Raw genomic sequence first — 115,343 nt, 5'->3', positions numbered from 1 at the left:
GAGCGTGCTGGCGCCTGTCCCGTCATCCCGCATTAGCCGGGGCGCGCGCCGGCCACAGATCTTCGCGCCAGCGCACGGCAATCGCCAGCATCGCGATGATGCCCGAGACCGCATAGACCGAGCCCATTGCGGAATAGCCGATCAGGTCGATCAGGCTGCCGGCGGCGAGCAATCCGAGCGGCAGGCCGTAGATCACCATCATCCGCACGCCCATGACGCGACCGCGCAGATGGGCGCTTGCCGTGCGCATCAGGATCACGGCCGCCGCGATCATCGACATGCTCTGTGCAATGCCGGTGAGCACGAGGCAGGCCATCGCGACCGGCATGGTCCGGATTTCCACGAACACCAGCAGCATCGCATACCAGGCCAGCGTCGCGCCGATCAGGAGCCGGGCGATGCGCACCCCGCTGACGAGGCTGAGCGTGATGGAGCCGGTCAGCGAGCCCACGGCAAAGCTCGCCGAGAGGTAGCCGAGACCGGTCTGGTCGGTGTGGAAGATGTCGCGCGCGACAAAGGGCAGCAATCCGTTGGTGATTGGAAAGGCCGTGAGGTTGGCCAGGAAGGCGACGCAAAGCGCCGCGCGCATCCCGGGGCCGTTCCAGGCGTAGACGATGCCTTCCTTCAGGTCGCCCAGCAATCGCGAGACCGCGTGGCTGTTCGCGGGCAGGTCCGTCGTGGTGACCGATTTCTCCGGCCGGGTCAGGCAGAACATCAAGATCGCGGCGACGAGATAGAAGCCGGTGATCGCGGCATAGACGAGGCCGATGCCGAGCAGGGCGAACAGGCCCGCGCCGGTCAACGCGCCGGCAATGCGTGCGCTGTCCTGGGTCGTGCGCGCCAGGCTGATGGCGCCCACCAGCTGCCCGGGGGGCATGATGTCGGCAAGCAGCGCGCCGCGCACGCCGAGATCGGACGGGCGGATCAGGCCCATGCTCGCGACGATGATCATGACGTTGAGCGGCGCCAGATGGTGGGTCAGCGCCAGCACCATGATGGTCGACGACAGCACCGTATAGGCAAGGCGCATCACGATCAGGAGGTCGCGGTGACCCATGCGGTCGCCGACCATCCCGAGCACCGGCGCAATCAGCGTTCCGACATATTGCAGCGACGCCATGATGGTGAGCAGCAGCACCGAGCCGGTTTCGACCATGATGTACCAGCCGAGCACCAGCGTCTCGACCTCGAACGCCCAGGAGGTCAGCAGATCGGACGGCCACTGGAAGCGATAGTTGCGGATGCGAAATGGTGCGAGCGCCGAAGGCCGCGCGGTCGTGGTCAAGATGCGATGACGGGTTTCACGGCGATTCCCTGCCCTTATTCTTCTTTGTCTTCTGTTCGGCAGAGTAGCGGTGATGATGCCTGTGTCAATTGACGCTATCGCATGCCGACATGTGGCATCTGCTTGCGGCTTGGTGCGCAGCCGCCGCTTGCTCTTCCGCCGCGCCGAGCCCATTCTGGCTTGCATCCTGGCCCACTCCGTAGAGGCCAGCAGATCGCGCCATCGCGGCTTCCGCGAGGTTTTGGGCCATGACGTGCTCGGGTTGCGGTTCTGAGGTTCAGAGCGGCTTTGCCTTCTGCCCGAAGTGCGGGACGAAGCAGCCGAGCGCGTGCCCTGGCTGCGGCTTTCTATGCGCACCGGATTTCGCATATTGCCCGAAATGCGGCGCCCTCGTCGGCGAGGCCCCCAAAGGCGGCGGGCAGGCGAGCCCGCTAACAATTCCGATCAGGTCTTCCTCGCCACCGCTCGCGCCGACGGTCGAGGTTCAACAGGCATCGCGACCGCAGCCGGACAAAATCGATAGCGAGGCAAACCGGCGGACCATCACCGTGCTATTTGCCGACCTCAGCGGCTTCACCGCGATGAGCGAGCGGCTCGACCCCGAGGTCATGCAGTCGCTTCAGAACGAATTGTTCGAGGAGCTGACGGCCGCGGTGCAGAGCTTTGGCGGCTTCGTGGACAAGTTCATTGGCGATGCGCTGTTTGCTCTGTTCGGTGCGCCGGCCGCGCACGAGGACGACCCGGAGCGAGCGGTCCGCGCTGCCCTCGACATGATCAGCCGGACCGCGCGCCTCAGTGAACGCGCGAAGGCCTATGCCGGTGCACCGCTCGTGCTCCATGTCGGCATCAATACCGGGCACGTCGTTGCCGGTGGGCTGGGTGTGGGCGTTGCCAAATCCTATTCGGTGACCGGCGACACGGTGAATACCGCCCAGCGACTGCAGTCGATGGCATCTCCGGGCGAAGTGCTGGTCGGGCCTTTGACCCACCGTCTGACGCGGCACGCGTTCTCCTATGACTCGCTTGGCGAGGTTTCGCTCAAGGGCAAGATGGGCAGCGTTCTGGTCCATCGCCTGAAGGGACCGTTGGACACGCCCCGTGCGGCACGAGGCCTCGATACGCTGGGCCTCGATGCGCCGCTGATCGGGCGCGACGCCGAGCTTGCCCGTCTGATCGCCAGTCTCGATCGCGCGTGCGGCGGCGCGGCTCAACTGGTGCGGCTGGTCGGCGAAGCCGGCATCGGGAAAACACGCCTGGTCAACGAATTCGTCGCCCGCGTCGGCGATGAGGATCGCTTCGCAGGCGTGGCGATCCGGCAGGCAGTCTGCTCACCGCTCGGCGAACAATCCTACGGCACGCTCGCCGCCGTGCTGCGCAGCGCCTACGGCATCGCACAGAAGGCCAGCGCCGCAGAGGCAGGGGCCAAAGTTGCGGACGCGCTGTCGGAGCTTGGCCTCGCGGCCGAGGAGGCCGATCGCCTGATGCCCCTCTACTTGCACGTTCTAGGCCTCGGCGACCGCGACGCCGAGCTCAGGCATGTCGAACCTGAACAGCTGCGTCGGCAGATATTTTTCGCGATACGCACCGCCTTCGAACGCCGCCTGGCCTTGTCGCCGCTGCTGATCATCGTCGAGGATCTGCATTGGGCCGATGCGGTGTCTCTCGAAGCATTGCGGTTCCTGATGGACCGGCTGGAACGGACGCGGCTGATGCTGCTGTTTACACACCGGCCGATGCTGGAGCTGGACCAGTTCGGTTCAAGTCGCATCAGTCACACAACCCTGCGGCTGCCTCCGCTTGGCGACGCCGACGGGCAAAGGCTGCTCGCGGCCTATTTCAATCACGGCTGGCGTGAGCCGCCGGGACCTCTGTTCAGTCGAATCCTCGAGCGCGCGAGCGGTAATCCGCTTTTCCTCGAGGAAATCATCCGCGGCCTGATCGAAGCCGGCGCCCTCGAGCGTGACGGCGCGCAGTGGTGGATCAAGTCGGATGAGGCCGCCGCCGATATCCCGGCGAGCATCCAGGCGCTGTTGCTGGCACGCCTGGACCGGTTGCCGCACGAGGTGCGCCACCTGGCCCAGGAGGCCGCGGTGATCGGACCGCGATTCGATGCGGCTGTTCTGGGTGCGGCGACAGCCGGGCGGGCGAGGGTCGAAGCCGGGCTCGAGCTTCTGTGCGATGCCGAGATCGTCGAGGAGGTCGCGGGCTCGAACTCGATTTCGCTGCGGACCTACCGCTTCACGCAAACCATGCTTCAGGACGTGATCTACCAGAACCTGCTTCTGCGGCGCCGGATCGAGCTCCATGGACGGATCGGTGCCGCGCTCGAGCGGCTCTATGGCAACGAGCCCGAGCGGCTCGAGGATCTCATCCTGCTCGGACATCATTTCAGCCTGAGCGCGAGCAAGCCGAAAGGTGCGCGCTATCTGCGCATGGCCGGCGATCGCGCACGCGCGAGCTATGCCAATGACGATGCCATCCGCTTCTACCAGCAATCCCTCGCCGTGCTGTCGGCCGGCGATGAACGGGAGCCGGAGCGCCTCGTCCTGTACGAGCGGATCGCGGACCTCTGTCGCGTGGCCGGCCGCCGCAGTACGGCCGAGGAGCATTACCAGAGCGCGCTGGAGGGGCACCGCACGGCAGAGGACCGCATCGGCGAAGCGCGAATTCTTCGCAAGATCGGCCGATTGTTGTGGGACGCCGGCAAGCGCATCAAGGCAGAGGCGAACTATGCGGAGGCGGCTGAACGGCTTGGCGGGACCGAAGCGCCGATCGAGTGGGCGCAGCTCTTGGAGTGGGCAGACCTCCAGCAAGAGCGGGGCCGCCTCGCGTTTCGCGTGGGTGACCACGTCGCCGCCGCGAGATGGGCAGACGAGGCGCTCGGCTATGCACGGTCCGTGCCGGCGGACGCGGACGAGCAGGCCGGGCGCGAGGCGGCGCGCGCCATTGCGGAGGCGCTCAACACCAAGGGGGTTGCCCTGGCGCGGCTTGGACGACATCAGGAGGCGGTGCGCGAGGTGGAGCAAAGTGTCGCGGCGGCCGAAGCTGCCGGCCTCCTCAACGTGGCCTGTCGCGGCTACACCAACCTTGGCGTGCTCTACACGATCGTCGACCCCGCGGAAGCCATGGAGGTTTGCCGGCGCGGGCTCGATGTCGCGCATCGTATCGGCGATCTCGGCTTCCAGGCGCGCCTCCTCGCCAATTTCGCAGTCGCCTGTTGCACCTTCACGGACAGATGTACCGAGGAGGGGGTGCCGGCTGCGGAGAAGGCGATCGAGATCGACCGTGCGCTCGATCAGCGCGAGCATCTCCCGGTGCCCTTGATCGTGCTCGGGCAGATCCATCAATGCCATTTCCGTCCCGACCTCGCCGCGCGCTGCTACAGCGAGGCCATCGCGGTGGCGAGCGAGACCGGCGAGCCGCAGCAGCTGTTTCCGTGCTATGATGGTCTGGCGACACTGAACCTTGATCGAGGCGATATGCCCGAGGCCGAGCGGTATTTTGCGCTGGCCGATGATGTCTGCGCCCGGCACGGGCTCGATCCCGCAGGGCTGATCGTACTGCCATTTCTTGACTAGCCAATTTGAGGGAGGTCAATCATGTCAGATCGTCACGTCGATGGACCGCTTCAGCCGGGCGATCGCGCACCGAACGTCGTGCTGGACGCCATCACACGCGAAGGAAAGATCGCGCTCGATGACTATCGCGGGCATAGTCCGATACTGGTCGGCTTGTTTCGTGGCCTGCATTGCCCGTTCTGCCGGCGCCATATCGCGGCGCAGGCGCAGCTTGACGGAGCCCTGCGCGGGAAGGGCATCGAAAGTCTCACGATCGTCAACACGCCGATCGACCGGGCGCGGCTTTACTTCCGCTATCATCCATTGCCCAACTTGCTCGCCGCGTCCGACCCCGATCGGGTCTCGCACCGCGCATTCGGCCTGCCCAACGTCGAGTTCACGGAGAACGAGACCGAGTGGCCGCGCAAGGTGGGCATGGACGTGGTCATGACCATGCAAGTCGAGATGCCTGGCGTATTGCCGGCCCCGATGAACCGGCCGGCGGCCGCCGAGTACCTCAACAACAAGGACGGCTACGAGATGACCGAAGCCGATCAGCGCATGGCGGCGACCGGCACCGGCCAGCTGTTCGGCCAGTTCCTGCTCGATCGGGAGGGGATCGTCCGCTGGACGTTTACTGAGGTTCCTGGCGGCGGCCAGCGCATGTTCGGAGCGCCGAGTCCGCAGGAGCTGATGTCGGCCGCCTCGCAGGTGGCAAGCTAGGCACCGGCGCCCGGCGGTCGGTTAACCCTTAGGCCGCTTCTCGGCGAGCGCTGCCGCCATCGCCGAGATCAGCGGACGCATGAAATAGGCGTCATCCACCGGCGAGACGTCTGTGCGCAGGCCGTGCGCGGCGAGCTCACCCGAGACTGCCGGCCCCACCGAGGCGATCAGCGTTCGTTCGAAGCCGGTGCGCAGCTTCGCCTCGCTGCCATGCGCCTTCGCGGCCCCGATCAGGCGGCGGACCTGGCCGAGATTGGTCAGCGCGATGGAATCGATGCGTCCCTCGGCCATGTCGTTGATGGCGGTGACGATGTTCGCATCCGCTGCCTTGGAATCGTAGACGTAAGGAAGCACGGTATCGACCTCGGCCCCCTGCGCGACAAGCGCGGCGGTCAGCGCGAAGTGGTCCTTGTCCGGATAGAGCTGGAGGCCGAGGCGCCGTCCCTTGAGGTCGAGCTTGCCCAGCATCTCGATCACGCCCTCGGTGGTCGGCTTCTCCGTGGTCTGCTGCGCCTCGAGGCCGACCTCGCGCAGCGCTTTGCCGGGCTTCGGCCCGCGGGTGAATTTTCGCGACTTCGCCAGCGCCGCCACAAGCTCGCCGTCGAGACCGCGGGCGACGGCGAGCTTCATGATCCGCCGCAGGCCTTCGCCGGTCATCAGCACGAGGTCATCGAAGGGCCTGTCGATGGCGCGGCGGATCCAGGCTTCGACGGGGGCGGGGTCGGGCGCATCGTGAATGGTGAACATCGGGCACTGCACGACATCGGCGCCTTGCTCGGCGAGCAGCTTTGAAAATTGCGCTTCCTCGCGCGTTTCCAGGATCAGGATGCGGTAGCCGTTCAAGCGATCGGCCATGGGCGTGCTCCGGTGATAAATCGCAATCGTCCGTTCATCCTGACTCTGTGCCCGGGATTGGCGCAAGGGTAGGTCGGTGATAGAGCAGGGCGCAAATCGCAGATCGTTCCGCATCATTTGCCCAAACCTTCATCAAGAGCCATGCCCGATCATCAATATGTCCTGACCCTGTCCTGTCCGGATCGCCCCGGCATCGTCTCGGCAGTGTCGACCTTCCTGGCCCATAACGGACAGAACATTCTCGACGCCCAGCAGTTCGACGACGTCGAGACCAAGAAGTTCTTCATGCGGGTGGTGTTCACCGCGGCCGATCTCGCCGTGGAACTGTCGGCGCTGCAGACCGGCTTTGCCGCGATTGCCGAGCGTTTTGGCATGGAGTGGCAGATGCGCGACCGCGCCGCGCACCGCAAGGTGATGCTGCTGGTGTCGAAGTCCGACCACTGCCTGGTCGACATCCTCTATCGCTGGCGCACCGGCGAATTGCCGATGACGCTTGCCGCGATCGTCTCCAACCATCCGCGAGAGGTCTATGACGGGCTCGACTTCGGCGGCATCCCATTCCACCATCTGTCGATCACCAAGGAGACCAAGCGCGAGCAGGAGGCGCAGATCCTGGATCTCGTCGCCAAGACCGGGACCGATCTCGTCGTGCTCGCCCGCTACATGCAGATCCTGTCCGACGATCTCTCGGCAAAACTGTCGGGGCGCTGCATCAACATCCACCACTCGTTCCTGCCGGGCTTCAAGGGCGCAAAGCCCTATCACCAGGCCCATGAGCGCGGCGTGAAGCTGATCGGCGCCACCGCCCATTACGTCACCCACGACCTCGACGAGGGCCCGATCATCGACCAGGACGTCGAGCGCATCAGCCACCGCGACACGCCGGAGGATCTGGTTCGCAAGGGCCGTGACATCGAGCGCCGCGTGCTCGCGCGCGCGATCCGCTACCATCTCGACGACCGCGTCATCCTCAACGGCCGCAAGACGGTGGTGTTTGTAGATTAGCGAATCGTAAGTTGCTCTCCATTCGCCATACGCCTTACTTAACGCGCCGGGCCGCCCGAGGTTGAGCCGGTTGCGCCCTTCTGCGCCTGCTCTTCCTTCTCGCGATCGGCCGCCGGCATCAGCCGCTTGCGTTCGCGTTCCTTCATGTAGGCGTCGTATTGCGGCGTGCCCGGACGCGGCGGAGCATCGGCCGGAAGGCCGCCGGCCCATTGCGGGACGTAGTCCCCCATGCCGGCCGAAAGCTTTTCGTTGACGGTGCCGCAGCCAGACAACCCCGCGGCGAGCGCAACGAGGGTGAGGACGGAGCGGAAGGGCTTAGGCATTGTGTGAGCGCGCGCGAGTTCTGTCATTGGACGCCAGATCAGCCTGGCGCTGGGAGACTAGCCTTCAACAAGGTAAAGTAGACTTATTCGAGATGGGTAATTTGTTACCGGGCGGCCGCTGGCTGGGGCCCTGCCGATGTACAAATTCTGCAAAAGAAAGACGAAATCCTCCATCCACGCGGTCGAGCGCGTTTCTAGACTGCGACAGGAGGCTCGCGACAAATTGGCTTGGTCAGCGGAGGGGCTTTTTCGTTGACAGGTCCATTCTATTTGTACAATCGTACAAATAGAAGCGGCCAAGATCGGAGGGCACGGGTTACCCCGACGTAACCGCGACACCGCTCCCCGCCATCGGCAATCGGAACGCTCGGCTTGCGCCGAATGGTCACCAAACGTCCGATTGACAATGAGGGCGCGAAGGACGCCATGTGGCGCGCGATTTCGCTCATGCGTGAGCTAAACTGAGGCAAGGATCGGGCACTCGGTCCGGTGCACAAAGAGGTCAGGAATGAAGGGGAGGGACATCTGATGTTCGAACGTAAACAGTTTTCTCGGGCGGCCGTCGTCGCCGCCATCGCGGGCCTCGTGGCCGGCGCGCCTGCCAAGGCCGAGGATACCGTCAAGGTCGGCTTGATTCTGCCGATGACCGGCGGCCAGGCCTCGACCGGCAAGCAGATCGAGAACGCGATCAAGCTCTACATGCAGCAGAAGGGTGACACCGTCGCCGGCAAGAAGGTCGAGATCATCCTCAAGGATGACGCGGCGATTCCGGATAAGACCAAGACCGCCGCGCAGGAGCTGATCGTCAACGACAAGGTCAATTTCATCGCCGGCTTCGGCGTGACGCCGGCAGCCCTCGCCGCCGCGCCGCTGGCAACGCAGGCCAAGATTCCGGAAGTCGTGATGGCGGCCGGCACCTCCATCATCACCGAGCGTTCGCCCTACATCGTGCGCACCAGCTTCACGCTGGCGCAGTCCTCGACCATCATCGGCGACTGGGCGGTGAAGAACGGCATCAAGAAGGTCGCGACGCTGACCTCCGACTACGCACCGGGCAATGACGCGCTGAACTTCTTCAAGGAGCACTTCACCGCCGGCGGCGGCGAGGTGGTCGAAGAGGTCAAGGTACCGCTCGCCAATCCGGACTTCGCGCCGTTCCTGCAGCGCATGAAGGATGCCAAGCCCGACGCGATCTTCGTGTTCGTGCCGGCAGGCCAGGGCGGCAACTTCATGAAGCAGTATGCCGAGCGCGGCCTCGACAAGGCCGGCATCAAGGTGATCGGACCGGGCGACGTCACCGACGACGATCTGCTCAACAACATGGGCGACGCCGTCCTGGGCACCGTGACCGCGCATCTCTATTCCGTGGCGCATCCCTCGCAGATGAACAAGGATTTCGTCGCCGCCTACAAAAAGGCCTTCAACAGCCGTCCGGGCTTCATGGCCGTGGGCGGCTATGACGGCATCCACCTGATCTACGAGGCGCTGAAGAAGACCAATGGCGACACCGACGGCACCAAGCTGATCGAGGCCATGAAGGGCCAGAAGTGGGAGAGCCCGCGCGGCCCGATCTCGATCGACCCGGAGACCCGCGACATCGTGCAGAACATCTACATCCGCAAGGTCGAGAAGGTCGACGGCGAGCTCTACAACGTCGAGTTCGCGACCTTCGACGCCGTCAAGGACCTCGGCAAGACCAAGAAGTGACGCGCGAAAGCGCGTCATCCCGAGGCGCGCGTAGCGCGCATCGGGGATATCGACGTTGTTGAAGCAAGATTCCGGGTTCAGCGCTGCGCGCTGCCCCGGAATGACGAGTGTTTACCAAGGTTCACCTGCTTTCGATGACCGCAATCCTCACCAACCTGTTCGATGGCGTTGCCTACGGCATGCTGCTGTTCGTGCTCGCCTGCGGGCTTGCGGTCACGCTCGGCCTGATGAACTTCGTCAATCTCGCCCACGGCGCCTTCGCCATGGCCGGCGGCTATGTCTGCATGGTGCTGGTCAACCGCATGGGCTGGCCGTTCTTCGCCGCGCTGCCGCTCGCCTTCGTCTCGGCCGCCGCGATCGGGATCGCGCTCGAGCGCACGCTGTATCGGCACCTCTACGCGCGTAGCCATCTCGATCAGGTGCTGTTCACCATCGGTCTGACGTTCATGTCGGTCGCCGCCGTCGACTACATCCAGGGCTCGTCGCGGGTCTTCATCAATCTGCCCGCCGCGCTCCAGGGCCAGTTCGACGTATTCGGCGTCGGCATCGGCCGCTACCGGCTGATGATCATCGTAATCTGCGGCCTGCTCACCATCGGTCTCCAGATGGTGCTGGCCAAGACCCGCTTCGGCAGCCGGTTGCGCGCGGCCGTTGACGATCCGCGCGCTGCGAGCGGCCTCGGCATCAACGTGCCGCAGGTGTTCGCCTTCACGTTCGCGTTTGGATGCGGGCTCGCCGGCCTCGGCGGCGCGCTGAGCGCGGAGATCCTTGGCCTCGATCCCTATTTCCCGCTGAAGTTCATGATCTACTTCCTGATCGTGGTCACCGTCGGCGGTTCCTCCTCGATCACCGGCCCGTTCCTGGCCTCGCTCCTGCTCGGTATCGGCGACGTCGCCGGCAAATATTACGTGCCGAAGATGGGCCCCTTCGTGATCTACACCATGATGATCGTGATCCTGATCTGGCGCCCGAATGGCCTGTTCGGCCGGGCGGCAGCGCGTTGAGTTCGCCGATGAACGCTTCTTCCGACGTCGGTTATCACGCCCAGCGCCAGGCGCGCTGGCACTATGGCGAAGTCGCCTTCTGGCTCATCGTGCTGGCCTGCGGCTTCCTGTTTCCCACGCGCTATCTGATCATGACGGACATCCTGCGGCTTGCGCTGTTTGCGATGTCGCTCGATCTCATCCTCGGCTATGCCGGAATCGTCTCGCTCGGCCACGCCGCCTTCTTCGGCGTCGGCGCCTATGCGGCGGGGCTTCTTGCGCTTCACGGCATCATCAACGAGCCCGTGCTCGCGCTTGTCGTTGCAGGGCTCGCCGCGATGGTGCTCGGTTTTGCCACCAGCTTCCTGGTGATCCGTGGCGTCGACCTGACACGGCTTATGGTCACGCTCGGCATCGCGCTGCTGCTGGAAGCACTCGCCGAACGCTTCTCCAATATCACCGGCGGCACCGACGGCCTGCAGGGCATCGAGATGCAGCCGATCTTCGGCCAGATCCCGTTCGACATGTTCGGCAAGGCCGGTTTCTTCTATTCGCTCGCCGTACTGTTCTTGCTGTTCCTGTTCGCCCGCCGTGTCGTGCACTCGCCGTTCGGCCTGTCGCTGCGGGCGATCAAGAACAATCCGCTGCGTGCGGCGGCCATCGGCATCCCCGTCAACCGCCGCCTGATCGCGATCTATACGCTCGCGGCGTTCTATGCCGGCATCGCAGGCGCGCTGTTCACGCAGACCACCGCGATTGCCTCGCTGGACGTGTTCGCCTTCGAGCGCTCGGCCGACCTGATGCTGGTGCTCGTCATCGGCGGCACCGGCTATCTCTATGGCGGGCTGATCGGCGCCGTGATCTTCCGCATGCTCCAGGAATTGTTCTCCACCATCACCCCGCAATATTGGCAGTTCTGGATCGGCCTCGTGCTGGTCGTAATCGTGCTGGTCGGCCGTCAGCGCCTGCACCGATGGGTGCTGTATGTGCCTAACCTGGTCATCAAGCAGGTGGCTGGGCGCAGGGCCGTCGTCGCCGTGCCGGAGAGCGACGCATGACCATCGCGCTCGAAACCCGGAATCTCGAAAAGACGTTCGGCGGCCTGCGCGTCACCCGCGATCTGTCCCTGAGGATCGAGCAGGGTGCCCGCCATGCCTTGATCGGCCCGAACGGTGCCGGCAAGACCACGGTGATCAATCAGCTCACCGGCGTGCTCAAGCCGAACTCGGGCCGCATCCTGCTCGAAGGCCAGGACATCACCGACCTGCCGGTGCACAAGCGCGTGCTGCGCGGCCTCTCGCGCACGTTCCAGATCAACCAGCTCTATCCCGACCTGACGCCGCTCGAGACCATCGGCCTTGCCGTCTCCGAACGCCTCGGCCATGGCGGCGACTGGTGGCGTCGAATGGGCACGCGCAGCGACGTCAATGACGAGATCGCTGATCTCCTGACGCGCTTCCATCTGCTCGACGTCATGAACGAGCAGACCGTGACGCTGCCTTATGGCAAGCAGCGGCTGCTCGAGATCGCGGTTGCGATCGCGGCCAGGCCGCGCGTGCTGCTGCTCGACGAGCCGGCCGCCGGCGTGCCCGAGAGCGAGCGCCACGACATTCTGGCGGTCGTCGGCGCGCTGCCGCGCGACGTCACCGTGCTGCTGATCGAGCACGACATGGACCTCGTCTTCTCCTTCGCCGACCGCATCTCGGTGCTGGTATCGGGCGCGCTGCTCACCGAAGGCCCGCCCGACCAGGTCGCGCGCGACCCGCAGGTCAAGGCGGTCTATCTCGGCGAGGAGGCGGTCAATGTCTGACCTGCTCGCGATCGACTCCCTTCGCGCCGGCTATGGCGAGGCGGTGGTGCTGCCCAACATGTCCCTGCGCCTCGCCGAGGGGCAGGTGCTGGCGCTGCTCGGGCGCAACGGCACCGGCAAGACGACGCTGATCAACTCCATCGTCGGCGTCACCCGCCGCTTCTCCGGCACCGTCGCGCTCGCCGGCACGGACGTCACGAGTTTGCGGCCCGACCAGCGGGCACGCGCCGGCATCGGCTGGGTGCCGCAGGAGCGCAACATCTTCCGCTCGCTGACGGTGGAAGAGAACATGACCGCGGTGGCACAGCCCGGCCCCTGGACCGTCGAGAAGGTCTACGAGATGTTCCCGCGCCTGAAGGAGCGGCGGAGCAATTTCGGCAACCAGCTCTCCGGCGGCGAGCAGCAGATGCTGGCGATCGGCCGTGCGCTGACCCTCAACCCGAAGGTCTTGCTGCTGGACGAGCCGACCGAGGGCCTTGCCCCCATCATCGTCGAGGAGCTTCTGAAGGCGATCGGCGCCATCACCCGGGCCGGCGGCATCTGCTCGATCATCGTCGAGCAGAATGCCCAAAAGATTCTGGGGCTCGCCGACCGCGTTGTGATATTGGAGCGCGGAACGATCGTCCACGACGCCCCGAGCGCCGCGCTGAAGGCCGACCCATCGGTCCTGGAGCGTCACCTCGGCGTCGCCGGAGCGGCCGCCCACTAGAAATCCCGGGAGTAAAAAAATGCAGCGAACCAAAGCCCCCTTCCGCGCCGACGAGGTCGGCAGCCTCCTGCGCCCCGCCAAGATCAAGGAAGCCCGCGCCAGGCTCGAGAAGGGCGAGATCTCGGCCGACGATCTGCGCAAGATCGAGGACATGGAGATCGAGAAGGTCGTGCACAAGCAGGCCTCAGTCGGCCTGAAGCTCGCGACGGACGGCGAGTTCCGCCGCTCCTGGTGGCATTTCGACTTCCTGGCCAAGCTCACCGGCTGCGAGATGTTTCACCCCGACACCGGCATCCAGTTCACGGGCGTGCAGACCCGTCACGACGCCGTGCGCGTGATCGGCAAGCTCGACTTCCCCGACGACCATCCGATGCTGGATCACTTTCGTTTCCTGAAGAAGTGCGCGGACCAGGCCCACGTCACCGCCAAGATGACGATCCCGTCGCCCGCGGTGCTGCACTTCCGCGGCGGCCGCAAGTCGATCTCCAAGGACGTCTATCCCGATCTCGACGCCTTCTACGAGGACCTCGGCAAGACCTACCGCAAGGCCGTCAAGGCGTTCTACGACGCCGGCTGCCGCTATCTCCAATTTGACGACACCGTATGGGCCTATCTCTGCTCGCAGGACGAATTGCAGAAGGCGCGCGAGCGCGGCGACAATCCGGACGGCCTCCAGCAGATCTACGCGCGCATCATCAACTACGCGCTGGCCGAGAAGCCCGCCGACATGGTGGTGACGACCCACGTCTGCCGCGGCAATTTCCGTTCGACCTGGATCTCCTCGGGCGGCTACGAGCCAGTCGCCGAGACCATGCTCGCCGGTACGAACTACGATGGCTACTTCCTCGAATACGACAGCGACCGCGCCGGAGGCTTCGAGCCGCTGCGCTTCCTGCCCAAGGGCAACAAGGTCGTCGTGGTCGGCGTCATCACCTCGAAGTTCGGCGAGCTCGAGAAGAAGGACGACATCAAGCGCCGTCTGGAGGAGGCCTCAAAATTCGCGCCTCTGGAGCAGCTCGCGCTGTCTCCGCAGTGCGGTTTTGCTTCGACGGAAGAGGGCAATATCCTCTCCGAGGAAGAGCAATGGGCCAAGCTCAGCCTCGCGGTCGAGATCGCCAAGGAAGTGTGGGGGCAGTGATCCGGCGCAGCCGGGGCATCGCGTAAGCGAGGCATCAGAGCTGCAAGATCGGCGACATCAGAGCGGGGCCGGACTTGTCCGCCCCGCTTCTTTTTTGTGCAGCAGAGTGTCGCGGATCAGCCGCTGCGCCGGCGCCTCGAACCAGCGATAGGTGAGGTACGAGGCGACGAGCGTCGGCAGCACGAAGGCCGCCCAGAACAGGTGATTGCCATAGGGAATCGGTCGCTGCATGGCGGCGCAGGCGAGTGCGATGACGAGCTGGATGGGGAAGTGCAGGAGATAGCAGGAGTAGGTCATATTGCCGGCCACCTCCAGCAATGTCTCGATCCGTCGCGGCAAGATCAGCTGGCCCGAGCAGCAGAACAACAGGATCGGCGCGTAGGTCAGCAGCAGCGGTCCGGCGACCGGAACGAGCTCGATGTCCGCCAGCCAGAGCGCCGCCGGCATCGCGATGGCGGCACACCCGGCCATCGCTTCCAACATCCGTCGATGCTGGGAAAAGGCGACGGCCTGCCGGGCCATGGCGGCAAGCCCGCCTGCATAGAAGAAAGCCAGGCTGGTTCCGACCTGGGTACCGAACGTGATTGCGGCGAGGATCACGACCAGATTGAGCAGCGGGGATGCGGTCACAAAGCGCAGCGCTAGGAAGAAGATCGCATAATCCAGGATCTCGACCGAGACCGACCAGATCGGCCCGTTGAAGCTTTCGCTGCGTGGCGGCAGCCAGTCGCTCGCCATGAACAGCTGCGCGACGAAGTGCGGGACATCGTTGTTCTGATAGACGAAGTAGAAGCCATGCTGCGCGAAATAGATCGGCTGCAGCACGGCAACCAGCAGCAACGTCGCGATATGGAGCGGGTAGAGTCGCGACAGCCTGTACACGAAGAAGGTTCTGCCGTCGATCGTGCGATCGGCAACGACGGCGCGATACTTCCAGAAGAAGATGAAGCCCGAGATGCACCAGAAAAACCAGACGCCGTACTCGCCGGCCTCATAGAATGGGAACAGAGCGTGGTAGAACGGCAGCTCGCTTCTGGTGAGATTGACGCGGGGGCCGGCAGCGAAGGCGAAGTGCTGATAGTGCCACAACAGGACGGCGACGGTTGCAAGGAAGCGCAACCCCTCCAGTCCCAGAAGCTTCTGGGCCTCCGGCAATGTCGACGTTTTCGGCATGACGATATTGCCTCGGCTAACCCGGCCGCGTCATTGGCCCCAGCATCTCGTGGATCTCGTCGGTCATGACCGCGAGCAGCGCTGCGAGCGCGAGACAGGCGCTGCCATGTTCGCGCTTGGTCTGGAGTGGCGCGCCGTAATCTTGCGATCTTGCCCACCGATGGACCGCAAACGCGGCGGCGGGCTCCGCCTTGAGCGCTGCTTCGCTCGATGGTGCACCTTGCGGGAAGCCAGGTTGTGGTCCGAATATGACGGAGAGGGCGGTGCCGACAGCGGCAACGAATTTTCCCACAAGTTCCCCCAGCAATCAGTCCACCAACGAGTTGGTGTTGCTGGCATTATAGGATAACGATATGCGGTAGGACAGAGCAGCCTCAGGTTGCGTTCGACTATTTCGCCGGCTGTTGCAATTTTAGCGTGCTGACGCGGGATGTCAGCACGCTCGCTAGAACCGCAATCGTAACCGGATGAGTGGTAGCGATGCGGGACTGCTTGTTCCCGGCGGTGCTCATCGGGCTAGGCGCTCTGGAGGGACGATGCAAGCTCGCCCTCACTTCTCCGCCAGATAGACCTCGCCCAGCAGCGACGAGTTCGACCACGGCACTTGCTTGTTCTTCGTGCTCGAGACGACCTCGGCCCGCACCCGCGTCAGCATCTGCTGCACCTCCAGGCCCGGTGTGACGAGATGACGGGAGAGGGCGGCGGAGAACGGTGAATTGGCGCCTTCGCCGTCGAGCGCAACCTGTCCCGGTGCGGTCGCGAAGGCGATCAGCGTGCCTGCGCCCAGTGTCGCGCCGGCACCCAGGCTCGCCGGCGCGGCGAGGCCCGGGGCGCCCTCGATCCCGCGATTGCTGCCGTCGGAGGCGACCTGCTGCGCCATCGGATTGTTGCGGCAGGCATCGAAGATCAGGATGTTGGTGCGGACCTGGTCGTCGAGACCGGCCATGATCGTATCCATGTCGATCATCGCCTCCGTCATGCTGCTGCCGGCCTTCAGCTCCACGTCGACGGGAATGAGATAGTTGCGGCCGTCGACCTGGACGCCGTGGCCGGCATAGTAGACCACCGCAACTTGCGCCCGCGCCGCCTCGCGCAGGAAGTCGCGCGTCACCTTCCTCATCGCGATGCGGTTGAGATCGACACCTTCCGACACGGTGAAGCCGATGTCGCGCAGGCTCTTCGCGACGGCGCGCGCGTCGTTGGGTGGGTTGGGCAGCGCCTTGACGTGCGCATAGGCGCCGTTGCCGATCACCAGCGCCATGTGCTTGCCTGGAGTAGCCGGGGCAGGCGAGGGCGCTGGCGCTGTGCCCGTCGGCTGTCCGGCCGATGCCGGCTGCGTCGTCGGCGACGGTGCATCGCGTGGGATCGACGCGGCTGCGTCCGTCAGCAGCGACAGCCGCACCTTTGCGGTGGCCTGGTTGGCCTTGCTGCCAGCATCTGACGCGACGATCGCGAGCGTCGCATTGTAGTCGTCCTTCGCATGCGCGTAGTCGCCTTTCGCCTCATAGGCCAGCGCACGATGGATGTAGCCCGAGATCAGCACGCTGTTCGGCGGCGTCATGATGTTGACGGGTGGCTTCTCCTTTGCGAGCCGTATCGCTTCGCTGCCATCGGCAATGGCACGGTCGAGATCGCCTTTTGCGCGCCAGATCGTAGTGCGGCTGATCAGCGGCTGCGGCAGCGTCGGGTCGAGCCTGATGGCCTGGTTGATGTCGGCGAGCGCGCCGTCGAGGTCGCCGAGTGCCTTCTTCGCGATGCCGCGGTTCTGGTACGAGAACGCCGAGTCCGGCTGCATCTTGATCGTGGTATCGTAGTCGGCGATCGCCTTGGCGTAGTCGCCCTTGCTGCGCCAGGCATTGCCGCGATTGTGGAAGATGATGCCGCTCGGCGGCCCGAGCTTCAGCGCATCGTCGAAATCGGCGATTGCGATGTCGTAGTCGCCCTTGTCGTAATAGGCCGATCCCCTGAGATTGTAGGCCGCCTGGCTCGGCTGCAGCCGGATCGCTTCCGTGGCGTCTGCGATGACCTTCGCGTAATCGCCCTTCTTGTTCCACCCGACCGCGCGCCAGAAGTAGATCGTCGCGAGCTGCTCTCCCCTGAACACCTTCAGCGCAAGGATCTTGTTGCAGGCGTCGATCATCTTGTCCGCTGGCGTGGTGTCGGTGGTGCAGAGCGGCCCAAGCTGGCTGCGCGCCTGCGTGTATGCCGGGACCGACCACAGGGTTGCGGCGAGCAGGCAGATCGCGGCGAGCAGACGGCGCATGGCGCTGGTTCCGTAAAGAGGAGAAGCGCTTGTTTGTTGCCCGGCGGAGCGTCGGGGTTCACGCTCTCGTCATTGGAAGTGGAGTCAAGCAGGAGGGGTATTCCCCCAGTGGGCAGAATTTGCTAGTGGGTGGGTCCCAACATTGCTGCCCACCGCTTCCCACCGATGAAGAACGACGAAATCCTGAGCCAAATCACCGAGTTCTGCCGCAAGGCGGACATGGCGGAATCGACGTTTGGCCGGCGCGCGGTGAACGATGGGAAGCTGGTGAACCGTCTCCGCGAGGGAAAGCGCATCACCATCGACACGCTGGAGCGGATCCAGGCCTATATGGCGGCATCGATGACCGGCGGCATGCCGCCGTCGCGGGGACTTCAGGTGCCTCCGGAAAAGCGCGATCCGCGCGGCAATTTCCGTTTCTTCGAGAACCGGCAGAAATACCTGCTGTTCGTCCACACCTGCAGCGAGAAGCGGGTCATCGCCGATCGCGTCGCGCTGGAGCTTGCCACCATCCATCCGCGCCCGCCGGCACTGCGGATATTCGACGCGGGCGTCGGCGACGGCACGGTGCTGGCGCGGGTGCTGCGTGCCACGCACCAGCGCTATCCAAACATGCCGTTCTATGTCGCCGGCAAGGAGCTCAGTCTCGAGGATCTGCGCCTGACGCTGGAGAAGGTGCCGGACCGCATTTTCGAGCATCCGGCGTCGGTATTCGTCTTCACCAACATGTTCTACTCGGAAGCGCCTTGGCTGACGCCGGCATCGCCTGCTGCGGCGGCCGCCACCGTCTGGCACGAGGTCCCATTGCGGGGCGCCTCGTCGGGAGAGTTCGAGCAGCAGATCGCCGAGCTCCGGCCATTCCTGGAGCAGAACTGGCGCGCCGCGATCAGCCCGCGCACGGCCATGCCGCTGTATGAGCGGCCCGTCGTTCTGGTGCTTTATCGCGAGGACCACAAGTTCCTGCTGGATTCGACCATTCCACGGCCGGGCCAGACCGAGGCCAATTTCGACCTCGTTATTGCATCCCAGCCATACCGCGCCCTGTCCTCGGTCAATTTCCGGGCAAAGCGGATCATTGCGCCCTTGGCTCGGGCGCTTCGGCCCGGAGGTCGCCTAATCGGTATTCACTCCCATGGTCATGATCCGGGCATGGAAATGATTCAGGCGATCTGGCCTGGAGAAAATCCTTTCTCGGTCAGCCGTCATGAGCTATTGCGCGCGGTGAAGTACGAGCTCGGATCGTTGGGCCGCGACCTAAATTTTAATGCTTACGCGGACAACCGTTCGATCTTCAGGTATGATATGGAAGCTCTGCCCAACGAGGTTACGGGTACCATCGGAACCTCGACGGCCTTTGCAGCATGGAATGCGGCGGTGTATGTCGCTCAAATCGAGGACGACCGATTGACAGATATGACTCAAAACGGCCGCACTCTGGATGCCGCCAGGGACGTGCTGCGAAAGTACAACGGGCTCTGGTTTTACGACGAGTCCTACGTCATCTCGCGACGGCGTGATTGACATAATCCAAGGTTAAACATCGCAAACGACCGCCGGCTAGCGGCGGGACAAGGGGTTACTGATGCGCGCGTCTTATCTTTTCACCAGCGAGTCCGTCTCCGAGGGGCATCCCGACAAGGTCTGCGACCGGATCTCCGATGAAATCGTCGATCTGTTCTACCGCGAAGGTCCGAAAGCCGGCATCGATCCCTGGCAAATCCGCGCCGCCTGCGAGACGTTGGCGACCACCAACAAGGTGGTGATTGCTGGTGAGACCCGCGGGCCGAAGTCGGTGACCAACGAGCAGATCGAAGGCGTCGTCCGCAACGCGATCAAGGACATCGGCTACGAGCAGGACGGCTTCCACTGGAAGACCTGCGACATCGAGATCCTCCTGCATCCGCAGTCGGCCGACATCGCGCAGGGCGTCGATGCGCTGCAGCCGGGCGAGGTCAAGGAAGAAGGCGCCGGCGACCAGGGCATCATGTTCGGCTACGCCACCAACGAGACGCCCGATCTGATGCCGGCGCCGATCTTCTACGCCCACAAGATCCTGCGCCTCATCTCCGAAGCGCGCCACTCCGGCCGCGAGAAGGTGCTGGGTCCGGACTCCAAGAGCCAGGTCACCGTGCAGTACGAGAACGGCAAGCCGGTCGGCGTGCGCGAGATCGTCGTCTCACACCAGCATCTGGTCGAGGACCTCACCTCCAAGCAGGTTCGCGACATCGTCGAGCCCTATGTGCGCGAGGCGTTGCCGAAGGACTGGATCACGCCGAAGACCATCTGGCACATCAACCCGACCGGCAAGTTCTACATCGGCGGTCCGGACGGCGACTCCGGCCTGACCGGCCGCAAGATCATCGTCGACACCTATGGCGGCGCGGCTCCGCATGGCGGCGGCGCGTTCTCCGGCAAGGATCCGACCAAGGTCGACCGCTCGGCCGCCTATGCGGCGCGCTACGTCGCCAAGAACATCGTCGCGGCCGGTCTCGCCGACCGCTGCACGCTGCAGCTCGCTTACGCCATCGGCGTGGCGCGTCCGCTGTCGATCTACATCGACACCCACGGCACCGGTAAGGTGCCGGAGGACCAGCTCGAGAAGGCCGCAGCGCAGGCGATGGATCTCACCCCGCGCGGCATCCGCAGTCATCTCGACCTCAACCGCCCGATCTACGCGCGCACTTCGGCCTACGGCCATTTCGGCCGCACGCCGGACAACGAGGGTGGCTTCTCCTGGGAGAAGACCGACCTCGTCGAGCAGCTCAAGCGCGCGCTCTGATTACCAACGTCATTCCGGGGCGCCGCGACAGCGGTGAACCCGGAATCTCGAACCGCTAGATTCCGGGTTCGCTCGTTTCACGAGCGCCCGGAATGACGAGTTAAACAAACAGGAACCTCCGCAATGAACGCGAAGCCCGGCTTCACCGATTACATCGTCAAGGACATTTCGCTCGCCGATTTCGGCCGCAAGGAGATCTCGCTCGCCGAGACCGAGATGCCCGGCCTGATGGCCACCCGCGAAGAGTTCGGCCCGAAGCAGCCGCTGAAGGGCGCGCGCATCGCCGGCTCCCTGCACATGACGATCCAGACTGCCGTGCTCATCGAGACGCTCGCCGCTCTCGGCGCCGACATCCGCTGGGTCTCCTGCAACATCTATTCGACGCAGGATCATGCCGCCGCCGCGATCGCTGCCGCCGGCATTCCCGTCTTCGCCGTCAAGGGCGAGACGCTGACCGAATACTGGGACTACACTGCAAAGCTGTTCGACTGGCATGGCGGCGGCACGCCGAACATGATCCTCGATGACGGCGGCGACGCCACCATGCTGGTGCATGCCGGTGCCCGCGCCGAGAACGGCGACACCGCCTTCCTCGACAAGCCGGGCTCCGAGGAAGAGGAGATCTTCTACGCGCTGGTCAAGCGCCTGCTCAAGGAGAAGCCGAAGGGCTACTTCGGCGAGATCGCCAAGAACATCAAGGGCGTCTCGGAAGAGACCACCACGGGCGTGCATCGCCTGTACGAGATGGCGAACAAGGGCACGCTGCTGTTCCCCGCCATCAACGTCAACGACAGCGTCACGAAGTCGAAGTTCGACAATCTCTATGGCTGCCGTGAATCGCTGGTTGACGGCATCCGCCGCGGCACCGACGTGATGCTGTCGGGCAAGGTCGCGATGGTCGCCGGCTTCGGCGACGTCGGCAAGGGTTCGGCCGCTTCGCTGCGCCAGGCCGGCTGCCGCGTGATGGTGTCGGAAGTCGATCCGATCTGCGCGCTCCAGGCCGCGATGGAAGGCTACGAGGTCGTGACCATGGAAGACGCCGCGCCCCGCGCCGACATCTTCGTCACCGCGACCGGCAACAAGGATATCATCACCATCGAGCACATGCGCGCGATGAAGGATCGGGCCATTGTCTGCAACATCGGCCACTTCGACAACGAGATCCAGATTGCCTCTCTGCGCAATCTGAAGTGGACCAACATCAAGCCGCAGGTCGACGAGATCGAATTCCCCGACAAGCATCGCATCATCATGCTGTCCGAAGGCCGCCTAGTGAACCTCGGTAACGCCATGGGCCATCCGTCCTTCGTGATGTCGGCGTCCTTCACCAACCAGACGCTGGCGCAGATCGAGCTCTGGGCCAACAACAAGGACGGCAAGTACGAGAAGAAGGTCTACGTGCTGCCGAAGACGCTCGACGAGAAGGTCGCGCGCCTGCACCTCGCCAAGATCGGCGTCAAGCTCACCGAGCTGCGCAAGGACCAGGCCGACTACATCGGCGTGAAGCAGGAAGGTCCGTACAAGTCGGACCACTACCGCTACTGAGACTTGAATTCGTTCGACGATCGACGCGAAGCCCCGGAGCGATCCGGGGCTTCGTTGTTTTGGCTGCCGCCTTGCCAGTCTCGTTACGGTTGTGTCGAGTGTCGATTGCCAGTTGACGAACGGCGTGGCCAGTCGGACAATCCTTGCCGGCGGAGGAACGCATGCAACAAGAACATTTCGACGTGCTTATTGTCGGGGCCGGCCTGTCCGGCATCGGCGCGGGTTATCATCTTCAGACCAAGTGTCCGGGCAAGAGCTACGTCATCCTCGAGGGTCGCGACTGCATCGGTGGCACCTGGGACCTGTTCCGCTATCCCGGCATCCGCTCCGACAGCGACATGTTCACGCTCGGCTATTCGTTCAAGCCGTGGACCGATCCAAAGGCGATCGCCGACGGGCCGCAGATCCTGAACTATGTGCGCGAGACCGCGGCCGAGAATGGCATCGAGAAGCACATTCGCTTCCGCCATCGCGTCAAGCGCGCGGCGTGGTCGACGCCGGACGCACGCTGGACCGTCGAGGCTGAGCGCATCACGGGCGAGGGCGCGACCGACATCGTGCGCTTCACCTGCAATTTCCTGTTCATGTGCTCGGGCTATTACAAATACGAGGCGGGCTATACGCCGGAGTTCAAGGGTGCGGCGGATTTCGCCGGCCGCATCGTGCATCCGCAGAAATGGACCGAGGACATCGACTACGCGGGCAAGCGCGTCGTTGTGATCGGCTCCGGCGCGACCGCGGTGACGCTGGTGCCGGAGCTCGCCAGGAAAGCCGCGCAGGTCACCATGCTTCAGCGCTCGCCGACCTATGTGGTGTCGCGTCCGGCGCAGGATCCCGTCGCCAATAAATTGCGCCGCAATCTTCCGGCGCGACTCGCCTACCACCTGATCCGCTGGCGCAACGTGATGTGGGGGATGTTCTTCTTCCAGCTCAGCCGGCGCCGCCCTGCGAAGGTCAAGGAGCTGGTCCTCAAGGGCGTTCAGATGGCGCTCGGCCCGGACTACGATGTCGCGACCCATTTCACGCCGCGCTACAATCCCTGGGACCAGCGGCTGTGCCTGGTGCCGGACGGCGACCTGTTCAAGGCGATCCGCGAAAAGCGCGCCTTCGTCGTCACCAACGAGATCGACACGTTTACCCATGACGGCATCCGTCTGAAGGACGGCAGCGAGCTTGCGGCCGACATCATCGTGACGGCGACCGGGCTCGTGCTCCAGGTCGTCGGCGGCCTCGAGGTCAGCGTCGATGGCCGCGCCGTCGATTTCGCCAGCACGCTGACCTACAAAGGCATGATGTATGCCGACGTGCCGAACATGGCGTCGGCCTTCGGCTACACCAACGCGTCGTGGACGCTCAAATGCGATCTCACCTGCGAATATGTCTGCCGGCTCATCAACTACATGGACCGGCACAATTTCCGGCAATGCATGCCGCACAATGACGATCCGACGATCACCGCACAGCCTTCGCTCGATTTCACCTCCGGTTACGTTCAGCGTTCGGTCGCGAAGATGCCGAAGCAGGGGTCGAAGCAGCCGTGGCGGCTGTACCAGAACTACGCCCTCGACATCGTCTCCTTGCGCTTCGGTCGGATCGACGACGGCGTGATGCAGTATTCCTGATCGCGCCGTCGCCCCGCGGTTATGCCTTGCGCGTTGTGAGCGCGAGCGCAAGATCGATCGCGAGTGCAAGCACCACGGCGCCGCCACCAAGTGCGAACAGGACCAGATAGTCGCCGCCGGTCTGCGCATAGATCCAGGAGAAGCCGTAGGCGGCGGCCGCCTGGAACAGCGCAAAGCTCGCGGTGGCGTGGCTCCATGTCGCGCGCTGCTGTTCGGCAGAGTGCGGGACGAGCTCATGGATGCGTCCGAGCACCAACGGCACGATGCCCGGCGTGAAGCCACCGACCACGACGCTCGACACGATCAGCGAAAGGGGGGGCCATGCTGACGGTCGGGAGCAGCACGGCGGCTGCCTCGATCAGGAAGGCCGCGCGTAAGGCCGGTCCGAAGCCGGATCTATCACCCAGATGACCGGTGACGAGCGGGCCCACGATCGCGCCGAGGCCGTACAGCACCCAGTAGCGCGATCCCGCGGCAATGCCCTGGCCGAGGCCGCGCGCCACGAAGTCGACGATGAAGACCATATGCGGCACCAGCGCCACCGCGTTGAGGCCGTATTGGATCAGCAGCGCACGGGTGGCGAGCGAGGCTTGATGGTGCTTCGCTGGATGCGAAGGCGGAGCATCAGCCTTCGGTTCCGCAGGCCAGTTCCACCAGCTCGCGAGCGTGAGCACGGCGGAGAGCACGCCGAGGCCGTACCAGCTTTGCTGCAAGCCCTGTTGCAGGAGCAGCGGCACCAGCGTCCCCGACGCGGCGACGCCGAGGCCCACGCCGGCAAAGATCACGCCGCCGACAATGCCGCGTCTGGCGGGCGAGGTATGCGGCAGAATGACGGAGGCCGCCAGCACCATGATGATTCCGCCGGTGAGGCCGGACAGGAAGCGCCAGGCGAAGAACCATGTGAACGACACCGGCGATGAGCTGGCGAAGAAGAAGAAAGAGAGGGTGGCGAGCAGCATCATCGCCCGCAGCGCGCGGACCGCGCCGAAGCGGGTGGCTGTGGCCCGCGCCGCGAGCGCGCCGGCGAGTTAGCCTGCAAGGTTCGCCGCGCCGAGATAAACGGCGTCGGACGCGCTGAACCACTTCGCTGCGATCAAGGCCGGGATCAGCGGCGTGTAGGAAAAGCGGGCGAGGCCAAGTCCGACCAGCGATGCCGACAGGCCTGCCACGGCATATCGCCAAGTCTGCTGTGAAGAAGTCTGCTGCGAAGAAGCTTGCTGTGAAGAAGTCTGCCCCGATTGTGAGGCCGATCCCGGCCGCTGATGCGGCCGGGTCTCGATTTGTTGCTTCGTACTTGCGTTGGTCATGCCATTCCCCTGCGCGCGATGGCGCACGGATCATCCTGCCTGGGCTGCGCGGCGGCGCCGGAATTCCAGCGCGGGCAGGCCGCCCCGGCCCCAATTGTCGGTGTCCACTTCCTCGATCACGACGAAGGTGGAATCGAGCGGCTTGCCGAGCACGTCGAGCAGAACCTGGCTCGATCCCCTGATCAGCGCGGCCTTCTCCTCCGCGGTGAGCGACGCCGCTCCCGGTGTCGTTCCCTCGCGGGTCACTTGAATGGTGACGATGGGCATCTCGTCTCTCCTCGGCGCTCAGTGGCCGGCGCTCTGGCCGCCGTCGACATGCAGGATTTCGCCGGTGACGAAGCTCGCATGCTCGAGATAGAGCACAGCGTCGACGATGTCGGACATCTCGCCCATGCGGCCGACCGGGTGCAGCGCGCCGAGCTGGGCGTGCGTCGCCACGGGGTGCATTGGCGACTTGATGATGCCGGGCGAAACCGCGTTCACGCGGATGCCGCGCTTTGCGTATTCGATCGCGAGCGACTTCGTTGCGGCGCTGAGGCCGCCCTTGCTCAGCGACGCCAGCACCGAGGGCACGTTCGAATTGGCCTGGTCGACCAGGGTGGTCGTGATCTGAACGACGTGGCCTGAGCCCTGCTTCTCCATCTCGGCGATGGCGAGCTGTGTCAGGCGGAAGAAGCCCGCGACGTTGATGCCCATCACTGTGGCGTAGTCCTCGGCGGTGTACTGCGTGAACGGCTTGGCGACGAAGATTCCGGCATTGTTGACCAGCGTGTCGACCCGGCCGAAGCGGGCGACGGCCTGCGCGACCACGCGCTCGGCGGTCTTCCAGTCGGCAATGTCGCCGGCCACCGCGAGGACGTCGTCGTCGCCAGACGGCTTGATGGAGCGCGCCGTTGCGACAACGCGGTAGTTGCGATCGCGATAGCCCTGGACCAGGGCGGCGCCGATGCCCTGCGATGCACCGGTGATGATGGCGACCTTCTGCTCGATACCCATGATGGGCTCCTGTTGTCGGCTTGAGAACCTGCGCCAGCACCGGCTGGCTTGCTCCCTGAGGTACGCCGTGGCGGCCCGGCTGCGAATACGCGCTGTCCGGCAGACACTCTTTCGCGGCGCGAACGAATGCCGGATCGGCGCCTGGCGGCGGTTGTCGTGGCCGGAGCGAACGCCTAGCTTGCGACCGGAATTTCACGGGGTGGCGGGAAGCATGGATCGTCTGGATGCGATGAAGGTGTTCGTCCTTGCGGTGGACGAGGGCAGCCTTGCGGCCGCGGGCCGCAAGCTCGGCCGCTCGCCGGCGGCGGTCAGCCGCGCCATCGCCTTCCTGGAGGAACGGGTCGGCGCCGAGCTGCTGCATCGGACGACGCGGTCGATCAAGCTGAGCGAGGAGGGCGAGCGCTACGTGGCGATCTGCCGCCGCGTGCTCACCGAGCTTGAGGAGGCCGACGACATCGTGGCCGGACCACGCACGGCGCCCCGCGGCCTGCTCACGATCACCGCCCCGGTAGTCTCGGGCGAGATGGTGCTGCGGCCGATCCTCGATGCGTTTCTCGACGCCTATCCGACGGTGTCGGCAAAGCTGTTGCTATTCGACCGCGCGGTCAATCTGGTCGAGGAGGGCGTTGATGTCGCGCTTCGCATCGGCCCCCTCGCGGATTCGGCGATGGTGGCGATGCGGGTCGGCGGGATCAGCCGCGTCGTGGTGGCAGCTTCGCGCTATCTGAAGCAGCATCCGCGCATCGCCGAGACCGGCGATCTTGCCAAGCATCAGATCGTGGCGATGGCGCATCTCCCCAATTCCTGGACCTTTGCGCCACAGGCAGGCTCTTCAGTGCCGCGCACCGTCCAGTTCACCCCGCGTCTCGTCGTCAACAGCACCTACGCGGCTGTGGCGTCCGCCGTCGCCGGGCGCGGCGTGGCGCGGATGTATTCATACCAGGTGGCTGAGCAGGTCGCGCGCGGCGAGCTCGAGATCGTCCTGGCCGGCGACGAGGACCCGGAGATGCCCGCGCATCTGATCTGCCCGCAGGGCCGGCTCTCAGTGCCCAAGGTGCGGGCCTTCAGTGACTTTGCCGTGCCCCGTCTGAGGAAGCACTTTGCGTTGCTGAAGAAGAGCGTCAGTGCGCGCTGAGCGGCTGCGCGCCCGCCAATGCGTTGTTTTGCGTATTCGGCCGCCGGCCTGAGTCAGCCATCCTTCCCAAACAGTTAACGCCGGATTAACCGGCAGGTCCTAGCCTGTCTCGGCCGGGGTTACTCGCAAGGCCGAGGTGAGCCCAATGGAAGCCCAGAAGATCGCGATCGACGCCGTCGTCGCGCTGACCGATTGCGACCGCGACGCCGTCAGCGCCTTCATCCGCCGGCTCTATCTCGCCGGCGTGACCGACCCCAAGCGCCTGACCTTCAAAGGCCTCCAGGCGCTGTCACGGGCCTGATCCGGTTCGTTTCGGCCGTTTTGAGCCTCAGGTTCCGCTCCTGGCTCTCCCCAGAGTGATTGCAACCCACCGGTGAATATCTTGCCGCTTGGGCCGGGTCGGGGTAGATGACGTCCCCGGCTGGGTCACCGGGGATCGGGGATATGCTGAAACAGCTTTTTGCGCCGCAACTTGTCATTCTCTATGTGCTCGCGGCATCGACGATTTACGTTCACTTCCGCGGCAAGCAGCGACTGCGCTTCGCGCGCCAGCTCGGCGATCACTCGACCTATCTCGCACCCTACAACGTGCTGATGTATGCGGGCTCGGCGGTGCCGAACAAGCCGGTGATCTCGGTCGAGCAGTTTCCCGAGCTCAAGCCGCTCAGCGAGAACTGGGAGACCATCCGTGACGAGGCGGTGCGCCTGTTCGACGAAGGATTCATTCGCGCAGCCGCCAAGAACAATGACTGGGGCTTCTATTCGTTCTTCAAGAGCGGCTGGAAGCGCTTTTACCTGAAATGGTACGATGACTTCCTGCCTTCGGCGCGGACGCTGTGCCCGAAGACGGTGGAGCTGCTCAACTCTATTCCGAGCGTGCACGGCGCGATGTTCGCGATGCTGCCGCCGGGCGGCAAGCTGGGAGCGCACCGCGATCCCTTCGCAGGCTCGTTGCGCTATCACCTCGGCCTCGTCACGCCGAACTCGAACAAGTGCCGCATCCTGGTCGACGGCGTCGAATGCGTCTGGCGCGACGGCGAGGCCTTCATGTTCGACGAGACCTTCATCCACAGCGCCGAGAATGCGACCGACGTCAACCGCATCATCCTGTTCTGCGACGTCGAGCGTCCGATGAAGTACGGCTTCATGACCGCAATCAACCGCTGGGTCAGCCATCACATCGTCAAGGCGTCGGCGACCCAGAACGTTGATGGCGAGAATGTCGGCGCGCTCAACAAGGTGTTCGGCAAGCTCTATGAGATCCATCTCGGCAGCCGCAAGGTCAAGGAGTGGAACCGCAACGTGTACTACACGCTGAAATATTCGCTGACGGCGTTGATTCTTGGCCTGATCGTGATGTCGGCGCTGCGGTGATCCCAGCGGTGCATTGAAAACCAAAAAGCCCCGGAGCGTGCTCCGGGGCTTTGTTTGTGGACCAGGCGATGATGTTACGCCGGCCGCGCGGCGGCATGGATGATCGTCCCCGCATGCTGGCCGCGCGCGTCCTTCGGCCCCGAGTGCGAATGTTGCTGCACACTCCGGTCCATGGCAACAAGGTTGCCGCGATTTAGCGAGCAAACATGGAGCAGGCAATGGCCCCGTTGCCACTTGCGAACGCCGAGATAGTGCAATTCTTCCGGGAGTGGCTGGAGACCTTCGCGGGCTATGTCCGCGAGGTCGACTACGCTTCGGCGCGGCCGCTCTTCCACCCGGATGTGCTGGCCTTCGGCACGCATAACGATGTCATCCCGGGCCTCGATCAATGGGTCTCGACGCAATGGGACAACGTCTGGCCAAAGACGACCGACTTCCGTTTCGTCCTCGATCAGACCTCAATCCTGGCGTCTCCCGATGGCACGATGGCGACGGTGATCACGCCGTGGACGAGCACGGGCTACCATCCCGATGGCAGCGCGTTTCCGCGCCCGGGCCGGGCCACCATGGTGTTTCTAGGGAATGCCGATGGCTGGCTGTGTGTGCATTCGCATATGTCACTCAACCGCGGTGTGCCGCAGGCCAGTCACGCCAATCGCCCGGTGAAGGCGCGGTAGAGCGGCCCTGGCGAGCTCTCAGCTTAGCCTTGGGCCCTTGGTGACCGACGAAAGTTCTATGTGCCATTTGCGGTTTGCCGGAACCCTCTGGCGCGCAAGTTGGTTTGTAACCAAACGACCCGGTCAGGGTTCAAACCGAAGGGGGGCGCGTCAGAAGGAGACGCTCCCATGACAACGCTCGGCCTCGACGCCGCCCAACTGTCCCCATCCGAGCATCAGATCCAGCTTCGCCGCGCCGTCATCGCCTCTACGGTGGGGACTGCGATCGAATGGTATGATTTCTTCCTCTACAGCACGGTTACGGGTCTGGTCTTCGCGAAGCTGTTCTTCCCGAATTCCGATCCCTGGGTCGGCACGCTCGAGGCATTTGCCATCTATGCGGTCGGCTTCGTCGCGCGTCCGATCGGTGCGGCGATTTTCGGACACTACGGCGATCGCATCGGCCGTAAATCGACGCTGATTGCGACGTTGCTGCTGATGGGACTGGCGACAGCGGCGGTGGCCGTGGTGCCGACCTATTCGAGCATCGGCATATGGGGCGCGGTGATCCTGACCGTGCTGCGCTTCATCCAGGGTGTTGGCGTCGGCGGCGAATGGGGCGGCTCCGTGCTGATGTCGATGGAATGGGCGCGCAACGACCGGTCCCGCGGATTGATCGCGTCCTGGCCGCAATTCGGCGTGCCCTGCGGCCTGTTCCTTGCCAACCTCGCCGTGCTGGCATTCAGCCAGATGGCGGGCGACCGGTTCCTGGCCTGGGGCTGGCGCATCCCGTTCGCGCTCAGCCTCATCCTGGTCGGCGTCGGTCTTTATATCCGGCTCGGCATCCTCGAAACGCCGGTGTTCTCCAAACTGCTGGCCGAGCGCCGGCTCGACCGCACGCCGATGCTGACGGTGATCAAGCAGCATCCGAAGGAGATCCTGCTCTCGGCCTTCGCACGCATGGCCGAGCAGGCGCCGTTCTACATTTTCACCGCGTTCGTCTTTTCCTACGGCATCGGCACGCTGCATCTCTCGCGCGACTTCCTGCTGACAGCAGTGTTGTCGGCCGCGGTGCTGTCATTCGTCACGATTCCGCTTTGCGGTCATCTGTCTGATCAGATCGGCCGCAAGAACATGTACATGGCCGGCGCGGTCGTCACCGGCATCTTCGGCTTCATCTACTACGCGATGCTCGATACCGGATCGGAGGTGGTCGTCTTCCTCGCGATCTTCCTGTCGCTGATCCCGCACGACATGATGTACGGTCCACAAGCCGCGTTGATCGCCGAGAGCTTCACCGGACGTCTTCGCTACAGCGGTGCGTCGCTCGGCTATCAGTTTGCATCCGTGATCGCGGGTGGCCCCGCGCCGTTGATCGCAGCATGGCTATTTGGCAGGTACGAGTCAGCGACTGCCATTGCTGTCTATATCGCAGCGTGCTCCGTTATCACGCTGGTCGCGACCGCGCTGATGACCGACTACACCGGCAAGGATATCAACGCCGTGGGCGCGCACGGCTCGCAGGCCTGAGACTGACTTCAGGAAAGCCGTTCTCACGAAAAAGCCCCGGACGCGACGTCCGGGGCTTTTGCAATTTCCGTGAATGCGAGGCCGGCCTATTCCGGCTGGCCGATCGACACCTTGAGCGTGCCGACACCGTCGACGCCGCATTCGAGCTTGTCGCCCGGCTGGAGTTGCGACACGCCGGCCGGTGTGCCCGTCATGATGATGTCGCCCGCGGCGAGCTTCACCTGCTGCGAGAGCTGCCAGATGATTTCAGGCACGTTCCAGATCAGCTCGGTGAGATCGCCCTTCTGTGCTTCCTTGCCGTTGACGGTGAGCCAGATCTTGCCCTTGGAGGGATGGCCGATCTTCGATGCCGGCTGCAACGCGGAGCAGGGGGCGGAGCCGTCGAACGACTTGCCGATCTCCCAGGGGCGCTCCTTCTTGCGCGAGGCGATCTGGAGGTCGCGGCGGGTGAGGTCGATGCCGACGGCGTAGCCGTAGACATGGTCGAGCGCCTTGTCGGCGGGGATGTTGAGGCCACCGCTCTTCATCGCCACGATCAGTTCGACCTCGTGATGCAGGTCCTTGGTTAGCGGCGGATAGGCAATGGTGGCGCCATCGGGCACCAGCATGTCGGCATGCTTGGCGAAGAAGAACGGAGGAGCGCGCTCGTCATTGCCCATCTCGCGGATGTGCTCGAGATAGTTGCGGCCGACGCACCAGATGCGGCGCACCGGATAGCGGCCGCTCTCGCCGACGACGGGAAGCGAAGCCTGCGGCGGAAGCGGAATGACGTAGGAGGCGGCGTTCATGAAGCGGTCTCGCTGCTCTTGAGGTGACCTTGGGGTGAGATGAATGCTATGCGGTTGCACTGACCGGCGCCAGCCCCAAAGGGCCGGCGTCGTGGTGTTGCAGTCGGAAGAAGGAGGCGTAGCGGCCGCCGCGGCGAAGCAGCTCGTCGTGCCGGCCCTGCTCGACGATCTCGCCGCCCTCGACCACCAGGATCGCATCGGCGTGCATGATGGTGTGCAGGCGATGCGCGATCACGATGGTGGTGCGGTTCTGGCAGAGGTGCTCGATCGCCTCCTGCACCTGCCGCTCGGATTCCGAGTCGAGCGCAGCGGTAGCTTCGTCCAGCAGGATGATCGGCGCGTTCTTGATCAGCGCGCGCGCTACCGCGATGCGCTGGCGCTGGCCGCCCGAGAGCTGAGTGCCGTGCTCGCCGACCGGCGTGTCGTAGCCGAGCGGAAAGCCCATGATGAAATCATGCGCGCAGGCCGCCTTCGCCGCCCCGATGATCTCGTCCTCGCTCGCGCCCGACCGGCCGAAGGCGATGTTGTTGCGGATGGTGTCGCGGAACAAATAGACGTCCTGGCCGACATAGGCGGTCTGTGCCCGCAGCGACTTGCGCGAGATCGCGTTGATCGACTGGCCGTCGATCACGATGTCGCCCTGCGTCACCTCGTAGAAACGCAGCAGTAGCGCCAGCACGGTCGACTTGCCGCCGCCGGACGGGCCGACCAGCGCGGTGACCTTTCCGGGCTCGGCGACGAAGCTCATGCGGTTGAGCACGGTCTCGCCGCTGCGATAGGAGAAGCTGACGTCGCGCAGCTCGATCCGCGCGTCGGACAGCTTTAGCGCCGGCTTGTCGTCGTCAGTGTGTTCGCTTGCCGGGCTGTCGACGACCTCGAGCAGCATGCGCGCGCCGACGAGCTGGCTGTTCAGGTCGATGTTCAGCCGCGCCAGCCGCTTGGCCGGCTCGGTCGCCATCAGGAAGGCGGTCATGAAGGAAAAGAATGCGCCGGGTGTGGCGTTGAGCGCGACCACGCTGTAGCCACCATAAAGCAAACAGCCGGCGACGGCGAAGCCGCCGAGCATCTCCATCAGCGGGTTGGAGCGATTGGCGACACGGGCCATCTTGTTGGCATTGCGCTCGACGATCGCGATGTTCTCGTCGATGCGGCTCTGCATCGTCTCTTCCAGCGTGAACGCCTTGACCGTGCGGATGCCCTGCAGCGACTCCTGCATCGTCTCCAGGATGTCGGCGGTGCCGGTGAACTGATTGTAGGCGAGGCCCTTGATGCGCTTGACCAGCTTGCGCAGCACCAGCATCGCCGGCGGCACCGCGACGAGGCCAATGAACGACATCAGCGGATCCTGCCACACCATCACGCCGATCATGGCGAGCAGCATCAGCAGATCGCGCCCGATGGCGTTGACCAGCATGTTGAGGACGTCGGTGATGGATTTGGCGCCGGCCGTCAGGCGCGCCAGGAATTCAGACGAATGCCGCTCGGAGAAGAAACCGACACTTTCGCTCATCAGCTTGGCGAAGAGCTGGCGCTGGTTGGTGGCGAGAATGGCGTTGCTGATCTTGGTCAGGATCACCATGTGGCCGTAGGTCGCCACGCCCTTGATGAACAGCAGCAGGACCGTGACGCCCGACAGCATCGCGATGCCCGGGATGTTCTTGTCGACATAGGCCTGGTTGATGACCTGGCCGAGCACGTAGGTCGCGCATGCGGTTGCGCCGGCGGCGACCGCCATCAGCGCGAAGGCGACGAGGTAGCGCCGCCAGTAGTTGACTCCTTGTTCCATGACCAGGCGGCGAATCAGGATCGCTGCCGCATAGGGATCGTCGGTGATTTTCTTTGGAAACTGGGCCATCCGCAGTCCATTGACGGCACAGGGAAAAGCCTGCCCGCGCGTCAGGGATCGAATGGCCTCTGTGCCCGCTAAAGCGGGGCTTTTCAAGCCCAATTAAGGGCTTGCGCCGGGACGGAATCTAGGCCGAGACGGCCTGGCGGAGTTCGCCATGGCGCTCGCGGAACAGCTTGTCCTCCCACGCCAGGGCGTGCGCGGCGATGGTCTCGAGATCGTCGTATTGCGGCTTCCAGTCGAGCAGGCCGCGGATGCGGCCGGTGTCGGCGACCATGGTCATGATGTCGCCCGCCCGGCGCGGCGCGTATTGCACGGCGAAACTGCGCCCCGAGACCCGGCGCACTGCGTCGATGGTTTCAAGCACCGAATAGCCGCGGCCGTAGCCGCAATTCAGCGTCGTCGAGGCGCCGCCATTGCGCAAATAAGCCAGCGCCGAGCGATGGGCCTGCGAAAGGTCCGTGACGTGAATGAAGTCGCGAATGCAGCTGCCGTCCTGGGTCGGGTAGTCGGTGCCGAACACGTCGATCTTGGCGCGCTGGCCGGTTGCGGCCTCGACCGCGATCTTGAGCAGATGCGTGGCGCCGACGGTGGCAAGGCCGATGCGCGCCTGCGGGTCCGCGCCGGCGACGTTGAAGTAGCGCAAGGTCACATATCGCATGCCGTAGGCGGAGGCGACGTCGTGCAGCATGATCTCGGTCATCAGCTTCGATGAGCCGTAGGGCGACAGCGGCCGCGTCGGCGCATGCTCTGGCACCGGCACCTGGTCCGGATTGCCGTAGACGGCGGCGGTCGAGGAGAAGATGAAGCGGTTGATGCCGCGCTTCACTGCGACGTTGAGCAGGTTGCGCGCGGTCATGAAGTTGTTGCGATAGTAGCCGAGCGGATCGCGCATCGAATCCGGCACGACGACCGAGCCGGCGAAATGGATGATGCTCTCGATATTGTGCTGGGCGATCACGCCCTCGACCAGGTTCTCGTCGCCGGCATCGCCAATGAACAGCGGCACGCCTTCCGGCAAATAGGCGGAGAAGCCGGTGGAGAGATCATCGATCACCACGACGTCCTCGCCGGCTTCCGCCAGCGCCAGGACCGTGTGACTTCCGATATAGCCGGCGCCGCCGGTGACTAGCACAGTCATGATCTCACCCGTCTTCGATCAACACCAATGCTAGCGTTTGCGCGGTGAAGAGGGGGTTTCGGCAGCCCTGAACTGGTCACTATGCTTAATGTTGCGTATAGGGGGCCTGCTAAACGGAGCATGACGTGGCGAATTCCCCGGACGGTCTGCAAGTGATCGTGCCAAATCTGCACAGGCGCTATTCCGGGGTCACCGCGACCAACCGGATGGTGGCGCCGCGGCTGGCAAGGCTGTTTCGCGCCGCGTGGTTCGGCTCGGACGCGCCGGAGGGGATCGCGCGCCTGAGCGCCGCTGATGTCCTGAAACTATGGCGCCGCAAGACGCCGCTGATCTGGCATGCGCGCCGCAATAACGAGATGATCGCGGGCGTGCTGTTGCGCGCGCTCGGCTGGCCGCTCAAGCTCGTGTTCACCTCGGCGGCGCAGCGACATCACAGCTGGATCACGCGCTGGCTGATTCGGCGCATGGACGCGATCATCGCGACCTCTGGCATCTCGGCCTCGTTTCTCAAAGTGAAGGCGACGGTGATCCCGCACGGCGTCGACACCGACGTCTATGTGCCGCCGGTCGATCGCGCCGCGGCTTTTGCCGAGAGTGGTTTGCCAGGCCGCTACGCGATCGGCTGCTTCGGCCGCGTGCGCGCGCAGAAGGGCACCGACGTGTTCGTCGATGCAATGTGCCGCCTGTTGCCGCGCTATCCGGATTTCACCGCCGTCATCGTCGGTCAGGTTACGCCGGAGCAAACGCCCTTTGCCAACGATCTAAAGAAGCGCATCGAGGCCGCCGGCCTGCAATCGCGCATCGTCATTACCGGCGAGCTTCCGATTGAAGCGGTGCAGCGCTGGTATCAGCGGCTGACTATCTACGCCTTCACCTCACGCAACGAAGGCTTTGGCCTGACGCTGATCGAGGCAATGGCGGCCGGCAGCGCGCTCGTCGCCGCGCGCGCCGGCGCGGCCGAGCTCGTGGTCGAGGATGGCGTGTGCGGCGTGCTGATTCCGACAGGTGATGCCGATGCGCTGGCTGCAGCGCTGGAGCCGCTGATGCGCGATGTGGCTGCGGCAACCGCGATGGGCGAGCGTGGCCGGGCACGCGTGCTCGCGAAGTTCAGCCTTGATGCGGAAGCGGCGCGGATCGGGGATGTCTACGGACCGCTGCTCTGATCGGCCGCTTTCGCGACCGCGAACAAAAATCTCGAAAACAACCCCATGCAAAGTAGACGGTGACAGCGGAATCAATGGCTTGACGGCCAATGCGATCCGTTGCGGATTTTACGAAATAAGTTTGACGCGCCGGGCAAAAACACCGGCACGATGGCATCATCGGTGCGAGCCTCGACGATCTCAGGTCTCAACCCGCGCCCCAGCCTCACTGAGCACCCGCTGCGCGATCGCCACCACCTCGGAGGCCGCGATGTCGCGCATGCAGCGGTGGTCGTTCATCCGGCAGATCGTGCTCTGGCAGGGCTGGCAGGACAGCACGCTCTTGTCCTGGACCACGGTTGCGGCAAGCCCGTTGAGGGGGGCCCAGAGGTAGGGGCTGGTCGGGCCGAAGATGCCCATGGTGGGCGTCCCCAGGGCGGCCGCGATGTGCATCAGCCCCGAATCGTTGGAAATGGCGACGCCGGCTGCGGCCATGGCCAGCACGCCGTTGCGCAAATCGTTGCCGGTTAGGTCCCGGACCCCCGGGCCACCCGCGGCGACGATCTCCTGGGCCAGCCCCTTTTCCGCGGGGCCGCCGACCACCCAGACCTCCAGCCCGCGCTCGACCAGTAACCGGGCAGCCTCGGGATAGTAGGTCCAGCGCTTGGAGACGCCGACCGAGCCGGGGGCCAGCGCTACAGCAGCCCCGGCGCTCAGGCCGTTGGCCTGCCGCCAGCGTGCGATCTCCTCCGCCGGAACCCGTAATTGCGGCACCGGCCATTCCGGGGGCAGGGGCGCGCCATCAGGCTGGGCGAGGGCGGCATTCTTGTCGATGAAACGGGGCAGCCGCTTCTCGCCCCAGCGCCAGCGGTTGATCAGGCCGAACCGGAACTCGCCGACGAAGCCGACCCGTTCGGGGATGCCGGCCAGCGCGGGCGCGATCGCTGCCTTCCAGGTCCGGGGCAGCACCAGGGCAGTGCCGTAGTTCCGCTCGCGCAGGAGCTTCGCCAGGCCAAACTGGCGGCCCACGGCGAGCCGGCTGCGCGGCAGGTCCCAGACGATCCCCTGGCGCACGCCGGGCATGTAGTCGACCAGCGGGGCGCACAGCGATGTGGTCAGGAGGTCGACCGGCCGATTCGGCCAGCGCTCCTTCAGGACCCAGACGACGGTGTGATTCCGGACGAAATCGCCGATCCACATGTAGGGAATGATCAGGATCGGGCGGGTGTCGCTCCGATCTGCATCTCCGCTAAGTTGCGAATCTTTGTTCATTTGTTAATAGGACCAAGGGTGCGCAAATATGGCGGTTCGGTTAGCCGCTCCGGGCCGGCAGGTAAAGCCGCTCGAGGCCCGATCCCAAAACCGCTTACACTTTGACGGATCATGCGCTACGGCAGGACCGGACCTTAGGAAATCAGGCAGGGAAGCTGGAATGTTGCTGGTGACCGGCGGGGCCGGTTTTATCGGATCGAATGTTGTTGCTGCGTTGAATGACGCCGGCCGCAGCGACGTCGTCATCTGCGATCTCCTCGGCGACGACGGCAAATGGCGGAACCTCGCCAAGCGGCAGCTTGTGGATATCGTCCCGCCGGCCGAGCTGCTCGACTGGCTGAAGGGCCGCAAGCTCGATGCCGTGATCCATCTCGGGGCGATTTCCGAGACCACCGCGACCGACGGCGATCTCGTGATCGAAACGAATTTCCGCCTGTCCATGCGTCTGCTCGACTGGTGTACCGCGAATGCTGTCCAATTCATCTACGCTTCGTCGGCCGCGACCTACGGCGACGGCGCGGAAGGTTTTGACGACGACGCCTCGCTGCCGGCGCTGAAGAAACTGCGGCCGATGAATCTCTACGGCTGGAGCAAGCACCTGTTCGATCTCGCCGTCGCCGAGCGCGTCGCGAACGGCGATCGGTTGCCGCCGCAATGGGCCGGGCTAAAATTCTTCAACGTGTTCGGCCCCAACGAGTACCACAAGGGCTCGATGATGAGCGTGCTGGCGCGCCGCTTCGACGACGTCAAGGCGGGCCGCGTCGTGCAGCTTTTCAAGTCGCACCGCGAGGGCATCGCCGACGGCGACCAGCGCCGCGATTTCATCTATGTCGACGACGTCGTGCGCGTCGTGATGTGGCTGCTCGCAACGCCCTCCGTGTCCGGGCTCTTCAATGTCGGCACCGGCAAGGCGCGCAGCTTCAGGGATCTGATGCTTGCGGCCTATGCGGCGCTCGGCGCCAGGCCGAACATCGAATACATCGACATGCCCGAGACGATCCGCGGCGCCTACCAGTACTTCACCCAGAGCGAGGTCGATCGCCTCTGCCGTGCCGGCTACAACGGTGGCTTCACGACGCTCGAAGACGCGGTGAAGGTCTATGTCGGGGATTATCTCGACAGGCCCGACCGCTTCCGCTGAGGCTCATCACCATGCCGACGCCCATCCTCGACTTCGATGCCCTCGCACAAGACATCGCGCGCCGAACGGTGCTCTGCATCGGCGATATCATGCTGGACGAGTTCGTCTACGGCGAGGTGTCGCGGATATCGCCGGAAGCGCCGGCGCCTGTCATCGCCGCGCAGCGCAGCGAGATCCATATCGGCGGCGCCGGCAACGTCGCGCGCAATGTCGCCTCCCTCGGCGCGCGCTGCATCTTCGTCGGCCTCGTCGGCGAGGATGACGCCGGTGCACGGCTCAAGGCCGCGCTCGAAGAACAGGCCGGAATCGAAAGCGTGCTGGTCTGCGATCCGTCGCGGCCGACCACACGGAAAGTGCGCTTCGTCTCCGAGCATTTCTCCACGCATATGCTGCGCGCGGATTGGGAGCAGGCGCTGCCAGCCTCCGACGCGGTCGAAACCAGGTTGATCGAGGCGATCCTGCCGCAGATCGCGCGCGCCGACATCGTGCTGCTATCGGACTACGCCAAGGGCGTGCTGACCGCGCGCGTGATCCGGCACACGATCGATGCCGCGCGAAAGCTCGGCAAGCCCGTGATCGTCGATCCCAAGAGCCTGAACTGGGCGATCTATCGCGGCGCGACGCTGCTCACGCCCAATCGCAAGGAGTTTTCGGAGGCCACGCGAAGCCGCGCCGACACCACGCAGAGCATCGTCGATGCCAGCGAGGATGTGATGCGGCTCGCCGATTGCGAGGCGATCCTGGTCACGCAGGGCGAGCACGGCATGACGCTGGTGCCGCGCGTTGGCAAGGCCGTCCATGTGCCGGCTTTCCCTGTGAAGGTGCGCGACGTCTCCGGTGCAGGTGATACCGTCGCCGCGGCGCTCGCAGTGTCGATCGCCGCAGGCGCGGACTGGGACACGGCGCTGCGCGTGGCAAATGCCGCCGCCGCCGTCGCCGTCGGCAAGCAGGGTACAGCCAGCGTGAGCGCGGCCGAGCTGCGGCGAAAGATCCTGCCGCATGCCTATCTCGCGGCCGAGGAGAAGATCGTCCTCGAACCGGGCGCGCTCGACGCGCAGCTCGCCGAATGGAAGAGGCTGGGCCAGCGCGTCGGCTTCACCAATGGCTGCTTCGACATCCTGCATCCCGGCCACGTCAAGGTGCTGACCGCGGCGCGCGCCGCCTGCGACCGCCTGGTCGTGGGCCTCAACAGCGACGCTCGGTGCGGCGGCTGAAGGGCGCCGATCGCCCCGTCCAGGACGAGCGCGCGCGGGGTGAGGTGCTGGCGGCGCTCGAAGCGGTCGATCTCGTCGTCATCTTCGAGGACGATACGCCGATCGACCTGATTACCCGGATCAAGCCGAGCGTGCTGGTCAAGGGCGGCGACTACACCCGCGAGCAGGTCGTCGGCCACGAGGTCGTCGAGGCTGCCGGCGGAACGGTGGTGCTGGTCGACATCCTCCAGGGCTTCAGCACGACGGCGCTGGTCCATCGCGCGCGGGGAGGGGCCAAGTGACGGCGCTTGTCCGGGAGACGACCTTCCAGATGCTGGGGCGGCGCTTGCGCAGCCCGGCAGCGTGGTGCGAGACGGCCGATCTGTTCGCTATCCTGACCGTGGCCTCGCTGCCCTGGTCGACTTCGCTCACGGCGATCTTCAACGCCATGTTCCTGATCTGCATGGTGCCGTTCCTCGATTTCAAGGCATTCCTGCAATCGCTGAAGCGTCCGGTCTCGGCGACGCCGATCGCGCTGTTCCTGCTCGCGCTGGTGGGAACGCTGTGGTCAGACGCAGCCTGGGGTATGCGCTTCTATGCAGTCAGTCCGGCGGTCAAGCTGCTCGTGCTGCCTGTCCTGCTCTACCATTTCGAGCGCTCGCGGCGCGGCCACTGGATCTTCATCGCCTTCCTGGTGTCCTGTGCGCTGCTGTCGGTGATGTCGTGGCTGGTCACATTCTTCCCGGGCCTTTCGCTGAAGCCCGGGGTCGACGCAGAGCGTGGCATCTTCGTCAAGAACTACATCGACCAGAGCCAGGAATTCACGCTGTGCGCGGTCGCGCTCGCTTATCCAATCGTGACGCTGCTGCGCGAGAAGCGCTACTGGTTCGCCGGGCTGCTCACGGTGCTTGCGCTCAGCTTCTTCGTCAACATGGCCTTCGTGGTGGTGTCGCGTACCGCGCTCGTCACCGTACCGATCATGATCGGTGTGTTCGCGCTGCTTCACCTCAGATGGCGCAGCATCGCGGTCATCTCGGCCGCACTGCTCGTCAGCGCAGTTCTCGCCTGGCAGGCTTCGCCGCAATTGCGTAAGACCGCCGACACCTTTTCCAGCGACTATCGGCGTTACACGCAGGAGAAGGTTCCGACGTCGATGGGCGAGCGGCTCGAATACTGGCGGAACTCAATCGAGTTCTTCGAACAGGCTCCGCTCGCGGGTCACGGAACAGGCTCTACCTTTGGGCTGTTCGCCAAGGTCGCCAAGAGCGCGGACTGGCTCAAGGGCGCCAGGGTGTTTCCGAATCCCCATAACCAGACCCTGGCCGTCGCCGTGCAATGGGGCATCATCGGAATCGTCGCGCTCTATGCGATGTGGCTCGTCCATCTGCTTTTGTTTCGCGGCGACGGGCTGGCCAACTGGATCGGGCTTCTGGTCGTGGTGCAGAATATCTTCACCTCGTTGTTCAACTCCCATCTGTTCGACTTCCACGAGGGCTGGATGTACGTCATCGGCGTCGGCGTCGCAGGTGGCATGGTCATCCGCGAGCGGCAGGCCACACCGAAGGCGGTGGAAGCCGGTTCCTGAACGGCCGCGCGGCTGGCAAGTCTGGTTCTGGCAAGTCTTGTTCTGGCAAGTCTTATGCTGGCAAGTCTCGCCGAGATGGGCTATCAGCGCGGTCAGGTTGCAACTAACGGGATTTTCATCGGTCGGCGGATGACGCGTCTCTCGCATCTCACTATGCGCAATTTCCTGATCGCGCTCCACGACCTGCTGGCAACCACGGCGGCGCTGTTCGCCGCTTTCTATCTGCGCTTCGAGGGCGGCCAAGGCTTCTTCGATCGCCTGCCGCTCCTGTTTCAGATCCTGCCTTACTTCCTCGCCTTCAGCGTGGTCGTGTTCTTCATCTTCAACCTGACCACGACGAAATGGCGCTTCATCTCGCTTCCTGATGCGTTGAACATCATCCGCGTCGCGACGGTGCTGACAGTTGCTCTCCTCGTGCTCGACTACGTCTTCGTCGCGCCCAACGTCCGCGGCGCCTTCTTTCTCGGCAAGGTGACCATCGTCCTCTACTGGTTCTTCGAGATCTCCTTCCTCAGTGCAGGGCGGTTCGCCTACCGCTATTTCCGCTATACGCGGGTACGACGTCACGCGAGGCACGAGGACGCCGCGCCGACGCTGCTGATCGGCCGGGCCGCGGATGCCGAGGTGCTGTTGCGCGGCATCGAAAGTGGGGCGATCAAGCGCATCTGGCCGGTCGGCGTGTTGTCGCCGTCGACCTCCGATCTCGGGCAGTTCATCCGCAACGTGCCGGTGCTGGGCGGCATCGACGATGTCGAAGACGTCATCGCCGACTTCGCCAAGCGCAACAAGGCGATTGCGCGCCTCATCATGACGCCGTCGGCGTTCGAGCCGGAAGCGCATCCGGAATCGATCCTAATGCGGGCGCGCAAGCTCGGCGTGATCGTCAACCGCATGCCTTCGCTCGAGAGTGGCGATACGCCGCGGCTCACGGCCGTCGCGGTCGAGGACCTGTTGCTGCGGCCGAGCGAGAAGATCGACTATGCACGCCTCGAAGCCCTGATCAGGGGCAAGGCGGTGATCGTCACCGGCGGCGGCGGCTCGATCGGTTCCGAGATCTGCGAGCGCGTCATCGCCTTCGGCGCCGCGCGCCTCCTGATCGTGGAGAATTCCGAGCCGGCGCTCTATGCCGTCACGGAAGCGCTCGCCGCGCACGGCTCGGCCGCAGCGATCGAGGGGCGGATCGCAGACATCCGCGACCGCGAGCGCATCACGCGCCTGATGACCGAGTTCAAGCCGGACATCGTGTTCCACGCCGCCGCGCTCAAGCACGTGCCGATCCTCGAGCGCGACTGGAGCGAGGGCGTCAAGACCAACATCTTCGGCTCGATCAACGTTGCCGACGCAGCGCTTGCTGCCGGCGCCGAGGCCATGGTGATGATCTCGACCGACAAGGCGATCGAGCCGGTGTCGATGCTCGGCCTGACCAAGCGCTTCGCCGAGATGTACTGCCAGGCGCTCGATCATGATCTTGCGGCAGGGAGCGGCGGTGCCAAGCCGCCGATGCGGCTGATCTCGGTCCGGTTCGGCAATGTGCTGGCGTCGAACGGCTCGGTGGTGCCGAAGTTCAAGGCCCAGATCGAGGCCGGTGGTCCCGTGACGGTGACGCATCCCGACATGGTGCGCTACTTCATGACCATCCGCGAGGCCTGCGATCTCGTCATTACGGCGGCAACGCACGCGCTCGGAACGGTGCGCTCGGACGTCTCGGTCTACGTGCTCAACATGGGCCAGCCGGTCAAGATCGTCGATCTCGCCGAACGCATGATCCGCCTCTCGGGCCTCCAGCCCGGCTACGACATCGAGGTCGTGTTCACGGGCATGCGGCCGGGCGAGCGCCTGCACGAGATCCTGTTCGCATCCGAGGAGCCGACCCGCGAGATCGGCGTTGCCGGCATCATGGCCGCGCAGCCGAACGAGCCACCGATGCAGACGCTGCGCAAGTGGATCGCGGCGCTGGAGCAGGCGATTGCGCGCGACGATCGTGCCACCATCAGGACGATCCTGAAGGATGCGGTTCCGGAATTCGGGTCGACCGCGGCCTGACCATGCAGTCTCAAGGCAAGATCGTCGTCGCCAGCCAGCATTATCCACCGGATCCGAGCACGACCGCGGCGATCATGGCCGAGATCGCCTGCCGTCTCGCCGAAAACCACGAGGTCGTCGTGCTCTCGGGCTCGCCCGGCGCGTTGCCGGACTCGCAGACCGGCCCGGGCCGGCCACGCGTCGTTGCGATCAAGAACCGGATGGCGGGGAAGGCGGCGCTGGTGCGGCGCGGCGTGTCCGAACTGCTATTCGTGGCGCGCACGTTTTTCGCCTTGATGCGGGAGCTGAGGCGAGCTGATGTCGTACTCACCGTCACCGCGCCGTTCATGCTGCCTTACGCGGTCGCGGCGGCGGCAAGGCTCAAGGGCGCGCGCTCGGCGCTGATCATGCACGACCTCTTCCCCGACGTGCTGGTAATGGCGGGCCTGCTCAAGCCCGGTTCGATCGTGACGAGGGCGATGCGCGCAGCCAACAGCCTGATGTTTCGCGCGCTCAATGCCGTCATCACCATCGGCCGCGATGCGGAGGGGCCGCTGCTGAGCTATTCCGGGATGACGCGGAACAAGATCCGCTTCATCCCGAACTGGGCGACACTCGTGCCCGCGCCGCGTCCCCTGACATCGGATAATCCGTTCCGGCGGGCGCTGTCGGCCCGCTTTGTCGTCGGCCTGTCAGGAAATCTCGGCTTCACCCATGATCCGGAGATCGTGTTCGAGGCGGCGCGCCTGCTCAAGGACGAGGCGGACATCCACTTCCTGCTCTCCGGCTGGGGCATCGGCTTCGAGCGGCTGAAGCAGTTGCAGGCGGCGGCGAACCTGTCCAATGTCTCCTTCGTGGCGCGCGTGGAGGATGCCGAGCTCGAGGCGTTTCTGGCGTCCGCCAATCTCTGGATCATTCCGTACCGGAAGGACGTTGCGGGGGTGTCGGTGCCGAGCCGGTTCTACAATCTGCTGGCGGTCGGCCGTCCCGTGGTGCTGGTTTCCGAGCCGGAGGCCGAGGCCGCGCTGACGGTGGTAGAGAACGGACTCGGCTGGGTCGTGACGCCGGGCCGCGCCGATCGGCTCGCCGAGGCGATCCGCGCAGCGTCCCGCGCCGACGCCGCCGCCATGGCGGAGCGCGCGGTGAAGGCGGCATCGCGATTCGACCGGACCGTCGCGATGAACGCCTATGCCGGTCTGATCGACGAATTGTTGCGCAACCCGGAGCTGGCGGAACAACGATGAGCGAGCGCAAACCGGTCGTGCTGGTGACGGGAGCGAGCGGCTTCGTCGGCCGTCATGTCGCCCCCGCACTGGCGCGCGAGGGATGGTCGGTCCGGCGCGCGGTCCGCAGCCCGGAGGGCATCGACAACGAGGTCATGATCGAATCGATCGGTCCCGATACCGATTGGCAGGCTGCGCTCGAAGACGTCGACGCTGTCGTCCATCTCGCCGCCAGGGTCCATCACAAGCACGATGAGCACGCGGTCCAGCTCTATCGCAACACCAACCTCGCCGGCACCCTGCAACTGGCGCGCTGCGCGGCGACGGCCGGCGTACGCCAGTTCATCTTCGTCAGCACCGTGCTCGTGCACGGCCGCAGCAGTGAGGGCCGCCGGCCGTTCAGCGAAGACGATACCCTGACGCCGCGCGGCCTCTATGGCATGTCCAAGGCCGCGGCCGAGGCGGGCTTGAGGACGCTCGCGCGCGATTGCGACATGAATATCTCCGTGATCAGGCCCCCGCTGGTCTATGGTGCGGGCGCCAAAGGCAATTTCGCGCTGCTCTCGCGTGCGGTGAACGTGGGGTTGCCGCTGCCCTTCGCCGCGATCCGTAATCACCGCGCCTTCCTTGCCGTGCAGAACCTGTCGTCGTTCATCCTGCGCAGGCTTGCCCATCCCGACCCTGCGAGCAATTTCGAGATATTTCTGGTGGCCGACAGGGAACAGGTCTCGACGCCCGAATTCATCGAACGGCTGGCCAAGGCATCCGGCAAGAGCCCGCGTTTGTTCAGGATGTCGCCAGACCTGCTTGGCAGGCTCCTCGGCATGATTGGCCGGCAGGATACGCATGACAGCCTGATCGGCTCGCTCGAGCTCGACGTTTCCAAGGCGATGGCCACCGGCTGGCAGCCGCAGGTCACTCTCGACGAGGGTCTGCGGCTCGCGCTGTCCAATCAGGACGCCTGAGGACGGGAGAAGCGCCGCAGGACGAAGCCGATCGCGATTGCGCCCGCGCCAAGCGCGAACGAGGTGACGGCCATCGATCCGGCGCGAACGGTGAGGATGGCGAGCCCAGCGAGGACGAGGTTGAGCAGAAAGACCTCGCCGATCACCCGCGGGACCGAAAAACCGTTGTCGGTGGCGCGCTGGTAGAAATGCGTGCGATGTGCCGACCAGAACGGTTCGCGCCGCGCGATGCGCCGTAACAGAGTGAGGGTCGAATCCGCGAGATAGTAAGCCGGCAGCAGCAGCGCCGCAGCGGCTTGTCCGCGCCAGGCAAGCTCGAGCAGGCACCAGCCGAGCAGAAGGCCGATCGGCAGGCTGCCGACGTCGCCCAGGAACACCTTTGCGACCGGACGGTTGAAAGGCGCAAAGCCGAGCATGCCGCCGCACAGTGTCGCGGCGATCAGCGCTGCCGGCCACGACACCTCGCCGAGCCATCCGAGCAGCAGCAGGGCCGCTGTGACCGGCACCACTTCCGCCACCGTCATCAGGTCGAGCCCGTCCATGAAGTTGACGAGGTTCACGAACCAGACGCCGGCGATCAGGATGAAGCTGCGCTCCAGCGCAAGCGGCAGCGCCGGCACGATGTGCGCGGTGTCGGGCGCGGTGAACACGACCGCGCCGACGGCGGCGGCTTGCAGCACGAGCCGCAGCAGCACCGGCAGCGACACGATGTCGTCGGCAAATCCGACCAGTGCGATCAAGACCGTCGCGGCGATGAGCGCCGGCGGGATCGTGACGCCGGCAAAGGCGGCCCAGACCGAGGCGACTATGAGGGTCGCGGCGATCACCGCGATGCCCGCGCCCTGCGGGGTCGGGATGCGATGCGAGGAGCGCGCATTCGGCCGCGCCAGCGCATAGCGCTGGAGCAGGGGGCGGCTGGTCCAGGTGATGAAGGCCGACATCAGTGCGGCGATCGCGACGGCCAGCAGCGAGGGCATCGCGGCGAGAGCGTCAGTGGCCTGGCTCACTCCGGCACTCCGATCGGGGCGGATCCTTGCGCGGCTTTCTCCGCGCTCAGGATCCAGACGAGGCCGCCGAACGCGCCGACGATGAAGGAGACCGCGCCGAACAGGAGCGAGACGTTGACGCCTTCATTCGCAGCGAGCCCGGCGAAGCCGAAGGCCAGCCCCATGGTCGCCTCGCGCACGCCCCAGCCGGCGATCGAGATCGGCATCAAGGTGATCAGCATGACCGGCGGAATGAGCAGGAATATCTGCCCGAAGCTGACCGGCGCGGCGATCGACTGCACCACGCACCAGGCGATGACGACGGTGAGCACGTGAACGATGAACGACAGGATCGCGACGATCGGTCCGCGCGTCGGGCTGAAGATCACGCGGTTGGCGATCACGGCGCAGGCGTGGATGTGGTGGGTGGCCCACCAGGTCTTCAGCCACGACCATTTCAGCGCGCCGAAGATCAGGAAACCGAGGCCGCCTGCGAGCGCCGCGAGGTCGACGAGCAGCAGCGCCGAGCGTCCGTTCGGATCGGTGATGAGCCCGTAGCTCCAGGGCAGGCTCGCGACGATGAGGATTGCGAGCGCGATGAGGCCGATCGCGCGATCAACGAAGATGGAGTAGGTGGCCGTACGCCATCCGGCGCCGGCGCGCGCGACCAGCCACAGCCGGACCGCGTCGCCGCCGATCGCGGACGGCAGGGTCTGATTGAAGAACGCGCCGATCACGTTGTAGCGCATGGCGCGGCCGAGTTCGAGCGGCGCGCCGCATTCGGCGCTGATCTCGCGCCAGCGCAGCACGCCGACGAAGATTTGCAGGAACGTGACCGCGATCGCCATGGCGATCCAGAACAGGCTGGTCGCGGTGAAGCGCGAAATCAGTTCGGACAGATCGACCTTGCGCAGCGCCAGATAGAGCAGCGCCGCGGAAATCAGGATCTTGGCCGTGGACAGCAGGATTCGGCGCATCTCGCCCGCATGAACAGGGGTTTGCGAAGATTTGAGGCAACCCGACGCCGGGCGCCGAATTCCGCCGCTTTGGTATGGTTTTGGCGCCGGTCTTGCAAGCCGATCTTGCAATAAGTGATATGAACAGCCGATATGAACAGCCGTTGTGAGGAGCCGCTATGAGGAGCGAGGGGCTATTGCGACCCCCTCAATACGGCGGCTAAACAGGTGCCGCGGGCGAAGGATCTGCGGTCGAAGGATCTCTTGGGAACAGGATGACGGATCAGGCGATTTTGGTCACGGGTGCCGCCGGCTTCATCGGCTTTCACGTCGCCCGGCAGCTTTTAGGCGAAGGCCGGCCCGTCGTCGGGCTCGACAATCTCAACAGCTATTACGATCCGGCGCTGAAACGGGCGCGCCTGGAGCTGCTCAGGAACGATTCCCGCTTCTCCTTCGTGGAGGCCGATCTTGCCGACCGCGAGGCGATCGCGGCGCTGTTTGCGCGGCACGGATTTGCCAAGGTCGTGCATCTGGCAGCCCAGGCCGGCGTGCGCTACTCGATCGAGCATCCGCACGCTTACGCCGATTCCAATCTCCAGGGCTTTCTCAACGTGCTCGAGGGCTGCCGCAACAACGGTTGTCGTCATCTCGTCTACGCTTCGTCATCCTCCGTTTATGGCGCCAACACCAAACTGCCATTTGCGGTGCAGGACCGGACCGACCATCCTGTGAGCTTCTATGCTGCAACCAAGAAGGCGAACGAATTGATGGCGCAGTCCTACAGCCATCTGTACCGCCTGCCGGTCACGGGGCTGCGCTTTTTTACCATCTACGGCCCGTGGGGCCGGCCCGATATGGCCATGTTCCTGTTTGTGAACGCCATCATGGAGGGCCGGCCGATCCGGCTCTTTAACCATGGCCGGATGCGCCGCGACTTCACCTATATTGACGACGTAACCCGTGTAGTATCCAAGCTGATCGATCGGGTGCCCGCGGATGACCCGGCTGCCGCAAATGCGCCGTCTAAGGTCTACAATGTCGGCAACCACCATCCGGAAGAGCTGATGCATGTCGTCGGACTTCTGGAGCAGGAGCTGGGTCGGACGGCGATCAAAGAATTGCTGCCGATGCAGCCGGGAGATGTTTTGGAAACGTTCGCGGATGTCGAGGATCTGATGCGCGACACCGGATTTGCGCCGTCAACGCCGATCGCGCACGGTATCCGTAATTTTGTCACCTGGTATCGGGACCACTTCAAGGTTTGAAATGACGATGGACAAACGCATTATTCCCCTGATCATGTGCGGCGGTGCCGGCACGCGGCTGTGGCCGGCTTCGCGCGAGGTGCGTCCCAAGCAATTCCTGCCGCTGTTCGGCACGCGCTCGACCTTCCAGGACACGCTGCTGCGCGTCTCCGATCCGTCGCTGTTCGATCGTCCGATCGTCATCACCAACGCGTCCTACCGCTTCATGGTGCTGGAGCAGCTCGCCGAGATCGGCATCGAGGCCGACGTGATCCTCGAGCCGATGCGGCGCGACTCCGGCCCCGCGATCGCCGCCGGTGCGGTGTTCGCGCAGAACCGTGACAGCGAGGCGATCGTGCTTGCGCTCGCCGCTGACCACGTGGTGCAGGACAATGCCGCCTTCGTCGCCGCGTGTCGTGAGGGCCTTGCCGCCGCGAATGCCGGGCGCATCGTCACTTTCGGCGTCAAGCCGGAGCGGCCGGCGACCGAATACGGCTATATCAGCCCGGGCGAAGTGATCTCCGGTGAGGTGCACGCGGTTGCGCGCTTCGTCGAGAAGCCGGACGCCGTGACGGCGGCCGACTACGTCACTTCGGGTTATCTCTGGAACAGCGGCAACTTCATGTTCCCGGCCGCTGTCCTGCTCGACGAATACCGCAAGGTGGATGCGGCGAGCGTGGAGGCAGTCTCCAATGCGGTCACCAATGCCGGCCGCGATCTCGGCTTCGTGACGCTGGAGCCGCAGGCCTTCGGCGCAGCGCAGGCGATCTCGATCGACTATGCGGTGATGGAGAAGACCTCGCGCGCCGCCGTCGTGCCGGTGTCGTGCGGCTGGTCCGACGTCGGCTCCTGGCACGCGGTGTGGGAATTGTCGGAGAAGGATGCGCAAGGCAATGCCGCGAACGGCACTGCCGTGTTCGAAGATTCCCGCAACTGTAACGTCACCACCGACCAGGCGCTGGTCGCGCTTGAAGGCGTCGACGATCTCGTCGTGGTCGCCACCGCAGACGCGGTTCTCGTCTCGCGCCAGAAAGATGCCAACGGCCTGAAGCGTCTGGTGACCAAGCTCAAGGCGGTCGCACCGAAGGTGACCGAGGAGCATTTGAAGGTGCATCGGCCGTGGGGCAGCTATCAGTCCGTCGACAATGGCGAGCGCCACCAGGTCAAGCGCATCGTGGTGAAGCCGGGCGGGCGGCTGTCGCTTCAGAAGCACCATCACCGTGCCGAGCACTGGATCGTGGTCCGCGGTGCCGCCCGGGTGACCGTCAACGAGACCGTGAAGACGGTGCACGAGAACGAGTCGATCTACATTCCCATGGGCGCCGTCCACCGGATGGAGAACCCAGGTAAAATCATGCTGGAACTGATCGAGGTCCAGACTGGGAGCTATCTCGGGGAAGACGACATCATCCGGATTGAAGACGACTATCAAAGGTCGTAACCAGCACACTCCGAATCACGTGCCCCGGGCCGAAAGAGCGGTATTTTCAGCGGCTTAAGGCTCGGGGAACGTGTAATTTTTTGAATCAAATCGTGTCCGGTTAACTATGCCGGCATTCGCCACAAATGTGGCGTCCGTGCTAGAAGCGGCCCGGGGATTTGCGTTGAATCGGGGTTCGATCATATGAGTTCCAAAGGCTCTGCACCGGCAAAGGCCGGCTTGCGCGTCGGCGTCATTGGCGCGGGCGTGATGGGCAGCAACCACGCACGCGTGCTTGCCGGCCTTCCCGGCGTCAGTCTCGTCGGCGTGGTCGATCCCTCGCCGGTGCACCTGATGCGCACCACCGAGCTTGCCAACTGCCAGGGTTTCGAGACGCTCGACCAGCTCTTCGCCGCCGGCGTCGATGCCGTCACCATTGCGGCGCCGACGCATCTGCATCACGAGGTCGCGCTCGCCTGCATTGCCAGGAACATCCACGTCCTGGTCGAGAAGCCGATCGCCTCCACGGTCGAAGAGGGCCGCGAGATCGTCACCGCCGCGCAAAAGGCCGGCGTGACGCTGATGATCGGCCATGTCGAGCGCTTCAATCCGGCGGTCGCCGCCGTCAAGCAGGCGATCGCGGGCGAGGACATCCTGTCGATCGCGATCACGCGCGTCGGCCCGTTCCCGCCGCGAATGTCCAATGTCGGCGTCGTCATCGACCTCGCCGTGCACGACATCGATCTGATCCGCTGGTTCACCGAATCCGACATCGTCGAGGTGCAGCCGCAATTGTCGAGCGCGGTCGCCGAGCGCGAGGATATCGCGCTGCTGCAGTTCCGCACCGCCAACGGCGTGCTTGCGCACATCAACACCAACTGGCTGACGCCGTTCAAGGCACGCAGCGTCACGGTCGCGACCCGCGGCAAATATGTGATGGGCGATCTGTTGACGCGCCAGGTCACCGAGTGCTTCGGCTTCAAGCCCGACGGCAGCTATTCGATGCGGCATCTGCCGGTCGGCCACGACGAGCCGCTCCGCGCCGAGCTCATCGCGTTCCTGAAGGCCGTGCGCCATGGCGAGACGCCGGCGGTGACCGGCGACGAGGGCGTTGCCAGCCTCGAAATTGCGACTCGCTGCCTCGAGGCGCCATCGCGGCCAGCGGCCATGTCGCCCGCCCGCAAGGGGCCGCGCCGCGTTGCCGGCTAGTCCTTATCCATGTCGACCGCTCAAAACTTGCAGGAAAATCGGCAAGGCGCCATGAACCAGCATCTGCGTTCCGAACCCATTCCCTTCATCGACGTCGGCGCGCAGCGCCGCCGGCTCGGCGCCTCGCTCGATGCCGCCGTCAAGCGCGTTCTCGACCATTGCCAGTTCGTCAATGGCCCTGAAGTCGCCGAGCTCGAGGCGCAGCTTGCGGCCTATTGCGGCGCCAAGCACGTGGTGGCCTGCGCCAGCGGCACCGATGCGATCCTGATGGTGCTGATGGCGAAGAACGTTGGCCCTGGCGATGCCGTGCTGTGCCCGTCCTTCACCTTCATCGCAACCGCTTCGCCGGTGGCGCGGACCGGCGCGACGCCGGTCTATGTCGACGTGGATGAGGCGACCTTCAACATGAGTCCCGAGTCCCTGAAGCGCGGCATCGCGACCGCCCGGAAGGCTGGGCTCAAGCCGGTCGCGGTCATTCCGGTCGACCTGTTCGGACAGCCGGCCGATCACGACGCTATTGCGGAAATCGCGAAGGCCGAAGGCCTGTTCGTGCTCGATGATGCCGCACAGGGTTTTGGCGCGAGCTACAAGGGCCGCAAGCTCGGCACCCTGGCGCTCGCCACCGCCACCAGCTTCTTCCCGGCCAAGCCGCTCGGCTGCTTCGGCGACGGCGGCGCGATCTTCACCGACAACGACGAACTCGCCGCCACGCTTCGCAGCATCCGCGTGCACGGGCAGGGCGTGGACAAATACGACAACGTCCGCCTCGGCCTGACCGGCCGGCTCGACACCATGCAGGCCGCGATCCTGATCGAGAAGCTGAAGATTTTCGACGACGAGATCGCCGCCCGCAACAGGGTTGCGGAGCGCTATGCGCGAGGGCTCAGCAACGTCGTCACCGTGCCGCGTCTTAGCCCCGGCAACACCTCGGTCTGGGCGCAGTACACCATCCGCCTGCCCAAGGGGACCGACCGCGACGGTTTTGCCGCCGCGCTGAAGGCGCAGGGCGTGCCGACTGCGATCTATTACGGCAAGTCGATGCATCAGCAGACTGCCTACAAGCAGTATCCGGTCGCAGAGGGCGGGCTGCCGGGCTGCGAGAGCCTGTCGCAGGACGTCATCAGCCTGCCGATGCACCCCTATCTGACCGAAGCCGACCAGGAGCGAATCGTCGCCGCAGTGCGCGGCGCGCTTTCAGCCTGATTTCGCCGTTTTGCTGCGCCGCTTGTTCACCTCTCCCATAGGGTCCCGCAGGGAGAGGTAAATCAGGCTCGCACCAATTTAGCTCCACGCTTGTCCTAATTCGCAGCCGTCGGCCCGCGCCATTCAAGGGCGAGGTCGTCCTGGGTCAAGGTGTCGTGCGGCGCCTCGCTCGATGCCGTATCGCCTTCGCCGGCCAGCGCGATCGCGCCGGTGTGGTCGGGAGCCTTCTTCTCATTCTTCTCATTCTTGTCGTTGGGGATCTGCTCCTTCTTGTCGTTGATGATCTGGTAGATCTTGCGCGCGCCGTCCTGCGCCCGCTGGCCGATGATCGTCGCAGCCTGTCCGCCGACCTCGCAGGCCGCCGGCTGGCGTTTGCAGAACTGGCTCATGTCGGAGACGGCCGCGGTCGCAGCCTGGACCGCGTCGGCGGCGCCGATCTGCGGCAGCTTCTCCGATTCCGGCGTCTTGTCCCGCGGCAGGAGCACCAGCACCAGCCCGAGCCAGAATGTGATGCGAAGCAGAAAGCGCATCTTGCGACCTGTATGTTAGATCCCGCCGCGGCGATCCCCGCAGGCGTCGGACCTAGCAACTCTCGATAAATCGCAAGTAATTGCCTTGAGCTTAATTTGCGGAAAATTTACGCAAAAATCTTCGCAAGCCGCGGTCTCGTAAATTTTTGGTTGACGTTCCGCGCCCGCGATTCCGCCTCCCGCATATCCACCAATTCGAAACCATGAGGGACAACGCGAAACCCTGTGTTCACCATCCCCACGGAAGACGTCGTCAAATCGTCTAAAATGCCACGCGATGACACCGTGTCCGGCGAAGGACCGCGCCGCCTTAGCACTCGTTTAAGATCGCTCTGACACGGTGGCTCCACGACAAGGAGGCGTTCCGGCGCGTCTTTTGACGAATGAGCCGAAGCGCGAGACCCGTGACAGTTTTGAGTATCATCCGCGATTGTCTCGATGCGCTGCTGCATCCCTCCGCGCGTTACGATGCGCTGACGCGAGCGCGCCATCGTGCCTTCATGGCGCCGCGGCTGCTCGGCAGCCTGGCTGCCTTCGCCGCATTTCCCGTCTATCTCGCCATGCGCGGCGCGCCGAGCGCGATCGAGGTCGCCGCCTTCGCGTGGCTGATCGCGCCGATTCTCTTGTCGTGGTTCCTGTCGCGCACCGGCCGCTATGAAGGCGCGCATGTGCTGTCGTCGCTGGCGCTCGCCGGCCTGGTCATGGCGATCGCGGGCACGACCGGCGGCATCGAATCATTCGCCGCGATCTGGCTGGTCGTGGTTCCCCTCGAGGCCGCGCTGTCGGCCTCGCGCCGCGTCGCTGCCTTCGCCTCCGTGCTTGCGCTCTCTTGCGCCGGGATCCTGATCCTCATCAGCCAGCTCGGCTGGCTGCCGTCCGCAGACGCCAGCGCCGCAGAACGCGGCGTGCTGATGGCGTTCGGCGTCGCCTCGGCGACGCTCTATGCCGCGGGTCTTGCCTTCGGCGCGGAGTCGCTCGCGCGCACCAGCGTCGCGCTGCTGTCGCGCGAGGAGGAGCGCTATCGCCTGCTGGCGCGCAACATGAGCGACGTGATCTCGCGGCATCAGCGCAACGGCGCGGTGCAGTTCATCTCGCCGGCGGTGGAAGCCATGCTCGGCATGCCCGTCGCGCAACTGCTCGGCCATGGCCTGTTCGACCGCGTCCATGTCGCCGATCGCCCGGCCTATCTCACCGCTTTGTCGGATGCCGCGCGCGGCGAGGTGCGCAGCGTCGAATTCCGGTTGCGCCGCGAGCCGATCGATTCGGAGCGCGACCAGGTCAATTTCATTTGGGTCGAAATGCGATGCCGGCCGCTCGACCAGGATCTGGGACGAGACGTTACCGAGGAGGCCGAAGTCGTCGGCGTGATGCGCGACATCACCGACCGCAAGCTTGGGGAACAGGCGCTCGATCAGGCCCGCAGCGCAGCCGAGGCCGCCGATGCCGCCAAGACGCGCTTCCTCGCCACCATGAGCCACGAGCTGCGCACGCCGCTCAACGCCATCATCGGCTTCTCCGAGATGATCGCGCAGGAGCAGACCCTGATGCTGGGTGCAGCCCAGCGCAAGGAATACGCCCAACTCATCAACGATTCCGGCCAGCATCTGTTGTCGGTCGTTAACGGCATCCTCGATATGTCCAAGATGGAATCGGGCAATTTCGAGATTGCGTCGGAGCCGTTCGCGCCTCGCGCCTCGCTGCTGCATTGCTGCAATCTGCTCGCGCTGAAGGCGCGGGAGAACGGCATCGATCTGATCACCGATGCGCCGCAGGACTTGCCGATGATGACCGGCGACCCGCGCGCCTTCAAGCAGATCGTGCTCAATCTCGTCGCCAACGCCATCAAGTTCACCGAGCGCGGCGGCCAGGTCACCGTCGCCGCCGCGGTGTCGGGCTCGCAGCTCACGCTGTGCATCAGCGACACCGGCGTCGGCATCGCGCCTGACGATCTCAAGCGCGTCGGCGCGCCGTTCTTCCAGGCGGGCAAGACCTATCAGCGCCGTCACGAAGGCACGGGCCTCGGACTTTCGATCGTGAAGAGTCTCGTGGCATTGCATCTCGGCGAATTGACGGTACAAAGCAGGCTCGGCGAGGGCACTGCCGTCACCGTCAAGCTGCCGCTCGTCTACGCGCCGCCGCAGGCCAGGACGTCCGACAGAAGGGCGTCCGAGAGCAAGATCGCGACCTTGATGCCGGTGTCGCGCCAGGAACTGCAAGACCAACTTAAAGACCAACATCACGACCAACTTCACGAACTTCAGGACCAACCCGCTCTGGTGAAGAAAAGTGCCTAAGAAGTCTGCAAAGGATGGAGCCGTTCCGCGCCGTCGTGGCGCCAAGGCCGCGGTCGTCGACATCGAGACCGAGCGCAATCTCGTGCTGCGCGTTCTGCTGCACAGCCCCAAGGATACGCTGGCCGGCCTCGTCGCGGTCGCCGCCATCAGCGCCATCGTTGCAAATGCGCTGTTCCTCCAGACCGGCCGGCACCCGGCGCCGATGTTCGGCACCGTGATCAATCTTCCTGCGCCATCATCCGCCGCGCTGTCGAACCCGATGCCGCGCCCGCGTCCCGTCGGCGCCGACATGTCGCCGCTCGAGCCGAAGGCGACGGAGTTTCGTGCCGAGCCGAAGCCCGCCGAGAGGGCGCCGGAGAAGCCGGTCGAGGCGCCCGCATCGGCGCCGCGCTCAAGCGATCCTCTGACCAATCTGGTCAAGGCAACGACTTCGACGCCGCCCTCCGTCGCCATCGCGCGTCCGCCAGCACCTGTTCCGGTGCAGCAGAGCCCGGCCGCGCGGCGCATCGCGGGCGTGCAGCGCGCGCTGTCCGAATACGGCTATGGGAATTTGAAGGTCACGGGCGCGATGAGCGGCGAGACTCAGGCCGCGATCCAGAAGTTCGAGCGCGAGCACAAGATGCAGGTCACCGGGCTGGTGTCTGATCGCCTGCTGCGCGAGCTCGGGGCCGCGATCGGCCATCCCGTCGAATAGTTTTCACACTTGCGTGGAGGCTGGTGCTGATCCCGGCACTGGCCTATCGTGCGCTTCATGCGTTTGAAATCAAACATCTGGGTCTCAGCCTATTTGCGCCGGTGCCAGACCGAGGGCGTATTCGGCGCGGTGCGCCGTCGCGGCGCCGAGGAGGCGGGCGCGGTGTTCGTGAAGGTATCGCTGCTCGACGGCAATGCGATGCTCTACGTGCCGGCGCCGCAGACCGTCTATGAGGACGGACGGCCGATCGATCGCTTCTTCGTGCCGGCCGGCCCGCAGCCGATGCCGGAGCAGGCCATCGAGGAGCGCCTGACCAAGGAAATCCGCTTCGATCCCGACGCCTGGATCGTTGAGACCGAAGACCGCGCGGGGCGGCACTTTCTCGAGCTGGCGAAAATCTGACTAGAGCGTTTTCAAGCGAAGTGGAGGCCGGCCCCGTTCCGATTCCATCGGAACGGAAATGGCCTCTAGCGGTCTGATCCCCCGGTGCTCGTCCGCACCGTTGGGCTTGAGCCGGGCTGCACGCCCGGCCGCGTCTGGCTTGCGCCTGCGCGCGCGCGCTGGCGTTCGCCGTCATGCAGCGACGACTGGTATTTTGCGCGCGTGACTGCGAGCGCGGAGTCGCGCCAGGCCGCCAGCATCACCAGCGCGGCGCGGTCGCTGAGGCGGTCGTAGAGCCGGGACAGCCGGTACACGTTGTTCACCGACGTGCCGATCTCCGGCTTGAAGAACAGCAGAATGCGCTGGAAGTTCGGGCTCGGCATGTCGAGCGCGCGGGCGGCGACCGCAAGCGCTTCGCCGCCGGGATCGTCGACGATTTGGGCCGCGACGCGCGAGGGCAGGATCAGGCTGTCGCCGAGCTCGAGGGTGAAATTCTCGACATCATTGGCGATCGCCGCCATCTCGAGGATCTGGATCGCGCGCTCGGCGCGCACGGTCGGAATGCGCGGCGCGGCCTTGAGCGGGGTCTGCGCCAGATTGTGCAGGATCAGCGCGCGCTCGGATGCGCCGGCGCGGAAGAACATGTCGTGGATCTCTGCCGCGTCCTTCGGCTGCATCGCCATGTTCGAGGCCATGCGCAGCTCGGCGTCGGTCGGCGTGCGGACCGGCGAGGGGGCGGGGGACGGGGCGGGGATTTCGCGTGCGAGCGGAACCCGGCGGCCTTCCTGGGCGGCCGAGAGCCCGAGCTTCTGCATGATCGGGGCGGGCGTCGAGGGATAGATCGCAAGCCGCGCCTTGACGACGGCGCGCGTCGCATCGTCGACCTGGTCGATCAGCCGTGTCGCAAGCTCGACGAACTGGCGCTGTTCATCCTCGCTGTGGCTGCTCGCCTGGACATAGAGGTCGGTCAGCACGCGCAAGAGCGTCGGACGGATGTCGACGCCTTCGCGACGGGAGAGGGTCATCAGCCCGTCGAATCCGGGAAACAGCGACTTGGTCATGGAGAGATACGCGACCTGGAAAACATACTCGCAGCGAACGTATCGCAGGTTCTTTTAAAGGCTCGTTAAGGAAAACGAGGCGTGAAGCCGACCGATGCTTTTGAGGTGTTTCGTGCCGCAACGGACGCGGGTGGACCGCCCGTGCGGTTACGGGCAGGACGGCACGTTTACATCTCGTTAACCATGAACTGATCTTAATGACTGCATGTTGCATGAGCGCGTTTGGTCGCGCGGCAATTGATAGAGAGCTGACATGGGGACCATCATCGAATTTCCGGCCGGTCGCCGGGCAGGCTCGTCCGGGGATGCCGCACCGCGCACGGAAACGGGAACGGTTCTGATCCTCCCCGTGATCCGCATCGAGCGCCAGACCGACGAAACCAGTGGCGATCGTGGGCCGGAGCAGGGCACAGCGCCGGGGCGCCGTCGTCGGCGTCGCTGATATCCGGCTTCGTGCCATGCCGGAAACCACCCGCCAGATCCGACCTGTCGTATCGGCCGTCCTGCTCGCGCTGCTAAGCGCGGCGCTGAGCGTAGTTCTTGGCGCCTGCAGCGGCGGCGATTTCGGCCGCACCCGCGCCGACATGCGCAGCGACGACATGCATCGCTGGCTGGGCGCTGAAGTCACCTCCAGCGTTGGTCTGCAAGCGTCGCAGTTCCAGCTCACCGACGAGGAGCGCCAGCTTCGCGACCTCGCTTATCCCATGATCGAGCCGCCGCTGTCGCGGCCGGCCTGGAAGAGCGTGTTCGGCGACTACAAGCCGTTGCCCTCGCCCTGGCGGCAGAAGATCGTGTTCGACCGCACCATGTACGGACGCACGCTGATCGACGAGCCGCACCGCTCGCATTCCTCGCGCTATGCGCAGCTGATCGAGGACGTGCGCAACGACATCACGCGTTTCGAGTCGTTCTTCGCCTCCGCGATTCGCGTCATCGACCTCGACAGAAAGCGCAATGCCAGCATGGCGCGCGTCTCCGATCTGTCGCCGAGGGAGAGGGACGACGCGGTCGCGCGTATGCAGGAGAACTCGCTGATCGTTCAGTGGGTGCAGCAATGCCTGGAGCAGCGCGTCTCGTCCTACCGCTGGGCGCTCGAGCGGCTGGTGATCCAGGCGCCCGACGGCATGGCCGCCGATGCCGACCGCCTGATCGGGGAGCTCGCCGCCCAGACCGCCAACCCGCCGGTCGCGGCACAGCCGCCCTATGGCCGCGCGGTCGTCGTGAAGGGCTGATCTGCGAAATCTGTTATTTCCGCGCCGACATGGAGCGATCCAGAAACTCAAACAGCCTGCGCCGGGAGTCGTCGGTCAGATCCTGACGAAAATGATACTCGACCTGATGACCGCGGACGTCGATCTTGCTGAAGCCGTCGAGCTGCTGGCAATCCCAGCAATGTGTCGCGCCGGGATAGAGATGCCATTCCACGGGGATGCCGCTTCGCTTGAGAGCATCGAACTTGTCGATGCATTCCGATGCGGGCGTCTCGGTGTCCGCATCGCCCATCAGCACCAGAAGGGGTCGTGAGATGTCCGGATTGACCAGGTCGAACGGCGGCCGCTCTTTCGGTGTGATGCGGAAGCAGCCGGGATAGAAACTCGCGACCGCCGCAAACCCCGACTCGAACTTCAACGCGCCGACATAGTGGGAGCTTGCGGTGAGCAGTCCCACCATCGCGCCCCAGGAAAAGCCGACGAAGGCGACGCGCTTGCTGTCGACATAGCTTTGTTTGCGAAGATGTTCTGCGGCTTGCAGCGCATCCCTGGCGCCGCGAAAGAAATTAACGCCGTTTCTCGGACCGAAGCACACGCTCTTGACGTTCCGTGGTCCGAGGCTGTCGACGAGCAGTACGACGTAGCCGCGTGAGACGGCGGCGCGCGCCCAGGCCGCAACGGCCGCATTCAGCCCGGCACATTGGTGCATGAGTACGATCGCTGGAAACGGGCCGGCCCCGACCGGCTTGAGCAGGGCCATCCGCGGAGAGGTGAGCTCGTCGACGGTCTCTGGTGTGTCGGGAAGAGCCAGATCCTCTGCGACAGTTGCTCCGCGGAAAATGGCCTCGGTATTCCAGGGCACAGCTTCTGGTTGTGGTTTATCCAGGGCATTTGCTATGCTGGCATCCAGCCCCGCCACCAATGCGGCGAGCAGCGCGATTAGCGTGCGCACGAACCGTCGGGGCCCGGGGAAGTCGTCGCCGCCGTCGCTAACTCTTTTGCGCATATCCCGCGACCGCATTGATTGGCGCTTGTCCTCCCAAGCCATAAGGATAGGATTATTTCGTTTCTTCAAGTCATTTTACCCAAAGGTCCTTCAAGATGAGCTTAGACGCCACGAATCCGTTTAAGAGCCGTCTGGACTTCACCCTGCCGCCGAAATTGCTGGCCCTCGCCGTTCTGCTGGGATCGACCGGTTCAGCCGCCGCGCTGACCAAGGAGGCGGCGATCGAGAACTGCCGGATGACCGTCGGAAAACCCATCGTGCAGGCCTGCATGCGTGCCGGCGGGGGACCCGCGGGAGGAGCCAATCTCGAAGCCTGCCGCGCCAAGGCCTCGCCCCAGGTAAAGGCGTGCGTGCTTGCCGCGCTCAGCGCCGCGAACGGCCGCGCGAACGTTGCGGTCGAACTTCCGAAGGAGGTGGCGCCCAAGCTGGATCCGGGCGCTGCGCTGCCGAAGGATTTCATCGCGCCGCCGCGCAGCATCTCCGACATCACGGCGATCCTCGACGGCGAGAAGCCTGATGAGAAGATGATCGCGGAACTGAAGTCGGACGCCGATGCCGCCCCGACGGGGAAGGAGTCCCGCGAGGATCTCGCGCAATTCTATTTCGATCGCGCCAATGCGCGCTCGCAGCTCGGCCGGCTCGCCGAGTCCATCGCCGATGCCAACAAGGCCGTGGAGGTGGGACGCGGCGCCGTGAGCCCGAACATGATGGGGCGGATGATGCAGCTCCAGTCGCAGCAATATGCTCTTGCCGGTGATCCCAAGCGTGCGCTCGAGGTCATGCAGAGACTCTTGCGCGAGTCGGTCGGCGTGCCCGGCGCGAAGGGATATCAGTTCAACGCCAATCGCACAGTTGCGGCCATTCTCATCCAGATGGGTGACATCGCCCAGGCCGAGGCCTATCTGCGCCGGAGCCTGACCGCGATCCAGGAGGCGCGCACCAGCGGACTTCCGGGGTGGCGCGCCTCCTATGCCAGGTTCGGCCAGACCTGGGAGGGCGAGATCGAGATTTCCCGTGGCCGGCTTTTTGAGGCGAGAGGCCAGTTCGCCGAGGCCGAGGCCGCCTATCGCACGGCGGAGGTGCGCAAGCGCGCCGGCAACAAGGGCGTATTGGAGTCGGACAATCCGCCCGCGGAAACCGTTCTGCGGCAGGTGGTCGACGGCACGATTTTGAATCAGGCGCGCATGAAAGCGAGGCAGGGTCGTCTCGCCGAAGCCGAGGTCGACGCGCGCCGGGCGCTGTTGTCGCGCTTGAAGGACACCGGCAAGTACAATCCTGTGACGCCGCGTTTCGTGATGGGATTGGCCGGCATTCTGGTCGACCAGGGCCGTTACGACGAAGCCGAGCAACTGGGCCGCGTCGCGCTCGAGATCAACAAGACGGTCGGCGTGCCGGACGACTCGCAATCGACGGTGCAGATGTTGTCCGCGCTCGCCGGCATTCTGAATCTGCAGCGCAAGAATGCCGAGGCCAACGAGATGTTCACAAAGATCGACAAGGCGATCGCCAATTGGGAGCCGCAGCGACGTCAGGTCATCGAGCTCAACCCAGCACGCATCCTCGCGCTCTATAATTCCGGCCAATTGGACGCCGGCATCGCCGCCGCTGAGCAGCTGGTCAAGAAGCAGATCGGACGGGTCGGCGAAAATCACTTCGATGCCGCGTCGGCGCGCGGCACGCTGGCGGTCGGTCTGATGCGCGCAAGGCGCGACGCCGATGCCATCCGGGAATTCAAGGCCGCCATCCCGATCATGATGGCGAACGCCAATGAGAACGCCGACGACGAGAACACCACCGTGGTGGCCGCGCGCAGCCAGCGGCTGCAAACGATCGTCGAGAGCTATCTGTTGCTGCTCGCGCGGGCCGAGGGGACCGGCAGCGGCGTCGGCGAGGAGACTTTCAGTCTGGCTGATGCCATCCGGGGCCGTTCCGTGCAGCAGGCACTGGCTGCCTCGAGCGCGCGCGCGGCGGCCAAGGATCCCGCGCTCGCCGAGATCGTGCGCAAGGAGCAGGATCTGACCAAGCAGGTCAACGCCCAGCTCGGCACGCTCAACAACGTCCTCGCCATTCCCTCGGCGCAACGCGACGAGAAGGGGGTTCAACAGATCCAGGCATCGATCGCGGCCTTGCGCGGGGAGCGCGACAAGGCACGCCAGGAGATCAAGCAGAAATTCCCGACCTACGCCGACCTCGTCTCGCCCAAGCCGCCCAGCGTTGCGGAGATCCGGGCGACGCTTTCCGACAACGAGGCCATGCTGTCCTTCTATTTCGGCCAGAACGGCAGCTTCGTCTGGGCCGTGCCCAAGTCGGGCCCGGTGGCGTTCGCCGCCGTCAAGGCGAAGATCGGCGACATCGAGACCAAGATCCGCAAGCTGCGTGAAGCGCTGGAGCCGCAGGCTGCGATGATCTCGGACATTCCGCCGTTCGATCTCAAGCTCGGCTACGAGCTCTATGAGCTGCTGCTGAAGCCGGTCGAGAGCGGATGGAAGCCGGCCAGGAATCTCATCGTTGTGACCAATGGCGCGCTCGGCCTGTTGCCGCTTTCGCTGTGGCCGACGGCACCGGCCGAGGTGGCCGCGGACGAGGATCCGCTCTTCATCGGTTATCGCAACGTGCCATGGCTCGCGCGAACCCATGCGGTGTCGACGGTGCCCTCGGCGGCGGCGCTACGCACGCTGCGGCAGCTGCCGCCGGGCAAGTCCGGCCGCAGTGACCTCGTGGCCTTCGGCGATCCCTATTTCAACAGGGATCAGCAGGCTGAGGCAGAAGGGGGCGGGGAGAAGGTTCAGGTCGCCGACGCCGGCGGTAACACGACGCGCGGCGGGCCGCTGAAGCGGCGCAACAGTCCGAAGCTCGAAGGTGTCGACAGCGCCGAGATCGGTCTGTTGCCCCGGCTTCCTGACACTGCGGACGAGTTGAAATCGATCGCGCTGGCGCTGCAAGCGGATCCTTCGAAGGTGCTGTTCCTCGGCAAGAGCGCGACCGAGAGCGCGGTCAAGACCATGAACCTCTCCGGCTTCAGGATCCTGGCCTTCGCGACCCACGGTCTCGTCCCCGGTGAGCTCAACGGACTGACGCAGCCGGCGCTCGCTCTGTCGTCCCCGGCGGTGACGGGCGAGGGCGGCGACGGCCTCCTGACCATGGAGGAGATTCTCAGCCTCAAGCTCGATGCGGACTGGGTCATCCTGTCCGCCTGCAACACCGGCGCGGGCGCGGGCGCCGGCGCCGAGGCGGCCTCCGGCCTTGGCCGTGCATTCTTCTACGCCGGAACGCGCGCCTTGCTGGTGACGAACTGGTCGGTGCATTCGCAATCGGCGCGGCAGCTGGTAACTGATCTGTTCAAGCGGCAGGCGGACGATCCAAAACTGTCGCGCAGCGAAGCGCTGCGGCAGGCGATGATGGCCCTTGTGGATGGTTCCGGCTATCTCAACAGCGAAGGCAAGACCGAGTTTGCCTATGCGCATCCGCTGTTCTGGGCGCCGTACACGATCATCGGTGACGGCGGCGTGCGTTGAAAATCGGGTGAAGGGAGGGGGTACGGAAAATGAAGCGGACTATCTTGCTGGGCCTCGTTGTGGTCGGTCTGTTGTGCTCGGGACCGTCGCGCGCCACGCAATTGATCACGGAAGAGGAAGCCCAGCTGCCGCCGCCGAAGGGCGCGATCGCGGCGGACCGGCGCGGGATCATGCGCGGCCCGAAGGTGGAGTTCATCTCGCCCGGCGATTCTGTCGGCTCGCCTCTGCGTCTTCAATTGAAATTCGAGTCGTTCGGTGGGGCCAAGATCGATCCAGGGTCGGTCAAGGTGATCTTCCTCCGCACGCCGAACGTCGATTTGACTCCGCGGGTCAAGCCGTTCGTCCAGGCCGACGGCATCAACATGCAGGATGCCGAACTGCCGCCGGGCGAATACACGGTCCGCGTCGACATCAAGGACAGTGACGGCCGGCCGGGCACCACCATCTTCACCCTGAAGGTCGCGCCCAAATGAGGTGTCTGTGAAGTGAGGTGTCCTTACTGCCAATCCGAGAACGCCGGGGATGCGCTGGTTTGCGCGTCCTGTGGGCGAGACATTGCCGTTCCCGCAACGCTGATCGCGGAACGGGACGATCTCCTGCGCAAGCGGGAGGAGTTGCGTGAGGAGCTGAGGCAAGCCAGGGACGAGGTCGAGGCCATCATGCGGCGCAGGAAGTCGCACTAGCGATGGAGTGCCCGTTCTGCGCCGAGACGATCAAGGACGAGGCCATCGCGTGCAAGCACTGCTCGCGCGATCTGCGCGTCGTGCGGCCGACGCTGCTCGAGATCGAGGACATCGTCGCCGATCTCGACAGGCTCAGGCGTGATCTCGACCGGGTCAACATCCGGCTCGAGCGATACAAGAATCCGTCGAGCTATTTTGGAACGCATGCGGTTCTCTATGTGGTGATCCCGTCGGTGCTTCTGACGGTCGCGCATGTCCTCGTGACCATCACCTTCAACCTCTCTCCGATTCCGCTCAGGATCGCGTCGATCGTCATCCCGCTGCTGTTCGGGCTCCTGGCATATCCCCTGCACAGGGTCTCGGCGCTGGGCGCGTTCGTGCTGGCGTTTCTGGCTGCGAGCGTCAGCATCCTGGCGATGCTGACGGTCACCGGCATCCATGATCGAGTTCCGATCCTGCCGACGGTGTGGGTCGAATGGCGCGAAGTGTTCGAATACGGAGTGAGCATCCTGCTCGCCTTCGTTTCCGGAAACATTCTGGGCGTCGTGATCTTCCAGGTCTTGCCGCGCGTGCTGAGCCAGGGAGGCAAGCCGAACGCCTTCGCCTTCAGGGTGGCGCGGCTGCTAGGGCAGCATGTTGGCGAGGAACACCTTCGCCGCCGCGCCCGCTTGATTCAGGATCTGATGCAGACTGTCGGCCCGCTGGCCGGCGTTGCCGCGACGGCTGTCGGTTCCATCTACGCGGGCCTGAAGGGCCTGCTTGGATAGCTCGTTGTCAGGCCGTGAACCCATTAATCCGGACTGGTCGGCGGATGTTCGCCCAGGTGCTGGCGCCTATCGTCTGCGGCGACGGCGCAATGTATGGATCTTGTTTCAATCTTTGAATCGGTTCGTCCCTTCAGCAGGAGCATCAAACATGCATGATCGGACGAGGCGCGATGCGCGCCTGGCGTGGATTGACCGTATCGTCCTTGCGACAGTCTGTGCGATTGCTTTGGCCGTGGGGCAGCCATCTGTGCCGGCTTTTGCGCAGGCCCAGTGGAAGATGGCTACAGAATATCCAGAGAGCAACATCTCCGGGGTTGGGCTGGCGACATTTGGAAGACTCCTGTCGTCGAGCACACAGGGGTCTGTCACGACGTCGAACGCCTTCGACAATCAGTTGAAAATTAGCTCGGGTGAAATGCTCCGAGCAGCGCAGGAACATCGTATCGATGGGGGCGATGCGTTCGCCGGACCGCTGGAGTCGTCCGACCCGATCTTCGGCCTGTCTTCGCTGCCATTTGTCGTCCAATCGGTCGATATAGCGAAAGTGGTGGCTGCGAGAGCCCGCCCGCTTTATGAGCGCGCGCTCGCAGCGCGGGGCCTGAAACTTCTTTACATAACCGTTTGGCCTGCGACCGGAATTTGGTCCGACCAGCCGATCAAAACCCTGGATGACCTGCGGACGCTCGCGGTGAGAACCTATGACAGCACCTCGGCTGATGTGATGCGCTCGGCGGGTGCGACGGCGGAATATCTTCCGTTCAACGAGGCTATTGCTAAGGTCAAGGAGCACAAATTGAATGCGATCCTGACTTCCGGGGATGGCGGAGCTGGCCGGAAGCTTTGGGACGACCTGCACCACTTTACGCCAATAAACTACGCCATTCCGATCTCGATAGCATTCGTCCGCCGGGACAGCTTCGACGCGCTATCCAAGGAGACGCAAAACAAGGTTGAAGTGGCTGCCGCCGAGACGGAAAAAAGCCAGATCGAGCTATTAGCCAATCGTACCGTCGAGAACTACCAGCGGATGCGCGCCAACGGGGTGAGCATCGACGAGCCTGCGCCGCCCGCTGTCATTGCCGCCCTCAAGAAAGCCGGAAGCGGTCCTATCGCTGCTTGGCAGACGAAAGTTGGCCCTGAGGCTGTTGCCATTCTGGATTGGGCGAATCAGCAATAGTGGTTCAGTTTTGCCGATTGAAAGCTTTGGCTCGAGCGTCCGAACCGGCACGTCGCGAGCCCAAGGCGGCTGTGCGCAAGGGGCGTCTGTCACGAACGCTTGAGTGGAATCAAGGACTGTTTTTGGCGCCGGAATATGCTACTCAGGCAGCGCTCCGGCCCCGAGAGGTAAGTCAATATCGATGCGGCTCGTCCGTACCATCCTGGCACTCGCAATCGCCATATCCTTGGCGATGCTGCCGGTTGGCGCGTCCGCAGCTAGCCTCGCAATGTCGTCGGATGACATGCAGACGACCATGCACATGAGCGGCGATGCCGATATGTCGATGGACGATTGCTGTGCGGACGACATGAAGGGGACGGGCTCCCACACTGGCGGTTACAAATGCGGGATGGGCTTCTGCTGCGTCGGCGGGACCATCGCGCTCGATGACGTCAGGCCCATTGCCTTCGCGTTTCTCGCCGCTGCCGCGAGCAAGATCGTCATTCCCGCGGATCAGGTCGTCTCCTTCCGCGGCGGCAGTCCTCCCTTCCGACCTCCTCGAATCTGATCTCGCAAGCCTGAGACGCGAGCGGCACGACTGCTCGCGACGACGACTGACGTGCGCGCTCCATGCGCCACGGCCGAGATCAATTCATGAGGACTGGACAATGCTTTCCAAATTCAGCGCCGCGGCTCTCGCCGCCACCCTTTCGCTTGCCGCGTCGGCCGCCATCGCGGGCGCCGGCGACTACGCCTTCGAGGCGGTCAATCCGCAGATGAAGAAGGGCGACGACGTCACGCTCTCCGTTCGCTTGACCAACAAGCAAACCGGCAAGCCGGTGGCGGACGCAGTCATCTTCAAGACCCGCGTCGACATGGCCCCGGATGGGATGGCCGAGATGGAATCGGCGGTCGCGCCGCTGCCCTCCAAGGAGCCGGGCGTGTACGCCTTCAGGACGGACCTGCCGATGGCCGGCCGCTACCAGATGACGCTGTCAGTGAAGGTGCAGGGCGAACCGGAGACCGTCACCGGCAACGTGATCGTCACGGCGATCAAGTGAGTGTTCGGGCGCCGCCCGACGGCGCCCGATATTCCTCCCTTCCATTCACACGGACGCGCGCTCCCGGGCGCGCAGATACACGCCATGAAAACGCTGCGTCTCCTGACGGCTCTTGCGCTGGGCGGCGGCCTGGCCCTGGGCGGCTACTGGTCTTCAAACGGTGCGCGCCGGCCGGCTGATCTGGAGGTCATCCCGGCTGCTGCGGCGGCGGACCGAACTCCGCTCTACTACCGCGATCCAAGCGGCGCGCCGCTCTGGTCCACGGGTCCGAAGAAGGACGACCGCGGGTGGGACTACCTGCCGGTCTACGACGATGACCAGGCGATGCCGGCGGAAACGAAGCCGCAGCAGCAGGCGGCTACCGCGCGAAAAATCCTCTACTACCGCAATCCCATGGGCCTGCCCGACACCTCGCCCGTGCCAAAGAAGGATTCGATGGGGATGAACTACGTCTCCGTCTATGAAGGCGACGACACCGACGACGGTGTGGTGAAGCTTTCGCCCGGCAAGATCCAGCGCACGGGCGTGAAGTCCGAGCGCGCCGAGCGGCGATCGATTCGGGTCCTGGTGAAGGCGCCCGGTACGATTCAACTGGACGAGCGACGCGTGTCGGTGATCGCGATGCGCGCCGAAAGCTTTGTCCAGAAGGTCGCGGACGTGACCACCGGCGCGCGCGTGATGGCCGGCCAGCCGCTGATGGAAATCTACAGTTCGGCAGTCGCTTCCGCGGCGGCGGAATATCTCGCAACGATCACCTCCAAAACGGTCGGCGGAGTCGAGATGTACGGCCGCGGCTCGCGGCAGCGGCTGGTCAATCTCGACGTTCCCGAGCCTGTCATCGCGGAGATGGAAAAGACGCGCAGCGCGCCCGTCACCATGCGCTGGTCGGCGCCGCGCGACGGGATCGTTCTTGAGCGCAACGCGATCGAAGGCATGCGGGCCAATCCCGGCGATGTGCTGTTCCGCATCGCCGACACCTCGGTCGTTTGGGCGCTGGTTGACGTGGCCGAGCGCGACCTCGGCAACATCGCGGTCGGGCAGTCGGTGGCGGTGCGCGCGCGGAGCTTTCCCGGCCGAACCTTCACCGGGAAGATCGCCATCGTTTATCCGCAGGTGAACCGCGATACAAGGACGGTTCGCGTCCGGATCGAACTCGCCAATCCGGACGCGGTGCTGCTGCCGGACATGTATGTCGACGCCGACATTGACACGGCCGATGCCGGACTCGTCCTCGCGGTGCCCGACAGTTCGGTGCTCGACACCGGCAGCCGGCAGGCCGTCCTCGTCGACAAGGGGGAAGGGCGCTTCGAACCGCGGGAGGTCAAGCTCGGCCGGCGCGGCGGCGGCTACATCGAGGTGCGCGATGGACTTGCCGATGGCGAGGCGGTGGTCACCTCCGCCAACTTCCTGATCGATGCGGAAAGCAACCTGAAGGCGGCGTTGAAGGGCTTCGCTGAGGCGGCGCCTCGATCTACCGACGCCGGCCCCGGCCATGCGATGGGAGATCACAAATGATCGCACGCGTCATCGCCTGGTCGGCGCGCAATCTGCTGCTCGTGCTATTCGGCACCGGCTTTGCTGCTGCTGCCGGCCTCTATGCGCTGGTTCATCTTCCGCTGGATGCGATCCCCGACCTCTCGGATACGCAGGTCATCGTCTACACCGAGTATCCCGGCCAGGCGCCGCAGGTGATCGAGGATCAGGTCACCTATCCGCTGACGACGGCGATGCTGACCGTGCCGAAATCGAAGGTCGTGCGCGGCTTCTCCTTCTTTGGCGTGTCGTTCGTCTACGTGATCTTCGAGGACGGCACCGACATCTACTGGGCGCGCTCGCGCGTCTTGGAGTTTCTCAACGGCGCGTCGTCCAGGCTTCCCGCCGGCGTCACCCCGACCATCGGCCCCGACGCGACCGGTGTCGGCTGGGTCTACCAGTACGCCGTCATGTCCAGGGAATTGAACCTGGCGGACACCCGCACGATCCAGGACTGGAACCTGAAGTTCGCGCTGGCCAAGGCCGAAGGCGTCGCCGAGGTCGCCAGCATCGGCGGCTTCGTCAAGCAGTACAACGTGGTCCTCGACCCGCAGCGGATGCGCGATCGCGGCATCAGCATGCAGAAGATCCGGGAGGCGATCCGCGCCAGCAACGCCGACGTCGGCGGGCGTACCGTCGAGCTCTCCGAGTTCGAATACGTCATCCGCGGCAAGGGCTACATAAAGAGCATCAACGATCTCGGCAACATCGTCCTGAAGACGAGCAACGGCACGCCGGTATTGCTGCGGGACGTCGCGAGCGTCGAGCTCGGGCCGGACGAGCGGAGGGGTATCGCTGAGCTGAATGGCGAGGGCGAGGTCGCAAGCGGCATCGTGCTGCAGCGGTTCGACGTCAACGCGCTCGACGTCATCGAAAACGTCAAGAAGCGGTTCAAGGAGATCGCGAGCAGCCTGCCGAAGTCGGTCGAGATCGTACCGGTTTACGACCGCTCGAATCTGATCTACGCGGCCATCGATACCCTCAAGCATACTTTGTTCGAGGAGAGCGTCGTCGTCGGGCTCGTCTGCATCGTGTTCCTGCTGCACGTCCGCAGCGCGCTCGTCGCGATCCTGATGTTGCCGGTCGGCGTGCTGATGGCGTTCGGCGCCATGAAGCTGCTCGGGCTGGGATCGAACATCATGAGCCTCGGCGGCATCGCGATCGCAATCGGCGCCATGGTGGATGCCGCGATCGTCATGATCGAGAACGCGCACAAGCGCCTCGAGCGGGCCAGGCCCGATCAGTCGCGCGTGCAGATCCTGATCGACGCCGCGTCCGAGGTCGGCCCAGCGCTGTTCTTCAGCCTGCTGATCATCACCGTGTCGTTCATGCCGATCTTCACGCTGGAATCGCAGGAGGGGAGGCTGTTCAGCCCGCTGGCGTTCACGAAGACCTTCTCGATGGCCGCAGCGGCACTTCTGTCCGTAACCCTGGTGCCAGCGCTGATGGTGATCTTCGTCCGCGGCAGGATCGTCCCGGAGAGCAGGAACGTCGTCAACCGTTTCCTGATCTGGATCTACCGTCCCGTGATCAAGCGCGTGCTCCGCGCCAAGACGCTGGTGGTCCTGGCATCGCTCGTCGTGCTTGCGGTGACAGTTTGGCCGGCGCGGCAGCTCGGCACCGAGTTCATGCCGACCTTGAACGAGGGGACGTTGCTCTACATGCCGACGACGCTGCCCGGCATTTCGGTCACCAAGGCGGCCGAGCTCATGCAGACGCAGGATCGGATCATCAAGTCGTTCCCGGAGGTTGCTTCCGTCTACGGCAAGGCGGGACGAGCCGCGACTGCGACCGACCCCGCCCCGACGGAGATGTTTGAAACTGTCGTCAGCCTGAAGCCTGGGGAGCAGTGGCGCCCGGGCGTCACCGTCGACAGTCTCATCGCAGAGATGGACCGGGCGCTGCAGTTTCCGGGCGTCTCCAACGCCTGGACCATGCCGATCAAGGCGCGCATCGACATGCTGTCCACCGGCATCCGCACGCCGGTCGGCGTCAAGGTCATGGGCACGGATCTCGTCGAGATCGACCGGCTCGCGAAGCAGGTCGAGCGCGTCATCAAGACCGTCCCTGGCACCTCGTCGGCCTACGCGGAGCGCGGCATCGGCGGGTACTATCTCGAGATCGTGCCGGACCGCGAGGCGCTCGCCCGTTACGGCATCCTGATGCAGGACGTTCAGGATACCATCGCGGCTGCCCTCGGCGGTCAGACGGTCACGACGACAGTGGAAGGCCGGCAGCGGTTCACGGTGAACATGCGCTATCCGCGTGACCTCAGAGACAATCCCAAGGCCATCGCCAGCGACATCCTGGTGCCGATGCCGGCGGGAGGCGCCGTGCCCCTCGGCGAGGTCGCCAAGATCGAGCCGGCGCGGGGGCCGACGTCCATCCGGACGGAGAACGGCCAGCTTGCGACCTACGTCTACGTCGACATCCGGGATCGCGACATCGGAAGCTACGTCGCCGATGCGCAACGCGCCGTGGCGGAGAGCATCCAGTTTCCCGCCGGCACCTACGTCGTCTGGAGCGGCCAGTACGAATATCTGCAGCGAGCCGCCGCCCGCCTGAAGATCGTGGTGCCCGTGACGCTCACGATCATCTTCCTGCTGCTGTACCTGAACTTCAGGACGATGACCGAGACCCTGATCGTGATGCTGTCGCTGCCGTTCGCGTTGGTCGGCGGCATCTGGATGATGTGGTGGCTCGGCTTCAACCTGTCTGTCGCCGTCGCCGTCGGCTTCATCGCACTCGCCGGCGTCGCGGCCGAGACGGGCGTCGTGATGCTGATCTATCTCGATCACGCATTGGCCGAGATGAGGGCCAGGCGCGACGTCGAAGGGAAGCCTCTCACGCGCCGCGATCTCCACGATGCGATCATGGTGGGCGCGGTCGAGCGCGTGCGGCCCAAGATGATGACGGTGGTCGCCATCATGGGGGGGACTGCTGCCGATCATGTGGAGTACCGGGGCCGGATCGGAGATCATGCAGCGCATTGCAGTGCCGATGATCGGCGGCATGATGTCATCGACGCTGCTGACGCTCATCGTGATTCCTGCGATTTTCGGACTGGTCAAGGAGCGCAGGCTTCCCCGCGACGGTGAGGAGGCCGGCGAAATATCGAACCGTGCCTCGTCAGACGTGCCCGAGGCAGCTTGAATTAGAGCATGCTGCGAGAGAGTAGGAGAGTTACGCCGTCAGGGACTTGGCGGAACCTGATTTTCCCCATAGTGTCCAACAGAATCGGATGTGTGAGAGTATGTCCTGGAGGCTGACCAGAGCGAAAAGGAAATGGGTGGGGCGTTTGGTCGCTCTGCTCTATCTTTTTTGCGTGCTTGCGCCGGGCGCTGCGCTGGCGCTCGGCTCCGGTCCGGCTCCATGCTTCGACGATCTGCCGGCGGCCATGGTACATGCGCACGACGCGGCTGCTTCGGCCGATCATTCCCATGCCGGTACATCGCAGCACCACGATCATCTATCCGACGCGTCGAATGCCGGCGGTCACGGCCACGGCAAGAGCGGGCCCGGACCATGCTGCGCGATGCTCTGCGTACCCGCGATCCCGACCAACATTCTGTCGGTCGTGACGCCGGTCCAGCACGTTTCCATCTGCTCGGTCGAGGCAGACCGGAGCCTGCGCGGCGAAGCGCCGGCGCGCCTTTATCGTCCCCCCCATCGCCTGATCTCGAAGTCATTAGCCGGTGCGTAGCGCGCGGTTGCGCGTGTGCGCGCTTTTGACCATCGACAGATCGGGGAAGACCCATGTTTTCGCGATTTTCAGCGAGTTGCTCCGCCATTGGGGCGACGCGCGATCGGCATCGCATATCCGTACTCACCGTCGTAGTCGCGATCGGCGCCGCCGCGCTGGCCGGTTGCCAGCCGATGACGTCCCGCCTGGCCGGCGTCGACCCGGCTGATCCTTCGGTGCCGGTGCGTGGCGTCGCCTACAGTTCGGCGACCGCCCCGTATACCAGCACGCGGCCTTCAGCACCGGCGCCCTGGAAGGCACGGAACGACGCCGTAGCGCCCGGCGCGAAGGACGAAGGCGGCGCACGATGACGGTAGCTCGTTCAAAGCCCGTATTCGGCATGTTGGTCCTGCTGTCCACCACGCTTCTGTCCGGATGCGCATCGTTCCCTCCAGACAGCGGGTTCTCGGCGGTGTCGGAGGTGACGGCCGCAAAGGAGGCCAAGGAGACCGCCTTCGTGCGGTCCGCGGACGAGGCCGAGCGCGCGGAAGCGATCGTCCGGCGGCTGCTCGCCCGCGCGCTCAACGCGGACGACGCGGTGCAGGTGGCGTTCCTTAACAACAAGGGGCTGCAAGCGGCCTACAACGAATTGGCGTTGGCCGAAGCCGACATGGTCGAGCAGAGCCTGCCGCCGAATCCGACGTTCTCGGTGTCCCGGATCGCGGGCAATGGCGCGAGCGAGATCGAGCGGCAGGTCGTCGGAGATATTCTCGCGCTCGCGGCGCTGCCACTGCGCAGCGATATCGCGCGCGAGCGCTTCAGGCAGGCCCAGCTCAGGGCGGCGTTGGCGACGCTGCGCGTCGCTGCCGACGTCCGCCGCGCGTACTTCAAGGCGGTCGCCGCCAACGAGATGTCGGCCTTGCTAACCGACGCTAAGGCCACCGCGGAATCGATTGCGACACTCGCGAAGAGGCTCGGCGAGACCGGATCCCTGAACAAGCTCGACCAGGCCCGCGAGCAGGTCTTTTACGCCGAGACGACGACGGATCTGGCGACCGCGAGGCAAGAGGCTTCCAGTTCGCGCGAGCGGTTGACGCGCCTCCTGGGTCTGTGGGGCGGGGGCCTCGCATTCCGGATTCCAGACAAGCTGCCAGCGTTGCCGAAGAAGCCGCGGGCGCTGCCGTCAGTCGAGGTCGATGCGATCGCGCACCGGATCGACCTGCAGATCGCGCGGATGGAAGTCGTAGCGCTTGCCGAGGCGCTCGATCTCACCACCGCGACGCGATTCGTTACGCTGCTCGACGTCGCCGGCATCGATCGTCGCACGAAGGATCCGGAGAGCCCGTCGTTCCGCGAGCGCGGCTTCGACGTTCAGTTTCAGATCCCGATCTGGGACGGCGGCGAGGTCCGCGTGCGGCAGTCGGCTGCAATCTACGACCAGGCGTTCAATCGTCTGACCGAGAAGGCCGTCAACGTCCGTTCGGAAGCGCGCGACGCCTACCGCACCTATCGATCGGCCTACGATATCGCCAGCCACTACCAGCGCGAGGTTCTGCCGCTGCGAAAGATCATCGCGGAGGAGATGCAGCTTCGCTTCAGCGCCATGCAGGACGACGTCTTCGCGCTGCTCGTCGAGGTCCGGCAGCGCATTGCCTCTCAGCGCGCGGCCATCGACGCTAACCGGGACTTCTTCCTCGCCCAGGCTGAGCTTCGCAACGCCGTGAACGGCGGCGGCGAATCCGGATTGACCTTGGTCGCCCAGGCGGCCGGCGGCGCCAATTGAACGGAGGTGTTTCGATGTTTTCACGCAGAAACTTCCTTGGAGCTGCGGCTCTGGTCGGCGCAAGCGCGGTTTCCGGCCGCGTTCGGGCGGCGTCGATTCCCGAGGCGCCCACGATGGACAAGACGGCGTCCCAGCCCCCGCTACATCCAACGAGCGGCGCGGACTACAGGCCCGTCGTCACGCTGAACGGGTGGTCGCTGCCCTGGCGCATGAACGGCGACTGGAAGGAATTCCATCTCGTCGCCGAACCGGTGTTGCGCGAGTTCGCGCCGGGCATGACGGCGCATCTGTGGGGCTACAATGGTCAGTCGCCCGGTCCGACCATCGAGGCGGTTGAGGGCGAGAAGGTCCGAATCTTCGTCACCAATAAGCTGCCGGAGCATACGACCGTGCACTGGCACGGAATGATCCTGCCGAACGGCATGGATGGGGTCGGCGGCCTCAACCAACCCCACATCAAGCCCGGCAAGACCTTCGTGTATGAATTCGAGCTGAAGAAGAGCGGGACCTTCATGTACCACCCGCACTCCGACGAGATGGTGCAAATGGCGATGGGCATGATGGGCATGTTCATCGTGCACCCGCGCGACCTGTCGTTCCGGCCCGTCGACCGCGACTTCGTCTTCGTCTTGAGCAGCTATCTCATCGATCCCGGCACCTACCTGCCGAAGGTCAACGAGATGACCGACTTCAACATGTGGACGTTCAACAGCCGCGTGTTCCCCGGAATCGATTCGATGCCTGTGCGGCTTGGCGACAAGGTCCGCGTGCGGGTCGGCAACCTCACGATGACGAACCATCCGATCCACCTGCACGGGCACAGCTTCGCGGTGACCTGCACCGACGGCGGGTGGGTGCCAGAAAGCGCGCAGTGGCCGGAGGTGACAATCGACGTGCCCGTGGGCGCCATCCGCGCCTTCGACGTCGTCGCGGACAATCCAGGCGACTGGGCGTTCCACTGCCACAAGTCCCATCACACCATGAACGCGATGGGGCACGACATGCGCAACTTGATCGGCGTGTCGAAGAAGGACCTCGCCAAGGCGGTAGGCAAGCTCGCGCCCGACGCAATGGTGATGGGGGCGACCGGCGGAGCGATGGGCGAGATGGAGATGCCCGCGCCCGACAACACGTTGCCGATGATGACCGGCACCGGTCAGTTCGGCCCGATCGAGATGGGCGGCATGTTCACCGTTATGAAGATTCGGGAAGGCATGGCGCGCGACGATTACGGCGATCCCGGTCCCTACAACTACCCGGCCGGAACTGTCGCCTACGAGGTCGAGGCACCGGCGGCCGAACCGCGGCGACGCGAAACCCCGTCGACCAAACCACCCACGAAGGAAAAGAGCGGATCGATGAAAGAGATGTGAAACGCCGATAGCGAGGACAAGCCAGCATCAACGACGAAAGGAAATATTCATGAGAATCCAACCGCTCGCGAGAACGATCACTGCCGCAATCGCCTTGACCGCTACGGCCGCGATGGCCGGTGGCCAGCACGGCGATCACGCGCACGACGAGTCGTTCGCCACTGGCGAAACCGGCGGCGCGAAGAAGCCGGCGCGAATCGTGCAGGTCACGATGACCGAGACCGACGGCAAGATGGTCTTCGTGCCGAGCAAGGTCGAGGTCAGAAAGAACGAGCAGATCCAGTTCATGCTGCGCAACAGCGGCGAGCTGGACCACGAATTCGTGTTGGGGACGGCCGAGGAGAACGTCAAGCACGCCGAGGCCATGAAGAAGAACCCCGACATGGAGCATGACGATCCGAACGCGAAGCGACTTGTGCCGAAGGCGACTGGCGACATCGTCTGGAAGTTCAGCAAGGCGGGAACGTTCGAGTTTTCCTGCCTCATCCCCGGTCATCGAGAAGCGGGAATGATCGGCACCGTCGTCGTCCGATAATGCACGTAAAATCGAAAGGAAAGAACATGAAGAACAGACTTGCAATCGTGGCGCTCAGTGTCTCGCTGATCGCTTCCACCACTGCATCCGCACAGGAGGCGATGGTGAACGGCGAGGTCAAGAAGGTCGACGAGAGCGCCGGCAAGATTACGCTGAAGCACGGACCCATCAAGAGCCTCGACATGGACGAGGACGGCATGACGATGGTCTTCCGTGTCAAGGATTCGGCGATGCTCAAGCAGGTGAAGGCCGGAGACAAGGTCAAGTTCACCGCGGAGCGGGGTAGCGAAGGGATCACTTTGACGAAGATCGAGAAGAGCAAGTGACCCCTTGGAATTTCGGACGACAACATCGAGAGGAACTGATGAAGAGATTTGCGACGATCGGACTGGCTGTGGCTCTGGCGGCGATGTGGACGCCAGCTCGGGCGCACGATCACCACCACGGCCACGAATCCTACTCGGCGGGAGAGCCCGGCGATCCGGCGAAGCCGTCCCGCACCATCGAGATCGAGATGAGCGAGATGAATTACGAACCCTTCGAGATCGAGGTGAATCTCGGCGAGCAGATCCGCTTCGTGCTGCACAACGCCGGTACGGAAGACCATGAATTCCTTCTGGCCACGACCAAGGACAACCTGAACCACGCCGCGATGATGAAGAAGCATCCACACATGGCACACGACGAGCCTAACGGCGCGCGCGTCGCTCCCAGGAAGACTGCGGAGATCGTGTGGAAGTTCACCAAGCCCGGAACCTTCGAATATTCCTGCCTGATCCCGGATCACCGGGAGTACGGGATGACGGGCCACGTGACGGTGAAGTGAAGGAGAGCGGATGATGAGTGAGAGAGCGCACCTTTGCGATCACCCGCCGTTCGCTTGTGACGCTGGTGGCTGCAGCGGTCTTTGCCAGGCCTGCCGCTGCGGCGGCTGCCGAAGTGGAGGAGACCAGCGATCTCAATGCAGTCCGGACCCGCCTCGGGATTCCTTGAAGTTGGCGCTCAGCCGAGCGTCCCGAAGTCCGTTACCGGGGTGATCCAGTAGACGAGGTTCGTTCCGGCAAATGATGTTCGCGACCGCTCGAGCAGGCTATCGGCCGCGGCCCTTGGCAGCACGACCCGAACCAGCACCTGGTCTGCGTGTCCCTTCACGCGCTCGGCGGCCGTGTGCAGATGGACCGCAGCGCCGTGCCCGGCGACGTCGGACGCCGTGAAGCCGGGGACGAGGTCGGCCTGCTCGCTGAGGAAGTCGAACAGCTCGTCGCGAAACTGATGCGCCGCAATCAGGGTGAGACAGACCGGCTCGCTCGTCATTTCGCGGCCTTTGCGGCGCCGCCGAACCGGCGATACAGGATCGGAAGCAGGATCAGGGTCAGGAGCGTCGACGACAGCAAGCCTCCAATCACCACGATGGCGAGCGGGCGCTGGATCTCCGATCCCGGCCCGGTGGCAAACAACAGCGGGATCAGCCCGAGTGCGGTGATGCTGGCGGTCATCAGGACCGGCCGCAGCCGTCGCCTCGCGCCATCGACGACGATGCGGTCCTCGGCGAGGCCGTGGGCGCGGAGCTGGTTGAAATAGGAGACCAGCACGACACCGTTGAGGACCGCGATGCCGAGCAGCGCAATGAAGCCGACCGACGCTGGCACCGACAGATATTCACCCGTCGAGACCAGCGCAAAGACGCCGCCGATCAGGGCGAAGGGAATGTTGACGAGCACCAGGAGCGCCTGGCGCACGGAGCCGAAGGTGGTGAAGAGCAGCACGAAGATGAGGCCGATCGCGACGGGGACGACGACCGACAGGCGCGCGGCGGCGCGCTGCTGGTTCTCGAACTGGCCGCCCCAGGTGAGGCGATAGCCCTTCGGCAAGGGGAGCTCAGCTGCGACTTTCGCTTGCGCCGCCTGCACGAAGCCGACCATGTCGCGGCCCCGGACGTTGGCGCGGACGACGCTCATGCGGTTGCCGTCCTCACGGTCGATCTTGACGGGGCCGTCGACCCGCTGGATGCGGGCGACCTGCGACAGCGCGACGTGCTGCCCGGACGACAGTGTCAGCGGCAGGCTCGCAAGCAGCGTCGGCGCCTCGCGCGTCGTCTCGCTGCCGCGGACCAGGATCGGCGTGCGGCGGCCGTCCTCAAGCGCCGTGCCGATAGTGCGGCCTTCGATCTGGGTACGCAGCGCGTTGGCGATGGCATCGACCGTCAGGCCGAGACGGCCGGCTTCCATCCGGTTCACCGCGACCGTGTAATATTGGGCGCCCTCGTTCAAGGTCGTGTAGACGTCCTCGGCGCCGTCGATGCTGGAGAGAATGGCGGAGAGCTTCGCCGCAATCTCGTTGAGCTGGCTCATGTCGGTGCCGAAGATCTTGACCGCGACGTCGCCGCGCACGCCGCTGATCATCTCCTGCACGCGCATGTCGATCGGCTGGGTGAAGCTCAGCGACAGGCCGGGAAACTCGGACAGCACCTCGCGCAGCCGTTGCAGGAGCTCCTCGCGGTCGCGAGTTTTCCTCTCCCCGACCGGCTTGAGCACCAGGAAGGTATCGGTCTGGTTGGGTCCCATGGGATCGAGGCCGAGTTCGTCCGAGCCGGTTCGCGCGACGATGCCGGCGACGTCGGGCACCTTCATCAACGCTGCCTGCAGCCTCGCATTGATGGCAAGGGATTCGTCAAGGTTGACGGAGGGCAGGGTCTCCACGCTCACGATGACATCGCCTTCATCCATGGTCGGCATGAAGGTCTTGCCAAGCCGCGTATAGGCATAGCCCGCCGCGATCAGCGCGATCAGCGCGGCGGCGATGACCTTGCGTTCGTTCCGCAGGGACCAGTCCAGCGCCGGCGCATAGACGCGCAGCGCGACGCGGATCAGCCAGGGATCGCCGTGACCCGCCGATTTGAGCAGGAAGGAGGTTGCGACCGGAATGACGGTCAGCGCCAGCAGCAGCGATCCCGCAAGCGCAAAGATGATGGCCAGCGCCACGGGAATGAAGAGCTTGCCTTCCAGCCCCTGCAGGGTCAGCAGCGGAACGAAGACGATGATGATGATCAACACCCCGGAGGCGACCGGCTGCAGCACCTCGCAGACGGAGCGAAAGACGACGTGGATCAGTGGTGCTCCCTTACCCGGCTCGTGCCGGCCGAGATTGCCGACGATGTTCTCGACCACGACCACGAGCGCGTCGATCAGCATGCCGATGGCGATGGCGAGCCCACCGAGGCTCATCAGGTTGGCGGACATTCCGACCGCGCGCATGACGAGAAGCGCAATGACGATCGCGAGCGGCAGACTCAGCGCGATCACCAGGGAGGCGCGCCAGTTGCCGAGGAACAGCAGCAAGAGGATCACGACGAGCACGGTAGCTTCGCCGAGCGCGCGCACCACGGTCCCGACGGCACGTCCGACCAGCCGGCTGCGATCATAGAACACGTTGATCGAGACGCTCGCCGGCAGCGACGGCTTCAGCTCCTCGAGACGCGCGCGGACGTCGCCGACGATCTGCCCGGCATTGGCGCCGCGCAGGCCGAGCACAAGGCCCTGGACCGTTTCGCCGCGACCGTCGGTCGTGACGGCGCCGTAGCGAGTTAATGCGCCGATCTGGACGCGGGCGACGTCTTTGACCCGGATCGGGACACCGTCGCGAGTGTCGACGACAATTGCGCGGATATCATCGATGGTCCGGATGCTGCCCTCGATGCGCACCAGCGCGCTGTCCTCGCCCTGGTTCACGCGTCCGGCGCCGTCATTGCGGCTGTTTGCCTCGATGGCGCGGCGAAACATCTCGGAGGAGATGCCGCGCGCGGAAAGCGCGTCATTGAGCGGTACGATCTCGAAGGCGCGCACGTAGCCGCCGAGCGCGTTCACGTCGGCAACGCCGGGTACGGTGCGTAGCGCCGGGCGGATCACCCAATCGAGCAGAGTGCGCCGCTCGGCGAGCGAGAGTTCGGGGCTATCGATGGTGAACATGAACATTTCGCCGAGCGGGCTGGTAATCGGCGCAAGACCGCCGCTGACCCCGTCGGGAAAATCGCGCGCGATGTTGGAAAGGCGTTCGGAGACCTGATTGCGAGCCCAGTAGATGTCGGTGCCGTCCTCGAAGTCGACGGTGACGTCGGCGAGCGCATATTTGGTTGTCGAGCGAAGGATCTTCTTGTTGGGCAGCCCGAGCAGCTCCAGTTCGACCGGAACCGTTATGCGCTGCTCGACCTCCTCTGGGGTCAGGCCCGGCGCCTTCATGATGATCTTCACCTGGACCGGAGAGACGTCGGGAAAGGCGTCGATCGGCAGGCTCGGAAGGAGAACCGCGCCAGCGCCGATCAGTAGCAGCACGCCTAAAGCGACGAATAGACGCTGTGATAACGCGAATGCGACGAGACGCTGAAGCATTATTGACCGGCCCCGAGGCGCGAGAGAATGCCCCGAAGCGCCGAGATTCCCCCGATCGCGATCTCGTCCTTGTCGCTGAGAGGCCCGGAGACCACGACGTGATCCTGGTCCTCGGCGAGAAGCGTGACCGGAACCAAACGGAATCCGCCATCAATGGCTACGAAAATCGAACTCTGCTCGCCGCGGCGGATCAGGCCGCTGTAGGGAATCTCCCAAGCGCTTTCGCCCGCCGACAGAAAGCTGATGCGCGCAGCCGTCGTCTGCCCGGCATGGAGCTCGCCGTTGTTCGTGATTTCCGCACGCACTAGAATGGTCTGCGTTGCCGCGTCGGCCGTCTCGGACACCAGGATGACCCGGCCCGGCTCGTCGTAACCCTCGACCTCGACCCTTGCTCCGGCCTTGATCGCGCGGATGCCCGAAGCCGGAATTGCGATCTCGGCCCAGAGCGGCGACAGCCGTGCGAGCTTGACCAAGGGCGCGGCCTGCTCGAGCCGCTGCCCCGGTTGCACCGCGACGTCGACGACCGTTGCCGATTGGGGTGCGCTGACGGTCAAGGTTGCACTGATCGCCGCCTCGTTCGTTAACCGGGCAATGGCGTCATCCGACAGCCCGCTCAGGCGGAGCATCTGGCGGCGTTCGGCGACCACAATGCCGGCCTGACGGGCTTCGGTCTGGCTGGCTTCGAGGACGCGCTGCGGAACTGCCTTGCCCTCGAACAGATCGGCGTTCCGCTTGAGCTGCTGATTGGCCAGAACCTCCTGCGCGATGGCCTGAAGATAATCGCGCTGCAAGGTGACGAAGCTTGGGCTTTGCAAGGTGACGAGCGTCTGGCCCGCATGGATCCGATCGCCACGCGCCACTGCCAGATTGGTGACCATGCCGGCGACCGGCGCGCTGACTACCCACAATTGCGGGGTCGGGATCACGATCTGGGCCGGGTAGGGCAGTGTCTGATCGGTCCGGCTCGAGACCGGATGCGTCACGCGAACACCGAGGTTTTGGGCTTGCGCTGGCGTGAGCTTTACGACTTCTTCCGCGGCGACAGCGCAATGCAGTTCAGCGAGTGATAATGCAAATAGCGTTACACCCAGCGTTCTTCGAAATAGCCGCGTCAACCGATGGAGAAGCTGCATCCTTACCATCACCGAAGATGATCTATCGGCCTAGATAGGCTTGGTGATGTTGAAGGTATTGACCCAAGTCAATTGGTGTTGCGCTGCGTCAATCAGTCATGATCCTCGCCGCCACACCTGTTGATTTGGTCTCGCGGCCGGACTGCCGGATTGAACGCTGGGCGGCGCACGCTTGACTTGGGTCAAAATGGTCACGCTGGCCGGAGCGTATCGTTTCCAAACAAGGATTCGCGAAGTACGCGGAAGAAGTTCCGGGCTTCATTCTCGGTTGAGCCGGATACTCGTCTGGGGTGCGAGCATCGCAATGTTCGTCCGTGATTCCGTCGTTTCTCCGAAGGCGGCGATCGAGCCGGGGGGGCGCTTGAACGTCGGCGTTAGATTGGCAGATGAGACCAGGCAGCGAACGATGCGAACCTATCGCGTTTCGACCACCTCGCCGTCCTCCTTCACGAATCTGCCGATGGGATTGCTCAGAAGATCGATGACCGCCTCCGAGGGCCGGCACAACCGCGTGCCCTTTGGCGTCTCCACGATCGGGCGGTTGATGAGGATGGGATGCGCTAGCATCTGATCGATCAGCTCGTCATCGGACCATTTTGGATCGTCGAGGCCGAGGTCGCGAAAGGGCGTGCCTTTCTCCCGCAGCAGCGCGCGGACGGGGATACCCATGGCCTTGATGAGCTCGACCAGTCTTTCGCGGGAAGGCGGCGTCTTCAGATACTCGATGACAACAGGCTCGACGCCGCTCTGCCGGATCATCGCGAGCGTGTTGCGCGAGGTACCGCAGTCAGGGTTGTGATAGATCGTGAGGGTCATGATCGGGTCTCCGCGACGGTAGCTTAGCCGTGCCCATCGGCACGACTGATAGTAGTTCATATCAACAGCAGGCCAGCGATGGCTCCGCAGAACCTGGCGAGACCGACCGTGCGTGATCACGGCCGTCATCTAATGCATCGGATATTGCGGCGTCTCTGCAGGCCCCGCCGCACACGGTTGCCGGCAGATGGTGCCTCATTGGCTGGTCTCCAAGGCCGTCGGGACTTTGCCGGCGCCCGCTTCGTACCAGCCCCGGGTCGCCTTGACGATGCGGACGACGGACAGCATCACCGGTACTTCGACAAGGACGCCGACCACCGTCGCCAGCGCAGCGCCGGAGTCCAGGCCGAACAAGCTGATCGCGGCGGCGACCGCCAGCTCGAAGAAGTTGCTCGCACCAATGAGTGCGGCTGGAGCGGCGACACACCACGCCACGCCCAACCGTCGGCTCAGCCAGTACGCCAAGCCCGCATTGAAGTAGACTTGGACAAGAATCGGCACGGCGAGAATGGCAATGACGCTCGGCTGCCTGACGATCTGCTCTCCCTGGAAGCCGAAGAGCAGAACCAATGTTGCGAGAAGCGCAACAAGCGAAAGAGGCTGCAGCATTCGCATGACGCGGTCGAAACCGTCGTCGCCCCTTCGCAGCAGCATCTTGCGCCACAACTGTGCGACGATCACCGGGACTACGATGTAGAGCAGAACGGAGAGTAGCAGCGTGTCCCAGGGGACGCTGATCGACGCAACTCCGAGCAGCAACCCCACGAGCGGCGCGAACAGGAAAACCATGATCACATCGTTCAGCGCGACTTGGCTCAGGGTGTAGTGGGGCTCTCCCTCGCACAGGTTGGACCACACGAACACCATCGCGGTGCAGGGCGCGGCCGCGAGTAGAATCAAGCCAGCGATGTAAGACGGGATCTGGCCAGACGGTAGCCACGGTGCGAAGAGGTGACCGATGAAGAAAGAGCCCAGCAGCGCCATCGAGAACGGCTTCACGGCCCAATTGATAAAAAGGGTGACACCGACGCCGCGCCAATGCTCCCGCACCTGGCCCAGTGAGCCGAAATCTATCTTCAGCAACATAGGCACGATCATGAGCCAGATCAGCATCGCTACCGGCAGGTTGACCTTGGCGACCTCAGCGGCTGCGATCGCGCCGAAGAAACTGGGCATGACGTGCCCGAGTGCCACGCCGGCGACAATGCAAAGCGCAACCCACAGAGTGAGGTATCGTTCGAAAATACCCATCGTCATGCCACGTCGTCTCTGCTGGACGTCGCACCTTCGGAGCGGCCGATCTCGCGCAGCCTGGTGCCGAGCGAGAGCTTGTCGATGCTCCTCAGCGGGAGGTTCACGAAGGTATCAATCCGATTTCGCAAATAGCGGAATGCGGTGATGAACGCCGCTTGTTTTTCCAGCTCTGAGCCTTCTACCGCGGCGGGGTCCTCGATGCCCCAGTGCGCAGTCATCGGTTGGCCCGGCCATATCGGACAGGCTTCACCGGCAGCGTTGTCGCAAACAGTGAAGACAAAATCCATCACGGGCGCATCGGCGGAAGCGAACTCCAACCAGCTCTTCGAGCGCATTCCGTCGATAGGGTAATCCGAGGTTTCCAGCGTGCGCAGGGCCAGTGGGTGCACCGTACCTTTCGGTGTGCTCCCTGCCGAGAACGCCTGAAAGCGGCTGGCGCCGTCCTTCCGCAGGATCGACTCTGCGAGAATTGACCTCGCCGAGTTGCCGGTACACAGGAACAAGACGTTAAACTTGTGATCGGACACGGCTTCGCTCCTTTCGCTTTGGAGAGCAGCAGGATTGCAGGCTTTGAACCACAGGCTCGCAAACTTCGGGCCGTCCACCGCAGCAATCGCGCAGGAGGAACACAGCGACATCCCGAAATTCTGCGAGATTGGCGCGATAGACAATCGAACGGCTGCGCCGCTCGGATGTCACCAGACGCGCGCGCGTCAAGATCGACAGATGAGCCGAGAGCGTATTGGGCGGAACTTCCAACAGGCGGGCGAGGTCTCCGGCCGCAAGGCCATCAGGCTCGTGTCTAACCAGCGTCCGGAAGGCCTCCAGACGGGTCGGTTGGGACAGGGCGGCAAGCGCCATGACGGCTTCTTCTGTTTCCATATATCCAGAGTTATGGAATTGTGGGGCGGGCGTCAATCCGAAAACCCACCTCGGGAGTATATTTCGAATATTCTAGAAATACGATTGACAGCTGGCGGGAGAGGGCGCATCCTGTTCCGATCATGAAGATCGACGACGCAGCAGCACGCCTGGAAGCCCTGGGTAACCGGACACGACTGCAGATCTATCGAGCATTGGTCCGGGCTGGGCGCTCGGGCATGCCGGTCGGCCGCCTGCAGGAAAAGCTGAAGATCCCCGCATCGACGCTGTCCCATCACATCAAGACTTTGGTTTCGGTCGGGCTCGTCAGTCAGGTCCGGGAATCCACGAGCCTGGTCTGCCACGCGAACTACGACGCGATGCAGGGGCTGGTCGATTTCCTGGTCGCGGAGTGCTGTGCGGACGAGGTCGGATGCAAGGATGCGCAAACGGCGGCTTGATTTTTTTTGTCGCTATCGTTCGGTGATTCTAGAACGATCGGAGAAGCGGATTGAACGAGAAAACGGTGGCCATCATCGGGGCGGGTCCTGTCGGTCTCGCAGCGGCAGCGCACGTGCTCGAACGCGGCATGTCGCCGATCGTGCTTGAGGCCGGACCGGAAGCGGCAAGCGCAGTTCGTCAGTGGCAGCACGTCCAGCTCTTCTCGCCGTGGGAGTACAACGTCGACAAGGCCGCGCTGCGCCTGCTCGCGCCGACGGGATGGAATTCGCCGGACCCTCAGTCCTATCCAACCGGCGGCGAACTGATCGACCGATATCTCGCTCCGCTCGCAACGCGAACGCCGCTGCGCGAGACGGTCCGGACGTCCAGCCGCGTCACGGCCATCAGCCGCGCCGGCTTCGACAAGGCGAAAACAAAGGGCCGGGAGCAAGCGCCCTTCGAAATCCGGTATCAGAATGGCAAGGGCCCTGAGGTGCTGCGCGCCGATGCCGTGATCGACGTGTCCGGCACGTGGTTCTCTCCCAATCCGGCCGGCAGCAACGGCTTGCCCGCGATCGGTGAACGAGGGCGTGCCGATCGCATCGCCTATGGCATGCCGGATGTGCGGGGCGCCGATCGCGACAGATATGCCGGCAAGATCGTTGCTGTGCTCGGTGCCGGCCATTCCGCGGTGGGCACGCTGATCGATCTCGTGCAGCTCGCCGACGAGGTTCCCGGTACACAGCCCATCTGGCTGTTGCGCGGCGCCGATCCCGCGAAGGCATTTGGCGGCGGCAGCAATGACAAGCTTGCCGCGCGCGGCGAGCTGGGCACGACCTTCGCCGCGCTCGTGGCTGCCGGGAAGATCAGGGTAGAGACTGGATTCGGTGTCACTCACCTCTCGGACTCCGAAGGTCGCCTCAAGATTTCAGCTGGCGCCTGCTGCGGTGCGCGGAGTGTGGTTGCGGATGAGTTGGTCGTCTCGACCGGTTTCCGTCCCGATCTTTCGTTCCTGTCCGAACTGCGGCTTCGGCTCGATCCGGCGATCGAGGCGCCCGTCGCGCTCGCGCCGCTCATCGATCCCAACGAACATAGCTGCGGGACGGTCCGTCCTCACGGCGCTCGCGAACTCGCGCACGACGAGCCGGGATTCTATCTGGCCGGCATGAAATCCTACGGTCGTGCTCCGACCTTCCTGATGATGACCGGATACGAGCAGGTCCGCTCGATCGTTGCCGACATCGCGGGCGACAAGGAGGCCGCGGCACGGGTCGAGCTCGTGCTGCCGGAAACCGGCGTTTGCACGCGCGGTGGAGTCGAGTCAGCCGGCGCCGCGGGATGCTGCGGCGGCCCGGCGAAGGACGAGCCGTCGACCTGCTGTGCTGCCGACGAAACGGCGAGGAAGGCAGGTAGCGCCGGGTGTGGTTGCTCATGAGGCAAGTTACTGCGGGCCAGCCTGCGGGTCCGCTCGCTGTCGTATTTGCGCTCGGCACCGCGCAGACCGTTGCGTGGGCGTCGAGCTACTATCTCCCTGCCATCCTGGCTGCGCCGATTGCGCGCGATCTCGGTCTTGCGCCGACATACGTGTTCGGGGCGCTGTCAGGAGCACTCGTCATCTCCGGGCTGCTTGGCCCACGAGTCGGGCATGCCATCGATACGTTCGGAGGGCGCAGTCTGCTTGCCATCTCGAACCTCGTCTTTGTGGCAGGCCTGCTCCTACTGTCTATGGCCCACGGCGTGGCGGTGCTGATCGCAGCCTGGATATTGCTTGGGATCGGCATGGGCATGGGCCTCTATGAAGCGGCCTTCGCGACGCTGGCCCGCGTCTACGGTACCGATGCGCGAAGAACCATCACCGGCATCACCCTGATCGCCGGTTTCGCCAGCACTCTCGGTTGGCCCCTCACAACCTGGCTCGCTTCGGAATACGGCTGGCGCGTAGCCTGCCAGGTGTGGGCTGCGATCCATATCGGCCTTGCATTGCCACTCAATCTCTCGCTGCCGCGTGCCGCTCCGTTGGACCAGGAGTCCCAACTGAACAGGGGCTCGAGCCAACGATCCGGACGCCAGAGCGAGACCTTCGCAATGGTGCTGCTGGCTTACATGTTTGCGGCAGCAAGCTTCGTCAGCTCGGGAATCTCGGCAATTCTGCCGACCATGCTGGTGGCGTTCGGCGCGACACCGGCGCAGGCTTTGCTCGCGGGAGCGTTGGTTGGACCTGCTCAAGTCGGCGCGCGCCTTCTGGAAGCGGGATGGCTCGGCCGGTTTCATCCGCTTGTTTCGGCGAGGCTGGCCATGCTCATGAATCCAATCGGTGTCGTTGCTCTGGTCGCGGGCGGACCCTTCCTCGCGTCAGCCTTCACGGTACTGTATGGAGCGGGCAACGGCATCATCACCATTGCCCGTGGGACGCTCCCATTGGCGCTCTTTGGGCCGGCAGGATTCGGCAGACGTGTCGGCATGATCTCGCTACCCTCCCGGGCAACAGGTGCCTTCGCGCCGCTTGCACTGGGATTGATGGTGGAACATTTCGGCAGCAACGCGCTGTGGATCAGCGCGCTGGCCTCGATCTCCGCATTCTTCGCGCTTCTGCTGCTTCGTGCGGAACAGACAACATAGGGGGGCACCCGATGGGGGGCATTCGTAGCTTGAGCGGCTGGCCGCTGATTGTGGTCATGTGCATCGGCCAGGTCGGCAATCTGCTGCCGCATGTCACGCTTTCCGCGAATTTGGCGCAGCACCTGATGCCGGAGTGGGGGCTTTCCGCCGCCGAAGGCGGACTGATGGCGAGCGGCTACGCATTCGGCTACATGCTGGCAGTGCCCGTGCTGACGACGTTGACCGACCGCATCGATGCGCGGATCGTGCTCCTGTGCGGCTCTATCGTCAGCGGACTTGCGACCTCAGCGTTTGGCATCTTCGCACAGGGGTTCTGGTCGGGGATGATGATCTGGTCGCTTGCAGGATTGGGGTTTGCTGGCGCCTACATGCCGGGATTGAAGGCGCTGACGGATCGATTGCCTGCGGGTGACACCTCGCGGGCGGTGACGCTGTACACGTCGAGCTTCTCGGTAGGCGTCGGCCTGTCGTTCCTGGTCGCGCAAGTCGTCGCCGATCGCTGGGGGTGGCGGGCCGCTTTCTATGTAACGGGCATCGGTCCCATCGCGATGGTGATCGCGTGTCTTCTGATCGAGGGCCGTCGCCCCACTCCGAAAGCAGGGCACCTGTTGAACTTCGGGCCTGTCTTCGACAACCGCGAGGCTCTCGGCTACATCTTCGGTTACGGCGCTCACTGCTTCGAGCTCTACGGCATCCGCACCTGGCTGGTGGGATTCTGGACCTTTGTCGTTGCACATCAAGGCGCGCCGTCCTGGTTGACGCCTGTGCTGATGAGCTTCTGCTTCGCGGTGATCTCGATGCCGGCGAGCATCCTCGGCAACGAGGCCGCGCTGAAATTCGGACGACATCGGGCAATCACGATTGTGATGATTGCTTCGGCCTGCGTCGCGATTGTCATCGGCCTTAACGCAACGGCCCCTGCATGGGTGCTCGCGCTGCTGCTGATGGTCTATGGCCTCACGGTGCCGGCCGATTCCGGCGCGTTGACTGCCGGCATGTCCGCTGCGGCCGTCTCCGAGCATCGTGGTGCAACTCTGGCCCTGCACTCCACCGTTGGCTTCGCCCTCTCAACGATTGGTGCCGTGGGTACGGGCGCCGCGCTCGACATCGCGGGCGGACCGCAGAGCGCGAACGGCTGGCTGCTGGTGTTCATCGTTCTCGCGGCCGGGATCCTGCTGGGACCGTTGGCGCTGCTGTGGGCGCGCGGGATCCGGGCGCAGGCGCGTCTGTCGGGCATCAATCCAAAGTGAGACAAGTGCTCTGGCATGAAAAAACCGCGACGGATTGCTCCATGCGGGTGTTGCGGATCTTCGATGATGCCATTCTGCCAGTGTTTTGCCCGACGTGTCAAAATTGAGCAGAGCATCAGGCCATACGAGCGGGGCGTCCGACCGAAGAGCGCGCGGATCGATAACCTCCCGTCACACCTCGTAGCGGCAGATCGGGGGCAGATCCGGGAGCCGTCGATCGTTTATGCGGTGAGGTAGCGATCGCAGTCACGCGCTTCTCCCGCGGTGACCAGCGGCGGTCGGGAATATATTGCGAAGATGATGGGCGAGGCGCGTTTGTCATCCTCTTCCACGTGCAAAACACATTTCCTCATAATTCCAAACTGAACGGGAACTTAGAGCGGGTGTGCGACATCCCCACGCGGCTTCTTCATATCGCCGATCTGCGAACTGCCGGGACTAAACACCTAGCCCCCTAGTATTCGACGGACGCAGAGGACTCTGATTTCGTTGGTCCGACGTAGTTGCTCAGCGCTTGGGGTAGCAACGGAGCCGAGAGTCTCGTTATCAAAATTCGCTTCAATCTCCGAGGCCATGCAGTTGCAAATTTGCAAGCAAGCGTCTGTTGAAAAACCACCTTGCTGAGTGCAACCGCTTCGGCACGCTAAGAGAAATTGCGGTCGCCAATCTGCAGCCGCGGCGATTGTTATAATATTGATTGCAGCTATCGTCAGAACCAAGAGAAACGCGGGCATCACTTTGCTTCCCTTTTCTGTTTTTGCTGAGGTGCCGCTATTCGACACCACCTTTTTGCCTCTCGCAATATCTGGCTACTTGCGTGGTCTTACCCTCAAGCGGGACCACAAATGTCCGATCAGCGATAGGACTATGGCGGCCACAATGATCGGGAGCCAAATCGACGTGGTTATGATGAACAAGGAAATGATGATTGCACGTCCAAAGACCGATTCGGTGATCGGATTCCTAAGACCGGCGAAATAGGCATAGATAGCAAAAATGGTGGCTGGCACCATCCACGCGCCGACAAGCACCAGTAACAGGTCAATAAGTTGGCTGGCATAATGGTGCATGAGCGCACCTCCTGACAGCGTCGGTGCGAATAGCTGTCACCACTGCGAGAGCTGCGGTGATCGTCGAGGAGAATTTGTCTTTGGTCGCGTTCGCGGGAATTTGCACGCTCGGCGCCACTGTCCCGGCCGGCGCTCAAATTCATGTGAAGCCGCAGCCTTCGATTCACCTGAGCTAGGAACTCTCAACGCGCACTCGTTGAGATGGCCCGGGCAAGGGCTCGTCCAATGCAGTCATAGCCATCGGCGGTGTTGTGCAATCCGTCCCACGTTACAAGCGCGCTTTGCGCAACTCCGGCACTGATCGAGTTTCGCATGAGCGCAAAACGAGAGAATAGCCCGACCCGTTCCTGCTTCGCGACATCCGCGATGATACCCTCCATCGTTGGGTAGCTAGCGGAAGCGAGCACTTGCGGCGCATATTGCAGATCCATCAGCACGACATCGGCAGCCCCTGCCTTGAGTGCCCTTACCCCTTCAAGAACGCTCGTCTTGAGGCCTTGGTCTGGCCGGCCACCCCAGGCGACGTCATTGGTGCCCAATTGCCAGATAACGAGATCAGGTGCGTGGGCGAAAACATCACGCTCGAAGCGTGCGATGTTGTTCGGAATCGTGTCGCCGACTCGACCGCTGTTGATAACGTTGATCTTGGCGTTCGATCTAAGCCTTGAGAGCTCTCGACGCATCACCTCCGGATATGTGGCCGCGGACCTAAGCTGCCAGAGTCCTACTGTCGACGATGATCCGATCGCGACAATCTTTAGCGGCTCACCAGATTTCAAGCGCGCCGCTGTGCGGGGCAATTGCGCGCCCAGCGAGATATCCAAATTTGCCGCAAGGCACCTCTCTCCGGACGATATCTCGTCCTGTGCCTGAGAGGGCGCCGTGCTGGACAATCCGATAATCATGGCAGCACCGATCGACGCTATTGTTCGAGCGGTTCGGGTTACGCATGGCGAAATAAATCGACCCATGCTCCCCCATAACTGGTCGATTCTCTCTTGACAACCCGTGGCAGCAAACGTTTCGTTCGATTGCAGGTCGAATGACGCGTGGGCAGCGAGTAACACGATGAGTCCGCGGACAAAGGCCATGTCCGGAAAGCCTGTGACGAAGCGGCTGGTATTCCACATCGGCGGCTATGATCCAATCACGTCGCAGGTCAGCGCGCGACGACGCTTCGTGCGCGAGATTGCCAGGTTCCAGCGTGCCTGGTCAGTGAAAGCGGTCGTTGACGGTTCGCATGACACCGCCGACCGGGCACGGTGGAACGTGACCACAACCGGCCCCGGTTGGCTCGTCGAAACCGATTACCGTCTGGTCCGATGGCTCGACGTAATTGAGGGCTTCGGGCGTCGAAGCATTGGCTCCCGCATTTTCGTCGGCGTTCTTGCGTTTCTGGATTTCGTTTCGTCCGGCACTCTTTGGCGTTACTTGCTGACCAACTGGCGCTACGCGCTTTTCTTTCTCTATCCATGGGTCACGTTCGGATTGCTCATTGCGGCCGCCTTCTTGATTGGCGTCTTTGCATTCAAAATCACCGGATCGATTCCGATTGCTGCCGGTGGTGGTCTCTTCGGGGGCGCTGCCGTTTTGGCGGGCCCGTGGCGCTGGCTGCACCTGGGCAACTTGTTCGACGATTGGATTTTTTCTCGCGAGTATATTCAACGCGGCAATTCGGAAATCGAGCAGAGGCTGGACAGGTTGGCCGCCGAGCTTGTGGCTGCGGCGAGCAGCTCTGCCGCAGACGAAATTTTGGTCATAGGGCACAGTCTTGGCGCCGTACTTGCGGTTGATCTGCTTGATCGCGCCCTGAAGCTGGAACCTGCGCTCGGTCAGAACAAAGTTCCCGTCACATTCTTGAGCGTTGGATCATCCATACTCAAGATTGGCCTGCACCCGAAGGCAATACGCTTTCGCATGACGGTGGAACGCGTCGCCAAATCGCGCGGGATCTTTTGGGGCGACTATCAGGCCCTCATCGACCCGTTGAACTTTTACAAAAGCCGGCCAATGGCCGAAATGGGCTTGTCGACAGAAAACGAGGCGACCGTCAGGGTCGTTAGGCTTAGTCGAATGCTTGACGACGACATATATCGACGCATCCGCTTCAATTTCTTCCGCGTGCACTGCCAGTTCGTCAGTGGAAATGACAGGCGATCATCGTACGACTACTTCATGCTGACATGCGGACCTGTTTCAGCCAAAGCCCAGACGCTCGCCCCCGATGGCGCCTTGTCAATGATCGCTGACGATGGTGGACTTATCGCGGGCGCGCCGCTGTCGGACAGTGAACTGCTGGGCAGTCCGGTCGTGGCAGCCTAATTTCAGATGACGCCCACTATTTCAAAAGTCATTTTCGTTGCAATGGCGATCGGCTGGTACCTCATACGTCATAAGTACGCGCGGCGTTCCCGCCGTGAGAAGGTTGTGCGGAGCGCTCGCGGCCCCCTGGAAACTGCGCTCCTGCTCATATCTCTTTCCGGACTTGGCCTTGTGCCGCTGGTCTACGTAGCGACAGGAATGCCCCGTTTCGCAGCTTACAGCTTCCACCCCGCGCTGGCTTGGCTGGGGTCTCTGTTTGCGGTTGCGGCCTTGGGCGTGTTTCACCTGACCCACCGTGCACTCGGCCGGAATTGGTCGATCAGCCTCGACGTGCGGGAGAATCATAAACTGGTGACGGAAGGGATTTACCGGAGAGTTCGACACCCGATGTATTCGGCATTTTGGCTGTGGGCTATCGCCCAGGCATTGCTGCTGCCGAATTGGATTGCCGGTTTCGCGGGCCTGGCTGGCTTCGGGATTTTATTCTTTGGCCGCGTCGCACGAGAAGAGCGAATGATGCTGCAGACGTTTGGGGACAACTATAGCGAGTATATGGCGCGGACCGATCGGGTCTTCCCGTGGATATTTTAAAGTAGGTGCCGGCGGGCCTTGATCTGCGGGACCGCAAAATCGACTTGGAACCAAACTGCTCTATTTTCGTGCCATTTTCGCAACATACGGCGAGAAACGACTGTCCGAACTGCCAACTCCTCGGTCTATTCGTTGCCGTTGAGGTGAGCGTCGGGTTATTCCTATGCGTGTCAGGTGAAGTCAAGTCCACTCGAATCATGGTGAGAACGCAATGCTGAGAGTCGTGATCCTTGGTGCCGCTTCTTTGGCTTTCGTAGGAACCGCAGTTGCCGCCGACCTGCCTCGGCCGCAACCGGTCGCTGCCGCCCCCGCACCGGTCGGCAAATACCCCGTCGGCAAATACCCCGTCGGTAAGAGCCCCGTGGGCAAATACCCGGTCGCGGCCCCGGCCCCGTTGGTGACCAAGGGGTGATCTGACTATCCATTCGTACGCCAGCGGCGTTCGTTTGGGGTAGGCGGACTACCTGTGACATCGGATCTTGGATCCAAGGGGATTCGAAGATGGTGGGAATGATTCGGAGGTGTCCGGGTCTGGGCCTTCTTGCAAAGGTCGCCTTGTTGGCGGTCTTCGTGAGCTTGGAGACCGGGATCAGTAGCGCCCAACCCATCGGGTCACACTCCGACCTTCAACAACGGGATGCTCTCCCCAATTCGGCGATGAAGCATGCGGACAGCATGGCCGCTGCTACGCCGAATGCCCCGTCGGCCGCATCAGATGCAAGGCCGACTCGAAGAGCTACTGCCCTCGGCCCCTACTACGTTGATTTTCGTGCCCGCACGGCGGCAACGTATGGTCATGCATTCGTCTGGTACGGGAAGACGAGCGAAAAGCAGGTTGAGGTCGCTGGTCTGGCCCCGGCCGGCGACGAGGTGCCGTACATTTTGGGACACGTCATGTTTGTTCCCTCTGAGACAGGCGCGACCTATGGCGACCTTGACGAGCAATATTTGACGGCCAGCTATCGCGTCTACCTGAATGAGGCCGATGCCAAGAGGGTCTTCGCTTATATCAAGCACCTGCAGGAGACTTCGCCGCTATGGAATGCGGCGACGACCAACTGCACTGCTTTTATCGGCCGCATAGCGACTTTCATGGGCCTCAACGCTCCGTTCCATCTGCTGAAGCCTGAGGAATATGTAAACCGCCTCAGAGAGCTGAACGGGGGACGAAAAACGGTGCAGCTTGAACCCGCTCGAAGCTAGGTTCCTCAGGGTTGAGTTCATCCAGCTTTCCTGATCGGCTGTCTCGCTTGGACAATGGCCCTAACGCCCGGATGCTGCAGTCTGCGGCGCTCGTCCTGGACATCGGGGTCATCGACAGGCAGTCGTTGGCGTGCCTCGAACGGTCGAGCACTGGCGTCAATCGATCAATGCGACTCGCGCAGGCGGCAGGTTGATAGACGCTCCTCAAAATCTGTCTGTAGTTCATCAAGGTTTCGCGCAAGGGCGCGCGGGATTGAAGTTTGCTGCCATCAGGGCGCTGATGGCCGCGGTTTCTGCGCCGTAATCGGGGGACGCTGATGCGGGTCCATATCATTCTTGCCGGCCTGATCCTCTTGCTCGTTGGAAAGGCCAGCGGCACGGTCGTCGATAAAGGGGCCGACGCGCAGAAATCTTGCGGACTTCTCGTTCAGAAATCGTTTCGCGATCAGGACGAAGCCCGGTTCGCCGGCGCGTGCGAGGGAATGATCGAGACTGCGATGCTTTTTGCGCCAAATCTGCCAGCTGGGGTGCGTGCATGCCCCCCCGCGCAAGGCAGTATCTTGGAAAGTGCCAAGGTCCTTCTTCAATACATTGACAGCAATCCGGATCGACTGAACGAACCGGGGATTACCCTTGCTCTCGACGCGTTCAGAGATGCTTGGCCTTGCCATGGGGACGAGGCCGGGGCGCCAGGTGGCCCGAGACCGAAAAAGCGTGCACCGAAAACGCCAAAGCAATGAGGCCTGCGCCGCCTGAGGCAATGAGAACAGCGCTCTCGTGATCTTGGTGCTTCCGTTAGCGGGATTGAACCTATGCTGCTCGATAAATGAGCGCACAGAAAGGGCTTTTGTCGCAGCGGTGAGCATGAAGGGGTACCGGAGGCGTAATCGAGGGAAGCCGGAAACCTTCGGTCAATTCCGCTACGGGGCTCAATGGCCGACATTTCGATAGTGAGCGCTGAGGTTGGCTCAACCCGAGCCGTCCAGATCCAGTCCCAATCTCGTCGGTCCGGTGGCTTGGCTTGTCGTAGAAAGTGATGGCGATCCTTTGGTCATGGCAATCAGACTCCAGAGATGAAAAACCCGCGACGGATTGCTCCGCGCGGGTGTTACGAATTTTCGATGATGTCATTCTGCCAGTGTTTTGCCCGACGTGTCAAAATTGAGCAGAGCATCACGCCATGCAAACGGGTCGTCGGACCGAGAAGCGCGGACCGATAACCTCAAGTCACGCTAAAATTCGCACGCGGTACAGTTTCTCAGCAATCGACCGGCTGCTGCGCCGAACGAATGCTTTCCTCCAACCCGTCCGTAGCTTCGCAGAAAGCACCGGGCACCACCCGGCGAGCCCGCTTCTACTGTGCATGGGGTTGTTTTTCAGTTTTTGTTTCACGCTGCCGAAACGGCAAGCCTCAGCGCCGGCCGCGCGGCGCTTCGGTCTTGGCTGGCGGCTCGGTCTGCGGCGCGCAGGTCGCGGCTGCGAGCGAGGCCTGCGCCTGCTGCATCAGGCCGGGCTCGGCGGCGAGCGCCTTCATCACGATCAGGCCGGTCGTGCTCGGGGAATCGATGATCAGGCGGTCGGCCGCGGTGACCTCCTCGTCCTCGGGCAGGTCTTCGTGCTGCGGCTCTGTCATCAGGTCGAGCTCGATCACCTTCTTGCCGGCCGAGCGGTCGTTGATGGCGTAATAGGCGATCTCGTTGCGGGTGTAGAACGACACCGATGTGTAGGCCTGGCTGACGGGCACCGTCAGCTTGATCGGCCCGCCCGACAGGTCGTAGCGGCAGATCGCGATCGCGAAGGCCGGATCCATGAACGGCATCGGCGAGGTGTTGGGATCGGCGAGGGGGGAGCTGCGTGACGCCGTTGAGCTTGGTCATCGGCGTCAGCCGCGAATAGGCGTCCTGCGTCGCGATCCGCGGCAGCGCCAGCACACTGACGAGATGGACCACGAGGCCCAGCAGCACGCCCGCAACGATGGTGAAGAGGAGCCGGATCATGAGCAGCCCACCGTCTTGATCGTGGGCATCGGTGCATCGCGCTGGGTGCGCGTGGCAACGCCGACCGGCGTGTCGTAGAGGCGCAGCATCAGCGCGTAGCGCTCGATGCCGCCGGTCGGCAGCCAGTTGCCGGAGCGCGAGCGCGAGGCGATGTGGATCTCGAACGTGCCGTCGGATTGCCGCACGATCTCCTGGCTGGTGAAGCCGTAGCGCTGCAGCGTGTTGGCGACGAGGTGGCCGTTGCGGTCATAGAGCGTCAGTGTCCAGAATCGCGCCGGCGGCGTCACGCCGGAGACGACGACATCGCAGCGGCCGTCGAGCGCCTTCTTCTTGTCGTCGGCGGTCGCGGTGAAGGCGACGCCGTCGCCGGTGCCGATCGGCAGCTCGCCGTTGCGCACGATGGTGGCGCGCGAATAGGGATCGACGTCGGCGGTGCCGGTGCGCGGCCGCGCGGTCCAGGCGCCGATGGTGAGCGCGCCGATCTCGGTGCCGCGCGTCGTCGTCATCCACGTCGCGCCGACGCCCACCGCGGTCGCGAGCAGAAGGGCCGTCAATGTGATCAGGATCAGCCGCACGGGATCTTGTCAGTTCTTGCGCGGGGCGGATGCGTTCGCATTCTCTTCCGCATAGTTCTGCGGGAAGGCGAGCGCACTCGTCGACGCGGATGGCTTGGCTGCCCCGGCGTCGTCGGCCGCCGACGACTTGTTCGCGGTCTTGGCCGCGTCATCGAGCATCTTCTCGACGCGCACCAGGATGTCGGCACCGCGCTTGGTCAGCACGGGCGGTGGGCCGGGCTTGGTCTCCAGCACCTTCGGCGCAGCATTGGCCTGCGCGTTGGCGATTTGCTGCGGCGGCAGCTTCTGGCCCATGCCGATGCCGGGAATCTCCCGGACCTCGACGCCCTGATGCGCCGCGACCATGATGTCGTGCCAGGTCTGCGCCGGCAGTGAGCCGCCGGTCATGCGGTTGGTCGGCGAGTAGTCGTCATTGCCGTACCAGACCGCGCAGGTGAAGTTGCCGGTGTAGCCGACGAACCAGGCGTCGCGATAAGCATTCGTGGTGCCGGTCTTGCCTGCGGTCGGAATGCCGTCGAGGGCTGCGCGGCGCGCGGTGCCTTCGCTGACGACGTGGCTCATCATGCCGGCCATGTCGGCGGCGATGTTCGGCGGAATGGCCTGCTTCGGCTTCGGGCCGTCGCGGTCCCAGCGCCAGACCAGATCACCGGCGCCGGTGCGCACCTCCAGCACGGAGTGCGGCGTCACCGACTTGCCGCGGTTGGGGAACGTGGCGTAGGCGACGGCGTGCTCGAGCACGGTGACTTCGTCCGAGCCGATCGGCAACGACGGCGTGTCGGGCAGGGGCGCCTTGAGACCGAAGCGGCGGGCGACCTCGACGATCTTGGCGCGGCCGATCTTGGCCGGGTTCGGCGCCTTCGGCTGTTCCTTCTGGCCGATCGCGATCGACAGCTTGACGGGCACCACGTTGATTGAGCGCGTGATCGCCTGTGTCAGCGTCACCGAGCCGGAATAGGAATGGCCATAGTTCTGCGGGCACCAATTGCCGATGCAGACCGGGCCGTCGACCACGATGGAGTTCGGCGTGAAACCGTTCAGGAGCGCAGTGGTGTAGACATAGGGTTTGAACGACGAGCCGGGCTGGCGATAGGCGTCGGACGCGCGGTTGAACTGGCTTGCGCCGTAGTCGCGGCCGCCGACCATGGCGCGGATGCCGCCGTCGAGATCGGACACGACGGTCGCCGCCTGCGTCGCGTGATAGTCGCGGCCGAACTGGCGGAGTTGGTTCTCGATCGCGTCTTCCGCGGCCTTCTGCACGTTGGTGTCGATCGCAAGGCGTACCACGAAGACTCGCTCGGTGTAGGACTTCGGGAAGGTGTCGACCAGCTTGCGCATCTCGTCGAAGGCGTAGTCGAGATAATAGTTCGGCGAAGCCTCGTCGCGGCGATCGACCGCGAAGGCCGGGTTGCGGCGGGCGCCGAACACCTGGCCCTCGGTCATGAAGCCGGCATCGACGAGGTTGTCGAGCACGACGTTGGCGCGGGCGCGCGCGGCGGGCAGGTTGATGTGCGGGGCGTATTTGGTCGGCGCCTTGAACAGGCCGGCGAGCATCGCCGCTTCCGCCAGCGTCACGTCGCGTGCCGACTTGTTGAAGTAGAAATGCGCCGCGCCGTCGACGCCGAAAGTGCCGCCGCCCATATAGGCGCGGTCGAGATAGAGCTTGAGGATCTCGTTCTTGGTCAGGCGCCATTCCAGCCAGATCGCGAGGAACGCTTCGTTGATCTTGCGCTCGATGGTGCGCTCATTGCTCAGGAACAGGTTCTTGGCGAGCTGCTGGGTGATCGACGAGCCGCCCTGGCGGACGCCGCCTGCCTGCGCGTTGGTGACGAGCGCGCGCGCGGTGCCGGCGATGTCGATGCCGAAATGGTCGTAGAAGCGGCGGTCTTCGGTCGCCAGCGTTGCCTTGATCAGCACGTCCGGAAAGTCTTCCAGCGGGATCGAGTCGTTGTGCTTGATGCCGCGGCTGCCGATCGGGTTGCCGTAGCGGTCGAGGAACGTCACCGCGAGATCGGACTTCTTCAGCCAGTCCTCGTCCGCGGTCTCGCGGAAGGCGGGGATGGCGAGGGTGAGCAGCAGTACCAGGCCACCGAGCCCGAGGGTCGCGGCTTCCGACAGCGGCTCGATGAACACCCAGCGCTTCCACCGCCCGACGTAGAAGCGGTCCATGAAGGTCGAATAGCGCTCATAGAGCTCGCGGATGCCCTTGGCTGAGGAGAACAGCGAGGAGTCGATGCGCGCATCCAGGTCCAGGAAGAAATTCCGGACGCGACTCTTCCAGTTGGATGGTGTGTTCTGGGCCACCTAGAACCCTTGAGGTTCGGTTCGAAAGCGCTCAAGCACCCGGCCGGGGCGGCATCGAGACGTCTTGAGGGATTGTTGCGGCAAACCCAAGGCGCCCGCTTCGCGTCCGAGGGGACTTGCTGTTCTTCTAGCCGAGCGTGGCCTATAAACCAATGGCTACGCTCGCGATTTTGAACAACAGGCCTAATTGAACACCGGTTCATTACGGGCCTTGCGGGGTGTAACTTGCAGCACCATGGCTGCACGCCCTAGATGGCATGAGCCGTAGCTCTTTCGAACCCTGTTGAGGCGCATGACCGCAGCTCCCAAACGACACTCAGGCCAGGAGGGATTCTTCTGGAAAACCAAGACGTTGGAAGAGATGTCTGGGGACGAATGGGAGAGCCTGTGCGACGGCTGCGGCCGCTGCTGCCTGAACAAGCTCGAGGACGAGGATACCGGCCAGATCTATTTCACCCATGTCGGCTGCAAGCTGCTCGATGCCGGGACCTGCGCCTGCAAGGACTATCCGAATCGTTCCGACAAGGTTCCGGACTGCGTTCGCCTGACCCCGGCCAATGTCCGCACCCTGAACTGGTTGCCCCCGAGCTGCGGCTACAAGCTCGTCGCGGAGGGGCGCGACCTCTATTGGTGGCATCCGCTGGTCTCGGGCGATCCCAACACCGTGCATGAGGCCGGCGTCTCCGTGCGCGGCCGGGTCGAGGGCAGCGAGGAGGAGATCCCGGACGAGGATCTCGAGGATCACATCGTGCAATGGCCGGCGGTGCTGCCGAAACGGGCACGCCTGAAACGACGTCCGAAGGACTGACCCGTCGTCCGAACTCGGATCACGTCTTCGGGATGACCCGGCGGCGGGATGCACCCATGCGCCGCGGTGCCTGCCTAGGAAGAACCTTGCTGTCTAGATTGGGCCCATAGAACGAATCCTTCGCGGCGTTGCGCCGCCACACCGCGTCCGATCGAGATGAACAAGTTCGAACGGCAGAGCACTGCCGACGTCCAGGCTTTGCCCGACGATATCGCCGAAGAGCTGTCTCGCCTTCCGTCCGAGGTTTTGAGCGTCGATGACGCTCCCTCGCTCGCGCCGCCGGCACCGCTGTCGCAGGACGAGGTCCGCACCATCGTCATCAGCCTCATGGTGACGATGTTCCTGGCCGCGCTCGACCAGACCATCGTCGCGACCGCGCTGCCGACCATCGGGCGCCAGTTCCACGACGTCTCGAACCTGTCCTGGGTGATCACCGCCTATCTGCTGGCCTCGACCGCGGTTGCGCCGGTGTTCGGGACGCTGAGCGACATCTACGGCCGCAAGGCCATGATCATCACCTCGCTCAGCCTGTTCGTCGCGGGCTCGATCCTGTGCGCGATCGCGCCGAGCATGCCGATGCTGATTCTGGCGCGCGGTCTCCAGGGGCTCGGCGGCGGCGGCATCATGCCGGTGGTGCAGACCGTGATCTCCGACGTCGTTTCACCGCGCGAGCGCGGCCAGTACCAGGCCTATTTCTCCAGCGTCTGGATGGTCGGCGGCATCCTCGGTCCGGTCATCGGCGGCGTGTTCGCCGAGCATTTGCACTGGTCGATGATCTTCTGGATCAATCTGCCGCTTGCGGCCGCCGCAATCACGCTGCTGCTGCCGAAGATGAAGAAGATCCCGGTGTTCCACCGCAGGCGCGAGGTCGATTGGCTCGGCGGCGTCTTGCTGATGGCCTCCGCGGTCGTCTTCATGCTGGTGCTGACCTGGGGCGGTACGCGCTATCCGTGGCTCTCGCCAACCGTTCTGTCGATGATTGGCGCGGCTGTCGCACTTGCGGTCACCTTCGTCTGGCACGCGCGCCGTGCTGACGAGCCGTTCCTGCCGCTGCCGCTGTTGAGGGGATCGGTTGCACCTTTCGCGATGACGGCCGGCGGCTGCGGGCTTGGTGCGATCACGGGCCTCACCGTGCAGCTCCCGCTTTATTACGAGCAGGTCTACCATCTCAGCGCCAGCGAGGCGGGGCTTGCATTGATTCCGCTCGCGGCGGTCTCGACCTGTGGCGCGGCGATTGCCGGCCGCACCATGGCGCGCGCCAAGCACTACAAGCGCGTCGCCATCATCGGCACGTCATGGGCCGCGCTGTGCGGCCTCGGCCTCACGCTCACCACCTTGCCGCTGTGGGGCCTCCTGACGCTGATGGCCGCGTTTGCGCTCGGCCTCGGCACGACGTTCCCGGTCTGCGTGGTCTCGTTGCAGAATTCGGTCGCGCGTCCGCAAGTCGGCACCATCACCGGCGCGATGAACTTCTTCCGCTCACTGATGTCCTCGTTCACGGTTGCGGCGTTCGCGGCGATCCTGTTGATCGCGCTCGGCGCCGACGTTCCGCTCGCCGGCGAGCATCACGCCGCCGGCGCCGTGGCGATTCCCGCAGACGAGATGCGGCATGCGTTCCGCTACGTCTTCGGCGCCGCCACCGCGCTGATGACCACCGCAGCGCTCTGCCTGATCATGATGGAGGAGCGTCCGCTGGCCGGTCCCACCGTCACCCGTCAGGTGGAGATGGCGGAGTAGGGGCTCAGCCCCCGCGATCGTCATACGGGTCCTCGCTGGCATTGCCCGCGGCGGCCTTGCGCGCTGCCGCCCCAAGATGGCTCTTGAGCCGCGCCAGCGCGTCGGCGGACCAATCATGGACATCGGTGACTGCGACCCAGGCATCGACGTAATGCTCGGGTGCATAGACGTGGCCGAAGCCCATCGGCGTGCCGTTCGCGACTGCCATGTCGAGGGCGAGCTGTAGCATCGTGACGATCGGATACCATCGCAGCTCCGGTGACACGTCGGGCCCGCGCGGCGCCGTCATCCAGGCCGGGGCGTGAAAAGCATCCCGGTAATTGAAGAAGGTAATCGCATCACTTGCGTATTGCAGATAGACGACGCGCATCGGGCCCCAGGGCGCATCTGCCGGCACCGTGGCCCCATTCTGGTTCATGAAGCGCACGAAGCGGCCGTCGCGGAATTCCGGCAACCAGGCCGGCGAGCCCGGATTGCGGTTCGCGGTGATCGAGCTCCAGATGCGGCTCGCGAACGGCGGTCCGCTCCAAAGCGCGCCGGCGATCGGATCGCCGATCGTCTCGAACAGCTCCGCGGATTTTTCCGAGTTCATGGCGCCGAGGCTCAACCCATGCAAGTACAGCTTCGGCCGCCGGTCCTTCGGCAGCGTCGTCCAGTAACCGTAGATTTCCGCGAACAACGCGCGCGCCGCTTCGGCTCCGTATTCGGGTTGAAACAGCAGCGACAGTGGACTGTTGAGATAGGAGTACTGGACCGCGACGCTCGCGACATCGCCATGGTGGAGATATTCGACCGTATCCATCGCAGCCGGATCGATCCAGCCGGTACCGGTCGGCGTGATGACGATGAGGTTCGCGCGCTCAAAACCGTGCTGCCGCTTAAGCTCGTCGAGCGCAAGCCTTGCGCGCGCTTGCGCCGTGTCGGCGCCGGCGAGGCCCACATAGACCCGCACGGGATCCTGCGCAGCCTGCCCCGTGAAGGCGTTGATCTCGGCTGCGGTCGGACCTGAGGCAATGAATCGGCGCCCCGTGCGCCCGAGCTCCTTCCACTTCACCAGCGATGCCAGGCTTCCCGTCTTTCCCGGCGCTGTCGGCTGTGGTCGCTCGGGCTCGAACAAGGCGTCGAATTCGCGGAAGGACGAATCGAGCGCGCGAAACGCCGTGCTGATCAGGAGATTGTTGGCAATCGACCAGAAGAGCAGGCCGGCAATCACCACGCCGATGACATTGGCGACCTTTCGCGGAATGACGCGCTTCGTGCACACGGCGACGAACCGCGAGACAAGCACGAACAGCCGCCCCAGCACCAGGAGCATGACGAACGTGATCACGGCGATGGCACAGACCTTGAGTGGATGCGCGGTCTCGACAGGCGCCATCTTCATGACGGCGCGGATCGAGTTCTGCCATTCGGCTGCCCGCCACAGATAGATGATGACGACGATCAAGCAGCCGGCCGCGACAAGCGCATTGGCGCTCGATCTCAGGCGCGCCGAGGGTTCAGGCAGCTCGAGATAATGCCACAGCCAGCGCCAAAGGTTTCCAGCGAGGTAGCCGATCGCAAAGCAGGCGCCGGCGAGGGCGCCTTGCGTGAGATAGCTCCGCGGGATCAGCGTCGGCGTCAGCGCGGCCGCGAAGAACAGGGCGCCCAGCATGAGGCCGACGCCGGACAGCGAGAGCAATTGCTGCCGGATGAGCCAGATCAGTGTCCTGAAAGCACCCACCGGCAAGGCTATCCTCTGCTGTTGTCTGAAAAATCGCTCTTGCGCGGCAACAGGATCGTGAATTCGGTGAACCTGCCCGGCTCAGTCGCGACGTCGATCGTGCCGCCGTGCTGCTTCACGATGATATCGTGGCTCATCGACAACCCGAGGCCGGTGCCTTCGCCGGCCGGCTTCGTGGTGAAGAACGGATTGAACATCTTTCCCTTCACCTCGTCCGGAATTCCGGTGCCGTTGTCGCGGATGCGGATCTCGATGCGCTCGCCGCAGTCGCGGGTCGCGGCGGTCACGATCGGCTCGTAACCGGCCGCGCCGTTGTCCGCCTTGCGCCTGGCCACCGCATAAAAGCCGTTCGAGATCAGGTTCAGGAGCACCCGGGTGATCTCCTGGGGATACACGTCGGCGAAGCCTGCCGCCGGATCGAGCTCGCGCCTCAGCGTCACGTCGAACTGCGGCTTCTCGGCGCGCGCGCCGTGATAGGCGAGGTTGAGGCTTTCCTCGACCAGCGCGTTGATGTCGCTCAGCCGGTGCTCGCCGCCGCCCTCGCGCGAATGCAGCAGCATGTTCTTGACGATGGAGTCGGCGCGTTTGCCGTGCTGCACGACCTTCGCCAGATTGTCCTTCAGGAGTCCGGTCAGTTCGTCGACTTCCGCGCGAACATCTTCTGCGAGCGGGATCGGCGCAAGCGCCTCGTTCAGCTCGTCCGTCAGCTCGGCGGAAAGCGAAGAAAAATTGTTGACGAAGTTGAGCGGGTTCTTGATCTCGTGCGCGATGCCGGCGGTGAGCTGGCCGAGGGAGGCGAGCTTCTCGGTCTGAATCAGGCGGTCCTGCGCGGCGCATAAATTGTCGAGTGATTGGGCGAGTTCCCGAGTACGGTCCTGCACCTCGTTGAACAGGCGCGTGTTCTCGACGGCGATCACGGCCTGGTCGGCAAACGTCTTGAGCAGGTTGATCGCCTTGTCGGGAAACCGTCCAGCCTCCGGCCGCGTCACGCCGATGGTGCCGATCGCAACGCCGTCGCGCAGCATCGGGATCACGAGGATGCTGCGATAGCCTCTGGCTCGCGCGAGCTCCTTCATCGCTTCCGTGAGGTCGGGTTCGTTCTGCATGTCGCTGCGAAAAGCATATTCTCCGTTCGTCGCCACCCGGCTGTGAATGCCGGAGGCAGACAGCGGTGTCGGGAACGAGCTGAGCAGCTCCTCGTTGCCGGCCTCGTTGTCGGTGGTAAAGGCGGCCAGATGCAGCATGCCGTCGATGACGCGGGTGACGGTGGAGGAATGCCCGCCGATCAGCGCCTTGGCACTGTCGGAGATGGCCTGGAACACCGGCGTGACGTCGGAAGGCGAGGCGGCGATCACCTTGAGGATGTCGGCGGTCGCGGTCTGGCGTTCCAGCGCTTCCCTGGTCGCGTTGAACAGGCTCACATTCTTGATCGCGATCACCGCCTGATCGGCGAAGGTCTGCAACAGCTGGACGTGATGCTCGCCGAAGGTCCCGGTCGTGCGGCGCGTCGCGATGATGACGCCGATCGCTTCGCCCTCGCTCATCAGGGGCGCGAACAGCATGCTGCGAAAGCCGCGGGCCCGCGCGATGTCGCGCGCGGCCGGCTCGAGCTCGGTGTCGGGCAGTTGCGCTGCCGCACCGTTGGCCACGAGCCGGTAGGCCGGAAACTGCGCGAACGGCACCGGGAACGAGGACTGGAGCACGCGGTCGCCGGCTGGATCGGTCGGGGTGAATGCCGCAAGGTGCGCGGCGCCGTCGATATAGCGAAGCACCGCGGTGGAAAAGCCGCCGATCAAGCGATTGGCGTTGGCGGCGATGGCATCGAACACGGGGTGCACGTCGGATGGCGATCCAGCCATCACCTTCAGGATGTCGGCCGTGGCGGTCTGGCGCTCCAGTGCCTCGCGTGTCTCGTTGAACAGCCGCGCATTCTCGATCGCGATCACAGCCTGGTCTGCAAACGTCTGGAGCAGCTGTACGAGATCGGGCGCGAACGCGCCGGGCTCGGCGCGCGTGACGCTGATCATGCCGACCGCCGTGCCCTGGTTCATCAGCGGTATGAACAGCACGCTGCGGAAGCCGCGCAGCCGCGCCAACCGGCGGTTCAGCTCCGGGACGTCATCGGCCTCGCTGTCGGGAAACTGGATCGTCTCGCCGCCACGAACGAGGGCAAAGGTCGGGAAGTCGGCGATCCGCCGGGGAAACGAGGCCTTCAACCCTTCATCCGCTTCCGGGCTTGTCGGCGTGAACGCCACGAGGTGCAGCTCGTCGCCGATGAACTGGAGCACGGTGGCGGAGAAGCCGCCGAGCAGGCGCTTCGCGCTGGAGGCGATCGCAGCGAATACCGGCCGTGCATCGGAGGGGGAGGCCGCGATGGTGCGCAGGATCTCGGCGCTGGCGCTTTGGCGATCGCGCGCAATCGCAAGCTCGGTTCGCAGCTGCGCGTTCTCGGCTGCAGCCGACTGCAACTGCCGTTTGAGCTCGTCGATCCCGGCGACGTCGTTGGAAAGGGCGGTCATTCGCAATCCGGCTCTGTGCCGCGATGTACAGGGCACCGAGCCGGATTATCACATCTGCCGCGGTCGGAGCCAGCGCCTGCGGCCGCAACCTGGCCGCCGAAACCCGGCCCGTCTCACGTACCCGGCCGCGACACCTCGGTTTCCTTGCTGGTAATGAACTCCAGCAGCACCGGCACGCCTTCCTGCGTTTTCTGGATGCCGCGCTTGATCGCCGGGACGATGTCTTCCGGCTTCGTCACCCGCTCGCCATAGCCGCCGAAGGCGCGCGCCATCGCGGCATAGTCGCCGGAAATGTCCGTAGAGCGATACTTTTCGGTCGAGACCGGCATGACCTTCAATTCGATTGCCATCGAGAAATTGTTGAGCAGGATCGACATGATCGGGATGCGCTCGCGCACTGCCGTCTCGAAATCCATACCCGTAAAACCAATTGCGGCATCGCCCCAGACATTGATGCAGAGCTTGTCGGGCTTTACGAGCTTGGCGCCCATCGCCAGCCCAAGGCCGTAGCCGAGCTGCGTCGTCTTGCCCCAGCCGAGATAGGTGAGGGGTTCGACCGATTTCCAGAACGGCGAGAGCTGATCGCGCGGGCTTCCGGCATCGTGCGTGATGATGGTGTTGCGGATGTCGACGGTGTGCAGGAGGTCCCAGAGGACGCGGTAGGGACTGAGCGGCGCGTCATTGCTGGTGAGCTTCGGCATCCATTTCGCCAGCCACTCCTTGTGCGAGGCCGCGATCTCGGCCGCGACCGCCGATGCGTCGCGATCGGAGGTGACGGTCTTGCCGATCTCCTCGAGCAGCGCATCGAGAACGAGGCCGGCATCGCCGACGAGGCCGATCTTCGCCTCCACGTCCTTGTTGAGATGGTTCGGGTCGAGCGTGGCATGGATGATGGTCTTGCCCTTCGGCATCGCGATGCCGAAACTGGTCTCGGTGAAGGAGCAGCCGATGCCGAAGATGACGTCGGCTTCCGCGAGGAATTTCGGAACCGCGCGCGGCACAGCGAGGCCGCCGGAGCCGAGCGAGAGCGGATGCGTTTCCGGGAACGACGATTTGCCGCCAAGGCTGGTGGTGACGGGCATGGCGAGCCGCTCCGCGAGCCGTTTCAGTTGCGGCCACGCCTGCGCGTAATGCACGCCCTGGCCGGCATAGATCACTGGGCGCTTTGCGTTGACGAGCAGGCCTGCTGCTTCCTTCACGTGTACGGGATCGGCGCCGTAGCGGGTGCGCAGCACCGGCGTGTAGTTGAGCGGCTCCGGCACCTCTTCGTTCCACATGTCGGAGGGAATTTCGACGATGACAGGTCCGCCGCGGCCGTTCTTCAGCTTGGTGAACGCGCGGCGGAAGATGTTGGCGACTTCAGTCGCCAGGATGATCGGCTCGGATGACTTCGCGAACGGCTTCATCGCCTCGCTGGAGTTGAAGTTCGGCTCGATATGCGAGAGCCGCCGCTGATAGCCCATCGGCAGCACCAGCACGGGAACGGATTCGCCATAGCACTGCGCGACGCCACCCATCGCGTTCTCCGCGCCCGGCCCATGCTGCATGCAGAACGCGCCGATCGAGCGGCCCGACGTCACGCGCGAGATCGCGTCCGCCATATGCACTCCGACGCGCTCCTGCCGCACCATCACCGGACGGATGTCGGCTTTCGCCGCGTGCTCGATCAGGTGATTGACGGGATAGCCGCAGAGGATCTCGATCCCCTCGCGCCTCATGATTTCCGCGATCGCGGTGCCGAGCTTCATGGCGTCTCTCCCTGGGGCAGGCCGGTTGGTCCGGCTGGTTGAGGGAGAGAGGATCAGGAATTTGCGGGAGGGTAAAGCGCGTGTGGGCGACAGTCGCGGTAGGTCAGCCATGCAGCGAGCTGCCGTAGCCCGGATTTAACGAAGCAAATCCGAGGATCGGGCCAAGCAGACTCGATTGTCCCGGATTGCGCCGCGCTCCATCCGGGCCACGGGCGTTCTTACCCAACGCGGCCATCGTCTCTCAGGGCATCGAAGCATACGACGACCGGTCGCAGACTCATCCATCACTTCCGGTACTGTTCCTCGCTGACCTTTTCCAACCAATCAACGTTCTTGCCGCCCACGGATTCCTGAATGGCGATGTGCGTCATCGACGTTGTCGAGGAAGCGCCGTGCCAATGCTTCAGCCCTGGAGGAAACCACACGACGTCGCCGGGACGGACCTCCTCGACCGGACCGCCTTCGCGCTGCACCCAGCCGAGCCCGGCCGTGATGATCAGAGTCTGCCCGAGCGGATGAGTGTGCCAAGCGGTGCGCGCACCGGGCTCGAAAGTGACCTGGCCGGCTCCGGCGCGAGCGGGATCAGGAGCCTGGAATAGCGGGTCGATGCGGACCGTTCCGGTGAACCAATCTTGGGATCCCTTCTGCGAGGGCCGAGAGCCGTTTCTCTTGATGTCCATATCCATGCGAAACTCCTTCGAACGGTCGGTCGTCTGTGCCGCCGATCGGCCAACATCGATCAAAGCGGCGACGCCGCCGATGAGCACGCCTCTGCGGGTGATCATCGCCTTGCTCAGGTCAGCGCCGCTTTTCGATCACGTCCTTGACGACCGGTGCCGCAGAGAACGCATTGGGCCAGCCGGCATAGAACGCGAGATGGCCGAGCACCTCGCCGGCTTCCTCGCGGGTCAGCCCGTTATCCATCGCGCGGTTGAGGTGGTAGGTGATCTGTGCGACCTGCCCCGTTGCGACGAGAGCGCTGACAGTGACGAGACTCCGGTCTCGGGGCGCGAGCCCCGGTCTCAGCCAGAGATCGCGGAACAGCACATCGGTCGTGTACTGAACGAGGCTCGGCGTGATCTGGCCGAACTGCTCTCCGACACGCGTCGCGCGCTGCTTCTCCGTGGCCTCGTCGAGCGGGAGCTGGGGTCCCGAGGCCGGCGGAAGCTGGTCTGCGCCGACGTTGCGGCTTTCCAAGACGTCCCTCATCGCAGGAATCGCATCCATCGCGTTCGCCCAGCCCGAGTAGAACGCCAGGTGCGTGATGATCTCGGATATCTCCGCCGGCTTCAAGCCGTTGTCGAGCGCGAGACCAAGATAGTATGGCAGTTCGACGGTCTGGTCGCGAGCGACAAGTGCCGCGACAGTCACGATGCTGCGGTCGCGCGGCGAAAGCCCCGGCCGCTTCCAGAGATCCCCAAGAACGACGTCATGGGCGTATTTCTCAAGCGCGGGCGCGACGGCGCGGACATCATCCGACTTCAACATGGGACTTGCTCCTTTGACGGTTGCCTGTTCCGCGACGGCCGGGCCGCCGGCGATCAGCCAGAACGAGAACAAGGTTGTTGCGAGCGTTCTCATTGCGGACTTCCTTCGACGGTGAATGGGTGCGCCAACAGCCACCACGCGACAAGCGCGGCGCAGAGCACGGTGACGGCACTCGCGAGAAACAGGACGTTCAGCCTTGCTCCGGTCGCGATCAATCCGAGCGCGGGGCTGGCGAGCCCCTGGGCCAGGTCGAGAAAGGCGGTATAGGCGCCCATGGCCAAGCCGCGGCTCTGCGCCGGTACGCGACGGACTGCCTCGACGCCGAAGCCGGGATAGATCAGCGAGAAGCCGAATCCGGTGAGCGCGGCGCCGGCCAGCGCCATTTCGGGGCGGGTAGCCAGCCAGATGAGTGCCTGGCCGGCGGCTTCGATCAAGGCGCAGACGAGTGCGACCTTTGCGCCTCCGATCGCATCGGCCAGGTGACTGAAGAATACCCGCGCAAGAATGAATGCGACGGCATAGGCCGTATAGGCGAGCCATCCGTTGGCCCATCCTCGGTTCGCGAACAGCAAGGCGACGAACGTCGTCACCGCGCCGAAGCCGACGCTGCCAAGGGCCGATCCGAGACCGGGCACCCATACTGAGCCGAGCACTTTGGCGAACGAGAAGCGAGCGTGCTGCACCGGAGCAACCGCCGAAAGTGGCAGGACGAGCAAGAGGGCAGCCAGTGGGGCCGCCGCGGTAGCAAGCGCGATCGCCGCAAAGCCGTAAGCTGCGTAAAGCGCGGAGCCCACCGGCGCGCCAATCGCGAAAGCGGCGAACATCGCCGAACCGACCCAGGCAATGACCTTGCCAGTATTGCCGGCATCGACGCGTGCCAGGCCCCAGCTGACCGCGGCCGTGATGATGAAGCTCTCCGCCGCGCCGAGCACACCCCGCCCAAGCAGCAGAATGGCAACCGAGGTCAGCGGAGCCCCGGTGAAGTCGAGCGAGAGCAGGTACAACAGCCCGGAAGCCGCGGCCGCGACGAGGCCAACGACCACGGCGCGCTTCGCTCCGCGGCTGTCCGAGAAGTGACCTGCCCACGGCCGCGAGACCAGCGAGGCTGCGAACTGACTGCCGGCGACGAGGCCGACCACGAACGCGCCGAGCCCCAATCCGTCATGCACGTGCAGCGGAAGGACGGGCATCGCGACGCCGAGGACGAGAAAGGCGGCGAAGACCACCCCCATGATCGGCAGCAATGTCGCTGTGACGCGAGAGGACGCGACGGGCTGCATGGCTGTAGCCGGCATACGGATTCAGAGCTCCTGATGGCTGCTCCGAACCTAAGACTTTCGCTTGTCTGTGATTAGGTGATAGATTTCGAATGCGGTTATTAGAGTAGCTAATCAATGCACCGGGACGATGCGAGCGATCTTCTGGCTTTCCTCGCGGTGGCGCGAGAACGCAGCTTCACGCGCGCCGCGTCAAAGCTTGGCATGACGCAATCCGCGCTCAGCCAGATCATCCGGAATCTCGAGGAGCGGCTCGGCGTACGCCTCCTGAATCGAACAACGCGGAGCGTCACGCCAACCCAGGCCGGTGAGCGACTATTCCAGAGCATCGGCCCCAAGTTCAACGAGATGGATAATGATCTTGCCGCGCTCAGCGAGTTTCGCGAAAAGCCGGCCGGAACCGTTCGGTTGACGGCAACGGAGTATGCCGCCAGCGAGATTCTGTTGCCCGCGCTGGGAAAGGTCCTGCCAACATATCCGGACGTCCACGTCGAGATCATCATCGACTATGGGCTCACCAACATCGTCGCGCAGCAGGTCGATGCGGGCATTCGTCCCGGCGAGCTTGTCGCCAAGGACATGATCGCCGTGCGCGTCAGCCCTGACCTGCGAATGGCCGTCGTAGGCTCGCCGTCCTACTTCGCCGAGCGCAAGAGGCCCAAGGTTCCCCAAGATCTGACACACCACAACTGCCTCAACCTTCGCCTGCCGACCCACGGAGGCAGCCTTTATGCCTGGGAGTTCGAGAAGAATGGGCGCGAACTCAACGTGCGCGTGGAGGGACAGCTCGTGTTCAACAGTGCGGGTCTGCTTCTCGAGGGCGCGCTGAAGGGGCTGGGCCTTGCCTATCTCACGGAGGGACACGTACAGCCGTACGTTTCTCGGGGGCAGCTCGTTCGCGTGCTATCAGATTGGTGCCCGCCGTTCTCCGGATATCACCTTTATTATCCGAGCCGTCGGCAACCCTCGCCCGCGTTCTCCCTGCTCGTCGACGCGCTTCGATACCGCCGGAAATAGCTCCCCATTTCCGTCAACTTTGACGGCCATTTGAGTCCTGATATTCTTCAACGCGACGTGGCTCGACCGGTCATGCTGTCAATTGTTGAACCAGATCTGTTTGAAGGGTGCGGATGAGAAGCGCGACGCTCTTGGCTCTCAGCCTTATGTTTGTTGGTGGCGTCTGGTCGCAGGACAGCGCGAGAGGACAGACTTCGGTCGCGCCGCCGGTTTCGCTTGCTCCGCCCACGACATCGCCGCCACACGCGGGCGCCAAAAATTCCAAGCCCAAGGGCGAGCCGGCATTGGTGACGACCGATAGAATTCCGCCGGCGGCGTCCGGCAGAGAGGCTTCGACACCTTTGATCGGCGGACCTCCGCCCGTGCCGAATCCGGCCGCCGACTATGATGGCTTCAGCGTAGGCACCGTCGAGGACAATGACATCTCAAGTCAGGTGACGCCGCCTGTGAGGTCACGCGCAGCAAAGGGCTCCAAGTCCAATCTGGATACAAATGGCCGCGCCGGGCAGTCATCGGTCGATCAGGAAGATGAGGCGTTGAAACGCAAATTGACGATTTGCCAGAACTGCAAATAGGACGTTTGTCAGCCGCCGGTGAGGCCGACCTGCGGCCGTATCGGCCGGCCCGTTACCCGTCTACTATCCGTTGTGTTGCCCGACGGGCAAAACACGCCACATCTCGGTCGATCATTGTTCGTCAAAATATTCGTATTTACAGAAATTCTGTTTTGCCGTACACCTCGAAGCACCCTGGCCCGCCACAAGGGGCGTTTCGCGATCGTCACGAGACGCGGGCCGGGATGCGGTGGCCGCGACGGCGTCGGCGCGCGAAGTTGGTTGCAGGGCGGAACTCCCGTGAGCAGCAGCACGCGCGGTACGACACGGCGCTGACAGCGTCTTCGCATGGCCTCGACGGTGAGCGCACGCCAACCGTCGAGGATACAAGCGAAGATGTGCGCGGACGGAGAAGTCGTGTGGTCCTTTCCGCCAGCAGTTTTTCGGGGCTGTGGAAAACGGCATAAGTCACTGTAAATGAAAGTATTTCCCGGTTGTCGCCGGAAACGGAAGGCCTGCCGGAAACCCGCCGGGCCCTATTAGGCCCTGTGCGCGTGCGGCCCGATTTCGCGACCTTTAAACACCGCTTCTCTCGCCCGTTGCTATCCGCCTTGGGGCTTCCTTCTTTGCCGGGCCGCGTGGCCGTCCGTGTGCTGGCGGGGCCTGCCCGGTGGGCTGTTAGCCCTTTCCCGCCGGGAGACTGGAGCGCCTTCCTACGTGATGCGGGAGCCCGTCGCTTATCTTTTCCCCAGACGCCTGTCGCCGTCGTTACGCTGCCGCCTGCCCGCGAGCCTGTGGGTATCTCGGAAAACAACCTTAGCCCGCAACCGAATGGCGCTACCCTTCTCGCGTGGGGAGCTGGGGGCATTCAATGGCTGATCGCGAGCAAGAACTGAAGGACGTGCCACACCGGCCGCCCGACCAATCGACGTGGCCCAAAGGCATCAGATCGATTTCGATAGAAGAGACCGGAGCGCTGGGGGTTGACGCGAAGGGCGAGCTTCATTGGTACGGCAAGCCGGTCGAAATCCGGCGGCCACTCGATCTGACCCGGCGGCAGGAAGCGGTAGCGGTGATCGTCGCCATCGCGACGGTGTTTGCCGCGATTGGCGCAGTGGCTCAGGGGTTTGCCGCCTACAACGAATGGGCCTGCAAGGTTGGCTGGAAGGCGGTGACATGCCCGCCAGCGGATGTGCCATCGGTCGATGAAGTGTTCCCGTTGCGCGGAACTCGCGCCTATGACCAGTGCCTTGTGGAGCAGAGAGGTAGCACCGAGGCGTGCGACGCAATTATGCGGATGCGCAACGCCGATGAGCGTTTGAAGAAGAAATGACGACCACACCTAATCGTGCTGACGCTGTCGTGGGGGCCTCAATGACTGATCCATGGGCGTTTGGGTGGACGCCGTTGCTTACGATCATCGGCTTTTTCGTCACGATTGGTATCGCCTATTTCGGCTTCCGAACCTTCGAGCGGTGGAAGCGGGAAAAGATCGAAGAAAAGCGAATTGACATCGCCATCGAAGCTCTTGAGCTTGCCTACGAGTGCCAAGAGGCTTTCGAGATTATCCGCAACCCGGGAACGCTCGGATCGGAGTACGCGGACATGCCGCGCCGGGATGGCGAAGGCGAGCCTGAATGGAGCAGCCGTGGTCCATTCTACGCGATCCTGAAGAGAGTGCAGGAACATGCGGGCATGTTCGAGCGGCTGGCGAAGTTGCGTCCGAGATACATGGCGTTGTTTGGTGTGCCAGCAGCAGATAGTTTCAAACTGATACGAGAGGCTCGCGCCTACGTCGTAGTTTCTGCGCAACACCTCTGCTACCCCCCCGTTCGTCGGACCGGATGCCGATAACCGGCGGACGCGAATGGAGTGCGACGTGTGGGACGGCATGGCCGAGGTGTACCTTGCGGATTATCCCGGCGTGGATCGCGTGGATGTCCGCATAAAGGGCTTCGTCGAAGAGACTGAGCGGCGTTGTCGCCCCATCATCGACCGCACCTACGCGGCGCAGAAAACGAAGCGTTGGTGGTGGAGCAAGAAGCCGTCCTAAAGGATACGCGGCACTTCCGTGGACATAGACCAAGGATTGCAGCCAGTCCGCAATCTGTCGTCCGGGTCCTTTGGGGAGGGCCGCGCGCGGGGGGGTACGCGGGACGCTGCCCTTTCAGGAAATTTGGGGCGAAAAAATCGGTGGTTGCAGTTGCAAGCGCAGCATTGATTTACGTCAAGATTGTATCCCGAAACGCAGACCCAGCTTACATTCGGAAGCAGTGATACGTCCGGACGTTCGGGAGGCGAGCCATGTACCAGCATATTCTTATTCCAACAGATGGGTCGGAATTGGCCGAGCGTGCAGTGAGGCATGGGTTAGCGCTGGCAAAGTTCGCGGGGGGCGAAGGTGACCGTCATTATGGTCGAAGAGCGACTTCCCGGTTGGTTGTCATATGCGGGAGTAGCAGAAGCAGCCGCCGACTATGCCGAGCAAATCAAGGAACACGCCGCGAGCGCGCTGGATCGCGCGGCCAACGCGGCCAAGCAGGCCGGTGTGCCCTGCGATACGATGCAGGTGGAAGACGCGCAACCGTATGAAGCCATCATCGCAACGGCTACCGACCGAGGCTGCGACCTCATCGTCATGGCATCGCGCGGACGCAGCGGACTGACCGCAGTTGTGCTTGGCGGTGTGACAAACAAGGTGCTGACGCACACGAAAATTCCGGTGTTGGTTGTTCAGTGAGGATTGATCCGCGCGCGTTTTGGGATCGCTATCTGTATCTGGGGTCCTTGTGGTTACTGCTCTCTGAAAAGGCTGCCGTTCCTCGCTCGCTACCCCAAATCTTACTTCCCGCCCGTCTTGGATGTTCGCGAAAGTGCTCATTACGCTCTGTGAAGTACCGGTCTATCGCTCGCTTGGCTTCTCCCACAGATGAATAGTCGCTGTTGTGAAGAATAGCTCGCGCCATTCCGCTGAAGACTGCTTCGACAACATTCAAGAATTGCGCGCCCGCGGGCAGCGGGGCGGTCTCCACGCGGGTGGAGCCCGTCACCTCCGCCATCACGTTGTTAGATGCGATCCGGCGCATGAGTTGCTTGGAGATGTGCCAAGAAGCCGCATCCCACGATAGATGCAGCCGCGACAAATGGCGATTTTGAGCGAGCAGTAATTCCAGCAGCTTGATCATTTCTGCTGTGTTTTTCTTGTCGGAGTAAAAATGGGTGACTTGATTGGTGGAGAGCTCAAGGGCGGCAGTGATAATCACTGCTCCCTTCGGTTTTTGCCACTGAGGCACGGTCGCATTCTCGCCGGGAGCTACGAGCTTGCGTCCGCCGCGCTTCAAGACCGCAACCGGCCCGAATTCATCAATCGAAAAGAACCCCTCATTCTCCTTCAATCCTTGAAGAATGGACTTCACGCCATCGAGCTTAGTTCGATACTCAGGGTCTTTGCTTGTCAGGACCTGCTTGGCTTTCATCCATCGATACCCTGCGGCCTTGATGATGGATTGAATGTCCCGCTTGCTCAGCATGACGCCAGTTGTTTTCAGGGCTTGCTGGAGGTCCGTACACTTCCATGTTGCTCGATTGAAGCCAAAATCGGATGGCGGAGAATGCAGTGTTTTGAACACTGCCTCTTTTGTTCGGATGGCTTCAATCTCTGACTTCACCCGGTGTTTCGGACCACGTCGTCGCGGGAACAGATCAGTTGTCAGCCCGCTGGCCCGATAGCGGTTATAGTATTTGCGGAAGTTCTGGGAGCAGGTTCCGTGGTGCTGGTAGAAGTCATGCACACCGCTGAATGCTGTGGACCTTCCCGCTTTGACGGCCTCATATTGCGCAATGAGCATGCGCCATTGGCGAAGGTAACTTCGTTCAATCGTTCGATCGGATCTCATTGATCTGCTCCTTTGTGAAATCGCGCGAGGAATATGATGCCCGAGACCGTCTCCTTTGATGAGCCGCCCATCGCGAAGAAGGGCGCGACCGTCAGCGCGTCGGAGTTGGCGCTGCACCTCGATTGCACCCGGACCTACATTGGCAAGCTCGAAGCCGAAGGCGTGATACATCGAGAAGGTGGCGGCTTCCCGCTCGACCAGAGCCGCGTGGCCTACCTGCGATACTTGCGGCGCGAGAGGCGGCAATCGCCACGCAGTGAGGCAGACGCCGATCACGTCAGAGCAAAGACCGAGATGCTTCAACTGCGGCTGATGGAGAAGCGGCGAGAACTGGTGCGTCGCGACGATGTCGATGCCCTGATCGATGAGCTTGCTGGAATAACCCTGACGCATCTATCCGGTATGGCGGCCCGGTGCTCGCGCGACATGCAGGTTCGGCGCAACATCGACGCGGTCGTTGATCAGGTCCGGCGCGAGTTGGCGGCAGCGGCGCTCGCGAAGGCGGACGAGTGGAACGAGCCGCCGCTCGATAAGCAGGTCTGACGCTCCGGACCTGCGATGCGGGATCGAGGAGGATGCCATGCCCGAAACACCAAGCGACATTGATTATACTGTTGATGTGGGCAGACACGAGACGATGTTCCGTGCGAAGACACCCAAAGGAGAGGAATATCTCGGC

At 63.9% G+C, this 115,343-nt stretch carries 101 protein-coding genes and 5 pseudogenes (1 of these 106 running past the window's edge); 69 read left to right on the top strand and 37 right to left on the bottom strand.

What is annotated here, in order from left to right:
* Positions 1-36 carry the final stretch of a DoxX family protein gene (locus AC630_RS26100; protein WP_083636401.1) on the top strand. Its footprint begins 405 nt before the window's first position, so 36 of the gene's 441 nt are visible here — the last part of the coding sequence; the start codon falls outside the window, past its left edge; its stop codon occupies positions 34-36.
* On the opposite strand, the gene AC630_RS26095 is transcribed toward AC630_RS26100, so the two are convergent.
* Positions 23-1,285 carry an MFS transporter gene (locus AC630_RS26095; protein ID WP_074121274.1) on the bottom strand — a complete coding sequence of 421 codons (1,263 nt, stop codon included), beginning with the start codon at positions 1,283-1,285 and terminating at the stop codon, positions 23-25. The two genes, AC630_RS26100 and AC630_RS26095, sit on opposite strands and share 14 nt — an antisense overlap.
* Before the next feature lie 248 nt (positions 1,286-1,533).
* Here AC630_RS26095 and AC630_RS26090 point away from each other — a divergent pair, with 248 nt between their 5' ends.
* Positions 1,534-4,863, top strand: a complete 3,330-nt coding sequence (locus tag AC630_RS26090; protein WP_074121273.1) for an adenylate/guanylate cyclase domain-containing protein — start codon at positions 1,534-1,536, stop codon at positions 4,861-4,863.
* Positions 4,864-4,884: 21 nt separating this feature from the next.
* Complete coding sequence (locus AC630_RS26085) at positions 4,885-5,565, top strand: redoxin domain-containing protein (RefSeq protein WP_074121272.1); 681 nt, start codon at positions 4,885-4,887, stop codon at positions 5,563-5,565.
* 21 nt (positions 5,566-5,586) lie between these two features.
* On the opposite strand, the gene AC630_RS26080 is transcribed toward AC630_RS26085, so the two are convergent.
* Complete coding sequence (locus tag AC630_RS26080) at positions 5,587-6,420, bottom strand: uroporphyrinogen-III synthase (protein WP_074121271.1); 834 nt, start codon at positions 6,418-6,420, stop codon at positions 5,587-5,589.
* Between the two features lie 141 nt (positions 6,421-6,561).
* On the opposite strand from AC630_RS26080, the gene purU reads away from it, so the two are divergent.
* Entirely contained in the window at positions 6,562-7,425 is an 864-nt protein-coding gene (gene purU / locus AC630_RS26075; RefSeq protein WP_074121270.1) for a formyltetrahydrofolate deformylase, read from the top strand.
* A gap of 38 nt (positions 7,426-7,463) precedes the next feature.
* Here purU and AC630_RS26070 read toward each other — a convergent pair whose 3' ends face one another.
* The gene (locus AC630_RS26070) at positions 7,464-7,748 is read right to left on the bottom strand and encodes a hypothetical protein (RefSeq protein ID WP_074121269.1); all 285 of its coding nucleotides are present in this window, start codon (positions 7,746-7,748) and stop codon (positions 7,464-7,466) included.
* A gap of 528 nt (positions 7,749-8,276) precedes the next feature.
* Between AC630_RS26070 and AC630_RS26065 the strand changes: the two genes are divergently transcribed.
* From AC630_RS26065 to AC630_RS26040, 6 genes are all read left to right on the top strand, one after another.
* On the top strand, positions 8,277-9,455 hold the full coding sequence (locus AC630_RS26065) for an ABC transporter substrate-binding protein (protein ID WP_074121268.1): 1,179 nt from the start codon (positions 8,277-8,279) through the stop codon (positions 9,453-9,455).
* Between the two features lie 134 nt (positions 9,456-9,589).
* Positions 9,590-10,459 carry a branched-chain amino acid ABC transporter permease gene (locus AC630_RS26060; RefSeq protein WP_074121294.1) on the top strand — a complete coding sequence of 290 codons (870 nt, stop codon included), beginning with the start codon at positions 9,590-9,592 and terminating at the stop codon, positions 10,457-10,459.
* An 8-nt stretch (positions 10,460-10,467) separates the two neighbouring features.
* A complete protein-coding gene (locus AC630_RS26055) occupies positions 10,468-11,496 on the top strand; it encodes a branched-chain amino acid ABC transporter permease (RefSeq protein ID WP_074121267.1) in 1,029 nt (342 codons plus the stop codon).
* A complete protein-coding gene (locus AC630_RS26050; RefSeq protein ID WP_074121266.1) occupies positions 11,493-12,248 on the top strand; it encodes an ABC transporter ATP-binding protein in 756 nt (251 codons plus the stop codon). The genes AC630_RS26055 and AC630_RS26050 overlap by 4 nt, the downstream gene beginning before the upstream one ends.
* Complete coding sequence (locus AC630_RS26045) at positions 12,241-12,957, top strand: ABC transporter ATP-binding protein (RefSeq protein WP_074121265.1); 717 nt, start codon at positions 12,241-12,243, stop codon at positions 12,955-12,957. The genes AC630_RS26050 and AC630_RS26045 overlap by 8 nt, the downstream gene beginning before the upstream one ends.
* Before the next feature lie 19 nt (positions 12,958-12,976).
* The gene (locus tag AC630_RS26040; protein ID WP_074121264.1) at positions 12,977-14,095 is read left to right on the top strand and encodes a cobalamin-independent methionine synthase II family protein; all 1,119 of its coding nucleotides are present in this window, start codon (positions 12,977-12,979) and stop codon (positions 14,093-14,095) included.
* A gap of 57 nt (positions 14,096-14,152) precedes the next feature.
* Here AC630_RS26040 and AC630_RS26035 read toward each other — a convergent pair whose 3' ends face one another.
* From AC630_RS26035 to AC630_RS26025, 3 genes are all read right to left on the bottom strand, one after another.
* Positions 14,153-15,268, bottom strand: coding sequence for an acyltransferase family protein (locus AC630_RS26035; protein WP_167561285.1), 1,116 nt, complete (start codon positions 15,266-15,268; stop codon positions 14,153-14,155).
* Positions 15,269-15,284: 16 nt separating this feature from the next.
* Entirely contained in the window at positions 15,285-15,575 is a 291-nt protein-coding gene (locus AC630_RS47235; RefSeq protein ID WP_245330518.1) for a hypothetical protein, read from the bottom strand.
* Between the two features lie 243 nt (positions 15,576-15,818).
* Positions 15,819-17,531 carry a caspase family protein gene (locus AC630_RS26025; protein WP_074121261.1) on the bottom strand — a complete coding sequence of 571 codons (1,713 nt, stop codon included), beginning with the start codon at positions 17,529-17,531 and terminating at the stop codon, positions 15,819-15,821.
* A 165-nt stretch (positions 17,532-17,696) separates the two neighbouring features.
* Between AC630_RS26025 and AC630_RS26020 the strand changes: the two genes are divergently transcribed.
* The 4 genes from AC630_RS26020 (at position 17,697) to AC630_RS26005 (ending at position 23,477) form a co-directional block, all read left to right on the top strand.
* Positions 17,697-19,052 (top strand): hypothetical protein, encoded by a 1,356-nt coding sequence (locus AC630_RS26020; RefSeq protein ID WP_074121260.1) that lies wholly within the window; start codon positions 17,697-17,699, stop codon positions 19,050-19,052.
* 61 nt (positions 19,053-19,113) lie between these two features.
* Entirely contained in the window at positions 19,114-20,310 is a 1,197-nt protein-coding gene (gene metK / locus AC630_RS26015; RefSeq protein ID WP_074121259.1) for a methionine adenosyltransferase, read from the top strand.
* Positions 20,311-20,433: 123 nt separating this feature from the next.
* Complete coding sequence (gene ahcY / locus AC630_RS26010; RefSeq protein WP_074121258.1) at positions 20,434-21,855, top strand: adenosylhomocysteinase; 1,422 nt, start codon at positions 20,434-20,436, stop codon at positions 21,853-21,855.
* A 161-nt stretch (positions 21,856-22,016) separates the two neighbouring features.
* Positions 22,017-23,477: a flavin-containing monooxygenase gene (locus AC630_RS26005; RefSeq protein ID WP_074121293.1), complete on the top strand. Its 1,461-nt coding sequence runs from the start codon at positions 22,017-22,019 to the stop codon at positions 23,475-23,477.
* 19 nt (positions 23,478-23,496) lie between these two features.
* Here the strand turns inward: AC630_RS26005 and AC630_RS26000 are convergent.
* The 3 genes and pseudogenes from AC630_RS26000 to AC630_RS25990 form a co-directional block, all read right to left on the bottom strand.
* Positions 23,497-24,784: pseudogene (locus AC630_RS26000) on the bottom strand (YbfB/YjiJ family MFS transporter).
* 30 nt (positions 24,785-24,814) lie between these two features.
* Complete coding sequence (locus tag AC630_RS25995; RefSeq protein WP_074121257.1) at positions 24,815-25,051, bottom strand: tautomerase family protein; 237 nt, start codon at positions 25,049-25,051, stop codon at positions 24,815-24,817.
* Between the two features lie 18 nt (positions 25,052-25,069).
* Complete coding sequence (locus AC630_RS25990; protein ID WP_074121256.1) at positions 25,070-25,780, bottom strand: SDR family NAD(P)-dependent oxidoreductase; 711 nt, start codon at positions 25,778-25,780, stop codon at positions 25,070-25,072.
* Positions 25,781-25,991: 211 nt separating this feature from the next.
* Between AC630_RS25990 and AC630_RS25985 the strand changes: the two genes are divergently transcribed.
* The 5 genes from AC630_RS25985 to AC630_RS25970 all read left to right on the top strand — a co-directional run bounded on the left by AC630_RS25985 (position 25,992) and on the right by AC630_RS25970 (position 30,475).
* A complete protein-coding gene (locus tag AC630_RS25985) occupies positions 25,992-26,915 on the top strand; it encodes a LysR family transcriptional regulator (RefSeq protein ID WP_074121255.1) in 924 nt (307 codons plus the stop codon).
* 145 nt (positions 26,916-27,060) lie between these two features.
* Positions 27,061-27,216: a hypothetical protein gene (locus AC630_RS45630; protein ID WP_167561284.1), complete on the top strand. Its 156-nt coding sequence runs from the start codon at positions 27,061-27,063 to the stop codon at positions 27,214-27,216.
* Between the two features lie 143 nt (positions 27,217-27,359).
* On the top strand, positions 27,360-28,289 hold the full coding sequence (locus AC630_RS25980) for an aspartyl/asparaginyl beta-hydroxylase domain-containing protein (RefSeq protein WP_074121254.1): 930 nt from the start codon (positions 27,360-27,362) through the stop codon (positions 28,287-28,289).
* 218 nt (positions 28,290-28,507) lie between these two features.
* Positions 28,508-28,966: a YybH family protein gene (locus AC630_RS25975; protein ID WP_074121292.1), complete on the top strand. Its 459-nt coding sequence runs from the start codon at positions 28,508-28,510 to the stop codon at positions 28,964-28,966.
* A gap of 168 nt (positions 28,967-29,134) precedes the next feature.
* The gene (locus AC630_RS25970; protein ID WP_074121253.1) at positions 29,135-30,475 is read left to right on the top strand and encodes an MFS transporter; all 1,341 of its coding nucleotides are present in this window, start codon (positions 29,135-29,137) and stop codon (positions 30,473-30,475) included.
* Positions 30,476-30,561: 86 nt separating this feature from the next.
* Here AC630_RS25970 and AC630_RS25965 read toward each other — a convergent pair whose 3' ends face one another.
* The 3 genes from AC630_RS25965 to galE form a co-directional block, all read right to left on the bottom strand.
* The gene (locus tag AC630_RS25965) at positions 30,562-31,263 is read right to left on the bottom strand and encodes a fumarylacetoacetate hydrolase family protein (protein ID WP_074121252.1); all 702 of its coding nucleotides are present in this window, start codon (positions 31,261-31,263) and stop codon (positions 30,562-30,564) included.
* Between the two features lie 46 nt (positions 31,264-31,309).
* Positions 31,310-33,118 carry an ABC transporter ATP-binding protein gene (locus tag AC630_RS25960; RefSeq protein WP_074121251.1) on the bottom strand — a complete coding sequence of 603 codons (1,809 nt, stop codon included), beginning with the start codon at positions 33,116-33,118 and terminating at the stop codon, positions 31,310-31,312.
* Between the two features lie 118 nt (positions 33,119-33,236).
* On the bottom strand, positions 33,237-34,250 hold the full coding sequence (gene galE / locus AC630_RS25955; RefSeq protein ID WP_074121250.1) for a UDP-glucose 4-epimerase GalE: 1,014 nt from the start codon (positions 34,248-34,250) through the stop codon (positions 33,237-33,239).
* Between the two features lie 125 nt (positions 34,251-34,375).
* Here galE and AC630_RS25950 point away from each other — a divergent pair, with 125 nt between their 5' ends.
* Entirely contained in the window at positions 34,376-35,413 is a 1,038-nt protein-coding gene (locus tag AC630_RS25950) for a glycosyltransferase family 4 protein (RefSeq protein ID WP_074121249.1), read from the top strand.
* A 180-nt stretch (positions 35,414-35,593) separates the two neighbouring features.
* Here the strand turns inward: AC630_RS25950 and waaF are convergent, their stop codons facing one another.
* On the bottom strand, positions 35,594-36,664 hold the full coding sequence (gene waaF / locus AC630_RS25945) for a lipopolysaccharide heptosyltransferase II (protein ID WP_074121248.1): 1,071 nt from the start codon (positions 36,662-36,664) through the stop codon (positions 35,594-35,596).
* 160 nt (positions 36,665-36,824) lie between these two features.
* On the opposite strand from waaF, the gene rfaD reads away from it, so the two are divergent.
* The 6 genes and pseudogenes from rfaD (at position 36,825) to AC630_RS25915 (ending at position 44,793) form a co-directional block, all read left to right on the top strand.
* A complete protein-coding gene (gene rfaD, locus AC630_RS25940; protein WP_074121247.1) occupies positions 36,825-37,805 on the top strand; it encodes an ADP-glyceromanno-heptose 6-epimerase in 981 nt (326 codons plus the stop codon).
* Positions 37,806-37,816: 11 nt separating this feature from the next.
* A pseudogene (rfaE1, locus tag AC630_RS25935) lies at positions 37,817-39,300 on the top strand (D-glycero-beta-D-manno-heptose-7-phosphate kinase).
* Entirely contained in the window at positions 39,297-40,583 is a 1,287-nt protein-coding gene (locus AC630_RS25930; RefSeq protein ID WP_074121246.1) for an O-antigen ligase family protein, read from the top strand. Before rfaE1 ends, AC630_RS25930 begins: the two are co-directional and overlap by 4 nt.
* 129 nt (positions 40,584-40,712) lie before the next feature.
* The gene (locus AC630_RS25925; RefSeq protein ID WP_074121291.1) at positions 40,713-42,626 is read left to right on the top strand and encodes an SDR family NAD(P)-dependent oxidoreductase; all 1,914 of its coding nucleotides are present in this window, start codon (positions 40,713-40,715) and stop codon (positions 42,624-42,626) included.
* 2 nt (positions 42,627-42,628) lie between these two features.
* Positions 42,629-43,849, top strand: coding sequence for a glycosyltransferase family 4 protein (locus AC630_RS25920; protein WP_074121245.1), 1,221 nt, complete (start codon positions 42,629-42,631; stop codon positions 43,847-43,849).
* Complete coding sequence (locus tag AC630_RS25915) at positions 43,846-44,793, top strand: NAD-dependent epimerase/dehydratase family protein (RefSeq protein ID WP_074121244.1); 948 nt, start codon at positions 43,846-43,848, stop codon at positions 44,791-44,793. Before AC630_RS25920 ends, AC630_RS25915 begins: the two co-directional genes overlap by 4 nt.
* Here the strand turns inward: AC630_RS25915 and AC630_RS25910 are convergent.
* Both AC630_RS25910 and AC630_RS25905 read right to left on the bottom strand, forming a co-directional pair.
* A complete protein-coding gene (locus tag AC630_RS25910; RefSeq protein ID WP_074121243.1) occupies positions 44,781-45,800 on the bottom strand; it encodes an MraY family glycosyltransferase in 1,020 nt (339 codons plus the stop codon). The genes AC630_RS25915 and AC630_RS25910 overlap by 13 nt on opposite strands.
* Positions 45,797-46,756 carry a lysylphosphatidylglycerol synthase transmembrane domain-containing protein gene (locus AC630_RS25905; RefSeq protein WP_074121242.1) on the bottom strand — a complete coding sequence of 320 codons (960 nt, stop codon included), beginning with the start codon at positions 46,754-46,756 and terminating at the stop codon, positions 45,797-45,799. The genes AC630_RS25910 and AC630_RS25905 overlap by 4 nt, the downstream gene beginning before the upstream one ends.
* Positions 46,757-47,010: 254 nt before the next feature.
* Here AC630_RS25905 and AC630_RS25900 point away from each other — a divergent pair, with 254 nt between their 5' ends.
* The 4 genes from AC630_RS25900 (at position 47,011) to AC630_RS25885 (ending at position 51,811) form a co-directional block, all read left to right on the top strand.
* A complete protein-coding gene (locus AC630_RS25900; RefSeq protein WP_074121241.1) occupies positions 47,011-48,000 on the top strand; it encodes an SDR family NAD(P)-dependent oxidoreductase in 990 nt (329 codons plus the stop codon).
* Between the two features lie 7 nt (positions 48,001-48,007).
* Positions 48,008-49,420 (top strand): mannose-1-phosphate guanylyltransferase/mannose-6-phosphate isomerase, encoded by a 1,413-nt coding sequence (locus tag AC630_RS25895; RefSeq protein ID WP_074121290.1) that lies wholly within the window; start codon positions 48,008-48,010, stop codon positions 49,418-49,420.
* 183 nt (positions 49,421-49,603) lie between these two features.
* On the top strand, positions 49,604-50,608 hold the full coding sequence (locus AC630_RS25890) for a Gfo/Idh/MocA family protein (protein ID WP_074121240.1): 1,005 nt from the start codon (positions 49,604-49,606) through the stop codon (positions 50,606-50,608).
* A gap of 51 nt (positions 50,609-50,659) precedes the next feature.
* Positions 50,660-51,811 (top strand): DegT/DnrJ/EryC1/StrS family aminotransferase, encoded by a 1,152-nt coding sequence (locus AC630_RS25885; RefSeq protein WP_074121239.1) that lies wholly within the window; start codon positions 50,660-50,662, stop codon positions 51,809-51,811.
* 95 nt (positions 51,812-51,906) lie between these two features.
* Here AC630_RS25885 and AC630_RS25880 read toward each other — a convergent pair whose 3' ends face one another.
* Positions 51,907-52,341 carry a DUF5330 domain-containing protein gene (locus AC630_RS25880; RefSeq protein WP_074121238.1) on the bottom strand — a complete coding sequence of 145 codons (435 nt, stop codon included), beginning with the start codon at positions 52,339-52,341 and terminating at the stop codon, positions 51,907-51,909.
* Between the two features lie 383 nt (positions 52,342-52,724).
* On the opposite strand from AC630_RS25880, the gene AC630_RS25875 reads away from it, so the two are divergent.
* From AC630_RS25875 to AC630_RS25865, 3 genes are read left to right on the top strand one after another with little or no spacing between them, the layout of a single operon-like run.
* Entirely contained in the window at positions 52,725-54,635 is a 1,911-nt protein-coding gene (locus tag AC630_RS25875; protein ID WP_143198313.1) for a PAS domain-containing sensor histidine kinase, read from the top strand.
* Positions 54,628-55,329 carry a peptidoglycan-binding domain-containing protein gene (locus AC630_RS25870; RefSeq protein WP_074121236.1) on the top strand — a complete coding sequence of 234 codons (702 nt, stop codon included), beginning with the start codon at positions 54,628-54,630 and terminating at the stop codon, positions 55,327-55,329. Before AC630_RS25875 ends, AC630_RS25870 begins: the two co-directional genes overlap by 8 nt.
* Positions 55,330-55,386: 57 nt before the next feature.
* On the top strand, positions 55,387-55,731 hold the full coding sequence (locus AC630_RS25865; RefSeq protein ID WP_074121289.1) for a DUF1491 family protein: 345 nt from the start codon (positions 55,387-55,389) through the stop codon (positions 55,729-55,731).
* Positions 55,732-55,796: 65 nt separating this feature from the next.
* Here the strand turns inward: AC630_RS25865 and AC630_RS25860 are convergent, their stop codons facing one another.
* Complete coding sequence (locus tag AC630_RS25860) at positions 55,797-56,771, bottom strand: DUF2336 domain-containing protein (RefSeq protein WP_074121235.1); 975 nt, start codon at positions 56,769-56,771, stop codon at positions 55,797-55,799.
* Between the two features lie 253 nt (positions 56,772-57,024).
* On the opposite strand from AC630_RS25860, the gene AC630_RS25855 reads away from it, so the two are divergent.
* The gene (locus tag AC630_RS25855; RefSeq protein WP_074121234.1) at positions 57,025-57,213 is read left to right on the top strand and encodes a hypothetical protein; all 189 of its coding nucleotides are present in this window, start codon (positions 57,025-57,027) and stop codon (positions 57,211-57,213) included.
* Positions 57,214-57,229: 16 nt separating this feature from the next.
* Positions 57,230-58,003: a hypothetical protein gene (locus AC630_RS25850; protein WP_074121233.1), complete on the top strand. Its 774-nt coding sequence runs from the start codon at positions 57,230-57,232 to the stop codon at positions 58,001-58,003.
* 13 nt (positions 58,004-58,016) lie between these two features.
* Here AC630_RS25850 and AC630_RS25845 read toward each other — a convergent pair whose 3' ends face one another.
* Positions 58,017-59,057: a dienelactone hydrolase family protein gene (locus AC630_RS25845; RefSeq protein WP_245330516.1), complete on the bottom strand. Its 1,041-nt coding sequence runs from the start codon at positions 59,055-59,057 to the stop codon at positions 58,017-58,019.
* A gap of 26 nt (positions 59,058-59,083) precedes the next feature.
* On the opposite strand from AC630_RS25845, the gene AC630_RS25840 reads away from it, so the two are divergent.
* From AC630_RS25840 to AC630_RS45625, 16 genes and pseudogenes are all read left to right on the top strand, one after another.
* Entirely contained in the window at positions 59,084-62,503 is a 3,420-nt protein-coding gene (locus tag AC630_RS25840; RefSeq protein WP_074121232.1) for a CHAT domain-containing protein, read from the top strand.
* A 29-nt stretch (positions 62,504-62,532) separates the two neighbouring features.
* Positions 62,533-62,976, top strand: a complete 444-nt coding sequence (locus AC630_RS25835) for a hypothetical protein (protein WP_074121231.1) — start codon at positions 62,533-62,535, stop codon at positions 62,974-62,976.
* Between the two features lie 212 nt (positions 62,977-63,188).
* The gene (locus tag AC630_RS25825) at positions 63,189-63,953 is read left to right on the top strand and encodes a hypothetical protein (RefSeq protein ID WP_074121229.1); all 765 of its coding nucleotides are present in this window, start codon (positions 63,189-63,191) and stop codon (positions 63,951-63,953) included.
* A 148-nt stretch (positions 63,954-64,101) separates the two neighbouring features.
* Positions 64,102-65,130: a TRAP transporter substrate-binding protein gene (locus AC630_RS25820; RefSeq protein ID WP_074121228.1), complete on the top strand. Its 1,029-nt coding sequence runs from the start codon at positions 64,102-64,104 to the stop codon at positions 65,128-65,130.
* A gap of 181 nt (positions 65,131-65,311) precedes the next feature.
* A complete protein-coding gene (locus AC630_RS25815; protein ID WP_074121227.1) occupies positions 65,312-65,680 on the top strand; it encodes a hypothetical protein in 369 nt (122 codons plus the stop codon).
* A 100-nt stretch (positions 65,681-65,780) separates the two neighbouring features.
* A complete protein-coding gene (locus tag AC630_RS25810; RefSeq protein ID WP_074121226.1) occupies positions 65,781-66,173 on the top strand; it encodes a FixH family protein in 393 nt (130 codons plus the stop codon).
* Positions 66,174-66,257: 84 nt separating this feature from the next.
* Positions 66,258-67,688: an efflux RND transporter periplasmic adaptor subunit gene (locus AC630_RS25805; protein ID WP_074121287.1), complete on the top strand. Its 1,431-nt coding sequence runs from the start codon at positions 66,258-66,260 to the stop codon at positions 67,686-67,688.
* Positions 67,685-70,859 (top strand): annotated as a pseudogene (locus tag AC630_RS25800) (efflux RND transporter permease subunit). The gene AC630_RS25805 and the pseudogene AC630_RS25800 overlap by 4 nt, the downstream one beginning before the upstream one ends.
* A 136-nt stretch (positions 70,860-70,995) precedes the next feature.
* Positions 70,996-71,409 carry a hypothetical protein gene (locus tag AC630_RS25795; RefSeq protein ID WP_245330515.1) on the top strand — a complete coding sequence of 138 codons (414 nt, stop codon included), beginning with the start codon at positions 70,996-70,998 and terminating at the stop codon, positions 71,407-71,409.
* 53 nt (positions 71,410-71,462) lie between these two features.
* Positions 71,463-71,759 carry a hypothetical protein gene (locus tag AC630_RS25790; RefSeq protein ID WP_074121224.1) on the top strand — a complete coding sequence of 99 codons (297 nt, stop codon included), beginning with the start codon at positions 71,463-71,465 and terminating at the stop codon, positions 71,757-71,759.
* Positions 71,756-73,171: a TolC family protein gene (locus tag AC630_RS25785; protein WP_074121223.1), complete on the top strand. Its 1,416-nt coding sequence runs from the start codon at positions 71,756-71,758 to the stop codon at positions 73,169-73,171. The genes AC630_RS25790 and AC630_RS25785 overlap by 4 nt, the downstream gene beginning before the upstream one ends.
* Before the next feature lie 14 nt (positions 73,172-73,185).
* The gene (locus AC630_RS25780) at positions 73,186-74,544 is read left to right on the top strand and encodes a multicopper oxidase family protein (RefSeq protein WP_074121222.1); all 1,359 of its coding nucleotides are present in this window, start codon (positions 73,186-73,188) and stop codon (positions 74,542-74,544) included.
* A gap of 49 nt (positions 74,545-74,593) precedes the next feature.
* Positions 74,594-75,079, top strand: a complete 486-nt coding sequence (locus tag AC630_RS25775; protein WP_074121221.1) for a cupredoxin domain-containing protein — start codon at positions 74,594-74,596, stop codon at positions 75,077-75,079.
* 26 nt (positions 75,080-75,105) lie between these two features.
* Complete coding sequence (locus AC630_RS25770; protein WP_074121286.1) at positions 75,106-75,405, top strand: copper-binding protein; 300 nt, start codon at positions 75,106-75,108, stop codon at positions 75,403-75,405.
* Positions 75,406-75,443: 38 nt separating this feature from the next.
* Positions 75,444-75,905: a cupredoxin domain-containing protein gene (locus AC630_RS25765; protein WP_074121220.1), complete on the top strand. Its 462-nt coding sequence runs from the start codon at positions 75,444-75,446 to the stop codon at positions 75,903-75,905.
* A 17-nt stretch (positions 75,906-75,922) separates the two neighbouring features.
* On the top strand, positions 75,923-76,072 hold the full coding sequence (locus AC630_RS45625; protein ID WP_167561283.1) for a hypothetical protein: 150 nt from the start codon (positions 75,923-75,925) through the stop codon (positions 76,070-76,072).
* A gap of 9 nt (positions 76,073-76,081) precedes the next feature.
* Here AC630_RS45625 and AC630_RS25760 read toward each other — a convergent pair whose 3' ends face one another.
* The 7 genes from AC630_RS25760 to AC630_RS25730 form a co-directional block, all read right to left on the bottom strand.
* Positions 76,082-76,393: a DUF3240 family protein gene (locus AC630_RS25760; RefSeq protein WP_074121219.1), complete on the bottom strand. Its 312-nt coding sequence runs from the start codon at positions 76,391-76,393 to the stop codon at positions 76,082-76,084.
* Positions 76,390-79,464, bottom strand: coding sequence for an efflux RND transporter permease subunit (locus tag AC630_RS25755; protein ID WP_074121218.1), 3,075 nt, complete (start codon positions 79,462-79,464; stop codon positions 76,390-76,392). The genes AC630_RS25760 and AC630_RS25755 overlap by 4 nt, the downstream gene beginning before the upstream one ends.
* On the bottom strand, positions 79,464-80,597 hold the full coding sequence (locus AC630_RS25750) for an efflux RND transporter periplasmic adaptor subunit (RefSeq protein WP_083636398.1): 1,134 nt from the start codon (positions 80,595-80,597) through the stop codon (positions 79,464-79,466). Before AC630_RS25750 ends, AC630_RS25755 begins: the two co-directional genes overlap by 1 nt.
* A gap of 414 nt (positions 80,598-81,011) precedes the next feature.
* Positions 81,012-81,413, bottom strand: a complete 402-nt coding sequence (gene arsC, locus AC630_RS25745) for an arsenate reductase (glutaredoxin) (RefSeq protein WP_074121284.1) — start codon at positions 81,411-81,413, stop codon at positions 81,012-81,014.
* Positions 81,414-81,608: 195 nt separating this feature from the next.
* Entirely contained in the window at positions 81,609-82,664 is a 1,056-nt protein-coding gene (gene arsB / locus AC630_RS25740) for an ACR3 family arsenite efflux transporter (protein WP_074121217.1), read from the bottom strand.
* Between the two features lie 2 nt (positions 82,665-82,666).
* Complete coding sequence (locus tag AC630_RS25735; protein WP_074121216.1) at positions 82,667-83,194, bottom strand: arsenate reductase ArsC; 528 nt, start codon at positions 83,192-83,194, stop codon at positions 82,667-82,669.
* A complete protein-coding gene (locus AC630_RS25730) occupies positions 83,175-83,549 on the bottom strand; it encodes an ArsR/SmtB family transcription factor (RefSeq protein WP_074121215.1) in 375 nt (124 codons plus the stop codon). Before AC630_RS25730 ends, AC630_RS25735 begins: the two co-directional genes overlap by 20 nt.
* A 122-nt stretch (positions 83,550-83,671) precedes the next feature.
* Here AC630_RS25730 and AC630_RS25725 point away from each other — a divergent pair, with 122 nt between their 5' ends.
* Genes AC630_RS25725 through AC630_RS25710 form a run of 4 tightly spaced genes read left to right on the top strand, consistent with a single transcriptional unit; the run spans position 83,672 to position 87,838 of the window.
* Positions 83,672-83,989 carry an ArsR/SmtB family transcription factor gene (locus AC630_RS25725; protein WP_074121214.1) on the top strand — a complete coding sequence of 106 codons (318 nt, stop codon included), beginning with the start codon at positions 83,672-83,674 and terminating at the stop codon, positions 83,987-83,989.
* Positions 83,990-84,039: 50 nt separating this feature from the next.
* Entirely contained in the window at positions 84,040-85,404 is a 1,365-nt protein-coding gene (locus tag AC630_RS25720) for an NAD(P)-binding domain-containing protein (protein ID WP_074121213.1), read from the top strand.
* The gene (locus AC630_RS25715; protein WP_074121212.1) at positions 85,401-86,588 is read left to right on the top strand and encodes an MFS transporter; all 1,188 of its coding nucleotides are present in this window, start codon (positions 85,401-85,403) and stop codon (positions 86,586-86,588) included. The genes AC630_RS25720 and AC630_RS25715 overlap by 4 nt, the downstream gene beginning before the upstream one ends.
* 56 nt (positions 86,589-86,644) lie before the next feature.
* A complete protein-coding gene (locus tag AC630_RS25710) occupies positions 86,645-87,838 on the top strand; it encodes an MFS transporter (RefSeq protein WP_074121283.1) in 1,194 nt (397 codons plus the stop codon).
* Between the two features lie 809 nt (positions 87,839-88,647).
* Here the strand turns inward: AC630_RS25710 and AC630_RS44240 are convergent.
* Both AC630_RS44240 and AC630_RS25700 read right to left on the bottom strand, forming a co-directional pair.
* Positions 88,648-88,908 (bottom strand): hypothetical protein, encoded by a 261-nt coding sequence (locus AC630_RS44240; RefSeq protein WP_143198311.1) that lies wholly within the window; start codon positions 88,906-88,908, stop codon positions 88,648-88,650.
* A gap of 182 nt (positions 88,909-89,090) precedes the next feature.
* Complete coding sequence (locus tag AC630_RS25700) at positions 89,091-89,813, bottom strand: SGNH/GDSL hydrolase family protein (protein WP_074121282.1); 723 nt, start codon at positions 89,811-89,813, stop codon at positions 89,091-89,093.
* A 184-nt stretch (positions 89,814-89,997) separates the two neighbouring features.
* Here AC630_RS25700 and AC630_RS25695 point away from each other — a divergent pair, with 184 nt between their 5' ends.
* The 4 genes from AC630_RS25695 to AC630_RS44235 all read left to right on the top strand — a co-directional run bounded on the left by AC630_RS25695 (position 89,998) and on the right by AC630_RS44235 (position 93,764).
* The gene (locus AC630_RS25695) at positions 89,998-91,230 is read left to right on the top strand and encodes a hypothetical protein (protein WP_143198310.1); all 1,233 of its coding nucleotides are present in this window, start codon (positions 89,998-90,000) and stop codon (positions 91,228-91,230) included.
* Positions 91,231-91,236: 6 nt separating this feature from the next.
* The gene (locus tag AC630_RS25690) at positions 91,237-91,821 is read left to right on the top strand and encodes a protein-S-isoprenylcysteine O-methyltransferase (RefSeq protein ID WP_074121209.1); all 585 of its coding nucleotides are present in this window, start codon (positions 91,237-91,239) and stop codon (positions 91,819-91,821) included.
* A 510-nt stretch (positions 91,822-92,331) separates the two neighbouring features.
* Positions 92,332-93,024 (top strand): hypothetical protein, encoded by a 693-nt coding sequence (locus AC630_RS25680; RefSeq protein ID WP_502691536.1) that lies wholly within the window; start codon positions 92,332-92,334, stop codon positions 93,022-93,024.
* A 317-nt stretch (positions 93,025-93,341) separates the two neighbouring features.
* Entirely contained in the window at positions 93,342-93,764 is a 423-nt protein-coding gene (locus tag AC630_RS44235; protein WP_143198309.1) for a Rap1a/Tai family immunity protein, read from the top strand.
* A 671-nt stretch (positions 93,765-94,435) separates the two neighbouring features.
* Here AC630_RS44235 and AC630_RS25670 read toward each other — a convergent pair.
* The 3 genes and pseudogenes from AC630_RS25670 to AC630_RS25660 form a co-directional block, all read right to left on the bottom strand.
* Positions 94,436-95,021 (bottom strand): annotated as a pseudogene (locus tag AC630_RS25670) (DUF1254 domain-containing protein).
* Positions 95,018-95,596 (bottom strand): DUF1214 domain-containing protein, encoded by a 579-nt coding sequence (locus AC630_RS25665; protein ID WP_074121206.1) that lies wholly within the window; start codon positions 95,594-95,596, stop codon positions 95,018-95,020. Before AC630_RS25665 ends, AC630_RS25670 begins: the two are co-directional and overlap by 4 nt.
* A gap of 9 nt (positions 95,597-95,605) precedes the next feature.
* Positions 95,606-97,897, bottom strand: coding sequence for a transglycosylase domain-containing protein (locus AC630_RS25660; RefSeq protein WP_074121205.1), 2,292 nt, complete (start codon positions 97,895-97,897; stop codon positions 95,606-95,608).
* Between the two features lie 292 nt (positions 97,898-98,189).
* Between AC630_RS25660 and AC630_RS25655 the strand changes: the two genes are divergently transcribed.
* Both AC630_RS25655 and AC630_RS25650 read left to right on the top strand, forming a co-directional pair.
* Positions 98,190-98,705: a YcgN family cysteine cluster protein gene (locus AC630_RS25655; protein WP_074121204.1), complete on the top strand. Its 516-nt coding sequence runs from the start codon at positions 98,190-98,192 to the stop codon at positions 98,703-98,705.
* 156 nt (positions 98,706-98,861) lie between these two features.
* A complete protein-coding gene (locus AC630_RS25650; RefSeq protein ID WP_074121203.1) occupies positions 98,862-100,442 on the top strand; it encodes an MDR family MFS transporter in 1,581 nt (526 codons plus the stop codon).
* A 4-nt stretch (positions 100,443-100,446) separates the two neighbouring features.
* Here the strand turns inward: AC630_RS25650 and AC630_RS25645 are convergent, their stop codons facing one another.
* From AC630_RS25645 to AC630_RS25620, 6 genes are all read right to left on the bottom strand, one after another.
* The gene (locus AC630_RS25645; RefSeq protein WP_143198321.1) at positions 100,447-102,096 is read right to left on the bottom strand and encodes an alpha/beta hydrolase; all 1,650 of its coding nucleotides are present in this window, start codon (positions 102,094-102,096) and stop codon (positions 100,447-100,449) included.
* A 77-nt stretch (positions 102,097-102,173) separates the two neighbouring features.
* On the bottom strand, positions 102,174-104,684 hold the full coding sequence (locus AC630_RS25640) for a GAF domain-containing sensor histidine kinase (protein ID WP_074121201.1): 2,511 nt from the start codon (positions 104,682-104,684) through the stop codon (positions 102,174-102,176).
* Between the two features lie 113 nt (positions 104,685-104,797).
* The gene (locus AC630_RS25635; RefSeq protein WP_283808452.1) at positions 104,798-106,543 is read right to left on the bottom strand and encodes a thiamine pyrophosphate-requiring protein; all 1,746 of its coding nucleotides are present in this window, start codon (positions 106,541-106,543) and stop codon (positions 104,798-104,800) included.
* Between the two features lie 173 nt (positions 106,544-106,716).
* Entirely contained in the window at positions 106,717-107,112 is a 396-nt protein-coding gene (locus AC630_RS25630) for a (R)-mandelonitrile lyase (RefSeq protein ID WP_074121280.1), read from the bottom strand.
* Between the two features lie 118 nt (positions 107,113-107,230).
* Positions 107,231-108,013 carry a carboxymuconolactone decarboxylase family protein gene (locus AC630_RS25625; RefSeq protein WP_074121199.1) on the bottom strand — a complete coding sequence of 261 codons (783 nt, stop codon included), beginning with the start codon at positions 108,011-108,013 and terminating at the stop codon, positions 107,231-107,233.
* Positions 108,010-109,215: an arabinose transporter gene (locus tag AC630_RS25620; RefSeq protein WP_074121198.1), complete on the bottom strand. Its 1,206-nt coding sequence runs from the start codon at positions 109,213-109,215 to the stop codon at positions 108,010-108,012. The genes AC630_RS25625 and AC630_RS25620 overlap by 4 nt, the downstream gene beginning before the upstream one ends.
* A gap of 99 nt (positions 109,216-109,314) precedes the next feature.
* Here AC630_RS25620 and AC630_RS25615 point away from each other — a divergent pair, with 99 nt between their 5' ends.
* The 7 genes and pseudogenes from AC630_RS25615 to AC630_RS25590 all read left to right on the top strand — a co-directional run bounded on the left by AC630_RS25615 (position 109,315) and on the right by AC630_RS25590 (position 113,508).
* Positions 109,315-110,214 carry a LysR family transcriptional regulator gene (locus AC630_RS25615; RefSeq protein WP_074121197.1) on the top strand — a complete coding sequence of 300 codons (900 nt, stop codon included), beginning with the start codon at positions 109,315-109,317 and terminating at the stop codon, positions 110,212-110,214.
* 113 nt (positions 110,215-110,327) lie between these two features.
* A complete protein-coding gene (locus AC630_RS25610) occupies positions 110,328-110,789 on the top strand; it encodes a hypothetical protein (protein ID WP_074121196.1) in 462 nt (153 codons plus the stop codon).
* 850 nt (positions 110,790-111,639) lie between these two features.
* On the top strand, positions 111,640-112,101 hold the full coding sequence (locus AC630_RS25605) for a hypothetical protein (RefSeq protein ID WP_074121195.1): 462 nt from the start codon (positions 111,640-111,642) through the stop codon (positions 112,099-112,101).
* Between the two features lie 41 nt (positions 112,102-112,142).
* Positions 112,143-112,622 (top strand): hypothetical protein, encoded by a 480-nt coding sequence (locus AC630_RS25600; RefSeq protein WP_074121194.1) that lies wholly within the window; start codon positions 112,143-112,145, stop codon positions 112,620-112,622.
* Between the two features lie 25 nt (positions 112,623-112,647).
* On the top strand, positions 112,648-112,821 hold the full coding sequence (locus tag AC630_RS45620; protein ID WP_167561282.1) for a hypothetical protein: 174 nt from the start codon (positions 112,648-112,650) through the stop codon (positions 112,819-112,821).
* Positions 112,822-113,072: 251 nt separating this feature from the next.
* Positions 113,073-113,123 (top strand): annotated as a pseudogene (locus tag AC630_RS48090) (universal stress protein); the annotation flags it as partial.
* 46 nt (positions 113,124-113,169) lie between these two features.
* Entirely contained in the window at positions 113,170-113,508 is a 339-nt protein-coding gene (locus tag AC630_RS25590; RefSeq protein ID WP_349539252.1) for a universal stress protein, read from the top strand.
* 28 nt (positions 113,509-113,536) lie between these two features.
* Here AC630_RS25590 and AC630_RS25585 read toward each other — a convergent pair whose 3' ends face one another.
* Entirely contained in the window at positions 113,537-114,664 is a 1,128-nt protein-coding gene (locus AC630_RS25585; RefSeq protein WP_245330514.1) for an IS630 family transposase, read from the bottom strand.
* Positions 114,665-114,700: 36 nt separating this feature from the next.
* On the opposite strand from AC630_RS25585, the gene AC630_RS25580 reads away from it, so the two are divergent.
* The gene (locus AC630_RS25580) at positions 114,701-115,207 is read left to right on the top strand and encodes a hypothetical protein (RefSeq protein ID WP_143198307.1); all 507 of its coding nucleotides are present in this window, start codon (positions 114,701-114,703) and stop codon (positions 115,205-115,207) included.
* Positions 115,208-115,343 lie beyond the last annotated feature (136 nt).

It is taken from the genome of Bradyrhizobium sp. AS23.2 (assembly GCF_001908185.1).
In the GTDB taxonomy this organism is placed as follows: domain Bacteria; phylum Pseudomonadota; class Alphaproteobacteria; order Rhizobiales; family Xanthobacteraceae; genus Bradyrhizobium.
The sequence above is the reverse complement of the archived record's forward strand: the minus strand, read 5'-3'. Positions and strand labels throughout refer to the sequence as shown.

Bases quoted from the DNA above. Each gene is read 5' to 3' on its own strand.
- AC630_RS44240 (WP_143198311.1), bottom strand. From the start codon at position 88,908: ATGCACCATTATGCCAGCCAACTTATTGACCTGTTACTGGTGCTTGTC.
- AC630_RS26025 (WP_074121261.1), bottom strand. From the start codon at position 17,531: ATGCGCCGTCTGCTCGCCGCGATCTGCCTGCTCGCCGCAACCCTGTGG.
- AC630_RS25625 (WP_074121199.1), bottom strand. From the start codon at position 108,013: ATGAGAACGCTCGCAACAACCTTGTTCTCGTTCTGGCTGATCGCCGGC.
- AC630_RS25655 (WP_074121204.1), top strand. From the start codon at position 98,190: ATGACCGCAGCTCCCAAACGACACTCAGGCCAGGAGGGATTCTTCTGG.
- AC630_RS26020 (WP_074121260.1), top strand. From the start codon at position 17,697: ATGAAGAACGACGAAATCCTGAGCCAAATCACCGAGTTCTGCCGCAAG.
- AC630_RS25730 (WP_074121215.1), bottom strand. From the start codon at position 83,549: ATGGAAACAGAAGAAGCCGTCATGGCGCTTGCCGCCCTGTCCCAACCG.
- AC630_RS25990 (WP_074121256.1), bottom strand. From the start codon at position 25,780: ATGGGTATCGAGCAGAAGGTCGCCATCATCACCGGTGCATCGCAGGGC.
- AC630_RS25695 (WP_143198310.1), top strand. From the start codon at position 89,998: ATGTCCGGAAAGCCTGTGACGAAGCGGCTGGTATTCCACATCGGCGGC.
- AC630_RS25780 (WP_074121222.1), top strand. From the start codon at position 73,186: ATGTTTTCACGCAGAAACTTCCTTGGAGCTGCGGCTCTGGTCGGCGCA.
- AC630_RS25860 (WP_074121235.1), bottom strand. From the start codon at position 56,771: ATGACCAAGTCGCTGTTTCCCGGATTCGACGGGCTGATGACCCTCTCC.
- waaF (WP_074121248.1), bottom strand. From the start codon at position 36,664: ATGAACAAAGATTCGCAACTTAGCGGAGATGCAGATCGGAGCGACACC.
- AC630_RS25635 (WP_283808452.1), bottom strand. From the start codon at position 106,543: ATGGCTGACCTACCGCGACTGTCGCCCACACGCGCTTTACCCTCCCGC.
- AC630_RS25905 (WP_074121242.1), bottom strand. From the start codon at position 46,756: ATGCGCCGAATCCTGCTGTCCACGGCCAAGATCCTGATTTCCGCGGCG.
- AC630_RS25855 (WP_074121234.1), top strand. From the start codon at position 57,025: ATGGGGACCATCATCGAATTTCCGGCCGGTCGCCGGGCAGGCTCGTCC.
- AC630_RS26070 (WP_074121269.1), bottom strand. From the start codon at position 7,748: ATGCCTAAGCCCTTCCGCTCCGTCCTCACCCTCGTTGCGCTCGCCGCG.
- AC630_RS25690 (WP_074121209.1), top strand. From the start codon at position 91,237: ATGACGCCCACTATTTCAAAAGTCATTTTCGTTGCAATGGCGATCGGC.
- AC630_RS26040 (WP_074121264.1), top strand. From the start codon at position 12,977: ATGCAGCGAACCAAAGCCCCCTTCCGCGCCGACGAGGTCGGCAGCCTC.
- AC630_RS25920 (WP_074121245.1), top strand. From the start codon at position 42,629: ATGCAGTCTCAAGGCAAGATCGTCGTCGCCAGCCAGCATTATCCACCG.
- AC630_RS26035 (WP_167561285.1), bottom strand. From the start codon at position 15,268: ATGCCGAAAACGTCGACATTGCCGGAGGCCCAGAAGCTTCTGGGACTG.
- AC630_RS25620 (WP_074121198.1), bottom strand. From the start codon at position 109,215: ATGCCGGCTACAGCCATGCAGCCCGTCGCGTCCTCTCGCGTCACAGCG.
- AC630_RS25960 (WP_074121251.1), bottom strand. From the start codon at position 33,118: ATGGCCCAGTTTCCAAAGAAAATCACCGACGATCCCTATGCGGCAGCG.
- AC630_RS25895 (WP_074121290.1), top strand. From the start codon at position 48,008: ATGGACAAACGCATTATTCCCCTGATCATGTGCGGCGGTGCCGGCACG.
- AC630_RS25825 (WP_074121229.1), top strand. From the start codon at position 63,189: ATGGAGTGCCCGTTCTGCGCCGAGACGATCAAGGACGAGGCCATCGCG.
- AC630_RS25790 (WP_074121224.1), top strand. From the start codon at position 71,463: ATGTTTTCGCGATTTTCAGCGAGTTGCTCCGCCATTGGGGCGACGCGC.
- AC630_RS25700 (WP_074121282.1), bottom strand. From the start codon at position 89,813: ATGATTATCGGATTGTCCAGCACGGCGCCCTCTCAGGCACAGGACGAG.
- ahcY (WP_074121258.1), top strand. From the start codon at position 20,434: ATGAACGCGAAGCCCGGCTTCACCGATTACATCGTCAAGGACATTTCG.
- purU (WP_074121270.1), top strand. From the start codon at position 6,562: ATGCCCGATCATCAATATGTCCTGACCCTGTCCTGTCCGGATCGCCCC.
- AC630_RS25975 (WP_074121292.1), top strand. From the start codon at position 28,508: ATGGCCCCGTTGCCACTTGCGAACGCCGAGATAGTGCAATTCTTCCGG.
- AC630_RS26045 (WP_074121265.1), top strand. From the start codon at position 12,241: ATGTCTGACCTGCTCGCGATCGACTCCCTTCGCGCCGGCTATGGCGAG.
- AC630_RS25640 (WP_074121201.1), bottom strand. From the start codon at position 104,684: ATGACCGCCCTTTCCAACGACGTCGCCGGGATCGACGAGCTCAAACGG.
- arsC (WP_074121284.1), bottom strand. From the start codon at position 81,413: ATGACCCTCACGATCTATCACAACCCTGACTGCGGTACCTCGCGCAAC.
- AC630_RS25965 (WP_074121252.1), bottom strand. From the start codon at position 31,263: ATGAACGCCGCCTCCTACGTCATTCCGCTTCCGCCGCAGGCTTCGCTT.
- AC630_RS25885 (WP_074121239.1), top strand. From the start codon at position 50,660: ATGAACCAGCATCTGCGTTCCGAACCCATTCCCTTCATCGACGTCGGC.
- AC630_RS25775 (WP_074121221.1), top strand. From the start codon at position 74,594: ATGAGAATCCAACCGCTCGCGAGAACGATCACTGCCGCAATCGCCTTG.
- AC630_RS25890 (WP_074121240.1), top strand. From the start codon at position 49,604: ATGAGTTCCAAAGGCTCTGCACCGGCAAAGGCCGGCTTGCGCGTCGGC.
- AC630_RS25835 (WP_074121231.1), top strand. From the start codon at position 62,533: ATGAAGCGGACTATCTTGCTGGGCCTCGTTGTGGTCGGTCTGTTGTGC.
- AC630_RS25765 (WP_074121220.1), top strand. From the start codon at position 75,444: ATGAAGAGATTTGCGACGATCGGACTGGCTGTGGCTCTGGCGGCGATG.
- AC630_RS26005 (WP_074121293.1), top strand. From the start codon at position 22,017: ATGCAACAAGAACATTTCGACGTGCTTATTGTCGGGGCCGGCCTGTCC.
- AC630_RS25820 (WP_074121228.1), top strand. From the start codon at position 64,102: ATGCATGATCGGACGAGGCGCGATGCGCGCCTGGCGTGGATTGACCGT.
- AC630_RS26050 (WP_074121266.1), top strand. From the start codon at position 11,493: ATGACCATCGCGCTCGAAACCCGGAATCTCGAAAAGACGTTCGGCGGC.
- AC630_RS25650 (WP_074121203.1), top strand. From the start codon at position 98,862: ATGAACAAGTTCGAACGGCAGAGCACTGCCGACGTCCAGGCTTTGCCC.
- AC630_RS26065 (WP_074121268.1), top strand. From the start codon at position 8,277: ATGTTCGAACGTAAACAGTTTTCTCGGGCGGCCGTCGTCGCCGCCATC.
- AC630_RS25985 (WP_074121255.1), top strand. From the start codon at position 25,992: ATGGATCGTCTGGATGCGATGAAGGTGTTCGTCCTTGCGGTGGACGAG.
- AC630_RS25805 (WP_074121287.1), top strand. From the start codon at position 66,258: ATGAAAACGCTGCGTCTCCTGACGGCTCTTGCGCTGGGCGGCGGCCTG.
- AC630_RS25580 (WP_143198307.1), top strand. From the start codon at position 114,701: ATGCCCGAGACCGTCTCCTTTGATGAGCCGCCCATCGCGAAGAAGGGC.
- AC630_RS25915 (WP_074121244.1), top strand. From the start codon at position 43,846: ATGAGCGAGCGCAAACCGGTCGTGCTGGTGACGGGAGCGAGCGGCTTC.
- AC630_RS25995 (WP_074121257.1), bottom strand. From the start codon at position 25,051: ATGCCCATCGTCACCATTCAAGTGACCCGCGAGGGAACGACACCGGGA.
- AC630_RS25880 (WP_074121238.1), bottom strand. From the start codon at position 52,341: ATGCGCTTTCTGCTTCGCATCACATTCTGGCTCGGGCTGGTGCTGGTG.
- AC630_RS25645 (WP_143198321.1), bottom strand. From the start codon at position 102,096: ATGCTGGGCGCCCTGTTCTTCGCGGCCGCGCTGACGCCGACGCTGATC.
- AC630_RS25755 (WP_074121218.1), bottom strand. From the start codon at position 79,464: ATGCTTCAGCGTCTCGTCGCATTCGCGTTATCACAGCGTCTATTCGTC.
- AC630_RS25725 (WP_074121214.1), top strand. From the start codon at position 83,672: ATGAAGATCGACGACGCAGCAGCACGCCTGGAAGCCCTGGGTAACCGG.
- AC630_RS25715 (WP_074121212.1), top strand. From the start codon at position 85,401: ATGAGGCAAGTTACTGCGGGCCAGCCTGCGGGTCCGCTCGCTGTCGTA.
- rfaD (WP_074121247.1), top strand. From the start codon at position 36,825: ATGTTGCTGGTGACCGGCGGGGCCGGTTTTATCGGATCGAATGTTGTT.
- AC630_RS25840 (WP_074121232.1), top strand. From the start codon at position 59,084: ATGAGCTTAGACGCCACGAATCCGTTTAAGAGCCGTCTGGACTTCACC.
- AC630_RS25605 (WP_074121195.1), top strand. From the start codon at position 111,640: ATGGCTGATCGCGAGCAAGAACTGAAGGACGTGCCACACCGGCCGCCC.
- AC630_RS25630 (WP_074121280.1), bottom strand. From the start codon at position 107,112: ATGGACATCAAGAGAAACGGCTCTCGGCCCTCGCAGAAGGGATCCCAA.
- AC630_RS25615 (WP_074121197.1), top strand. From the start codon at position 109,315: ATGCACCGGGACGATGCGAGCGATCTTCTGGCTTTCCTCGCGGTGGCG.
- AC630_RS25680 (WP_502691536.1), top strand. From the start codon at position 92,332: ATGATTCGGAGGTGTCCGGGTCTGGGCCTTCTTGCAAAGGTCGCCTTG.
- AC630_RS25810 (WP_074121226.1), top strand. From the start codon at position 65,781: ATGCTTTCCAAATTCAGCGCCGCGGCTCTCGCCGCCACCCTTTCGCTT.
- AC630_RS25970 (WP_074121253.1), top strand. From the start codon at position 29,135: ATGACAACGCTCGGCCTCGACGCCGCCCAACTGTCCCCATCCGAGCAT.
- AC630_RS25585 (WP_245330514.1), bottom strand. From the start codon at position 114,664: ATGAGATCCGATCGAACGATTGAACGAAGTTACCTTCGCCAATGGCGC.
- AC630_RS25610 (WP_074121196.1), top strand. From the start codon at position 110,328: ATGAGAAGCGCGACGCTCTTGGCTCTCAGCCTTATGTTTGTTGGTGGC.
- AC630_RS25865 (WP_074121289.1), top strand. From the start codon at position 55,387: ATGCGTTTGAAATCAAACATCTGGGTCTCAGCCTATTTGCGCCGGTGC.
- AC630_RS25760 (WP_074121219.1), bottom strand. From the start codon at position 76,393: ATGACGAGCGAGCCGGTCTGTCTCACCCTGATTGCGGCGCATCAGTTT.
- AC630_RS25980 (WP_074121254.1), top strand. From the start codon at position 27,360: ATGCTGAAACAGCTTTTTGCGCCGCAACTTGTCATTCTCTATGTGCTC.
- AC630_RS25785 (WP_074121223.1), top strand. From the start codon at position 71,756: ATGACGGTAGCTCGTTCAAAGCCCGTATTCGGCATGTTGGTCCTGCTG.
- AC630_RS25850 (WP_074121233.1), top strand. From the start codon at position 57,230: ATGCCGGAAACCACCCGCCAGATCCGACCTGTCGTATCGGCCGTCCTG.
- AC630_RS25750 (WP_083636398.1), bottom strand. From the start codon at position 80,597: ATGCAGCTTCTCCATCGGTTGACGCGGCTATTTCGAAGAACGCTGGGT.
- metK (WP_074121259.1), top strand. From the start codon at position 19,114: ATGCGCGCGTCTTATCTTTTCACCAGCGAGTCCGTCTCCGAGGGGCAT.
- AC630_RS25815 (WP_074121227.1), top strand. From the start codon at position 65,312: ATGCGGCTCGTCCGTACCATCCTGGCACTCGCAATCGCCATATCCTTG.
- AC630_RS26060 (WP_074121294.1), top strand. From the start codon at position 9,590: ATGACCGCAATCCTCACCAACCTGTTCGATGGCGTTGCCTACGGCATG.
- AC630_RS25925 (WP_074121291.1), top strand. From the start codon at position 40,713: ATGACGCGTCTCTCGCATCTCACTATGCGCAATTTCCTGATCGCGCTC.
- AC630_RS25600 (WP_074121194.1), top strand. From the start codon at position 112,143: ATGACTGATCCATGGGCGTTTGGGTGGACGCCGTTGCTTACGATCATC.
- AC630_RS25770 (WP_074121286.1), top strand. From the start codon at position 75,106: ATGAAGAACAGACTTGCAATCGTGGCGCTCAGTGTCTCGCTGATCGCT.
- AC630_RS25710 (WP_074121283.1), top strand. From the start codon at position 86,645: ATGTGCATCGGCCAGGTCGGCAATCTGCTGCCGCATGTCACGCTTTCC.
- AC630_RS44235 (WP_143198309.1), top strand. From the start codon at position 93,342: ATGCGGGTCCATATCATTCTTGCCGGCCTGATCCTCTTGCTCGTTGGA.
- AC630_RS25875 (WP_143198313.1), top strand. From the start codon at position 52,725: ATGAGCCGAAGCGCGAGACCCGTGACAGTTTTGAGTATCATCCGCGAT.
- AC630_RS25900 (WP_074121241.1), top strand. From the start codon at position 47,011: ATGACGGATCAGGCGATTTTGGTCACGGGTGCCGCCGGCTTCATCGGC.
- AC630_RS45630 (WP_167561284.1), top strand. From the start codon at position 27,061: ATGGAAGCCCAGAAGATCGCGATCGACGCCGTCGTCGCGCTGACCGAT.
- arsB (WP_074121217.1), bottom strand. From the start codon at position 82,664: ATGGGTATTTTCGAACGATACCTCACTCTGTGGGTTGCGCTTTGCATT.
- AC630_RS26080 (WP_074121271.1), bottom strand. From the start codon at position 6,420: ATGGCCGATCGCTTGAACGGCTACCGCATCCTGATCCTGGAAACGCGC.
- AC630_RS26090 (WP_074121273.1), top strand. From the start codon at position 1,534: ATGACGTGCTCGGGTTGCGGTTCTGAGGTTCAGAGCGGCTTTGCCTTC.
- AC630_RS26085 (WP_074121272.1), top strand. From the start codon at position 4,885: ATGTCAGATCGTCACGTCGATGGACCGCTTCAGCCGGGCGATCGCGCA.
- galE (WP_074121250.1), bottom strand. From the start codon at position 34,250: ATGACTGTGCTAGTCACCGGCGGCGCCGGCTATATCGGAAGTCACACG.
- AC630_RS26055 (WP_074121267.1), top strand. From the start codon at position 10,468: ATGAACGCTTCTTCCGACGTCGGTTATCACGCCCAGCGCCAGGCGCGC.